Annotated in this window: 111 protein-coding genes, 2 tRNA genes, 1 other RNA gene and 2 pseudogenes (1 of these 116 only partly in view); 93 read left to right on the top strand and 23 right to left on the bottom strand. The window is 44.4% G+C overall.

Annotation, left to right across the window (positions count from 1 at the left end):
- The 13 genes and pseudogenes from ppdK to DEHRE_RS03075 all read left to right on the top strand — a co-directional run.
- Positions 1–1,871, top strand: partial view of a pyruvate, phosphate dikinase gene (ppdK, locus tag DEHRE_RS03020; RefSeq protein WP_025205227.1) — the 3' portion only. 793 nt of this gene lie to the left of the window's left edge; only the last 1,871 of its 2,664 coding nucleotides appear in the window; its start codon lies off the left edge, out of view; its stop codon occupies positions 1,869–1,871.
- 477 nt (positions 1,872–2,348) lie between these two features.
- Positions 2,349–3,338, top strand: a complete 990-nt coding sequence (locus DEHRE_RS03025) for a deoxyguanosinetriphosphate triphosphohydrolase (RefSeq protein WP_019225731.1) — start codon at positions 2,349–2,351, stop codon at positions 3,336–3,338.
- Between the two features lie 126 nt (positions 3,339–3,464).
- Positions 3,465–5,299: pseudogene (gene dnaG, locus DEHRE_RS03030) on the top strand (DNA primase).
- Complete coding sequence (gene rpoD / locus DEHRE_RS03035) at positions 5,286–6,446, top strand: RNA polymerase sigma factor RpoD (protein ID WP_015044571.1); 1,161 nt, start codon at positions 5,286–5,288, stop codon at positions 6,444–6,446. The pseudogene dnaG and the gene rpoD overlap by 14 nt, the downstream one beginning before the upstream one ends.
- A 161-nt stretch (positions 6,447–6,607) precedes the next feature.
- Positions 6,608–6,682 (top strand) — tRNA-Asn (locus tag DEHRE_RS03040).
- 8 nt (positions 6,683–6,690) lie between these two features.
- A tRNA-Ile gene (locus tag DEHRE_RS03045) sits at positions 6,691–6,765 on the top strand.
- 66 nt (positions 6,766–6,831) lie between these two features.
- On the top strand, positions 6,832–7,695 hold the full coding sequence (locus DEHRE_RS03050) for a tRNA (adenine(22)-N(1))-methyltransferase (RefSeq protein ID WP_242837019.1): 864 nt from the start codon (positions 6,832–6,834) through the stop codon (positions 7,693–7,695).
- Positions 7,680–8,831: a Nif3-like dinuclear metal center hexameric protein gene (locus tag DEHRE_RS03055; RefSeq protein WP_019225728.1), complete on the top strand. Its 1,152-nt coding sequence runs from the start codon at positions 7,680–7,682 to the stop codon at positions 8,829–8,831. The genes DEHRE_RS03050 and DEHRE_RS03055 overlap by 16 nt, the downstream gene beginning before the upstream one ends.
- 387 nt (positions 8,832–9,218) lie before the next feature.
- An RNA gene (gene rnpB, locus DEHRE_RS14210) (RNase P RNA component class A) lies at positions 9,219–9,583 on the top strand.
- 689 nt (positions 9,584–10,272) lie between these two features.
- Positions 10,273–10,740 carry a hypothetical protein gene (locus DEHRE_RS03060; RefSeq protein ID WP_019225727.1) on the top strand — a complete coding sequence of 156 codons (468 nt, stop codon included), beginning with the start codon at positions 10,273–10,275 and terminating at the stop codon, positions 10,738–10,740.
- A complete protein-coding gene (locus DEHRE_RS03065) occupies positions 10,740–11,108 on the top strand; it encodes a hypothetical protein (protein WP_019225726.1) in 369 nt (122 codons plus the stop codon). The genes DEHRE_RS03060 and DEHRE_RS03065 overlap by 1 nt, the downstream gene beginning before the upstream one ends.
- Before the next feature lie 584 nt (positions 11,109–11,692).
- Positions 11,693–12,151 (top strand): MarR family winged helix-turn-helix transcriptional regulator, encoded by a 459-nt coding sequence (locus DEHRE_RS03070; RefSeq protein WP_019225724.1) that lies wholly within the window; start codon positions 11,693–11,695, stop codon positions 12,149–12,151.
- A 4-nt stretch (positions 12,152–12,155) separates the two neighbouring features.
- Positions 12,156–12,989 (top strand): DUF6544 family protein, encoded by an 834-nt coding sequence (locus DEHRE_RS03075; RefSeq protein WP_026071861.1) that lies wholly within the window; start codon positions 12,156–12,158, stop codon positions 12,987–12,989.
- Positions 12,990–13,066: 77 nt separating this feature from the next.
- On the opposite strand, the gene DEHRE_RS14605 is transcribed toward DEHRE_RS03075, so the two are convergent.
- Both DEHRE_RS14605 and DEHRE_RS14610 read right to left on the bottom strand, forming a co-directional pair.
- The gene (locus DEHRE_RS14605; protein ID WP_242837020.1) at positions 13,067–13,243 is read right to left on the bottom strand and encodes a hypothetical protein; all 177 of its coding nucleotides are present in this window, start codon (positions 13,241–13,243) and stop codon (positions 13,067–13,069) included.
- A gap of 26 nt (positions 13,244–13,269) precedes the next feature.
- Positions 13,270–13,650: a hypothetical protein gene (locus DEHRE_RS14610; RefSeq protein WP_026071860.1), complete on the bottom strand. Its 381-nt coding sequence runs from the start codon at positions 13,648–13,650 to the stop codon at positions 13,270–13,272.
- 174 nt (positions 13,651–13,824) lie between these two features.
- Here DEHRE_RS14610 and DEHRE_RS15170 point away from each other — a divergent pair, with 174 nt between their 5' ends.
- Positions 13,825–13,983, top strand: a complete 159-nt coding sequence (locus DEHRE_RS15170) for a hypothetical protein (protein ID WP_019225721.1) — start codon at positions 13,825–13,827, stop codon at positions 13,981–13,983.
- A 41-nt stretch (positions 13,984–14,024) separates the two neighbouring features.
- Here the strand turns inward: DEHRE_RS15170 and DEHRE_RS03090 are convergent, their stop codons facing one another.
- Positions 14,025–14,549 (bottom strand): hypothetical protein, encoded by a 525-nt coding sequence (locus DEHRE_RS03090; protein ID WP_019225720.1) that lies wholly within the window; start codon positions 14,547–14,549, stop codon positions 14,025–14,027.
- Between the two features lie 234 nt (positions 14,550–14,783).
- Between DEHRE_RS03090 and DEHRE_RS03095 the strand changes: the two genes are divergently transcribed.
- The 7 genes from DEHRE_RS03095 (at position 14,784) to DEHRE_RS03125 (ending at position 21,194) form a co-directional block, all read left to right on the top strand.
- On the top strand, positions 14,784–16,370 hold the full coding sequence (locus DEHRE_RS03095; protein WP_019225719.1) for an LCP family glycopolymer transferase: 1,587 nt from the start codon (positions 14,784–14,786) through the stop codon (positions 16,368–16,370).
- 449 nt (positions 16,371–16,819) lie between these two features.
- Entirely contained in the window at positions 16,820–17,620 is an 801-nt protein-coding gene (locus tag DEHRE_RS03100) for a DUF5685 family protein (protein WP_019225718.1), read from the top strand.
- Between the two features lie 17 nt (positions 17,621–17,637).
- Positions 17,638–18,207: a DnaJ domain-containing protein gene (locus DEHRE_RS03105; protein WP_019225717.1), complete on the top strand. Its 570-nt coding sequence runs from the start codon at positions 17,638–17,640 to the stop codon at positions 18,205–18,207.
- A gap of 26 nt (positions 18,208–18,233) precedes the next feature.
- Complete coding sequence (locus DEHRE_RS03110) at positions 18,234–18,644, top strand: Zn-finger containing protein (protein WP_019225716.1); 411 nt, start codon at positions 18,234–18,236, stop codon at positions 18,642–18,644.
- A 378-nt stretch (positions 18,645–19,022) separates the two neighbouring features.
- Entirely contained in the window at positions 19,023–19,469 is a 447-nt protein-coding gene (locus tag DEHRE_RS03115) for a DUF2975 domain-containing protein (protein WP_019225715.1), read from the top strand.
- A 14-nt stretch (positions 19,470–19,483) separates the two neighbouring features.
- Positions 19,484–19,702, top strand: a complete 219-nt coding sequence (locus DEHRE_RS03120; protein ID WP_019225714.1) for a helix-turn-helix domain-containing protein — start codon at positions 19,484–19,486, stop codon at positions 19,700–19,702.
- Positions 19,695–21,194 carry a DUF4153 domain-containing protein gene (locus tag DEHRE_RS03125; protein WP_019225713.1) on the top strand — a complete coding sequence of 500 codons (1,500 nt, stop codon included), beginning with the start codon at positions 19,695–19,697 and terminating at the stop codon, positions 21,192–21,194. Before DEHRE_RS03120 ends, DEHRE_RS03125 begins: the two co-directional genes overlap by 8 nt.
- A gap of 213 nt (positions 21,195–21,407) precedes the next feature.
- Here DEHRE_RS03125 and DEHRE_RS03130 read toward each other — a convergent pair whose 3' ends face one another.
- Entirely contained in the window at positions 21,408–22,295 is an 888-nt protein-coding gene (locus tag DEHRE_RS03130; protein ID WP_025205229.1) for a metallophosphoesterase family protein, read from the bottom strand.
- A gap of 173 nt (positions 22,296–22,468) precedes the next feature.
- On the opposite strand from DEHRE_RS03130, the gene DEHRE_RS03135 reads away from it, so the two are divergent.
- Positions 22,469–22,615 carry a small, acid-soluble spore protein, alpha/beta type gene (locus DEHRE_RS03135; RefSeq protein ID WP_019225711.1) on the top strand — a complete coding sequence of 49 codons (147 nt, stop codon included), beginning with the start codon at positions 22,469–22,471 and terminating at the stop codon, positions 22,613–22,615.
- Positions 22,616–22,778: 163 nt separating this feature from the next.
- Here DEHRE_RS03135 and DEHRE_RS03140 read toward each other — a convergent pair whose 3' ends face one another.
- Complete coding sequence (locus tag DEHRE_RS03140; protein ID WP_025205230.1) at positions 22,779–23,471, bottom strand: DUF4412 domain-containing protein; 693 nt, start codon at positions 23,469–23,471, stop codon at positions 22,779–22,781.
- A 190-nt stretch (positions 23,472–23,661) separates the two neighbouring features.
- On the opposite strand from DEHRE_RS03140, the gene DEHRE_RS03145 reads away from it, so the two are divergent.
- Together DEHRE_RS03145 and DEHRE_RS03150 are read left to right on the top strand one after the other, a co-directional pair.
- Positions 23,662–24,129 (top strand): YkvA family protein, encoded by a 468-nt coding sequence (locus tag DEHRE_RS03145; RefSeq protein ID WP_025205231.1) that lies wholly within the window; start codon positions 23,662–23,664, stop codon positions 24,127–24,129.
- Positions 24,130–24,176: 47 nt separating this feature from the next.
- A complete protein-coding gene (locus DEHRE_RS03150; protein ID WP_025205232.1) occupies positions 24,177–25,307 on the top strand; it encodes an aldo/keto reductase in 1,131 nt (376 codons plus the stop codon).
- Positions 25,308–25,328: 21 nt separating this feature from the next.
- Here DEHRE_RS03150 and DEHRE_RS03155 read toward each other — a convergent pair whose 3' ends face one another.
- The 4 genes from DEHRE_RS03155 to DEHRE_RS03170 form a co-directional block, all read right to left on the bottom strand.
- The gene (locus DEHRE_RS03155) at positions 25,329–28,289 is read right to left on the bottom strand and encodes an EAL domain-containing protein (protein WP_242837022.1); all 2,961 of its coding nucleotides are present in this window, start codon (positions 28,287–28,289) and stop codon (positions 25,329–25,331) included.
- A 561-nt stretch (positions 28,290–28,850) separates the two neighbouring features.
- A complete protein-coding gene (locus DEHRE_RS03160; RefSeq protein ID WP_025205234.1) occupies positions 28,851–30,455 on the bottom strand; it encodes an IS1182 family transposase in 1,605 nt (534 codons plus the stop codon).
- A 290-nt stretch (positions 30,456–30,745) separates the two neighbouring features.
- Complete coding sequence (locus DEHRE_RS03165) at positions 30,746–32,167, bottom strand: hypothetical protein (protein ID WP_025205235.1); 1,422 nt, start codon at positions 32,165–32,167, stop codon at positions 30,746–30,748.
- A 167-nt stretch (positions 32,168–32,334) separates the two neighbouring features.
- Positions 32,335–35,616, bottom strand: coding sequence for a DEAD/DEAH box helicase (locus DEHRE_RS03170; protein ID WP_025205236.1), 3,282 nt, complete (start codon positions 35,614–35,616; stop codon positions 32,335–32,337).
- Positions 35,617–35,832: 216 nt separating this feature from the next.
- Between DEHRE_RS03170 and DEHRE_RS03175 the strand changes: the two genes are divergently transcribed.
- The 8 genes from DEHRE_RS03175 (at position 35,833) to DEHRE_RS03210 (ending at position 40,736) form a co-directional block, all read left to right on the top strand.
- Entirely contained in the window at positions 35,833–36,156 is a 324-nt protein-coding gene (locus tag DEHRE_RS03175) for a heavy metal-binding domain-containing protein (RefSeq protein WP_015044541.1), read from the top strand.
- A gap of 37 nt (positions 36,157–36,193) precedes the next feature.
- The gene (locus DEHRE_RS03180; protein WP_242837023.1) at positions 36,194–36,394 is read left to right on the top strand and encodes a hypothetical protein; all 201 of its coding nucleotides are present in this window, start codon (positions 36,194–36,196) and stop codon (positions 36,392–36,394) included.
- 346 nt (positions 36,395–36,740) lie between these two features.
- A complete protein-coding gene (locus tag DEHRE_RS03185) occupies positions 36,741–37,880 on the top strand; it encodes a hypothetical protein (RefSeq protein ID WP_025205238.1) in 1,140 nt (379 codons plus the stop codon).
- A 135-nt stretch (positions 37,881–38,015) separates the two neighbouring features.
- Complete coding sequence (locus tag DEHRE_RS03190; protein ID WP_019225700.1) at positions 38,016–38,303, top strand: type II toxin-antitoxin system Phd/YefM family antitoxin; 288 nt, start codon at positions 38,016–38,018, stop codon at positions 38,301–38,303.
- On the top strand, positions 38,300–38,629 hold the full coding sequence (locus DEHRE_RS03195) for a type II toxin-antitoxin system RelE/ParE family toxin (RefSeq protein WP_025205239.1): 330 nt from the start codon (positions 38,300–38,302) through the stop codon (positions 38,627–38,629). Before DEHRE_RS03190 ends, DEHRE_RS03195 begins: the two co-directional genes overlap by 4 nt.
- 269 nt (positions 38,630–38,898) lie before the next feature.
- On the top strand, positions 38,899–39,708 hold the full coding sequence (locus tag DEHRE_RS03200; RefSeq protein ID WP_025205240.1) for an SDR family oxidoreductase: 810 nt from the start codon (positions 38,899–38,901) through the stop codon (positions 39,706–39,708).
- Between the two features lie 188 nt (positions 39,709–39,896).
- Positions 39,897–40,217 carry a PadR family transcriptional regulator gene (locus DEHRE_RS03205; RefSeq protein WP_019225693.1) on the top strand — a complete coding sequence of 107 codons (321 nt, stop codon included), beginning with the start codon at positions 39,897–39,899 and terminating at the stop codon, positions 40,215–40,217.
- Positions 40,218–40,220: 3 nt separating this feature from the next.
- Positions 40,221–40,736: a DUF2812 domain-containing protein gene (locus DEHRE_RS03210; RefSeq protein ID WP_025205241.1), complete on the top strand. Its 516-nt coding sequence runs from the start codon at positions 40,221–40,223 to the stop codon at positions 40,734–40,736.
- A gap of 108 nt (positions 40,737–40,844) precedes the next feature.
- Here DEHRE_RS03210 and DEHRE_RS03215 read toward each other — a convergent pair whose 3' ends face one another.
- Positions 40,845–41,159: a demethoxyubiquinone hydroxylase family protein gene (locus DEHRE_RS03215; protein WP_019225691.1), complete on the bottom strand. Its 315-nt coding sequence runs from the start codon at positions 41,157–41,159 to the stop codon at positions 40,845–40,847.
- A 161-nt stretch (positions 41,160–41,320) separates the two neighbouring features.
- Between DEHRE_RS03215 and DEHRE_RS03220 the strand changes: the two genes are divergently transcribed.
- The 15 genes and pseudogenes from DEHRE_RS03220 to DEHRE_RS03290 all read left to right on the top strand — a co-directional run bounded on the left by DEHRE_RS03220 (position 41,321) and on the right by DEHRE_RS03290 (position 56,870).
- The gene (locus DEHRE_RS03220; RefSeq protein WP_242837024.1) at positions 41,321–42,568 is read left to right on the top strand and encodes a DUF5050 domain-containing protein; all 1,248 of its coding nucleotides are present in this window, start codon (positions 41,321–41,323) and stop codon (positions 42,566–42,568) included.
- 47 nt (positions 42,569–42,615) lie between these two features.
- Complete coding sequence (locus DEHRE_RS03225; protein WP_019225689.1) at positions 42,616–42,798, top strand: hypothetical protein; 183 nt, start codon at positions 42,616–42,618, stop codon at positions 42,796–42,798.
- 286 nt (positions 42,799–43,084) lie between these two features.
- Positions 43,085–43,813: an AAA family ATPase gene (locus DEHRE_RS03230; RefSeq protein WP_019225688.1), complete on the top strand. Its 729-nt coding sequence runs from the start codon at positions 43,085–43,087 to the stop codon at positions 43,811–43,813.
- A 175-nt stretch (positions 43,814–43,988) separates the two neighbouring features.
- Positions 43,989–45,506 carry a cell wall-binding repeat-containing protein gene (locus DEHRE_RS03235; protein WP_025205243.1) on the top strand — a complete coding sequence of 506 codons (1,518 nt, stop codon included), beginning with the start codon at positions 43,989–43,991 and terminating at the stop codon, positions 45,504–45,506.
- Between the two features lie 328 nt (positions 45,507–45,834).
- A pseudogene (locus DEHRE_RS03240) lies at positions 45,835–46,768 on the top strand (DUF1848 domain-containing protein).
- Between the two features lie 143 nt (positions 46,769–46,911).
- On the top strand, positions 46,912–47,826 hold the full coding sequence (locus tag DEHRE_RS03245) for a helix-turn-helix domain-containing protein (protein WP_019225686.1): 915 nt from the start codon (positions 46,912–46,914) through the stop codon (positions 47,824–47,826).
- Between the two features lie 373 nt (positions 47,827–48,199).
- Positions 48,200–48,400 (top strand): hypothetical protein, encoded by a 201-nt coding sequence (locus DEHRE_RS14630; RefSeq protein ID WP_141690667.1) that lies wholly within the window; start codon positions 48,200–48,202, stop codon positions 48,398–48,400.
- A 95-nt stretch (positions 48,401–48,495) separates the two neighbouring features.
- A complete protein-coding gene (locus DEHRE_RS03255; RefSeq protein ID WP_025205244.1) occupies positions 48,496–48,798 on the top strand; it encodes a hypothetical protein in 303 nt (100 codons plus the stop codon).
- A 102-nt stretch (positions 48,799–48,900) separates the two neighbouring features.
- On the top strand, positions 48,901–49,329 hold the full coding sequence (locus DEHRE_RS03260) for a pyridoxamine 5'-phosphate oxidase family protein (RefSeq protein ID WP_019225683.1): 429 nt from the start codon (positions 48,901–48,903) through the stop codon (positions 49,327–49,329).
- A gap of 147 nt (positions 49,330–49,476) precedes the next feature.
- Complete coding sequence (locus DEHRE_RS03265) at positions 49,477–51,507, top strand: cell wall-binding repeat-containing protein (protein ID WP_019225682.1); 2,031 nt, start codon at positions 49,477–49,479, stop codon at positions 51,505–51,507.
- A gap of 67 nt (positions 51,508–51,574) precedes the next feature.
- The gene (locus tag DEHRE_RS03270) at positions 51,575–52,105 is read left to right on the top strand and encodes a nitroreductase family protein (RefSeq protein WP_019225681.1); all 531 of its coding nucleotides are present in this window, start codon (positions 51,575–51,577) and stop codon (positions 52,103–52,105) included.
- A 153-nt stretch (positions 52,106–52,258) separates the two neighbouring features.
- Complete coding sequence (locus tag DEHRE_RS03275; protein WP_019225680.1) at positions 52,259–53,767, top strand: LysM peptidoglycan-binding domain-containing protein; 1,509 nt, start codon at positions 52,259–52,261, stop codon at positions 53,765–53,767.
- Between the two features lie 139 nt (positions 53,768–53,906).
- Complete coding sequence (gene msrB, locus DEHRE_RS03280; protein ID WP_019225679.1) at positions 53,907–54,857, top strand: peptide-methionine (R)-S-oxide reductase MsrB; 951 nt, start codon at positions 53,907–53,909, stop codon at positions 54,855–54,857.
- Positions 54,858–55,085: 228 nt separating this feature from the next.
- Positions 55,086–55,460 (top strand): GntR family transcriptional regulator, encoded by a 375-nt coding sequence (locus DEHRE_RS03285; RefSeq protein ID WP_025205246.1) that lies wholly within the window; start codon positions 55,086–55,088, stop codon positions 55,458–55,460.
- Positions 55,461–55,466: 6 nt separating this feature from the next.
- Entirely contained in the window at positions 55,467–56,870 is a 1,404-nt protein-coding gene (locus tag DEHRE_RS03290) for a DUF5808 domain-containing protein (protein WP_242837025.1), read from the top strand.
- 111 nt (positions 56,871–56,981) lie between these two features.
- Here DEHRE_RS03290 and DEHRE_RS03295 read toward each other — a convergent pair whose 3' ends face one another.
- Positions 56,982–59,243, bottom strand: coding sequence for a HelD family protein (locus DEHRE_RS03295; RefSeq protein ID WP_019225676.1), 2,262 nt, complete (start codon positions 59,241–59,243; stop codon positions 56,982–56,984).
- A gap of 300 nt (positions 59,244–59,543) precedes the next feature.
- Positions 59,544–59,627 carry a putative holin-like toxin gene (locus DEHRE_RS15615; RefSeq protein WP_353737771.1) on the bottom strand — a complete coding sequence of 28 codons (84 nt, stop codon included), beginning with the start codon at positions 59,625–59,627 and terminating at the stop codon, positions 59,544–59,546.
- Here DEHRE_RS15615 and DEHRE_RS14755 point away from each other — a divergent pair.
- The 10 genes from DEHRE_RS14755 to DEHRE_RS03345 all read left to right on the top strand — a co-directional run bounded on the left by DEHRE_RS14755 (position 59,603) and on the right by DEHRE_RS03345 (position 72,466).
- Positions 59,603–59,800: a hypothetical protein gene (locus DEHRE_RS14755; protein WP_156804683.1), complete on the top strand. Its 198-nt coding sequence runs from the start codon at positions 59,603–59,605 to the stop codon at positions 59,798–59,800. The two genes, DEHRE_RS15615 and DEHRE_RS14755, sit on opposite strands and share 25 nt — an antisense overlap.
- Before the next feature lie 113 nt (positions 59,801–59,913).
- On the top strand, positions 59,914–60,336 hold the full coding sequence (locus tag DEHRE_RS03305) for a (deoxy)nucleoside triphosphate pyrophosphohydrolase (protein ID WP_019225674.1): 423 nt from the start codon (positions 59,914–59,916) through the stop codon (positions 60,334–60,336).
- Positions 60,337–60,513: 177 nt separating this feature from the next.
- The gene (gene dgt / locus DEHRE_RS03310) at positions 60,514–61,845 is read left to right on the top strand and encodes a dGTP triphosphohydrolase (protein WP_019225673.1); all 1,332 of its coding nucleotides are present in this window, start codon (positions 60,514–60,516) and stop codon (positions 61,843–61,845) included.
- 112 nt (positions 61,846–61,957) lie between these two features.
- Entirely contained in the window at positions 61,958–62,998 is a 1,041-nt protein-coding gene (locus DEHRE_RS03315; protein WP_019225672.1) for a dsDNA nuclease domain-containing protein, read from the top strand.
- Positions 62,991–64,688, top strand: a complete 1,698-nt coding sequence (locus DEHRE_RS03320; protein ID WP_019225671.1) for a hypothetical protein — start codon at positions 62,991–62,993, stop codon at positions 64,686–64,688. The genes DEHRE_RS03315 and DEHRE_RS03320 overlap by 8 nt, the downstream gene beginning before the upstream one ends.
- Before the next feature lie 440 nt (positions 64,689–65,128).
- The gene (locus tag DEHRE_RS03325; protein WP_019225670.1) at positions 65,129–65,983 is read left to right on the top strand and encodes an HNH endonuclease; all 855 of its coding nucleotides are present in this window, start codon (positions 65,129–65,131) and stop codon (positions 65,981–65,983) included.
- Positions 65,984–66,145: 162 nt separating this feature from the next.
- On the top strand, positions 66,146–66,352 hold the full coding sequence (locus tag DEHRE_RS15620) for a 7-cyano-7-deazaguanine synthase (protein ID WP_158208142.1): 207 nt from the start codon (positions 66,146–66,148) through the stop codon (positions 66,350–66,352).
- Positions 66,353–66,825: 473 nt separating this feature from the next.
- Positions 66,826–68,421, top strand: a complete 1,596-nt coding sequence (locus DEHRE_RS03330) for a site-specific DNA-methyltransferase (protein ID WP_019225669.1) — start codon at positions 66,826–66,828, stop codon at positions 68,419–68,421.
- Between the two features lie 12 nt (positions 68,422–68,433).
- Positions 68,434–71,037, top strand: a complete 2,604-nt coding sequence (locus tag DEHRE_RS03335) for a DEAD/DEAH box helicase (RefSeq protein WP_019225668.1) — start codon at positions 68,434–68,436, stop codon at positions 71,035–71,037.
- A gap of 439 nt (positions 71,038–71,476) precedes the next feature.
- The gene (locus tag DEHRE_RS03345) at positions 71,477–72,466 is read left to right on the top strand and encodes an IS5 family transposase (protein WP_019226936.1); all 990 of its coding nucleotides are present in this window, start codon (positions 71,477–71,479) and stop codon (positions 72,464–72,466) included.
- Positions 72,467–72,593: 127 nt separating this feature from the next.
- On the opposite strand, the gene DEHRE_RS03350 is transcribed toward DEHRE_RS03345, so the two are convergent.
- A complete protein-coding gene (locus DEHRE_RS03350; RefSeq protein WP_025205247.1) occupies positions 72,594–72,905 on the bottom strand; it encodes a helix-turn-helix domain-containing protein in 312 nt (103 codons plus the stop codon).
- A 159-nt stretch (positions 72,906–73,064) separates the two neighbouring features.
- Between DEHRE_RS03350 and DEHRE_RS14960 the strand changes: the two genes are divergently transcribed.
- Genes DEHRE_RS14960 through DEHRE_RS15175 form a run of 3 tightly spaced genes read left to right on the top strand, consistent with a single transcriptional unit; the run spans position 73,065 to position 73,489 of the window.
- Positions 73,065–73,238, top strand: a complete 174-nt coding sequence (locus tag DEHRE_RS14960) for a hypothetical protein (protein WP_019225665.1) — start codon at positions 73,065–73,067, stop codon at positions 73,236–73,238.
- Complete coding sequence (locus DEHRE_RS14900) at positions 73,239–73,433, top strand: hypothetical protein (RefSeq protein ID WP_019225664.1); 195 nt, start codon at positions 73,239–73,241, stop codon at positions 73,431–73,433.
- A complete protein-coding gene (locus DEHRE_RS15175) occupies positions 73,430–73,489 on the top strand; it encodes a phage Gp37/Gp68 family protein (protein WP_242837073.1) in 60 nt (19 codons plus the stop codon). The genes DEHRE_RS14900 and DEHRE_RS15175 overlap by 4 nt, the downstream gene beginning before the upstream one ends.
- A gap of 63 nt (positions 73,490–73,552) precedes the next feature.
- Here the strand turns inward: DEHRE_RS15175 and tnpC are convergent, their stop codons facing one another.
- From tnpC to tnpA, 3 genes are all read right to left on the bottom strand, one after another.
- Entirely contained in the window at positions 73,553–75,154 is a 1,602-nt protein-coding gene (tnpC, locus tag DEHRE_RS03355) for an IS66 family transposase (protein WP_242837026.1), read from the bottom strand.
- An 84-nt stretch (positions 75,155–75,238) separates the two neighbouring features.
- On the bottom strand, positions 75,239–75,595 hold the full coding sequence (tnpB, locus tag DEHRE_RS03360) for an IS66 family insertion sequence element accessory protein TnpB (RefSeq protein ID WP_019226927.1): 357 nt from the start codon (positions 75,593–75,595) through the stop codon (positions 75,239–75,241).
- Entirely contained in the window at positions 75,589–75,921 is a 333-nt protein-coding gene (gene tnpA / locus DEHRE_RS14080; RefSeq protein WP_019226926.1) for an IS66 family insertion sequence element accessory protein TnpA, read from the bottom strand. Before tnpA ends, tnpB begins: the two co-directional genes overlap by 7 nt.
- 268 nt (positions 75,922–76,189) lie before the next feature.
- On the opposite strand from tnpA, the gene dinD reads away from it, so the two are divergent.
- On the top strand, positions 76,190–77,026 hold the full coding sequence (gene dinD / locus DEHRE_RS03370) for a DNA damage-inducible protein D (protein WP_025205249.1): 837 nt from the start codon (positions 76,190–76,192) through the stop codon (positions 77,024–77,026).
- Between the two features lie 73 nt (positions 77,027–77,099).
- Complete coding sequence (locus DEHRE_RS03375) at positions 77,100–77,660, top strand: hypothetical protein (RefSeq protein WP_025205250.1); 561 nt, start codon at positions 77,100–77,102, stop codon at positions 77,658–77,660.
- A gap of 30 nt (positions 77,661–77,690) precedes the next feature.
- On the opposite strand, the gene DEHRE_RS14325 is transcribed toward DEHRE_RS03375, so the two are convergent.
- A complete protein-coding gene (locus DEHRE_RS14325; RefSeq protein ID WP_084544185.1) occupies positions 77,691–77,933 on the bottom strand; it encodes a helix-turn-helix domain-containing protein in 243 nt (80 codons plus the stop codon).
- 419 nt (positions 77,934–78,352) lie between these two features.
- On the opposite strand from DEHRE_RS14325, the gene DEHRE_RS14965 reads away from it, so the two are divergent.
- Positions 78,353–78,523, top strand: a complete 171-nt coding sequence (locus DEHRE_RS14965) for a hypothetical protein (protein ID WP_167539425.1) — start codon at positions 78,353–78,355, stop codon at positions 78,521–78,523.
- A gap of 44 nt (positions 78,524–78,567) precedes the next feature.
- Positions 78,568–78,906: a hypothetical protein gene (locus DEHRE_RS03380; protein WP_025205251.1), complete on the top strand. Its 339-nt coding sequence runs from the start codon at positions 78,568–78,570 to the stop codon at positions 78,904–78,906.
- A 104-nt stretch (positions 78,907–79,010) separates the two neighbouring features.
- On the opposite strand, the gene DEHRE_RS03385 is transcribed toward DEHRE_RS03380, so the two are convergent.
- Positions 79,011–79,622 carry an Ig-like domain-containing protein gene (locus DEHRE_RS03385; RefSeq protein WP_025205252.1) on the bottom strand — a complete coding sequence of 204 codons (612 nt, stop codon included), beginning with the start codon at positions 79,620–79,622 and terminating at the stop codon, positions 79,011–79,013.
- Positions 79,623–80,004: 382 nt separating this feature from the next.
- Here DEHRE_RS03385 and DEHRE_RS03390 point away from each other — a divergent pair, with 382 nt between their 5' ends.
- From DEHRE_RS03390 to DEHRE_RS03405, 4 genes are all read left to right on the top strand, one after another.
- Positions 80,005–80,673: a response regulator transcription factor gene (locus DEHRE_RS03390; protein ID WP_019226256.1), complete on the top strand. Its 669-nt coding sequence runs from the start codon at positions 80,005–80,007 to the stop codon at positions 80,671–80,673.
- Entirely contained in the window at positions 80,670–81,689 is a 1,020-nt protein-coding gene (locus DEHRE_RS03395; protein WP_019226255.1) for a sensor histidine kinase, read from the top strand. Before DEHRE_RS03390 ends, DEHRE_RS03395 begins: the two co-directional genes overlap by 4 nt.
- 381 nt (positions 81,690–82,070) lie before the next feature.
- On the top strand, positions 82,071–82,838 hold the full coding sequence (locus tag DEHRE_RS03400) for an ABC transporter ATP-binding protein (RefSeq protein WP_019226254.1): 768 nt from the start codon (positions 82,071–82,073) through the stop codon (positions 82,836–82,838).
- On the top strand, positions 82,828–84,894 hold the full coding sequence (locus DEHRE_RS03405; protein ID WP_019226253.1) for an ABC transporter permease: 2,067 nt from the start codon (positions 82,828–82,830) through the stop codon (positions 84,892–84,894). Before DEHRE_RS03400 ends, DEHRE_RS03405 begins: the two co-directional genes overlap by 11 nt.
- 120 nt (positions 84,895–85,014) lie before the next feature.
- On the opposite strand, the gene DEHRE_RS03410 is transcribed toward DEHRE_RS03405, so the two are convergent.
- The 3 genes from DEHRE_RS03410 to DEHRE_RS03420 all read right to left on the bottom strand — a co-directional run bounded on the left by DEHRE_RS03410 (position 85,015) and on the right by DEHRE_RS03420 (position 86,497).
- Positions 85,015–85,254 (bottom strand): DUF2922 domain-containing protein, encoded by a 240-nt coding sequence (locus tag DEHRE_RS03410; RefSeq protein WP_015044481.1) that lies wholly within the window; start codon positions 85,252–85,254, stop codon positions 85,015–85,017.
- Between the two features lie 38 nt (positions 85,255–85,292).
- Positions 85,293–85,517, bottom strand: a complete 225-nt coding sequence (locus DEHRE_RS03415; protein ID WP_019226252.1) for a DUF1659 domain-containing protein — start codon at positions 85,515–85,517, stop codon at positions 85,293–85,295.
- Between the two features lie 92 nt (positions 85,518–85,609).
- On the bottom strand, positions 85,610–86,497 hold the full coding sequence (locus tag DEHRE_RS03420; protein WP_019226251.1) for a DUF3102 domain-containing protein: 888 nt from the start codon (positions 86,495–86,497) through the stop codon (positions 85,610–85,612).
- Positions 86,498–87,026: 529 nt separating this feature from the next.
- Between DEHRE_RS03420 and DEHRE_RS03425 the strand changes: the two genes are divergently transcribed.
- From DEHRE_RS03425 to DEHRE_RS03495, 15 genes are all read left to right on the top strand, one after another.
- Entirely contained in the window at positions 87,027–87,317 is a 291-nt protein-coding gene (locus DEHRE_RS03425) for a TM1266 family iron-only hydrogenase system putative regulator (protein ID WP_019226250.1), read from the top strand.
- The gene (gene hydE, locus DEHRE_RS03430; protein ID WP_019226249.1) at positions 87,298–88,344 is read left to right on the top strand and encodes a [FeFe] hydrogenase H-cluster radical SAM maturase HydE; all 1,047 of its coding nucleotides are present in this window, start codon (positions 87,298–87,300) and stop codon (positions 88,342–88,344) included. Before DEHRE_RS03425 ends, hydE begins: the two co-directional genes overlap by 20 nt.
- Positions 88,345–88,425: 81 nt before the next feature.
- Positions 88,426–89,844 carry a [FeFe] hydrogenase H-cluster radical SAM maturase HydG gene (gene hydG, locus DEHRE_RS03435; protein ID WP_019226248.1) on the top strand — a complete coding sequence of 473 codons (1,419 nt, stop codon included), beginning with the start codon at positions 88,426–88,428 and terminating at the stop codon, positions 89,842–89,844.
- A gap of 14 nt (positions 89,845–89,858) precedes the next feature.
- Positions 89,859–91,064, top strand: a complete 1,206-nt coding sequence (gene hydF / locus DEHRE_RS03440; protein ID WP_019226247.1) for a [FeFe] hydrogenase H-cluster maturation GTPase HydF — start codon at positions 89,859–89,861, stop codon at positions 91,062–91,064.
- Between the two features lie 269 nt (positions 91,065–91,333).
- The gene (locus DEHRE_RS03445; RefSeq protein WP_019226246.1) at positions 91,334–92,011 is read left to right on the top strand and encodes a response regulator transcription factor; all 678 of its coding nucleotides are present in this window, start codon (positions 91,334–91,336) and stop codon (positions 92,009–92,011) included.
- On the top strand, positions 92,008–93,081 hold the full coding sequence (locus tag DEHRE_RS03450) for a sensor histidine kinase (protein ID WP_019226245.1): 1,074 nt from the start codon (positions 92,008–92,010) through the stop codon (positions 93,079–93,081). Before DEHRE_RS03445 ends, DEHRE_RS03450 begins: the two co-directional genes overlap by 4 nt.
- Before the next feature lie 321 nt (positions 93,082–93,402).
- The gene (locus tag DEHRE_RS03455; RefSeq protein WP_019226244.1) at positions 93,403–94,347 is read left to right on the top strand and encodes an ATP-binding cassette domain-containing protein; all 945 of its coding nucleotides are present in this window, start codon (positions 93,403–93,405) and stop codon (positions 94,345–94,347) included.
- Entirely contained in the window at positions 94,344–95,198 is an 855-nt protein-coding gene (locus DEHRE_RS03460) for an ABC transporter permease (protein ID WP_019226243.1), read from the top strand. The genes DEHRE_RS03455 and DEHRE_RS03460 overlap by 4 nt, the downstream gene beginning before the upstream one ends.
- Positions 95,199–95,528: 330 nt before the next feature.
- The gene (locus tag DEHRE_RS03465) at positions 95,529–95,996 is read left to right on the top strand and encodes a MarR family winged helix-turn-helix transcriptional regulator (protein ID WP_019226242.1); all 468 of its coding nucleotides are present in this window, start codon (positions 95,529–95,531) and stop codon (positions 95,994–95,996) included.
- Between the two features lie 291 nt (positions 95,997–96,287).
- A complete protein-coding gene (locus DEHRE_RS03470; protein WP_019226241.1) occupies positions 96,288–96,980 on the top strand; it encodes a TorD/DmsD family molecular chaperone in 693 nt (230 codons plus the stop codon).
- Positions 96,981–97,012: 32 nt separating this feature from the next.
- Entirely contained in the window at positions 97,013–99,682 is a 2,670-nt protein-coding gene (locus DEHRE_RS03475; RefSeq protein ID WP_019226240.1) for a molybdopterin-dependent oxidoreductase, read from the top strand.
- Between the two features lie 14 nt (positions 99,683–99,696).
- Entirely contained in the window at positions 99,697–100,305 is a 609-nt protein-coding gene (locus DEHRE_RS03480; RefSeq protein ID WP_019226239.1) for a 4Fe-4S dicluster domain-containing protein, read from the top strand.
- A 10-nt stretch (positions 100,306–100,315) separates the two neighbouring features.
- The gene (nrfD, locus tag DEHRE_RS03485; RefSeq protein ID WP_019226238.1) at positions 100,316–101,419 is read left to right on the top strand and encodes an NrfD/PsrC family molybdoenzyme membrane anchor subunit; all 1,104 of its coding nucleotides are present in this window, start codon (positions 100,316–100,318) and stop codon (positions 101,417–101,419) included.
- A 246-nt stretch (positions 101,420–101,665) separates the two neighbouring features.
- Positions 101,666–101,896: a hypothetical protein gene (locus tag DEHRE_RS03490; RefSeq protein ID WP_141690650.1), complete on the top strand. Its 231-nt coding sequence runs from the start codon at positions 101,666–101,668 to the stop codon at positions 101,894–101,896.
- The gene (locus DEHRE_RS03495; RefSeq protein WP_019226236.1) at positions 101,893–102,576 is read left to right on the top strand and encodes a hypothetical protein; all 684 of its coding nucleotides are present in this window, start codon (positions 101,893–101,895) and stop codon (positions 102,574–102,576) included. The genes DEHRE_RS03490 and DEHRE_RS03495 overlap by 4 nt, the downstream gene beginning before the upstream one ends.
- Before the next feature lie 109 nt (positions 102,577–102,685).
- Here the strand turns inward: DEHRE_RS03495 and DEHRE_RS03500 are convergent, their stop codons facing one another.
- Together DEHRE_RS03500 and DEHRE_RS15075 are read right to left on the bottom strand one after the other, a co-directional pair.
- Complete coding sequence (locus DEHRE_RS03500; RefSeq protein ID WP_199269255.1) at positions 102,686–103,480, bottom strand: Fic family protein; 795 nt, start codon at positions 103,478–103,480, stop codon at positions 102,686–102,688.
- Positions 103,441–103,809 (bottom strand): hypothetical protein, encoded by a 369-nt coding sequence (locus DEHRE_RS15075; protein WP_199269248.1) that lies wholly within the window; start codon positions 103,807–103,809, stop codon positions 103,441–103,443. The genes DEHRE_RS03500 and DEHRE_RS15075 overlap by 40 nt, the downstream gene beginning before the upstream one ends.
- Before the next feature lie 179 nt (positions 103,810–103,988).
- Here DEHRE_RS15075 and DEHRE_RS03505 point away from each other — a divergent pair, with 179 nt between their 5' ends.
- The 10 genes from DEHRE_RS03505 (at position 103,989) to DEHRE_RS03555 (ending at position 115,204) form a co-directional block, all read left to right on the top strand.
- Positions 103,989–104,867 (top strand): AraC family transcriptional regulator, encoded by an 879-nt coding sequence (locus DEHRE_RS03505; RefSeq protein WP_019226235.1) that lies wholly within the window; start codon positions 103,989–103,991, stop codon positions 104,865–104,867.
- Between the two features lie 258 nt (positions 104,868–105,125).
- Positions 105,126–105,512 (top strand): GntR family transcriptional regulator, encoded by a 387-nt coding sequence (locus DEHRE_RS03515; protein ID WP_019226233.1) that lies wholly within the window; start codon positions 105,126–105,128, stop codon positions 105,510–105,512.
- A complete protein-coding gene (locus DEHRE_RS03520; protein WP_019226232.1) occupies positions 105,505–106,404 on the top strand; it encodes an ABC transporter ATP-binding protein in 900 nt (299 codons plus the stop codon). The genes DEHRE_RS03515 and DEHRE_RS03520 overlap by 8 nt, the downstream gene beginning before the upstream one ends.
- Positions 106,379–108,427, top strand: coding sequence for a DUF6449 domain-containing protein (locus tag DEHRE_RS03525; protein ID WP_019226231.1), 2,049 nt, complete (start codon positions 106,379–106,381; stop codon positions 108,425–108,427). The genes DEHRE_RS03520 and DEHRE_RS03525 overlap by 26 nt, the downstream gene beginning before the upstream one ends.
- A 309-nt stretch (positions 108,428–108,736) precedes the next feature.
- The gene (locus DEHRE_RS03530) at positions 108,737–109,921 is read left to right on the top strand and encodes an acyltransferase family protein (RefSeq protein WP_242837028.1); all 1,185 of its coding nucleotides are present in this window, start codon (positions 108,737–108,739) and stop codon (positions 109,919–109,921) included.
- Between the two features lie 229 nt (positions 109,922–110,150).
- Entirely contained in the window at positions 110,151–110,936 is a 786-nt protein-coding gene (locus DEHRE_RS03535) for a hypothetical protein (protein ID WP_019226229.1), read from the top strand.
- Between the two features lie 215 nt (positions 110,937–111,151).
- Entirely contained in the window at positions 111,152–111,694 is a 543-nt protein-coding gene (locus DEHRE_RS03540; protein ID WP_019226228.1) for a sigma-70 family RNA polymerase sigma factor, read from the top strand.
- Positions 111,691–112,953, top strand: a complete 1,263-nt coding sequence (locus tag DEHRE_RS03545; protein ID WP_019226227.1) for a zf-HC2 domain-containing protein — start codon at positions 111,691–111,693, stop codon at positions 112,951–112,953. Before DEHRE_RS03540 ends, DEHRE_RS03545 begins: the two co-directional genes overlap by 4 nt.
- A gap of 435 nt (positions 112,954–113,388) precedes the next feature.
- Positions 113,389–114,351 (top strand): ABC transporter ATP-binding protein, encoded by a 963-nt coding sequence (locus DEHRE_RS03550; protein WP_019226226.1) that lies wholly within the window; start codon positions 113,389–113,391, stop codon positions 114,349–114,351.
- Positions 114,335–115,204: an ABC transporter permease gene (locus tag DEHRE_RS03555; protein ID WP_019226225.1), complete on the top strand. Its 870-nt coding sequence runs from the start codon at positions 114,335–114,337 to the stop codon at positions 115,202–115,204. The genes DEHRE_RS03550 and DEHRE_RS03555 overlap by 17 nt, the downstream gene beginning before the upstream one ends.
- Positions 115,205–115,343 lie beyond the last annotated feature (139 nt).

The following is a 115,343-nucleotide window of genomic DNA, read 5'->3' on the forward strand; positions in this document are numbered from 1 at the left end:
GTGAAAAACACTTGTATGGGGAATATTTGATGAATGCCCAGGGTGAAGATGTCGTTGCAGGCATCCGTACACCACTTTCGATTGACAGCCTGCAAAATGACAATCCGGAAATTTACCGCCAATTCAGCGAGATCGCCAAGAATCTGGAAAACCATTATAAAAACATGCAGGATATCGAGTTCACGATTGAGAAAGGCAGACTCTACATACTCCAGACCCGTAACGGAAAATGTACGATTTCTGCTGCAATCCGCATTGCTGTTGAACTTTGTCAGGAAGGCCTCATCACCAAGGAAGAAGCAGTTGAGAGAATTGATCCGCATCAGCTGGAAAAACTGCTGCACCGCAGAATCGATGATGCCGCGAAGCTCGATGTTGTAGCGACAGGACTGCCTGCCTCACCGGGAGCAGCTTCCGGCAAGATTATCTTCAGTGCGGATGAAGCCGAAAAGCTTGGTCAGGCCGGAGAAAAAGTCATCCTCGTTGGTACGGAAACCACCCCGGACGATATTCACGGCATGCTTGCAGCCCAAGGGATTCTGACCAGCAGGGGAGGCATGACCAGCCACGCTGCTGTTGTAGCCAGACATATGGGCAAACCTGCAGTCTGCGGTTGTGATGCATTGAAAATTAACCTTGCCGACAAGATCTTTATGATTGGCGATGATGCTTATCCCGAAGGTACCGAGATTACGATCGACGGCGCAACAGGCAGGGTCATCAGAGGAACTGTTCCGATGAAGGATCCTGACTTAAGCGGTGAATTCCAAAAAATTCTGGAGTGGTCTGATGGAATCAGAAAGCTTCAGGTTATGGCCAATGCAGATAATCCGCCTGATGCTGCCAAAGCAAGAGAATTCGGCGCCCAGGGCATCGGACTTTGCCGGACGGAACACATGTTTATGGATCCTGCCCGTATCCCGATTGTCCAGAAGATGATTCTGGCTCAGACGCTTCCCGAAAGAGAAGCTGCCTTGGCTGAACTTCTGCCGATGCAGGAAGGCGATTTCTACGGCATTTTGAAGGCCATGCACGGACTGCCGGTGACGATCCGTCTGCTGGATCCGCCTCTCCATGAATTCCTGCCAAATGGCGAAGAACTTGCTCTCGAGATTCAGGAATTAAAACTCACGGCCAACCTGCAGGATGAAAAAGTCCAAAAGGAAATCAAGGATAAAGAGGTTCTGCTGAAGAAAGTCCGCGGTCTCCAGGAGATGAATCCGATGCTCGGGCATCGCGGCTGCCGTCTTGGAATCTCGTATCCGGAAATCTACGCGATGCAGTCCAGAGCTATTTTTAAAGCTGCAGCTAGACTCGTGAAAGAAGGAGTTGACGTGCGTCCGCATGTCAAGATCCCGCTTGTCATTCATCATAAAGAACTTGAAATTCTGCGCAAGCAAACCGAGGAAATCGCTCAGGAAATCATCAAAACCGAAGGCGTCAAGATCAACTACCAAATCGGAACGATGATCGAAGTGCCGAGAGCGGCGCTTACCGCAGACGAAATTGCACCGTTTGCCGAGTTCTTCTCGTTTGGAACCAATGACCTTACCCAGACTGTTTTAGGCTTCTCCCGTGACGACGCTGAAGGCAAATTCCTGCCCGACTATTTGAACCAGAATATCTTGGCCAATAACCCATTTGCAGTCTTAGACCGGGACGGCGTTGGCAGGATCATGAAGATCTGCGTCGATCTCGGACGTAAAGCAAATCCGGGCATCAAAATCGGAATCTGCGGTGAACACGGCGGAGATCCTTCCTCAATCGAATTTTGCCAGGAAATCAACCTGGACTATGTCTCCTGTTCACCCTTCCGCGTACCAATTGCCCGCCTAGGCGCTGCTCAGGCTGCCTTAAAGAATCGGGCTTAAGCGGCACTGCACGATATCAAAACCTAGACCAATGGGAATGACGTCATCAATAACATTGAGGCGTCATTTTTTTTTGTTTGGGTGGTTGTAGTTGTAGGCTGTATTGTGGTACCCAGACCTACCTACCCGAATATTGAGAGGTCTTGTCACTATAATGTCTTTACGTAATGTGGTAAGCAATCAGCCCCAGAGCGCAGTTAACTGACAATTTAACGTGAAAGATGACTTTTGCAGTATTTTGTAAATATTTTATTTTATGATACAATTTAATACTTTAAGCAGGATTTTTAAACTTAATGTTGAATTAAACAGTTAAAGAATTGAAAGAACGTCTGAAGGTTTTTTGTGAAAAATAAAAGACGAAGTACAAAGTCTTAGCTTATTCCGCCAGAAAGTGGCGGAATTGTGGCCTCAGGTGCTATTTCTTTTGTTTTCGCGTCTGATCCCTTTTGATTCTTGTGAAGAAGGTGGTTGTAGATGTCCCAGTCGATCAGGTTAAGAACGGAGGAACATGAATTTCAGCGGCTCTCGCCTCTGGCAGCGAAAAGTGCCGAAGCAAGGAGAACGAGAGAAGAAGTCGAATGCAGCGTTCGAACCAGGTTTCAACGAGACAGGGACAGGATTTTGCACAGCAAGCCTTTTCGCCGTCTGAAACACAAAACGCAGGTCTATATTGCTCCTGTCGGAGATCACTATCGAACCAGGATGACGCACAGCCTGGAAGTCGCACAGATCTGCCGGACTATCGGCCGGGCGCTGAGCTTAAACGAAGATCTGATTGAGGCAATTTCCCTGGGTCACGATGTCGGTCATACACCTTTTGGACACGTCGGAGAAGAAACGCTGGCCTCCCTGATCGGCCATTTTGAACACAATGAACAGTCGGTCAGAATCTACACTGTCCTTACCGGAAACGGCGAGGGCCTAAACCTCACGGAGCAGGTTCTGGACGGAATTCTACACCATACCGGTCCTGGGATGCCCAATACATTGGAGGGGCAGATTGTAAGGATTGGAGACAGGATTGCCTATCTCTGCCACGATTTTGACGATGCTTTGCGCGCTGAGATTCTGTCCGTGAACGACCTTCCGGCCACGATCAGAAAAGAGATCGGCTCCAGCACCAGCGAAATGATCACGACCATGGTCCTCGATATGATTCAGGCTTCCGAAGGCAAGGACACGATTTGTCAGTCCGCAGAAATCTCCGCAATCATGAAAGAATTCCGCGACTTCATGTTTGAGAGAGTATACTACAGCAGCTCACTGCAGGAGGAACGAAGCAAAAGCCGATTGATTTTGGGAATTCTTTTCGATTACTACCTGCATCACCCGGAAATTCTGCCTGAAGATTATCTGAGATGGACAGGGGGAGATCTGAAACAAGCCATCACTGACTATGTTGCGGGTCTGACAGACAACTATGCCATCAGCATCTTCAAACATCTTTTTATTCCTAAAGAGTAGCAGGGAGATAAAGTACTAAACAAAAAGTGCAAAAAATTGTCTCAAAATAAGAAGGAAAAATAAAAAGTTTATCGAAAAAGATAAAGACTTGTCAGAAAAACGTAAATCCATGAAGGGCGTGCTGGTATGGATTATAAAATATCTGAGGATTTTATCGAAGAAGTACGCCGCCAAGCTGACATTGTTGAAATTATCTCTGAACATGTGGTGCTGAAACGTACGGGCAAAAACTATCAAGGGCTTTGTCCGTTTCATTCTGAAAAGACACCGAGTTTCAATGTAAATCCCGATCGTCAGATGTTCTACTGTTTTGGCTGCCACACCGGCGGAAATGTTTTTTCTTTCCTGATGAAGAAAGAAGGCTTAGCCTTCATCGAAGCTTTGAAGAAGGTAGCCGGGAAGTATGGGATGGCGCTGCCGGAAAGAGAGCTTTCTTCGGAGGAAAGGAAGAACGAAGCCCAGCGCAGCCGCTGGCGGGAGATTCATGAGTGGGCTGCCTGCTACTACCACGACGTGCTTCTGCATCGTCCCGAAGGACAGGATGGACTGGCTTACTTTGAACACAGAGGGATTGGCCCCGAAGTCATCCGGGATTTCCGTCTTGGGTTTGCGCCGGACAGGTGGGATGGCTTGATCAGGGAGCTTGCAGACAAAGGAGTCGCACCGGAAGAACTGGCTGAATTCGGGCTCGCTGTCCGTAGGGAAACCAGTGAGCAGGAAATCAGTTATTACGACAGGTTCCGCAACAGGGTGATTTATACTATCCTCGATGTCAAAGGGGCTCCGATTGCTTTTGGCGGAAGGGTGCTCGATGATTCTACACCTAAATATCTGAATTCACCGGAAACAAAATTTTTTCATAAAGGACGCAATCTTTACGGCATTCATCTGGCTTCCCGGGGAATCAGGGAGGCAGGGTATTCTTTACTCCTTGAAGGGTATATGGATACAATCGCAGCGCAGAGAGCAGGCTTCACAAATGCTGTCGCCTCACTCGGAACCGCCCTGACTAAGGATCAGTCCAGGCTGCTTAAAAAATATTCAGGCAAGATCGTAATCGGCTATGACTCGGATAAGGCAGGGATTCAGGCAGCCCTGCGCGCCGGTGAGATCCTTCTTGATGAAGGCCTGAACATTCAGGTGCTGCTGCTCGAGGATGCCAAGGATCCTGATGAATTCCTGAAAAAGCACACCGTCGCTGAATTCCGCAAGAAACTCGAAAATACCATTACTTTCATCGAGTTTAAATATAAAATGCTGATCCGGGACACCCCCCTGCGGACCATACCGGATAAAGCAGAGCTGATCAGAAAGCTTGCTCCCGATATCCTTAAAGTTTCAAGCGTAGTTGAGAAAGAAGGATATGAAAGATATCTAAGTCTGGAGCTCGGTCTCACGCTCGAAGCAGTTCAGCACGAGATCGACAGCTTGACGAAGAAAACCAGAGGAAACAGGGGTAATTCCGAAATTTTTTCGCAACAACAGGATATTTCTGTAAAAAAAGAAATACTATAGAAGGGACGGACATTGACAGTTCTAACGAATCTTATGTCCATTTAGGAGTTTTCCGGGCCGAACAGACCATTCTCAGAATCATCCTGGAGAATCCCAATTATAAAAATCAAGTAGCCGACAACCTGGATAAGGAATTTTGGAGGCTGCAGGAACATAGATATATCTTCGAGAATTTCCCGGAAAACAGTTTGAATCTTATCAATGATGACAGCTGGTATGAGAAGGTTCAAAGGCGTCTTGCCGAAATATATGAATTGTCCATCGATTTCGATAAAGCCGATATGCTCCTTAAGGACTGCATTGCTTTGATTAAGGAGACAAAGAAGAAAGAGACGATCGAAGATTTGCAGGCCAAAATGATTTTGCTGGAAAAAACTGGAGATATGACTGGGGCGCTTGTCCTGCTCCAGGAGATAGGAGAGCGGTTGAAACGTGGCGAGAAATAATAAGAAACAATTTGTTGCGAATTATCCGCTGGAAGGGGAGAATTCCGTGACCGTAGATGAAATGAAAAAGGAAAATGTCTCGACTTTAATTGAGCTGGGCAAAACCAAGGGTAATCTTACCTATGATGAGATTGCCAATGCTTTGCAGAAGGTCGACCTTTCTGAGGACCAGATTGAGGAGATCTATGACCAGCTGAGCGGGCTCGGTATTGATGTTGTTGACGACAGCGTCGAAGTGGTTATCGACAAAGAAACAAAAGATCTTGCCGACGAGATCGCTAATGAAACAGACATTGACCTTTCCATTCCTGAAGGTGTGGGGATCGACGATCCCGTCAGGATGTACCTGAAGGAGATCGGCCGGGTTCCTTTGCTGACAGCGGAAGATGAGATTGAACTGGCTCTCAAGATGGAGGCCGGGGATGAAATGGCCAAGCGCCGTCTGGCGGAAGCAAACCTGCGTCTGGTGGTCAGTATTGCCAAGCGCTATGTGGGCCGCGGCATGCTTTTCCTGGACCTGATCCAAGAGGGCAATCTTGGTCTGATTAAAGCTGTGGAAAAATTTGATTACCGCAAAGGCTTTAAATTCAGTACGTATGCAACCTGGTGGATCAGACAGGCCATCACGCGCGCGATCGCCGACCAGGCCAGAACGATCCGCATACCGGTTCATATGGTCGAAACGATTAATAAACTGATCCGGGTCAACAGACAGCTCCTGCAGGAACTGGGCCGCGATCCAACCCCGGATGAAACAGCCAAGGTCATGGAGATACCGGAAGAACGTGTGCGGGAGATCTTAAAGATCGCTCAGGAACCTGTTTCTTTGGAAACACCGATCGGGGAAGAGGAAGATTCCCACCTCGGAGATTTTATTCCCGACGAGGATGCTCCGGCTCCCTCTGAAGCCGCGTCATTCATCCTGCTCAAGGAACAGCTTGAAGAGGTCCTTGAGACGCTCACCCCAAGAGAAGAGAAAGTCCTCAGACTGCGTTTCGGACTCGATGACGGACGCACCAGGACTTTGGAGGAAGTCGGCCAGGAATTCGGCGTAACCAGAGAAAGAATCAGGCAGATCGAGGCCAAGGCGCTGCGCAAGCTCCGCCATCCAAGCCGCAGCAAAAAATTGAAGGATTATTTAGACTAAAAATCAGGATTTTCTTAAAAAATTCTTGTTATGCTAAAGACAATAAATAAGACTAAAAAGGATTAAGAAAAGTTGAGATGAATCCAGATAACGCAAGATAAAATTGATAAAACATGCTTGACCATCGCGCAATAATTCCGTATAATAAACGTCGCAGGCTTTCCTCGATAGCTCAACGGTAGAGCAATCGGCTGTTAACCGATAGGTTGCTGGTTCGAATCCAGCTCGGGGAGCCATATTTTTTGGGCCTATAGCTCAGCGGTAGAGCGGCCGGCTCATAACCGGTTGGTCCCTGGTTCGATCCCAGGTGGGCCCACCACCAAAAATAATGAATTTGAAATCAAAAACAAAACTCTGGTGCAAGCCGGAGTTTATTGTTATAGGGATGATAACATTGAGGAATACAATGGTTTCAGAACAGCAAGATAATAAACTGGAAAATAAAACGGCCATAAAGCTTGGCTCCCGCCTGGAGACAATTGCGTCACTGGTGCCCGCCGGCGCCAGAATCGGGGATATCGGTACGGACCACGCCTATCTGCCTGTCTATCTGGTACAGGCCGGAGTGATTTGCCAGGCTGTCGGGGTAGATGTCCACAGAGGGCCTTATGAATCTGCTGTCGAAAATGTTAAAGCCTATGGATTACAGGACAACATCCAGATCCGGCACGGAGACGGACTGATTCCGCTGGAGTCGGGAGAAGTCGATACATTGGTCATTGCCGGTATGGGCGGCGTGACGATCCTCGAAATACTCGCCACGAAGCCGGACGTACTGCAGAGTGTTCAGACATTGATCCTTCAGCCGCAGGGCGCAGAAAACAGGGTCAGATTCGAACTGCTTTCTGAGGGTTGGAGGCTGAGCGAAGAATGTCTGACAGAAGAAGACGGCAGGCTGTATACCGTCATTTGCCTGTCCCGCTCAGAAGGTCTGGATAGAGAGGAAGTCGAACAGCGGATGAAGCAGGTCATTCAGGATATTGCCGCGGACTGTACCGGAGTGCCTGCGTTGGAAGCAGCAAAGGATCTGGAACAGACGCTGCGTAATTTCATCTGGCAGCTCGGACCGCTGATCATCGAACGCAAAGAACCCCGGTTAAACGACATCATTGCCGACACCACGAGCAATCTCAGAAGAGTCGTTCTGGAAATGATGCGCACAAACAGGGCTGCAGTTTCCCAGAGAGCAGAACAGATGAGGCAGGAAATCGCCATGATGGAGGTAATAAAAAGATGGCTGTATCAGTAGGCCAGGTTGAACAACTCATCGAAAAGATAGCGCCGCGTTCCTGGGCAGAAGACTGGGACAATCCCGGACTCCTGGTCGGCAGCAGCGCCCAGCGCGTCAATAAGATTTTACTGACGCTGGACGGAACCATGGAAGCCGTCGAAGAAGCTGTTTCGGAAAAAGCTGAACTGATTGTTTCCCACCACCCGCTGCTGTTTAAACCGCTGAAGAATCTCCGTATGGACAACCAGGCGGCCTTGGCCCCCCTATCGCTTTTCCGCAATGGGATCTCATATTATGCTGCCCACACGAATCTGGATCAGTCGTATTTGTCATCGAGCCTGACGTTTGCGGAAATGCTCGGACTGCAGAAAAAAGAGTTCCTGGAAACCACCTCTGCTGAGAAACTGATTAAGATCGTCACTTTTGTTCCGGAAGAACACGTCGAGACCATCCGGAAGGCTCTGACCGCCGAAGGCGTCGGCAGTGGAATTACCGATGGCGAGCACAGTGATGCCTACAGCGAATGTTTCTTCCAGACAAACGGTGAAGGCATGTTCCGGGCGCTGGACGGAGCCGAGCCAACTATAGGAAAAGTTGGAGAGCTGACCAGAGTACCCGAGATCCGGCTCGAGAGCATTGTCGAAGAGCGCAGCCTTGGCAGGGCGATTAAGGCTTTGCATAAGGCACATCCGTATGAAGAACCCGCTTACGACCTGATACCACTCCGAAATACCGGGAAACCCAGAGGATACGGGGTGATCGGAACATTACTGAAACCTGTCAGACTAGCCGATTTGTGGGAAGGATTTCTGAAGCAGCTTACGGAGAAGTATGGCCATGACTGTTCTTCAGTGCGATTGGCAGGAGATCCTGACAGAAAGATCAAAAAAATTGCCATTTTAAATGGCAGCGGAAGCAGTTTTGTGGCGAAGGCTGCCTTTAAGGGTGCTGATTTATATATCACAGGAGAGATCGGCTACCATAACGTGCTGGATTGTCTCGAATCAGGTATGGCCGTCGGTGAGCTCGGGCATTTTCTTAGCGAAATCCCAATGATCCATGCACTTTACGATTATATTAGAGCCGATCGAACAATGGATGACGTAGAAGTGGTTATCAGCGCGGCGAGCAAAATACCGTGGTTGAAGCGTTGATAAAGTTATCAACATGACTGAATTGTCTGAAAGATAAATCTATAGTTGGTTCCAATAGCGTCCTGGTTATTTTTGGGCGGATGATCATAAGAACTCAAAAGTTATGCACAATTTGTTCACAACTTGTGCATAACTAAGAATTAAAATAATTACAAAATTATAGGGAAAATTTGATTATAGTGTTATAAATTGTAGCTTGAATTTTGTTTTTGGAATGATATACTGTGATTACGCCGTAATTTGTCGAAGCAACTAATGTCGAAACAAATCATTGAATTCCTGATATACGCTATATGAAATAGGCAACAAATTGATTACGGCGATTTACTTTAGATACGCTTAAGAATTATTTGACCAAACACAAATAATCTAGTAAGATTGGATAGCGAAGTCAACCGGATGGTCGCGGGGACAAGTGCCGAAAGGTCGTCTCTGAGGAAAGTCCGAGCTCCACAGGGCAGGGTGCCGGGTAACGCCCGGCGGGGGGAGAATCCCTTTGAGGAAAGTGCAACAGAGATATACCGCCGCTGCCAAGCGGTAAGGGTGGAAAGGTGAGGTAAGAGCTCACCGGCAGTCAGGTAACTGGCTGGCCCTGCAAACCCCACCTGGAGCAAGACCAAATAGAGGAACGATGGAGCTGCCCGCTCTGTTCCCGGGTAAGGTCGCTTGAGACTGTCGGTAACGGCAGTCCTAGATAGATGATCATCACCTCGCAAGAGGTACAGAACTCGGCTTACAGGTTGACTTCCGCTATATTTCCGGGTAACATCTTTCAATTAAACGAATTTTGGGCTGGTTGCCCTGTCTTATAACTTGGTCTGGGACCAAGTTTTTTTATTTGTCAAAAAGGCTATAAGGATATAGAAATTTTCAGCTGCAATTTAGTATTTTTCCTTGTTCCTTTCTGTGGACCTTCGGAATACGCCGAAAAAGATGTGGCAACCATCGCCTTGGACAATATGCCCGCCGCTTATCACAAAGGAAGAAAGATTGCCATACATCGGATATCGTACCAAAAGAAAGATCCGATCATCAACGCCCACCAATACCGATTGATATTATTTACCAATAGACATAAATTTACATCGGTGTTGACAGGTGATATCTTTTTTTTAACTCATGTCTCCATTATAACTTAGTTTTTTAAAATTTGTGTTTGACTCATTGGGGTCATTATACACAGCCCCGTCCACTGGAACTTGCAACGGTGTTTCCGTTTAAATACATATTAGTATTAATTTGACAGTTATATAGCAAATATTATATAGTATTTACGATATCATAAAAATAACGTCATAAAAATAAAGGAAAAGGAGTATAAGCATTTATGAAAAGTGAATAAAATTATATAATATAAAAAGACTCGCATCAGTAAATATGAAATTAGTTAGTTTAGTTTTAAAAAACAGAAAGGGGAGTATGGTATCGCGTTTTTCAATATATGGATATCATACAAAGTATTTCTATGATACAAAAAAGGAAAATATTTACGTCGGTTGCGGTTGGTCTTGGAGTATTGTCTTTGGCTGTACTATTATTTGTAAATGTTAATAGAGCTTATTCAGACAGCGTTAATTCTCAAGAAGAATCTGCATTTGAAAATTTAGCAGTAGAAACTTTAAAAATAGACACAAATAAGGCTAAGCCTGTATATATGAGAGAAATATATGACGATAATGTTTCTGAATTGAATTCTGATTTAAGAAATAAATGTCAAGATGCTCTTAAATCTTTAACGAAAGATGGGACTCACAAAATAGGTGACTTCATGCCAGTATTTTTCATCGAAGGAAATGATAAAGTATCAATAGCAATTAAACATGATGACGGAACCTTAACTCTTGATGAATTTGATATATCAAAACATGACCCAATTAAATTAAATCATATAGCCAGAGAGGTGAAATAATGAATGGAAAAAAATTAAAAATTACCGTATTAATATTGGCATTTTGCCTTTTATGTTCCAATGCTGCATTTGCTTGGAATATGGCCTGTGATTCTGAACTCAGTAGCGGTATAATAAATATTGGAGGTTATTCTGTCACTAGTACTGACATAGTATGCGATGAAGTTGAAGCATATAGTGAACTTTATCGTAACTATACTCTTGTAGATTATGATTTTGTATTGAATTACGACGTTACTTGGGCACAAACCGAGGTTTCTGTCGGTAACCCGCTTGGAATACAGCATTTTGCGATTTATGGAGATCATCGATCCAAGGATGGTCAAGTGGAATATAATGATAGTAGTTATAGTATGAGAGACATTTAACTCTTAAAGGTAGAACAGACCGGGGATGATTGTGAATTAAAGAATTAATTATAAATATAATAATTTACAATTGGGCATACAAATAATTTTTTTACTCCCGCGCAGGATAGGGCAACGCTGGGGAGCGACCTCAGCGGCGCGTGAGGTTTTGCAGGGCGGTGTATTCATTCATGAAGCACCGCTTTTTTACGGCCCTGGAAAACCAAGCGATAAACCCAGGGGGTTCGGGGGCAGCAATGTCGTCAACTTAAGAACTTATATTACACTTTTTCCCCTAAATTTAGGATGCCTTATGCAAGGCAAGCTGGAAGGCTGAGGTTAAAAACAGAAGATGATATTGCCGATCTAGTGAAACAAGTCAGAAAAGAAATGTGGTAAACCACTTATTTCAATAACCGTAGAATTTGCAAGCGCTTGCAAATTCTACAAATTGAGAAATTTTGCCGCATCGAAGGTATAATTTTTTCGCAACAAAGGTTTACAGCAAAAGGATTGACAAATAGGTAACATGTTACATATACTAAAAAAGTAACATGTTACCTATTTATATGGAGGCAGTCAAGAACGATCTGGAGGTGTATCAGATGGACGAAATGAAAAAGCAGGCCAATATCTTCGGAATGATCTTTGTTTTAGCTAACAGGCTACAAGTACTTGGGGATGCTTTTGATCAGAATATTACCATTAAGCAGTGGCTTTTTTTAGTCAGTGTAGCCCGTTTTGAAGAACCGCCGACTGTTAGCGAAGCAGCTGATTATATCGGTTATTCCAGGCAGAATGCCAAACGTCTGGCAGCGACGCTCGAAGAAAGCGGATTTATAACCATCTCCAAAGACAAAAATGATGCCAGAGCTTTGAGAATTGCACTCACCCCCAAATTTAACACCTATTTTGGCGAACGGAGACACAGGGAATTAGCATTCATGCAGAAGCTTTTTAACGGATTTGACCCTGAATCAACAGATGGATTTTACCAAGGGCTAGTCAAGATCGGTCGCAATATCGAAATGATGGAGAATGAAAATGAAAAGATTAAGGAGTAAAAAAATGATAACGTTAGGTGTTGTTACAGGTATTCTTGCAGCGATTATTTTGCTGGCCGTCGTTTACTTTATCCAACCTTATTCGTCTTTAAAATCAGACTTTAATAAGACGGCTGCCCAGCTTATTTCCGAGACCCGACCGGAAACAGAAATGTTTTCGCAGCAGGATATCGCCCATCTGCCTGAGCCTGTACAAAAATATTTTAATCACTGCGGCTATATCGGTACTTCCAAAATGTCCTGGATGAAAACCGAATTTAAAGATGTACCTTTCTCCACCGGCGTGGATAAGGCAACGCTTACCATTGACTATACGCAGTACAACTTTGTTGAAACGCCGAACCGCTTGGCTTTCATTGACAGTGCGATGTACGGAATACCTTTTCAGGGCTTCGACAGCTACAATCAGGGCGTGGGCTCCATGAAAGGCGTGATCGCCAAAGCCTTTACGCTGTTTGACCAAAAAGGTGTCGAAATGGATAAGGCCTGTCTGGTAACGGTTCTCGCAGAGAGTTTGTATGTACCGAACATTGCCTTACAAGACTACATCACTTGGGAAGCGATTGACGATACGCATGCCAAAGCGTCGATTACTTCCTTCGGTATAAGTGCGAGCGGCATCTTTACCTTCAATGAAGTGGGAAAAATGTTTGAATTTACCACCAATGACCGAATGGCTGTAGGTTTTGACGGCAGTAAGCAAAGCATCCCCTGGTCGGCGGTATATGAAGGTTATGAGAGGAATGAGAACGGCATTTTCAAACCGACCATTTTAAAGGCAGTCTGGCATTATCCGGAAGGTGACCTGACATATTTCAACGGAAAAATTTCTTCTTAATCAAGGTAAATTAAACGGTTATAAAAAGAAAAGCCCTCATATAAAATTAAGAAAATAAATAAATTTAGAGAAAATATTTATCGTTTAGCTTCAAGCCGTTCTAGTCTTTCAGAAACACGTTGATTGGTTTCGATCTGACTCTCGCGGAAATCGAATAAAGCATTGACTTTTCCAGAAAGATCATGCTCCACACGCGCTTGGCTTTGGCGCATATGGATGATGTCCCCCTTAATCGTTTGTATGTCCTGCTGCATCAGCTCTTGGCTAACAGCAATTGTATCTATACTCGTCCAGATTTGCTGCTGGCCTGCCTTGAGCTCTTGCTGATTAGAGTGAAGTTTCTGCTGGCCTGCCTTGAGCTCTTGCTGATTAGAGTGAAGTTTCTGCTGGCGCCTGCCTTGAGCTCTTGCTGATTAGAGTGAAGTTTCTGCTGACTTGCCTTGAGCTCTTGCTGATTAGAGTGAAGTTTCTGCTGACTTGCCTTGAGCTCTTGTTGATCAGAGTGAAGCTGCTGCTGACCGGTCTTGAGCTGTTGCTGATCAAAGTGAAGTTGCTGCAGCCCTTCTTCAAACCGATCCTGCCGGTTATCAAGTCGTTCCATTCTTTTCCCAAGAGAACCCAATTGATCCAGTACCAGTTCCTGAAATTGATCGTTATCCATCTGGTTTACCCCCTTTCAGTTGAGGTTACTTCCTACTGTCCTTATTATACCATATAATGGATGATATGAGAACGTATGTTTGCTTGAAGTATTTTTGTTTTTGCCTTTGGACAAAGATATAAGTATATTTTATAGTGTTTCTAGTGTAATGGAAATGGTCTGGATGACCAATTTATGTTGGCAACAGCATTGTCTAGGACAAATTTTATAATCGAGTACCTTCAGGCTGGCTTTTTAGATTACCTGACTGAAGATCAAAAACTTTTTATTTTGAAAATGGCACAAAAAAAACCGCCGATGAGCGGTTTTGTTTCTCCCAAAAGTTATACCTGAGGTCTATAGATCTCTTGTTTAACTGTTGAAATTTAAATTATCTAGATCAAACGTACATTCATATTCACGGTTGGATGATCTTCAACGGAATCTTGGATGAGATTATTACTATAGGATTTTTGGGATTTTTGGTGTTTTAGATACTGAGCATAGTGTTGCAGCCATAAGGCATGAAATTCCTTATCAATCTTAAAGTCTATGAGCTTATCTAATAAATCTGAATTCAGGTTTTCTTCTACTAAGTCAGCGTATATTTCCAACATCTGATTTTCTAAGGCAAACCCAATCTTACAGATATTTTCCTGCCCGGCTAATTCAATCGCCTCCCCGATAATGCTCCCGGCAATGTCAGCAATACTTGCTGTGATTAGCGGGATGTCTATGTTATGTTCACGAAAAAGCTCAGTAAAAAATTCAGCATGCTTTTTATCAGCTTCGACGATTTTGAATAGAGCTTTGTTAAATATCGGATCGTCGCTTTCAGACAATTGGGACTGATAATAATGGATCTGAAGGTTCTCCAGCTCGTAGATCCTTTTTAATTTTGCTGTTCGTTTTTCATCCATTTTAAATCTCCTATAGAAGAGTAAGTATTCATTAGTTTTCTCTGGTTTTGTAAAAATTATTTGCCAACGATCTCTCAAATTGCATGCCGAGAATAATGGTACTATCTCAAAGATCAGATCAAATCGATTTCACTAAGCAAGAAATGTTGGATACTGCGATAAAATTTATTGCTTGGTTGGCAGAATAACAAAAAATTGGTATTGATACATGCGGTAATAAGTGGTATGTTTTTTATGGCACAAAATCAAAATGGGGTGAATGTATTGGTTGAAAAAAAGAGAAAGAAGAAAAAACTGAAAAAAGTTTTTATGATCATAGCACTGGTAATCGCAGGCATTGTTGCCGGGACGGCAGCATTTGCCTTCTATTTCGCTAAAGGAGGCAATCTGCCCGGCGACAGTGTGAATTTGAACAATCGGGTCAGTATTCTTTTGATCGGGACGGATAAAAGGCCAGGGGCAAGTTCTTACAATTCGGACTCGATCATTGTAGCCAGCTTTGACCCGAAGACGAAACTTATTTCCTTACTGTCCATTCCGAGAGACACCCGGGTAACACTCCCCGGATCAAAAAGCTATTGTAAGATCAATGCCGTTCCCATGTTAAAAGGGATTCCGGAGCTGGAAAAACAGGTTACCGAACTGACCGGTATTGAGCTGGATGGGTATGTCCTGACGAATTTTAATGGGTTCAAGGATATGATCGATACGCTGGACGGGATCACCATTGACGTGGAAAAAGACATGAAATATGAGACCGGGGATAAAGAGGACGGCTATATCAACCTAAAAGCCGGGGTACAGGAATTAGACGGGACAAAAGCGCTCCAATATGCCCGTTTCCGTCATGACGCAACCGCCGATATCGGGAGAACCGCCAGGCAGCAGAAAGTACTGACCGCTGTGGGTAAAAAAATGCTTCAGCCTGCCACCCTATTAAAATTGCCCGAGCTGATTCCGGAATTAATGAAGGCTGTGGAAACAGACTTGTCTCTGAAAGATCTCCTAAAACTCGCCGGGGCGGCCAAGTCCTTTGAAGATGCAACGATCGTGACCCAAACACTGCCCGGCGATGCAATTAATCTTGATGGGTTAAGCTACTGGGAGGTAAACAGAGACGCAGCCAAAGAAGTCGCTCAGAACCTTCTTTTAGGTAAAACCACTGATAAAGTCTGGGACAGCACGGTCCTTGCCTCCTTGGATCCGGAAGTTAAAGCCCACCTTGCGGCCCCGTCTACGGCAGCTGCGATCGATATACCGGAAATATCCGGCGTAACTGCACCTGAACCGGGGGCGATACCCGTGACAACGATCCAAACGGAGCAGTATTCAGGAACAATCACCTGGTCGCCTGCTGACAGTACCTTTGTTGACGGCCAGGAATACACGGCGACGATTACGCTTGTTCCTAAAGCAGGGTATACCTTAAAAGGCGTCGGTGCGAACTTCTTCACCGTACCGGGAGCAGCAGCGCATAATGCTGCAGGATCCGGGGTCATTACGGCAGTGTTCAAGGCGTTACCACCTATAACGTCAGCAGCCACCATCGACATTTCGGAAATAGCCGGGGTTACACCGCCTGCACCGGGAGCGGCACCTGTGACAGCGACCACCGAAACGGAGCAGTATACCGGGTCGGTCACCTGGACGCCGGCCGACGCCCCCTTTGTGGAAGGCCAGCAATACACAGCGACCATCACGCTGGTTCCGAAAGAAGGATATACATTGGAAGGCATTAGCGCAAACTATTTCACAGTGCCGGGTGCAACAGCGACAAACGCGGCCGGATCGGGGGTCATAACAGCGGTATTTCTACTATGATGCCGTATACCAATACCGTATTAACCAGCCGGGGTTGTCCAACAAAACTGCCTTTGAAGTCAGGCTGAAGAGATCCTGATTTCAAAGGCAGAATACTGCGTACGGCGGAACGGTTTTGGTCAAGTTTTGTTTATAATGGCAATTCGGGGGAACGCAGCCTTTTGTCCGCTGCTGTTCTGAGTTACCGGGAAAATGGAGGTTATATTCATTTTTATATTAGCAGTAAATTTTCGCAAAACAAAATATTCGTAGTTGCATCAACATTTTCCTTCTGGTATAATTGCGTTATCGTAAATCAAAGGGGAGTAGCTGGATAATAAAGTCGTCAAGACGGATTTCGATCCCGGCTTTATTGCAATTGACTGATTGTAAGCGAGACCTTTGCCCTTGGGGGTGAAGGTTTTTTTATTTATATTTAAATATGATATGAATGAAGTCAGGTGAAAAATATGTTCGGTTATGTCGTCGCCAATATCGATAAGCTAACTGCCGAAGAAAAACTACACTATCGGTCGTGCTACTGCGGTTTATGCCAGACGCTGGGAGACCGTCACGGCACCCTTAGCCGTATCACACTAAACTATGACATGACTTTCCTCGTACTGTTCCTTTCCGCGCTTTATCAGAAAGATACCACCATTCAAACCGGGCGATGCATCATGCATCCCCGCAAACCTCACTGCTATTGGCATAACGAGATCTCAGATTATACCGCCGATATGAGTATTGTCCTGACTTATTTCAAATTTCTCGATGATTGGAAGGACGAACGGAAGATCCTGTCGCTGGGTGAAGCCAAGCTGTTCGAAAAGAAATACAGGCAGGCTGCCATCCGCCATCCCAGGCAATGTGCTGTCATCAGTGAGTGCTTGAACACCCTTTCCGACATAGAAAAATCAGGGGAACTGAAACCGGATATTCCTGCAGGTTGTTTCGGCAGACTCATGGGCGAAGTCTTCGTTTTCCAAGAAGATGACGATGCCCAAGATTTACGTAACTTTGGAGAATCGCTTGGCAAATTCATTTACATTATGGATGCCTGTCTTGATCTCAAAATGGACATCCAAAAGGAATGCTATAATCCGCTGACTGCGTTGTCAACAGATCATTTTCCGCAAATATTAAATCTGCTTATGGCCGACTGTATGGAAAAATACCGGCAACTGCCAATCAAACGCGATCAAAACCTTATTGAAAACATTCTCTATTCAGGCGTTTGGACAAGGTATGAAGCAGCGAAAAGAAAGTAAAGGGGAGATAAGAAAGAATGATATCCGATCCTTATCAAGTACTTGGTGTTCCTCAGACGGCTGCGGATGATGAAATAAAAAAGGCCTATCGCAAACTGGCCAAAAAATACCACCCGGACCTGAACCCCGGCAATGCGGAAGCGGCTAAAAAAATGAGTGAAATCAATGCCGCTTACGAACAGATCAAAAGCGGAAACCCCTACCCAAACACCTATTACAACGGGAGCAACGCTTCCCGAGAATATGCTTCCTCAGCGTATGATTCGGTAAAACACTATATCAATTTGGGCTATTTTCGCGAGGCGTTGAATATTCTGGCCAGGATGAGTGACCGAAGTGCCGAATGGTACTATTGCAGTGCTGTTGCCAATGCCGGTATCGGCAACATCATCACTGCGCTGAACCACGCCGAAACAGCCGTACGCATGAATCCCGGCAATCCGGAATACCAACGCATCTTGAATATGCTGCAACGCGGCGGACACGTTTATCAGCAACAAAGACGCGGCTTCGGCATGCCGAATGACACGCTGGACAAACTCTGTTTTGGCTTATGTATCGCGGACCTTTGCTGTCCGTTCTGTTGATGAAAATAGCGTAAGGAGTGTGGGCAATGGGTAATTTGAAAAATAAGCTGACACGTTTGATGATTGGCCGGTACGGCATTGATCAGTTGTATTATGCTTTACTTGGGGTCTGGTTTGTATTACTGATCGCCAATACGTTTATCCGTTCAGGAATCATCAGTATTTTGATGGGGGCTGTTCTGGCTGGAATGATCTTCAGAACCTTATCCCGGAACATCTATAAAAGACGCCAGGAAAACGATAAATTCATGAAAATGTGGAATAGGATTAAGGCTGAAGGTTCTTTGACGATGCGCCGAATCAAAGAAATTAAAACCCACCGTTTCCGCAAATGCCCGCACTGTAAAAGAGTACTTCGGCTGCCGCGGCGAAAAGGCAAACATACAGTAAAGTGCCCTTGCTGCCATCATGAATTCGAGCTCTGTATCCGCTTATAACTAAGAACAAATAAATTTGATCATCGTAGTACTTCATAAACAGTAAGAACTAAAAAGAATAACCTTGGAACTTTCAAGTCATTCCAAGGTTATTTTTTTGGTTAATATTTTGCTTTGATGATCTGTTTAATATTTTTTTCCATAGAAGAACGAGTAAATCAAACTGCAAGTGGGTTACAAAGCTGCATTTTGTTTTCGTTACAAAGACCGCGTTTTGATTTACAAAATGGCATCTCGCCTTTCAATTAAGTTTTCAATTTAGTCGTTTGAGTTTATCTATAAACAACATAAATATATTGATAAATGATAAATTAATATTGACTTACAATAATATACCATTTACAATAGAACCAAAATAGATAGAAAGGGTATGATACAATGTGGAATCCAAGTAAGTCCGTAAGACTATCTTCCATTTGTACCAAGATCGCCATTGTCCTGGTCATATGTGCAGCTTTTGCTATGCCGAATTTAATCCCTACATATGTAAACTATACAGGAAAAGATCCTGAAATCATTCATTCCTTGCTCCTAACGGTCTATGCCTGTGTTCTGCCGGGGATGTTATCGTTGATCTGTCTTGGCAGGCTTCTTTCCAACATCAGGCGGGAAGAAGTGTTTATAGAAAAAAATGTCAAACTCCTGCGGGTGTTGTCATGGTGCAGTTTTGTCGTCTCCGCCATTTTGTTCATCTCAGGATTTTATTATATTCTTTTTGTGATTATAGCCGTTTGTGCCGCTTTTTTAGGGCTGATCCTGAGAGTGATCAAAAATGTTTTTGAACAGGCGATTGTTATCAAAAGAGAAAATGATTTTACGATTTAGGGGAGGGATTCTCATTGATTGTCGTTAATCTCGACGTTATGATGGCAAAAAGAAAAATTTCTGCCGGTGAGCTGGCGGATAAAATCGGAATCACTCCGGCTAATCTTTCAATTCTAAAAAACAATAAGGCAAAGGCTATCCGCTTTTCGACCCTGGAACAAGTTTGCAAGGTTCTGAATTGCCAGCCCGGAGATTTATTAGAGTATCGGAAAGGAGAACAGGAAGATGAATAACAGGGAGATGAATAACAGTACGGATACGGCAACCTATACAAGGAGTGATATTGTTTTCGCATTGGCAATGCTGGTCTGCGGCTTCTTATATTGGAATCTGATCCTGGCTGCCGGTCTTGGTGCGGGTGTTACCTTATTTGCAGCAGTATTCTGTCTGTCTACCGTCCTATATCTGAAATCAGGTAAGTTCCGTCAAACAAGAACGAGCTGGTTATGTTTCATTGTCATTATCCTGTCGTCCCTGGTTTTTTTGCTTTTTGATAATATCCTGATCAAAGGACTGAATTTTATCTTTCTTACAGCCGCTGTCATCTATTGGATCAGCCTGTTTACGGGCAGAAACCTGGAGAAAAGGATCTCCGCCTATATCCTGGGCGATCTTTTTAATCAGGTTTTGGTCATCCCATTCCGCAATTTTGCCTGCTGCTTTGGCGCGGTCAAGAGACTGTTTGGCAGAAATCAAAAGGGGAAATCCCTTCTGGCCGGCGCGGTTGGTATTCTTGTGATGATTCCGATCCTGGCCGCAGTCATCAACCTATTGACACGAGCCGATGCTGTTTTCGCAGGGATGATCGCCAATCTGCAGTTTTCGGTATCGATGAATATTATCGTCCAGATATTGATGGGAATTCCCGTCGCCTGTTATCTGTACGGATTGATTTACGGCGACCGGCATGGGAGGAATACGGGATATGTCACCATCGAGACTGTTGACAAAACGGCCGCTGCTTTCCGTTTTTCCCCGGGAGTGACCGTATACACCGCCTTGACAGCGTTGAATCTTGTCTTTGTGGTTTTTTTTCTTTCTCAGATCACCTATCTTTTCTCGGCATTCAATGACCGTCTCCCGGAACTCATGACGCATGCGGAGTATGCCCGCAGAGGTTTTTTTGAACTTTGTGCGGTAGCCGGGATCAATATGGTCGTGATTACGGTGGCCCATCTTATTGTGAAAAGGGACAAGGTGAGGATTCTGCAAATAGAAACAGCCATTTTATGCCTTTTCACCCTGATGTTGATCATTACGGCCATTAGCAAGATGGTGATGTACATCCATTATTTTGGTTTGACCCCGCTGCGTGTCTATACGACTTGGTTTATGCTTGTGCTGCTCTTTCTGTTTGCGGTGATTGCCGTCAGACAGTTTAAAAAATTTAACGCAGCCAGGATCATGCTGGTCGGATTTGTAGTGTTTTTCATGATCCTGAGCTACGGGAACATCGACGGCCGAATCGCTGCCTATAATATTGACAGGTACAGTAACGGAACCCTGGAGAATCTCGATGTGCAGGCTTTGTCCGGCTTGTCTGATGCAGCGGTCCCGTACATCTACACCTTATACCAGGAAACAACGGATCAGAGCCTGAAGGCGGATCTTAAAGCAGCCATTGATCAATCAGCTGGATCTGCGCTTGGAGCGTCGCGTCAAGAAACATTCCGGGATTTCAATTTTCAGCGGCATACGGCGGAAAGCATCAGAAATATGCTCTGATAGCTCCGGCAGCCAATACAAAAGGGCTGTAACACCACTTAGCCCCAAATGAAGGATAGGTTATTTTAAATCGCTATCCAACGGCGTTACTTACAGTCCCAGTCATCAATAAGGAGCGGACGCTGTCAATGATCGGCGTCATGGTTTCGGTTGGCGCAAGTGCGGAGCTTGTAAATATCATGACGATACAAAATAAGAGGAAAGACCAGAGACTTAAAGGTATCCCTTTAAGTCTCTGGGTCCTGCAAGAACTTCCCGGCCTATATACAAGGTACCGTTATCCTTGGTTTTGATATTCCATTTAACCAGTGTAATATTGCCTTCCGCGATCTCTATGCCTGTGATCGAACGCGGATGAACACAACTGCCGTCATTAAAATATAGCGGTTTCCCCGCATCAGGGAACATGGGCCTATGGGTGTGACCGGCAATCAGCATGTGCTTTTCCTGATTGACCCATTCAGTAAGGTTTTGTTCTATAGAATCCTTCTTATGATAATTTTTGGCTGTACTGGTGGGGTCTTTAAAACCGAACAACTCAAGTTTCTTCCATACATATCTGACCAGAAATCTTCTTAACCCCCAAAACGTATAGTCCAACATACTGCCTTGGTGCCCATGGATCAAAAGAATTTTTCGGTCTGAATCCTTATACCGTAAAACGAGCCCCTCGTGAAATTTAACATTCTCAAATAAAGGAACGTGACGGTTTTCCTCGGCATCATAGTACCGGTTAAAGCATTTCTGTACAAAATGATCATTGCTTTTGACCATGTCATGGTTTCCGTAAATGAAATAAAGGCGGCCTTCATTATAATATTTTTGCAGGAGTGAAAATGTATCCTTATGAACAGGCACGATGTCCGACATGTTTTTATACTTCCACAGTTCGTCACCGTCACCAAGCTCGATATACGTGTACTGTTCCTTATAATAATGCGTTAACGCTGCAAAATACAGATTCTCATTCCCGGAAAAATCGTCAGCCCAGCTGCCGTCCCCCCTATGGACATCACTCATTAAAATCATCTTCGAGGAATCGTCAACAGGGATTTCTTCAGCAGATTGAAAAGCTTTGGATATACGATCCACAGCATTCATAGGATACCACCCGCCCAAAAGCATCTTCGTTTAATGTCAATATATTCAGGGGGCAGTATCAAGAGTGCCGGTCTTTTTTGACTATATGATCTATAACAAAAACTGCCAGTGTAGAAAAGGTAAATATGTTAATAATAAGTGTACATTCCAAAAAGGAAAGGAGGGAAAAAGTAATGGCAAAATATAGACTTCCTATAGACAAGAGTCAGGCAGCTAGTTCAATGGGTGTAAACTTAGGCCCTGATACATCTGCTAGACAAAATGGTTCCGTAGGTGGATACATGGTGAAGAAGACTTTTGAAAGCCTCGGCATGCGTTAAGACTGATTTTCGAGAGCAAATGATTATAAGCCGGAAGGGAACCGTGAGAGAATACGGTTCCCTTTTCTTTAACCTTAAATAGGATACCTCAGAATTTCAATCATTATACCGGTAAAAAATTCCTAAAAGTATTTGGAAGAAGTCATGGAAATCCTCATGGGATTTATTGAATAAGAATCTCTTTCGGTAAGTCAAATGTACCTTCGGGGATGGAACCTGCACCGACTTTAATGTCTGTATATTCTGAGGTATTGGTCTGCCCGTCCTGAACCAGTTCAAACTTAATGACGATTCCGTATTTTGTGCTTAACCAATCTTTATAATTCCCTTGGCCGCTGGTTACAGAAATTATTTTGCATTCCAATCCGTTAAGCGTTTGTGTTCCGATGATTTGGTAACTTACATCAGCATTTTCATCTGTATCTAATGCCAGTGAATAGTCCATGGGGGTAATATTGTCATTCCCTTTATATTCGTTAATATTTACCTTGGCAGCCACAATTTGTCCTGGCCGGTAGGAAACGATTTCTCCCTTTTCTAAATCGAAGATGGAGACCGTTCTTTGCCCATTCGTAATCGTATCCGTTTTCATTTTGGTATCTTTAAACCAAACGTTGCTTTCGGAAGATACTCCCGCATTCGTTGTTACAAGATGATAAGAGATCTCTCTGAGACCTGTACCTTTCATAATTAAGTTTGAAACCACTTCCTGATCACTGGTGTTATTGGTTCCAGCGGAGGAAACTGCAGCCGAAGGAGCAGAAGAATTGTTTTTAAAGCTGCAAGCGGAAAGGATCAAGGTACTTATGAGCAATAGGACGGTAATCGTAAGAAGCTTCTTGTCAGTGATTTTCATGATTTACCTTCTCCAAGCGTAAGAGTTTATTGTCGGTTAAGAAGATATTCGTCATGGACAGGAAAATACCCTTTGAAACCTTGGTGCAATTGTTAGAGAAAGAAGCTACAATAAAAGCAATAAAAGACGACGCCTATAAAATATTCTGTTGTACATAAAATAACGAAAAATAACGAAAAGAGGTTAGATCATGAGTGACCAAATGAGGAACGACCATGAGAACGACCATAATGATTTTTATCAATCTCTAAGGAAAAAGATCAAGGATTACTTCACAAGTGAGGAAGGTAAAACGAATAAGTATGCAGAGTATATCCTGATTGCCCCCGACTTATTTCATCTTCTGTGCAAATTGACTATAGACAAGGAAGTCAACGTAGACGATAAAGCAAAACTGGCGATTGCGATTGCTTATTTTGTCTCACCGATTGATTTAATCCCTGAGCTTTTTGTAGGACCGGTAGGATTTGTTGACGATATATCCGTGGCTGCTTATGTCCTGAACACCATTATTAATAACACGAACCCGGAAGTTGTCCGCAGGCACTGGGCCGGTGAGGGTGATATCCTGATTAAAGTCCAGGAAATCATAAAAGTTGCCGATAATATGGTTGGCACCGGACTGTGGAAGAAAATTAAAGAGATGCTTAGTAAATAACGCAATAGGGTATAACAAAGAATGAAGATAAAATGGAGTGTAATATCATGCAATATACGCTACTAGGAAAAACGGGACTCCAAGTTTCAAGGCTGGGGCTTGGCTGTATGCGATTCCCGAAAAGTGAAAAAGAAGCGATAGAAATGGTGCGGTATGCGGTAGATCACGGAGTCAATTACCTGGACACCGCTTACATCTATCCAAACAGTGAAATGATTACCGGGAAAGCGCTTCAAGGGGGCTATCGGAATAAGGCGTTGATCGCCACCAAAAGCCCCATATGGAAAATCGGCAAACACGGAGACTTCGAGAAATACTTGGATGAAGAGCTGAAACGCTTGGGAACCGATCATATTGACATGTATCTTCTCCACAACATGAACCATGACAACTGGGAGAAAGTCAATCATTTTGATGGTCTTACTTTCCTTGATAAAATGGTCCAAAAGGGTAAAATACTGCACAAGAGTTTTTCTTTTCATGGGACACTGCCGGCATTCAAACAGGTCGTGGATGCCTTTGACTGGGAGATGGCACAAATTCAGCTGAATATTCTGGATGAAAATCAGCAGGCCGGGATTGAGGGGTTGAGATATGCGGCAGGAAAGGGTCTGGCGGTTGTTATCATGGAACCGTTAAGGGGCGGCTACATGCTGGCTAACGTTCCCGAAGCAGTCGCTGATTTGGTTCATCAATATCCGGAGAAGAGATCCTTGGTCGCGTGGTGTTTCCGCTGGCTTTACAATATGCCTGAGGTTTCCGTGATTCTTAGTGGCGCCAGTACGCTGGAGCAGTTGAAGGACAATTTGCGGATCTTTGATGAATCTGCAGTCAACGTAATGTCCGAGGCCGACCAAAATCTGATCAAAAAAATCCGGGAAGCTTTCGAGTCCAATAACAGCATCGGCTGTACAAGCTGCAGCTATTGTATGCCTTGTCCCCAAGGCGTAAGCATTCCTGAAATATTCAGACTCTACAACAGCCACCAGCTCATGAAAACGCATTGGGTAGACAAAGGGATGTACAGGGAAAGTCTGCTCCCCTCCGGTTCCGGAGCTGATCAGTGTATTTCTTGCGGAATCTGTGAGGAACATTGCCCACAGGCGCTGAGTATCCCGGTCTTGCTGAAGAAAGTACATGAGGAATTTACAGCGAAAACAATCGGTGGGTGGAGTTGATTTTGTAGAAAGACTATGTATCTATAGGATATTGGCGCATGGTTTTCTTAATAATTCTTCGATTTCCTCAGCAGGCATTGGTCGGTAGAAATAATAACCCTGAACCTCGTCGCACATGTTCTGACTTAAGAATTGTACTTGTTTCTCGGTTTCCACCCCTTCGGCAATAACCTCCAGGTCTAGATTTTTAGCAAGATTTATGATGACTTTGGTGATTGCTCTGTCTTTTTCATCTTTTTCAATACCGTGAACAAAATGCATATCCATTTTCAATCGATCGATCGGCAAATTTTTCAGCCTGTTTAAAGAGGAGTATTCTGTGCCAAAGTCGTCGATAGAGATGGTAATCCCTAACTTCTTAAAATCGTTTAAAACCTGAATAATATTTGCTTCATTTATCGCAGAACCTTCTGTAATTTCCAATTCCAGATACTTGGGTTGAAGTCCGGTTTCTTGAAGGACATTTGCGATCTGACCAACAATATTCGGGTTGCGAAGTTGATTTACCGAAATATTAACAGACATCCGCACCGGAGGATATCCTTTTTCCTGCCAGATCTTATTTTGCCGGCAAGCTGTTTTAAGTACCCATTCTCCGATCGTGTTAATGATCCCACTTTGCTCGGCAATCGGGATGAATACTGCCGGGGATACCATTCCCAACTCCGGATGCTTCCATCTTAACAAAGCTTCCATTCCGATGATTTTTGCTTCCGGAAGATGGACCTGGGGCTGGTAATACACCAACAATTCTTCGCGTTCTAAAGCTCGGAACAGACTGTTTTTCAGTATCATTTTATTCCGAATGTCCTCTTTCATCTCGGAAGAACAGAGGGCATACTGGTTTTTCCCTTTCTCTTTGGCCTTATACATTGCAATATCCGAGTTTATAATCAACGTTTCTGTATCTTGTCCATCAATAGGATATAGCGCAATCCCTGCACTTGCTGTAACAAAGAATTCCTTACCTCTTAGTACCGCCGGTTCTTTGAATAAACCCATTATTTTATCGGCAATGGCCATAACATCTTGATAGTCGGAAATATTATTCAGCAAAATCAGAAATTCATCGCCGCCAAAACGGGATACTGTGTCGGTTTTGCGGGTACATTCCAATAATTCCTGCCCGACTTTAGTGATCAGTTCGTCCCCGCCTTCATGGCCCAAAGTATCATTAACCGTTTTGAAAGAATCAAGATCCAGGAAAATCACCGCGAGCATCTTTTGAATCCGGCCGGCTTGGTGGATCGCTTGCGTAACCCTGTCCTGGAACAATACCCGGTTGGGTAGCTTCGTTAAATGATCATAGTAGGCTAATTGTTTAATTTCTCTTTCCGCCTGGACTTTCGTCAGAGCGTCTCCCAAAATATTTGCAATGACCTTGAGTAAATCAATCTGGTCTTCACGCCATTTTTTAGGGATTCTGCGGGAATCAATCCCAAATGAGCCTAATATCTGACCGTTTCCAGCAATGGGTAGGCAAATTTCTGATTTTGTATGAATAATTTTACCCTCTGATATCTGATTCATGAGGATCGAGTCTTCCGCTCCCGGGCATTCTATCGCTTCGCTGACAATAAGACCATGCCGGTACCAAGCAAACGGAAGGGTAACGCGATGTTGCTCCCTGTCCAGTAAATAAATCCATGCCCTGTCCATCTCAAAAAACCGTCCGCATTCCTCAAGCGCCTGATTGATTTTCTGCTCTAAATTCATTTGATTTGCTGTGATGAAATCCGAAGAAATCTTCGAGATTAATTTCTGCAGTTTTATCTGCTCAGCGTTTTCTCTCAGTCTGCGAATATACAGTTTATTGACATAGAAAGCCAACCAAAGAACGACAAGGAAAAATAAGATTCTTGCCAAATAGTCTTGAGCATTTATCTCAACGTTAACCTTTGGCGTGATGAACCAGCCCAGAATCTGGGTAGATATGATGGAGACTCCCAATGAAGCTAAGATAATGCGTTGATTGAACACCAGGGCAATAATTACAAAAATAATAGGAAACGCCCAAACCGTAATACTCCCGGTTTCAATAAACCTTAAAGTAAAAATTGGAATGGCCAGAACATTCACCACAAAATAAATAATATCTTTTTTATTTTCCGCGATAGGCATCCACTTCACGAACAAAATGACAAGTCCTAGAAAAAGGACAGCAATACTTGTCAATATGACAGGCGTTAAATCGTTCGTCATGTTAAAAAGAAAAAACGAAACAAAATTAATAACGCCGCAGGCAAACATAGCAAAGGCCATATAGCTGATAATATTGCCGCGGGTGGATTCATTTAAGATGGTTTCCTCAGCATTGATGATCTTCTCAGGCTTCATCAGTCCGTATTTTTTAATAGCGTAGTAAATGACGATGAGCGACATCGAGATAATAAAAGGAGCCAATTGGGGAAGCGGCATTTTCCAAAAAGTGCTGGCGACAATATCCGTAAAGGATGCAAAGATTAAGGTTGCAATAATCCAAGATAGGATGAGCCTTGCCTTTTTCTTACTACTCCGGGCAGAAGCTCTTCTCCCCCATAACCAAATCATTCCTGCGGAAACAATGCAGAAAATAATATAATAATAATTGAAGAAAGAATTAAAGCCACTATTCGGAACATTAATCCAGCCATTGACCGTATGAATTAATTTATACTTAGATTCCGCAGAACCGGAGATCCCATAAATATACATTGTCAGGACGGAGGGGAAATAAAGCAGCAGGTATAGCCACCATTTGTTTAACAAATTTTTTTTCTCGGTTAGAATTAAACTGAAATGAAGCAGGATACTGAAAAACGAACCCCAACCAACGACTGAGATCCTACGCCAGATTAAGCTAAGTTCTTGATTCTGGGCAGAAACGCAAATGGAAAACCCGAAAGCCCATAGACTCAAGGAAATACACAGTACAAAAAAAGCTTTGTTCAATCCGGCTTTCGGGTCAAGATAAAGTGTATAGGCCCCAAGAGAGCTGCTCATTACACAAGAAAAGAAAAATAAAACTGAAAAAAAATGTGATGATTCCATATTTCCCTTCTCTGATGGAAATACTGCTAAGATCAGATTTACATCATTTTTGATAAAGTAATCAACGGCTGTTAAACAAATTATTCTACTTTTAACTACATTTTCCTTCATCATTTTCAGAAAGCATCAACTATTTTACAGAACTGCCTTATAATGCAAATGAAGATTCAACTTTATGTCAAAAAACGTGTCAAAAAAAGGCGGTGTTGCAAAACTACAAATGTAGTGGGGCAATACCGCCTTCTCCAATAGTTAAATAAGTAGCCAGCAAAATCGTTATAGGTTTTAGCTGGCTTTTTTCATAACTGGATAGTCATAGGTATGACTAATAAGGCTCAAGAAGGCAGGGTGATGCAATGTCTACCCGCTTTCGGCAAGTTGCGCCCTCCGTGGCGCAAAAAGCCGCGCTGCGCAATCCATGCTCCGCTTATGCTGGTTAGACATTGCATCGCCTAATCTTTGGTCTTTGTAATCGATATGTCTTTGGAAGTAAGCATGTCTATCCCGCTAGTATCAAGCCGTCTTTAGCCGGTGAAGCGGTTTCCCAATGCGCTCATTCTGTATTTTAGCATGAAGCTTGTTGAAGTTATATCCAAAGCACAACAGCATAAACTCATTTTTCACACTTACTTTGCCGCGTGTTAAGAAACGATTGAAGTTGTAATCGTTCTTCAAGACCCCGAAGGCGCCTTCCGCCTGAATAGACCGATTTACCCTAAGTAAGATACCTTTTTCGGATGTAATATTCTCATAGGATACCTGGCGTTTCTCGATGAATTTCTTGGAAACCTGCATCCGTCGGTTTCCTTTGGACTTTGTACACTTCTCTCTCTTGAGACAGCCTTGGCAGTCCTCGCATTCATATACCGTTATTTCAGACCGATAACCGGTTGCTGACATTCTATTTGTGATTCCTGCAGGTTTAAGTTGCTTGCCGTTACTGCAGGTGTATTCGTCTTTTTCGGCATTGTAATCCATGTTTTCTCGTTTGCTGATATCATTTTTAAAACTTCTTTTCTTCCATTGCTCATACGTTTGCGGCTTGATGTAACAGGCCTGTCTTTGCTTCTCCAGATACAGATAGTTTTCTTCACTTTCATAGCCGGAGTCGGCAATGATGTTCTTGTACCGGTATTTTAAGCGGCCCTCCATCTCTTTTAAAAAGGGGATCAGCGTGTTTAAGTCGTTTCTGTCTTGAAAAATATTCATGCCCGTTATGTATTCGCCTTCGACTCCAATCTGAACATTGTAAGCCGGCTTTAGCTGGGCATTGCGCATATGGTCGTCTTTCATATGCATGAAGGTGGCATCCGTGTCTGTCTTGGAGTAGCTATTTCTGCCATTAAACAGAGCATTATGTTTATCGTATTCTGCCTGACGTAAGGAAAATTCTTTGATTTGTTCGGTATATCGCTGCAATTCTGTCTTCCGTTTGCCAATGCCATAAACAAATTCGATGTTTTCTTCTTTTTGCTTCTCCTCTAAATACATGACTATTCCCGCCAGATCACGGCACAGGCTATCTTTGTTGACGCTGAAATTTGTATGGTAGGTTTCATTAATTTTCTCCAGGCAACCTTGTATCTTAGTAAACATTTTGCTTTCATTTTTGCTCACTGCCTTCTTCCAAACGAAGGTATAACGATTGGCACTCGCTTCAATTTTTGTCCCGTCGATGAACAGATTTTCGAAGGCTACTTCGCCGATCTGATGCAGATAGATGACCATTTGATAAAATAATCCGTCGATGGCATCGACGAGATAGTCTTTTCGAAACCGGGCAATGGTCGAATGATCCGGGGTCGGATTTCCCCCCAAGAGCCACATGAAATTAATATCTCTTCGGCAGGCTTTCTCAATATTTCTGCTCGAATAGATATTGTTCATGTAAGCATAAGTCAGCACCTTGAATAGGATTTTTGGTTCGACTGCAGGTTTTCTTCCGGTAGAAGAGTATGCCTGATAGAGCTCTTTGTAGTTTAATCCCTCCAGTATGTGGCTGAGCAGTCGAACGGAGTCATCCTCCGGTATTAATACCTCAAAATTAAATGGTAAAACTAATTGATACCCATCATGATATTCTGTATAATTTTTGTTGTGTAATTTATTTAGTTGCATAACTAAATTATACAGTATTTGCGGGCTCTTTGAGCCCGCTTTTGCTATTTCTCACGCAATAAAAGTAGGGCTATTGCCCACGAACGGTTACGTTCGTTGTGCAACAGCCCCTTTTATTATCAATAATTTTTATTTTTAAGCTATTATTTGTCAGTTCATCTCTCATGGATAGCTTGCCAAGTATTATCCATACGCTCATCCCCCTGCTCCTAGGATCTATCATATCACCGTATGAATACTTCTACAGAACTGATTTTTCCATTTATAACCATTTAAGCAAAAATATCTCTTTAGCGGAACCAAACTTCACAACCATCAAAGGGGTTGGCGGTTCCTAAATTCAAGTGCCCGTTTGCTGTTTTAAACAAGATCCTTGCACCGTAGTTATGCGGATTTCCCAAACCGTTTAAGGTAATTGGAGCCCAATGAATGCCATCCTTGGACTTAAACAAATCAAATCCATTAAATGGATAGATTGCATCGCCTACTGTAAGCAGCACGCTAAGAATGATTCGCAGAAGTTCTTCTAGAAATCCGGGTAAATTTAGAATTGCAGGAATGATAGCGGGAACGAGCGGTTTAAGGAGTACAGACCAGTCAAATGTGCCCAGGAAGAATTCCCCATTGTATTCTTCCAGCTGCCAGCAGTATAAATTAAAGGGATTTCCTAACCCCGAGGGTTTATGGCTTAATGCTTTGCCCCGTGTGCCCGTGGTGGGGTTGGTAGGCTTTTTAGCCTTGCCCCCGATTACCAGCTGCCAATGATCCTGCGCGTCTATCCTCACCAGGTCAAAGGGTTTAAATGCGGAGAGATTCATCGGCTGTTGCGCAAGAAGAGGGAACATAATGGCGCCAACATATAAATAATCTTTAAACGCTCCAAGTGTTAAGGGAATAATATTAAGCGCATCACCGGCTCCCTTGTCGATCACCAATTTCCATTCATTAATGATGGGTCCTGTGCCTTCAGTTCTCCAAAGTTCAAATCCTTCCACCAGATTAGAGGTAGCGGCATAAAGGTGTCCTTTAAAGCTTGCCATCATCATTACTTGCCCGCTTGGGTTTTTACCTTGGATAAATCCCGGGTTGCTTGGATCCCCTGTAACCTGCTCCCATCTGCCATTTGGAAAGTGAACGGTAGGAGGGATATATTCATAAATCAGAGCAGTTAGAGTTTGAGAGATCTCATCTACAGTTGACATATAGAGTTTTTCGTTGGTATGAATCACCATTGCCCTTGTGGAAGTACCGTTAAGATTATCATTGGGTATTTCAAGCCAGGACAATCCATCTGTGGACCTAAATGTCCTTACCTTACCCTGACAATACCCACCAACATAAAGCGCCGTTTGACCATTCAGGTCGGTATAACGGATCATATACCGAAAACCTTGGATAATATTGAAATCAGCTGGAGCTTTAAAAACTTTCTCCCAACCGGCATGGGGAAGCGCTTTGTTATAACGCCAGATTTCTGCTCTGTTATCGACAACCTCAGGGGTTAGCTCCTTCGGGATTTCGAAATCCCCCAATATTCCTGCATTCTTAATAGTCAGGAGAATGTTATAGAGAATATTTCTTCCGGTCCCTACATAGAGATATTCTCCCATCTCAGCCATTGACCAGGCATAATTGTTTTGCATGGCGTTGTTGGGATTTGTATCAAAACCGTTTCGGGGAGTTATTTTTTGGAAACCATATTTATTGAACACATAATCACCCTCCAAAAATTAGGACAGACTTTTTCCTGGTACATCATATGAACATTGTCCAGTTCTGACACAGAAATTTTTTTGAAAGGAGTCAGGGTGACTTAGCGTCAAATTGTGCGTATAATCCTCCTACCAATCAGGTTGTTTAACAAAAAAATAGAGAGTTATTAGTCAAAATCAAACAGCGCATTGAGCTCCTGTTCTGTTAGCTTGGACAACATCGTTTCTCCGGGCTGGATGACGGAATCGATCAGCTTTTTCTTCTTGGCCTGCAAGGCGTTGACTTTTTCTTCGATGGTCCCTTGGGTCAAAAGCTTGATGACCTGAACCGAATTATTTTGCCCGATCCGGTGCGCGCGGTCCGTAGCCTGGTCTTCAACGGCCGGATTCCACCAGGGGTCAAAATGAATGACAGTATCGGCGCCCGTCAGGTTAAGGCCCATCCCACCTGCTCTTAAAGAAATAAGAAAGACCTTGCCTTGACCGTCATTGAAGGCTTGGGCCATTTGAGTTCTTTCCAGAGCCTTGGTAGAACCGCTCAGGTAAAAGTGCGTGATCTTATGTTGATTAAGGTCATTCTGAATCAGATCCAGCATCGAAGTAAACTGGGAAAAGACCAGAATCCGATGGCCGGCGTTCAGCGATTCTGTCAAAATCTCCTGAAACAACAGCATCTTGCCGCTTCCCCCCGTATAATTTTCAATAAACATTGCCGGGTGGGAGCAGATTTGCCGCAAGCGGGTTAAGGCTGCCAGTATTTTAATCTGGCTTTTGGCAAAACCTGAGACAGCCAGTTCCTCAGCAAGCTGACGTTTCGTTTGCTGGAGGTAGGCCAGGTAGATTTTTCGTTGCTCATCTGTCAAAGCAGCTTTGATCTCCGTTTCAATTTTGGGAGGCAGTTCTTTTAGGACATCAACTTTCAGTCTGCGCAGGATGAACGGCTTGATCTGCCTGCTCAATTCCTGAAGAGATTCCGTGTCTCCTTTCGACACGGGCAGGGCGTATTTCTTGTGAAATTCCTGGTGGCTAGGCAGATAGCCGGGCATAATGAAATGAAAGATGGACCAGAGCTCCGACAGGGAATTTTCAATGGGTGTTCCGGTTAGAGCAAAATATCCTTTGGCTTGAATTTTCTGGACAGACTTGGCATTGAGGGTTTGCGGATTCTTGATGTTTTGGGCCTCATCCAAAAAACAATAGGAGAATGCCAACTTGGAAAATTGCTCAATATCACGGCGCAGTACGGCATAAGAAACGACAACAAGATCAGCTGGCGTAATCCGGCTGATTTGTTCCTGCCTCTCGGCAGGCTGCCCATCGATGACGAGCACATGTAGGTCAGGCGTAAATTTCTCTGCTTCACTTTGCCAGTTGTAGACCAGGGAAGTCGGCGCGATGACTAAAAACGGTAATAAAGAGGAGGGATTTTGGGCGGCAGTGAGCTTTTCCGATAGAACGAAGGCTAAAACCTGCAGGGTTTTGCCGAGACCCATGTCATCGGCAAGGATACCGCCCAGACCATAGGAAGCAAGCGTCTTCAGCCATTTAAAACCTGTTTTCTGGTAATCACGCAGCACCTGCTGCAGCGGCAGCGGAGGATCATATTCCCCGTCCTGGGGTTCCAGGATGCTTTGGACCAGTTGTTTGAAAGCTTTATTGCGTTGGATTCCAGAAAGTTCGGCCTGCCTGAGGAAGCTGTCAATGTACAGGGCCCGGAACTTCGGGAGGTGAAGCGTTTGGTTGGTTAAATCCTGCCCCTTCAGATCCAGGTGATCGAGAAGTTTGCTCATGGCTTCCAGGTCATGCTGCTGCAAATCAAGAAATGAGCCGTCACGCAGGCGGTAGTATTTCTTCTTCATCTGCAGGGATTGAAAGATATCAGCTAATTCCCCCGGATCAATATCACCGCAGGTAAAAGAGACTTCCAGCATATCCAGGGATTCATCCAGACGAATCCGGCCGGAAAAGGTGGCGGAAGTTTGAATTTTCAATCGGAAATCATCGGAATAGTAGGTTTCCGCCAAATCTTGAAGCTCCGAAAATCCCTTGACGGTAAAATCAAAGATCTTCTCGTCATCCTCCAGACTGATTTTGCCTTCAGATACGATAAAATCAGCCTGTTCAAAGATATTCAGAATTTTTCTTTCCTGCTCAAGATCCCGGATCAGGATTTGATCATCACCTGGCGCAGTCCGGAAGCCCCCGCGTGAAGAAAACGGATTAATCGAGATCTCCCCGTAATGAAATTCCAGGCGGGCTGTAACTCCGTTTTCTCCGGCCCGGTCAAAATAGATCTTCGGCTGCAAATCCTCACGGATAAATCTATCTGCAAGTGTTGGCTCTACGCGGACTGTCGCAATTTTTTGCATCAACGGGAGGGCTTCTGAAGCAAACCGGTCTTTTTGCGCCGCAGTAAACAGAATGCCTGGACGCTGCTTGCCGTTCAGGGCTTTGAGCAGGTTGGGCAGGAATTCCGTTTGCTCCTGAGAGACCTGATAAATCTGCCGGTTGTAAAGATAATATCTCCCATCTGCGGTTAACGGGACAGGCAGTTCATTTTGCAGCAACAGAAGGATATTTTGTTCTTCGGCCTCAACGGAAAAGTCTAGCGGGATATCCTTCCGTCTGATATTTACAGTCAGAAATTCGGTTGTTTCATAGCCGTTGGCAAAACCGGCATGCAGGGAAAAAGGCTTTGATCCCAGCGCATCCAATAATTTGCTCAAATAGTAAGTGCTGAGTACAAACGGTTTTTGACTGAACGGAGAAGCTGTATAGGCAAAATTGGAGACATTCCTGATTTCCTGGAAAGCTTCATATTGGGCCAGCATATCCTGGAGCATGGCGATCAAAGGCGCGTCAGTTTCTTTGAATTTGTGACGGGTCGGATCATAGGTGAATTTTGCCCCAAAGTCCAGAGAATGCTCATTTTTTACGGCAAGTAAAAAATCCTTTAAGTTTTTAACAACATAAGGACGCTTTAGGCCTACTTTCAGCTGGAGCTGGGCACTTATTTTGCGAAAAACCGTACTGAGCTGAAGTCCCACCTCGAGGTTCAGCTCTTCCAGCGGATTCTCCTGCTTGCGGTCGGAGATGAAGGTCATGAACTCACTGCCGGCCTTGATGGAATCCGAAAATGAAGACTGTATGGCAGAAAGTTTTTGCCGTGCAGTTTTTAAAACTGCGACGACATGTTTACAGGCCCCGGGATATTCGGCGTAGGCCGGACAAGTGCAATGAGCGGAGCTCACGGTCCCGCTCTGATTTAACACGATACGGACATCGTAGTGCCAATTGCCGGCGACAATCGCTTTGATGGCCCTTTGCTCAGGGTCAAAATTAAAGTTGCTTACTTTCCGGCTCTGCGCATAAATGACACCGAGCTCGTAAGATTTTCGGTTGGAGGCAAGGGCTTGAATCTCCCTTTCTGTGACGTTGAATAAGGCCATGAAAGGAACTCCTTTGAGGATTAATGGTGTGCAATAATCCTAGAATACCATAAAACAGAGGAAATATCATTTTAACGGCAGGTGTTCCGGTTGGCATTTTTAGCAGATATCTTGGAACAGCTGTTTATTAATAGAATGGATTGAGTCAAAAATTGCAAAAATAATTGTAAGCTGGCTACAAGATCTGTAAAATAAAAATAAAAAGGGAGTGACAGTATGTTAATCGTTACGACCGAAAATATCAAAGGTTACAAAGTAACGGATGTTAAAGGACAGGTGTTCGGTCTCGTTGTTCGCAGCCGGGGATTGGGCGGGAATATCATAGCTGGGCTGCGCAGTCTTATCGGCGGGGAAATCCATGAATATACCGCCCTGCTTGAAGATACCCGTAAACAGGCGATAGACCGTATGGTCAAGAATGCCCAGGCGATGGGAGCAAACGCTGTGGTGATGATGAGGTTTGATTCCAGCGAAATTGGACAGACCATGAGTGAGATTGTAGCCTTTGGAACCGCGGTTGTGGTGGAGAAAGAAGCTTAAGATGAGAATAACGGCTGAAATCTATATATTATTGGAAGTGGGGATATTTCTTATCATTGCCTTCTGTTCATGGTTTATTTGGGATAAACGCTATCGAAAGAATCATGGAAACGATATACCCAAAGGGTATATGGCTACGGATGAGGTTTTTATCGACCCAGTGAACGGTAAGAAATTTAAAGTTTATTATGAACCGGAAACCGGTAATCGGTTTTACAAAGAGGTTAAAGAGGAATGATGACCATTGAGTTTTTATGGATTAGGCAGGGCTTTTTGGGGATTTCAAACTAAGCCCTAACAGCCCAGCCAGCGCTGGTTTTTTTGATCGACCAGGTAACCGAAAACCGGCTGCAAAACAGATGATGTAAGGGTAAACGCCGAAACCAAAAAAGCGCCCTTGCTTATCCCCAATCCGGCAACCACTAAAAACGGCAGCAGTGTTTGAATAAAATTACTTGCCTTTTGGCTGTTTGCGGACCCGCTGGCGGAGGCAGGAAAATGGTGTTTTGCTAGATATCAAAACAAGGAAAATTTGGTATAATTAAGAACTAAGGAAGAAAAAGAAAGGGAGGTTTCAAAAGATTTTGAGCAGGAAAGTAAAAAGCCGGAGAGTCATCACATTCTCCCTGGTGCTTGTAAGCATCATCCTGCTTAGCGGATTGGTGGCTTGCAGTTCAGGCGGCACGGGCACTGAAGAAACGGTCCAAGACCAGGTGGACTCCACCGGAAACACTTTAAGCGATATCAAAACAAAACTCAACAAGGCAAATATTTATGGAGCTACTGTTTCTCCCGACAACGGGTTTGTCGCTTATATCCAGGGTAATTCGGAACTTTGGGAGGGACAGCTCTACCTTTGGCAGGTTGGCAGCAGTGAGCCGAAGCTTATTCCGAGAGTAAACGACAGGATCTGCAAACTATTATGGTCGCCGAACAGCAGCTATCTGTTTGTCGATATCGGGACTTCTGTACAGCGCGAAGGAATCATCGTTAGCGCCCGGGAAGACAAATCGATCGGGGATTTTGGTTACACCGGCGGGCCGTGCTGGTCGCCGGACTCCAAATGGGTGGCCGTCGGGATGGTTAACAGCAGTATCCAACCTGTTACGCCCACGGAATTAAACGGGGTCCAAGACCTGGTCCTTTACAATATCCAGACCAAGGAGAAAAAGGTGATCGTCAAAGCAACGAGCGAGTACGATTTTGTGCCGAGGGAATGGCTTGCAAATGGAAATCTTGAGTATGATAAATATTATTATAGGGGCCAAGCCATGGAAAAGTTGATTTATTCAGCTAAGCCGGACACCGCTTCAGCTCCTGAAGTTTCGAATGCCTCGGCATCGGCGCCGGCGACTCGTGCATATTTTGGAATCTGGATTATTAAGAAAGAAATTCCAACCCCCAATGTCACCTGCTTAAGCCAGGAGCAAATCGACGGCTATCTCGGCCAGGAGATCGCAGTGAACGATAAGCAAGTCGTCACAAGTAAAGGAACGATCAAAAATCCTGTTTATCAGGAAAACATCTGGACAAATACCGACCTTTACAACAATTGGCGGATGCAGTTCAGCAGTCTGGGAGTCACGGACGATACGGTAACGGAAATCGAGATCGCCAATTATCAGAATGATACGGAAAACGGAATTGGCTCGGGTTTTATTCTTACAAACGACAAACGGCTGTATACCAATATTGGCGGTGTTCTTTTTGAGTTAGGGAAATAAACAACATCAGAAAATTATGCCCGTTTTGACTTATTAGAAAAGGAAATAAAGCTGTTTGTACGGCTAATGATTAAGATTTCTTGACTAACCGGACTAAATTTAGTACTATATTTGTACAGGGGGTGATTCGTTTCTATGAACATTAAGGATGATATTCGGCCGATTTCTTATATTAAAGCCAATGCAGCTGAGGTACTGGATCAAGTGAACGAGTCCCGCAGGCCGGTTTATGTAACCCAAAATGGAGAAGCCAAAGCTGTTTTATTGGATACGGAGTCTTACGAAAAAATGAAAAATACGCTTGGGCTGCTAAAATTGTTGACGCAAGGGGAAAGTGACATCGTTAACGGAAATGTTTTATCTCAGGATGACTTTTTTTTGAGTATGGATCATCATCTTCTTGAGCAGGACGAGCAACGATGAATATTAAAAAATATCAGGTTTTTTGGACCAAAACCGCTCAGCAGGATTTAAAAAAAATAATAGAGTATATTGCGATCGACAGTACAATCAATGCGGGAAAGGTCTATACAGACATCAAAGAAAAATCCGAAAATTTATACCTATTACCCCTCCAGGGAAGGATTGTTCCGGAATTGAATTATTTCGGAATTTTGATTTATCGGGAATTAATAATCCCTCCATGGCGGCTGATTTATAAGATTGAAGAAAATAAAGTATGGATACTTGCAGTAATCGACGGAAGAAGAAATGTTGAGGACATATTGCTGGACAGGTTTATCGGATAGCTTTCTTCATCCTCAATGCTGTCCGTTGGTAACAAGGGCAAAAACTAACTATAAGCCGTAGATGAAGTGGGTATGCTATCCTTCATCGCGGCTTTTTCTCGCCTTAACTGGTTAATCAGGGATATAAAAAGAAAAGATGAAAGATAAAAATCAATTGCTTCACTGCAGCGTCCCGCAAAATTAATGAATGGTGTGATCGCAGCACGGTTCGCGGAATGAATACTGCTTTTTTGGGAGAAAATGAAGGGAAAACAAAAGGAGAAACCTTTATGACAGAAGCAATCATTCCGCAGCCGACTTTCCCTGCTCAGCACCAGAATTTTCAGCCCGGACTGGAAACATTAATGAACCCGAGTCCTGCCTTTGAGGATCCCAACTATCAGCCGGGAGGCAAACTCCGGGGAAAAGTTGCCCTGATCAGCGGAGGGGACAGTGGGATCGGCAGGGCCGTTGCTATTCTTTATGCCAAAGAAAGAATAGAACAGCTTGGCCGTCGCTGCCTCCTGATCGCAGGGGATGTCGCCGACGAGATGTTCTGCAATCAAGCCGTCCGGGAAACGATCCAAACCTTTGGTCATCTGGATATCTTGGTCAATAATGCCGGGGAGCAGCATCCCCAGAACTCTATTCTGGATATCACTTCCGAACAGTTGGAAAGAACATTCAGGACAAACATCTTTGCTATGTTTTACCTGACCCGCGCCGCATTGCCTCATCTCCAAAAAGGCGCTGCGGTTATCAATACAGCTTCGATTACCGCCTATCAAGGTGAAGTCCGTTTAATTGATTACGCTTCTTCAAAAGGCGCAGTCGTATCTTTTACGCGGTCTTTGTCCGAATCCTTAGCCAAACAGGGCATCAGGGTCAACGGCGTAGCCCCCGGCCCGATCTGGACTCCGCTTATTCCCGCTTCTTTCAGCGCAGAGGAAGTCCGTACATTCGGCAGTACGAACCCGATGCAGCGTGCCGGCCAGCCAGTGGAGCTTGCTCCTGCCTATCTTTTTCTGGCCAGTGCCGATTCCGCCTATATGTCGGGGCAAATCCTGCATATCAACGGCGGAACGATCATCAATAATTAGAAGAAGCGAGGTTATAGGCCTGTTCGCTTTGCAATACAGTTTTAAGCAGGCGGCTTAACAAAATGCTGCGTGTTTCCGTGGAAAAGTGTCCACGGGATTTTTTTTATCAGGGGGCAAAAGATATTGACAGATATATCGGCTGATGATATATTATATATCGTTAGAAGATATATCGGAGGATGATTGGTTTGGACAATAATACACCTTTGACAGAAGCCTTGTTTTATATCTTATTGGCGGTACGCACACCGAATCATGGCTATGGGATTATTCAGGATATCGGTGAAATGACCGGCGGAAGAGTCACATTAGGACCGGGGACCTTATACGGGGCGATTAATTCCATGCTTTCAAAGGGGTGGATCTGTTTATACAGTGAGGATAAGGAATCCAGAAAGAAAAAAGAATATCTTCTGACGAGCCGGGGTGCGGAAGTCTTTCATAACGAAGTCCAAAGGCTGAATGAACTTGTCAAGAATGCAAAAAAGATGGATGAGGGGCGGATCTAAAAGATGATAAAATTCAAATGGTATTATGACAAAGATGCCGAACAGGATTGGCTTCAAAAAATGTCTTTGGAAGGATGGGCCTTTAAAAAATTCTTCCTTGGATTTTATACGTTTGAACCCTGCGACCCTGGTGAGTACAATTATCAGATCGATTTACTGGATAAATGGGACGGGGACAAGGCTGATTATGCATCTTTCATGGAGGATACCGGCGTAGAAGTCGTCGGTCAGTGGTTCAGATGGGTCTTTTTACGGAAAAAGGCTGCGGACGGGCCATTCGAGATGTATACGGATGTCCAATCCAAAATCATGCAATACAGTAAGATCAAGCGTTTTTTCACCGTCTTTTTGGCCATAGAGATCATCTGCTTCTTGGTGGAGTTGATGGCAGCCTTTGAAAGCGGCGAGGTTCTCTTTGGGGCTTTTACAGTGTTACTTGGGATTATTGCTATAGCGATGTTAAAGATCGTATGGAAATGCCAGTGGAAAATTGAGCAGTTAAAACGTGAGGAAATATGAAGAAGTGACAGCCTTGGGACAAGGCTGTTTTTTTATGACAAGCGCTGATAGCATGGGAAAAATAAAGGAGAACAAATTTATTTGGAGAATTTTACTAAAATAAAGTCCTTATTGCATAGGGGCCTGAAAATTTTGAGATTGCTGTTGTTGTACGGCTTGTCTTCCCTTTTCTATAGACGTCAAGTCCTTTGGACTAATCATGGCTAGCAACTGTTCTAATTCTCCGACGTGTTGTCTTTCTTCATCAGCAATATGATGGAGAACCTTTTTTACTCTCTCATCATTTGTTGCCATAGCATGAGATTCATAGCCGATAATTGCTTCGTACTCCCCTGCAATATCAACCCGAAGGGCCTGAGCCAACTCCTCATTGGACATCTGCTTAGGGACATTCGCTACAAATGGGTTTCCAAGTAAGGCCATAAGATCATATCCTTCCTATGAAAATGAGTTTATCTTATAGTCTGCCTGTTTATGAAAGCAGTAATCAGGTATTTATTGGTAACGAGTACGGCAGCCAGCAACGAAGGTGAGTAAATATAAAAAATAATAGGTTTTGGGGAGATAAGATGAATGTGCACCGGATGAAAAAAAAGAAATATGGGTGGGTTTGCCTTGCGCTAATCCTTCTGCTGGTGTCAGGCTGCGTTGCGCAGCCTGGGTCTTCCACAGGTCCTGCCGGTGCTGCTGAACCATCTCCGGCAACTGAAAACACCGGCAACCAAGGAGACATAGCGCCGGGGCTACAGGAGACCGGAGCTTCAAGTGAGAATAGTGCAGCTATCTCGGATGAAAAAAGCGACAGCATGCACAGCGGGAAGTTTTTCGCCAAGAACGGCAACATCCTGATTTATTATGCCGAACTGCAGGATGGGATCTATATGGTGGATACCGCAAAGAATACAGTACGGCGACTGGTGAAGACCCACTCCGTGCATAAGCTCTACTTTGACGGCACCTACGTCTACTATATGCCCTACTATTATCTGGGACGGGGTATTTACCGGGTTGACCTTAAGGGAAACACAGAAAAGATCTGTACGAACTCTTCGCTGCAACTGTGGCTGACAGAAGATAAGATCTATTTTACCGATCAGATCGGCTTTGACGATATTAACCAGACCCCGCGCGGAAATTTGTGTACGATGAATAAAGACGGCACCAACATCCAGATTTTGATCAAGAACGTCGGCAATTACTTTTCCATTCAGGACGAATGGATTTATTACACCCACTTGAGTAACAGGGACCTTTACCGGGCGGTCTTGGACGGGAGCCGCAGTGAATGTCTGGCCCAAGGGCGCACCTATATCACTGCTGCCGACAATGACTACCTGATTTATACGGATTACGAAGACGGTGAAACGCAGCATTTGCTGAATAACCGGACCGGCGAAAATATTATCCTTGGACAGTTTGGAGGAGGCTCCCGTTATAACGGTCAATTCTACATTGTGACTGAAGAGCGGGGTCCGAATGGTATTCCTTCTTCCACAGGCTGGTCGGTCTTCCGGGTCGATCAAAAAGCAGGAAAAGCTGTGAAACTTGCTTTCCTGGAAATGGACCGGTTTGGACTCGATGGTATGAGCTATGTGTATGGTGATTGGCTCTATTTTTACACGATGGATGGCGGGCCCACTGGTCAAAGGGGGACATACCGGGTAAAATGGCCTTGTGATGATTATGAAGCCGAGTATCTCGTCGACGGATATCTTTTTTATTTGGACGGCTATGGCTATTATATTGAGGAAGACGAGAATGCCCAGCCCCCTACTTTTGCCCGGATCAATCTGCAAACCGGGGAAGTCAGCCGCTGGTCGTTTCAGGAATAGGCAGAACCCGATGGTAGTGTAGCCATCGCCAAACCTTATCCAAACCCATGCAATATGTGCTGGAGAAAAAAGCAATTAGGAACGGTAAGCTAAAGGTCTGGCAAGCAATCCGGGAAATGATTACCGATGGGGATACGGCTAAATTTATGAAGAACAGCACGGAGCGTTTTCAATTCTATTTCGATGAAAAGACAAATAAGATTGTTTTTCTTGAGCACGTTCGGCTGTAGCTGATGGCTAATATTTTAACAAATATATTAGAACTGAACCAAATTTACCGAGAAGACTTCAGAATTGTAGGTATGTTTATTTATTGGATTATGAATTACTCATCGTTATCAAGGAACTCAAACTAATATTGTGCAAGATTGGTGATCCCGTACATGTAATCGCCAATTCTGGTTCGGGGTCATTATTTTGTTTCAACAGACGATTTTGATTGAGGGTATCTTAAATTAACCGGAAACCGGAGGAAGTCAATGAGCCGCTAGATCAAATCGTTAAGGAGGTAGAATAATGGAATTCAACAGCCTTAACCAGTACATACGCTATATTGAATTAGACAGGGAGCGTGTCCCCTCCTTTACGGAATACCCCTTTCATTTACCTGCCATCAAGAACTTAGACAGGTTGTCTTTTCACCCCAAAGTAACGTACATAGTCGGTGAAAATGGTTCGGGAAAATCAACAATTTTAGAATCGATCGCGGTTGCATTTGGTTTTAATGCGGAAGGCGGGACAAAGAATTTCAATTTCACTTCCAGAGCGACGCATTCAGACTTAAATCAATATATCAAAATTATTAAAGGAGCCAAAAGACCTAGAGATGGTTTCTTCTTTAGAGCAGAGAGCTTTTATAATTTTGCGTCCAATGTTGAAGATTTAATGTTGGAGGGGGCCTATGGCGGAAGGTCGTTGCATGAACAGTCGCATGGCGAGTCATTTTTCGCGGTTTTTCAGAATAGGTTTTGTCGGGAGAGTATCTATATTCTAGATGAACCGGAAGCGGCGTTATCCCCTTCACGGCAAATGTCGATGCTGACAAGGATTCATGAACTGATCAACGAAGGATCTCAGTTTATCATTGCAACGCATTCCCCGATCATCTTGGCCTACCCGGATGCCTTGATCTATCAGATTCGTGACGGATTCGAGCAGGTACGCTATGAAGAGACGGAGCATTATCAAATCACGCGTTCTTTCTTAAATAACACGAAAAAAATGCTTGATATTTTATTGAAATAATTAAAATTATTCGAATGCTCATTTGTTCATTGCCAAACATTGCTAATATCTTTTCCTGTAATTTCAGAAGGAAATAAAACATGTTTTAATATATAATTTTCCTTGGTGTTATTTTTTTATATCTTATCCATTATCCACCAGATATCTTACTTACTATTTTTAGGAGGAAGAAAGAATGAGCTTTCGAAAAAATTGGCTGAAGTTCCTGCTTTCAATGGCACTGGTGTTCACAATCACAATTCCTGCGATGCCTTTACAAGCATATGCTGCCCAGGCAGTAGAAAATAAAAGACTTGCAGGGGATAGCAGGACGCTAACTGCGATTGAAATCTCCAAGGAGGGATGGACTGCAGGTTCAAATGCCGTTATCCTTGTCCGTGATAACAATTTTCCAGATGCGTTAGCCGGTGCTGTCCTGGCGGCAGCCTATGATGCCCCGATACTTTTAACGAACAGTCAATCACTCTCTCCTGACACTGCGTTGGAGATCGAACGACTCCAAGCGCAAACGATCTATATCCTTGGCGGTACCGGTGCGGTATCCGCAGCGATTGAAGAGGATCTGTCTGCGGACTATACGGTCGAGCGTATCACAGGCGGCAATCGTTATGAGACTTCAGCGAATATTGCCAAATATCTGCAAGACAATCATAAACTGTTGACGAAAAAGGCTGTCATCGCCTATGCACAGAATTTCCCGGATGCCTTGGCGATCTCATCCTGGGCAGCGCAAAACGGTGTACCGATTCTGTTATCCGAAACAAATTCTCTACCAGCAGCGACAAGCGAAGCTTTAACTACACTGCAAGTAACCGATACGATTATTACTGGCGGGACTGGCGTCATCAGTGCGCAAGTCGAATCCAAACTTCCGGATCCAACCCGTTATGGCGGAAATAATCGTTATGAAACAGCAGTCAACATTATTAATGGCCTTGGTCAAGCGACGGATACCCTCTTTGTTGCCACAGGGCTAAATTTCCCCGATGCCTTAGCTGGTTCCGCGTTAGCTGCAAAACAAGGAAAAGCCATTCTGCTCGTCGGTAACGGCATTGATCCTTCCGTAGAAACTTTTTTAGCAGGTAAGGTAGGACAAATCAATAAAATTTATTCTGTCGGCGGTACCAGTGTTGTGAAGCCATTGGTCCTGAATCAGATCTATTCTTGTATCGTTTTGGAGCAACCCGCCGAAGCATTTGCCAACGCGATGAACGCGATCAAAGCACTGGATCAGGATACCGTTGACCGGTATTTCAGCTACGATGGACTCATGAATTCTGATGAATCGACCAGCACCACGATCACCGATGAAAATATTGCCTCTTTCTTCACCAAACTCGATTACAACATTGTGTCTTCAGCCATAAACGGTGATACGGCAACCGTGACAGCGGAAATCACCAATACCGATTTCGCGGCCGTCTTGGATGCTTACCTCGATGCGGTCATGAAATTGGCGATTGAACAGGGATTATTGCCTGAAGAGGAACAATTAAGTGATGAAGAAGCTGAACAGGCGATACAGGAGCTACTGTTTGACGCCATTGCCAATGAGGACCAGACAACAACAGTCACAATCGAAGTGAATCTTGTGAAGAATAATAATAGTTGGACAATTACCATGGATGACGAATTTGCAGATGCGATCCTGGGTGGATTCATCAGTGCATTTGAAGATCTTCTGAAAGAATAAATAAGCAGTAAATAAAGAATGGCGGCCATTTGGACGCCATTCTTTTTTATAAACTCATTACTGCCAAAAACAATCCAATGTGAAAGTAAGCGGTTTCTAAAAAACGTTAAATAAAAAGGAATAAAAAGGAATAGAAAGATAGATATAGAAATATTAAACATTAATGTAATGGATTAATGGAATTAGAATGAGTTGGGGGATGCGCACGTTGAAAAAACAGATTAATAAATTGCTTTGTCTGGGATTAATTCTGATGATGCTTCTTGTTATGTCATCCTGCGCTCAAAAGTCTGAGGGTTTTGCGTAATCTGAAAAAGGAAAACCGACAATGATCATAAGTGTAAGCAGGCGAACAGATATCCCGGCATATTATGCAAAATGGTTTTACCGTCGCCTAAAGGAAAAGTCTGTTCTTGTCCGTAACCCGATGAATATTCACCTAATCAGTAAAATTGACCTTTCGCCGGATGTCGTTGACGGTATTGTTTTCTGGACGAAAAATCCGGCACCGATGCTTGAACGGTTGGACGAGCTGAGAGCCTACACCTATTATTTTCAGTTTACCCTTAATGCCTACGGAAAAGATATTGAACCGAACGTACCATCAAAAAATGATATTGTTATTCCGACATTTCAAAAACTGTCTCAAAGAATTGGCAAGGACAAGGTGATTTGGCGGTACGATCCGATTCTGTTCAATACGGATTATACAACGGCGTATCATCTTAAGTTTTTTAAGTCGCTTGCAGTAAAGCTCGCCGGTTACACGGAAAAATGCACGGTCAGTTTTTTAGACTTTTACCAAAATACAGAGCGGAACCTTCGGACATGCAATATCATCAAACCGACAACCGATCAGAAAGTGGAATTAATGCAGCGGTTTGCAGAGACCAAAACAGTTCGGAATGGATATGGATACCTGTGCGGAGGATATTGACTGCGGAAAATTTGGCATCCGTCAGGCGCATTGTATTGATAAAGAGCGCTTTGAACGTTTAGGCGGATATTATCTAAACGTTGAGAAAGACAAAAACCAGCGGCTGGAATGCGGTTGTGTTACAAGCGTTGACATCGGGGCTTATAATACCTGTAAAAACGGATGTCTGTACTGCTATGCGAATTTCAGCCCGAACGCTGTTCAGAAAAATGATGCTGCGCATCATCCGGAATCCCCATTGCTGTTTGGCGGTGTCGGCGAAAATGATGTGGTAAAGACCCGTGATATTAAATCGTGCCGCAATTGTCAGTTCGAATTGTTTTAGGGTTGGGAAAAAGTCCATACCTTAGAGTTTCATTGCAATTTATTGTAAAGAGGAAAAGAAAATTGGGCGGTGCTTCACAATCGCAAAAGAAGTCAAGAAAAAAATAAGCATATTTGTTATCCTTTGAACTGGCAGGTGAGAACATGGAAAACTGGGAAAAAATTAAGGCAGTACAGCGGATGCAGGAGTATATCGATGAACACTTGACCGAACCCATTACCCTGCATTCTCTGGCCCGGGCGGCGGGGTATTCGCCCTGGCATTCAGCTAGAATGTTTAAGGAGCTGATCGGAAAAGCACCGTTTGAATACATCCGGGCTTTGAGGTTATCCCAGGCAGCTGTTACACTGAAGGACAGGGATCGGAAAATCATTGATGTTGCTTTCGACTTCGTCTTTGATTCCCATGAAGGATTCACCCGGGCCTTTTCTAAAGAATTCGGAATTACGCCCAAAACGTACAGCCAAAACAAAGAAACGGCATCTCTTAAACTTTTCATACCCGGCTATGTCCGTGATTATTACCTGACGAAACAAAAAGGAGAGAGCAATATGTCTGATCATTCTCAGTCAAACACGGTCTTTGTACAAGTGGTGGAACGTTCCGCCCGGAAACTGATCTTCAAAAGCGGCTTAAAAGCGACCCATTATTTTGAATACTGCGAAGAAGTAGGGTGTGCTGTCTGGGAACAGCTTTCTGCAATTAAAGAAGCCATCTATGAACCCATTGGGATGTGGCTGCCGGACAATTTGCGCCGGCCGGATACGTCGCTTTATGCCCAAGGGGTTGAGGTTCCGGCGGATTATACAGGGGAAATTCCGGATGGTTACGAGAGCATGAACCTGTCGCCGTGCAAGATGATGGTTTTTCAGGGTCAGCCTTTTGATGATCCAAAATTTGGCGAGGCGATCGAAGAATTATGGGAAGTCATGAAAAGTTACAATCCGGAAATCTATGGTTTTCAGTGGGCGGACGAGGACGGCCCGCGATTCCAGCTGGCGCCCATGGGCTACAGAGGGTATATCGAGGCCAGGCCAGTCAGAGAATTGAAAAAATAGGTTTCACAAGGCGGGAATTCAAGCTGGAGCGATTCGTTTCGTTCCGGCTTTTTGTTTTGTTTCCCGCTAATCTTTGAGTATAATATAGGCAAAGAAGGAAAAAAACGAAAAAGAGGATAACCTGTTATCAGTATCTGTCCATTAAAAAGGTATTTGCGAAGGATTAATGAAGGTAAACTCAACTATTTATTTATATTCTTTTCCGGAGAGTGAAATCTTGAATGACAAAGAATAAAAAGAGCATATAAGATTGGAGCCGCAATATCATCTAGGGAAAAACCTATATATAATCGAGAAATCCCAATATTTTGGTTCTAAACTGGTACTAAAGGGAATTATACATATTGTACACACACAAATGGGGTGGTATAATATGGATATAAAAAAAGGTAAAGTGATAGTCTTTAAAAAAGGAGGGGAAACAATGAGTGCGGTAAGAGTTAACGCAACTCCCGAGATTAAAGGAAAATTTGCTGAAGAAATAATGGCTGAGGTAAGAAAAAAACCTTCCCCTCAAGCGATAGAACGTAATAAAAAGGCACATGGTCTTCTTTTAAAACTACGGAAGAATTAAAAGGAGCATTTAATGAGTAGGAAAAGTATATATGACCATCAAAATATCATTCAACTGATTGAATTAACAGAAGGATATCGGTTGAATGATTTTTGTTGGCTGTCAAAATAGGTCATCTTGCGGTTGATAAGAAATATAAGGAAATCTATACGAATATTGGGTCTCTAATGGTTGAATTAGCCCGCGGTATTTGTATAGAAATACGAACTCATGGGGTAGCCTGCCGCTTTATTACAGTCGATGCTGATGTGGAAAACGATCAAGATGTTTGTGATTTTTATATTAAAAATGGCTTTAAATTTAATGAAAGTTATCAAAATCATAAGAGAAAGAACCCCAGTTTACGATTAGATATTGACGGGGATATAGAAGAAGTCAAATTTCAGCAATCAGGATAATTTTCATAGGATAATCTAGGAGGGACAGCCCTTCTTATTTACTAAAAATACGATAAATATACGTTTTCTTTAAAAAAATGAAAATCTAAAGGAGGTACTGAAATGGATTTTAAGGATTGTATGCAATTTATTATGGAGAGTCAGGCGACCTGTACCCTGTGTACGGTCGAGGGGGACCAGCCCCGGGGCAGGGGAATGATTCCTTTGTGGGTGAAAGATGACGGAATCTATTTTACGACTGCCGCTTCTAAGAATTTGTATAAACAACTGCGCACCAATTCCAAGGTGGAACTTTGTTTTGTCACCTCGCAGCCCATCAAGCATTTACGGGTAATGGGCGATGTGGAGTTTGTTGAGGATTCCGCTTTAAGGGAAAAGGCCCTGGAAGAAAGGCCTTTTCTCAAGGCCCTTGGTTTTGATACCTCGAATAATCCGAACTTTATTCTTTTCCGGGTAGTCAACGGGGAAGCCCATTTCTGGACCTGGGGAGACAATCTCAAGGAAGCGGACATACCGAGGATCAAATTCTAGACCGTTAGAATATTATTTTTGATTTGTCCGTTCAAACGCGCATGACAAGCACATAGGCTGTTGACATGCCGTTTTTTTATGGGGTAGAATTCAAATAATGGGAATCAGCGCAAAGAATCCTGAGAAGATCTGAAAGGAGAACAGGGATTGGTAAAGAGATTATGGGTTGCGATTTCGATTTTTACCCTGGTGCTGGTGGGTTGGCAGGCACCGACGGTTTGGGCCGACTCAAGCTCGGTGACGAGCGCCGACAAGTCCGTCAGTATTGCCGGTCAATCCACCACAATTAAGGCGGTGCGCGCCGATCTGAATGATCCCAATATCCGTGTGCTTTCCGTGCCGGCAGGCAAAGTCGGCGATGTTAAGCCCTTCGAGCAGATCATCGGCAGCATAGACAAAAACAAGTATGAAGTATTGGCGGCAGTCAACGGCGCGTTCTTTGAGGCCTACAATGAAGGCAAGAAGCCCATAAACGGGACCTTGGTACATAACGGGGCGACGATGCACTATGAAACCAGCAGCATGATAGGTTTCGGCAGCGCCGGCGAAGCGCAGCTTGATAGGGTGGCCTTCAGGCAGTACGTCTATGTCGACGTTACCGGAGGCAATTACCTTTATAAACAACTCTTTTACTTACGCAACTGGAATGTCATCAGGCCAGCCGGCTACACAGGTTATCGCGAGGCGATCATCACCCCGGATTACGGTACGGAAACCGGGAATACCGATATGGTCTGTGTGGTGGTACGCAATGTCAAAGACGTGACGGGTAGCGTTTATACAGCGGGCGGTGCGAAAGTTCTGCAGAAAGGTACGGTTACAGCTATCAGCCAGGGCAATACGGCCATTCCGGCTGATGGATTTTTATTGTTGATGCCGACTAGCAGCGCCTACCGCCAGCTATTCCATGTTGGATCGACGATTGATTTTGTGCGGCAAGTATGGAATAGCCGCACAAATACGGATGATACGGCTGATTGGATCAATTTGACCAACATCACCGGTTGCGGCCCGAGCCTCATCTTGGATGGACAGGTGACTGCCGATCCGGTCGGTGAGGGCTGGAACGACCCGAAACTCACCACGGCTGCCGGCAATCGTTCGTTCATCGGGCTGACGACCGACAAACAATTGGTTTTCGGTACCACGCCGGGTCTTACGATCAAAAATTTGGCTCAGGTTGCCCAGGCGTATAACCTAACAGACGCCATGAATTTAGACGGCGGCGCCTCCAGCGCCCTGTGGCTGGGCGGCAGGACCATAACGCCCGCCGGACGGGAGCTTTCCAATATCATCGCCGTCGTACGGCTGAAAGTTTCCGAGCCGGCCATGCCGGCGAGTGGAATCACTGCGGACAGAACCATTAACGGGGGCAGTACACCGGCTACCTCGGTAAAAGTGTCCCAAGAAGGATGGATAAAGGCTGATTCAGTGGTCGTCGTCCCCGGAGAAAACAACCATTTGATCGACGCCCTGGCAGCAGCACCCTTGGCCGGCCAGGAGCAGGCGCCGATCCTTATGGTGGAAGGTGGCGTCCCGACGGCCGAAGTGATTGGTGAGATAAAACGGCTGGGAGCAAAAAGAGCTTACTGCATCGGCTTCCAAGCGGATGTCGTGTCTGGAAAATTGAAAGCAGCCATCCCCGATCTCGAGGCAAAAGTGCTGCAGGGGGAAGGGCGCGCGGAGACGGCGAACCTGGTAGGAGACGAAATTGCTGATCCACGTGGGGTATTCCTCGTAGGTTTTGATGCTCTGGCCGACGCCGTGAGTGCCGGGCCCTACGCGGCAGCCAACGGATGGCTAATCCGCATAACGGACGGAGCCGGTGTCTATCATCCCGAAGCTTGGAGTTTACTAAAGGCTGGACTAGACGCCAATAATTTGGTTATCTTGGGCGGCACGTCCAGAGTCCAGGATACAAACGGATTCCGCCGCATGTCCGGCGTGGATCGCTACGTGACCAACCAGGATTTTAACGAGAAGATGGGACTTAATACCAGCAAGGTTTACTTTGCTGACGGTTACTCTTTGGCCGCGGCTCTGATGGTTGCACCGTTGGCTGCCCAGAACAATTGTCCGATTGTCCTGGCGGAAAAGAACGATCCGAACCAAGCCAGGTTTCCCGCCGGAGTCACTAACGACGCTACTGTTATCGGCATCGGCTCGCCTGCCCGTTAACCCGGGAGATCGTTGATAAGTGGGAATTTTATATAACACGATCATTGATTGGATGGAGGGGACATTAATGAACACGAATATAGACTTTTTGAAACTGGCAGAGGAACGCTATTCAGTGCGCAACTTTACCGACAAAGCGATCGAACAGGATACGCTGAATAAAATATTGAAAGCGGGACACCTCGCGCCGACTGCTTGCAACCGCCAACCGCAGAAGATTCTGGTCATCAACAGCGAAGAAGGATTGGCAAAGCTCAGAAAATGCACGAAATGCCACTTTGGCGCACCTGCCGCAATGCTTATCTGCTACGATAAGAACGAATGCTGGCAACGGGAATACGACGGCAAGACCAGCGGGGTTATCGACGCGAGCATTGTAACAACACACATGATGCTGGAGGCTACGACGCTGGGCGTGGGCACGACGTGGGTCATGTACTTTATACCTGAGGCTGTTAGGGAGGAGTTTGCGATTCCGGACAACATTGAGCCGGTCGCCTTGCTGGTGATGGGTTATCCTGCCCCGGCTGCAAAGCCTTCCCCCGGACATTCGGAATTCAAGCCAATAGAAGATGTCGTATCATACAACAAGTTCTGACAACAAGTTTTGATTGATACGGTTTTCAATATGATCTGCAGGCTGATAAGCTATGCGTACAAAAATATTGAAATATAGGAATAATTTGGGAGGTATTTGGCGTTAAGCTGAAGAATCATATAGTTACAACATAGTGGAGAGGGGAGTAACTATATGAAGATTAGAAAAAAAACAGCCTTAATTCTTACGGTCTTATTTGTATCCGTTGTGGTATTAGCTGGTTGTACCCAAAATCAGCTGGCAATCTTTAATGCCTATATGAAAATGCAAGATGTGACTTCAATGCAGCAGCATATGACGATGTCTCTTCAAATGTCCGGCACAGGGTTTGATCAGGCAGACCAAGAACAAATCGATTCAGTTGCTGAGATGTTAAATAATGCGAAACTCGATGTCGTTTTGAAAATGAATTGCAACGAAGAGAAAACAATCGCTAAATTACAGGCAGATTGTAACGTAATTGCATCCGGTCTTAATATTGACATGCCGTTTTGGGTAGATGAAGATTTCTCAGGGAAAACTCCAAAGCTAATTGAAGTCTTTAAAATCCCGCAAATTGCAGCAGCCTATTTACCCCCTGGATATGCTGGAAAGCCATATATGGTTATAAATCCTTTTGATGCGAAAAATACGGATCTTAAAAATATGGATGTAACGAACCTTATAAAATTGCAGTCAGATCTACAGAAAAAAAGTACTGATTTTCTAAACAGTTATGTTCAAAGGTTCAACCCGAATATTGACGTCGTTAGTGAATCAGCAAACGATGGCCTTGGCTCACAAAAATATACGATAAAACTTAATGATGCACAATTGAAGGAATTTATCCGTTATGGGATTAATAACTTTGCGAAGGACAAAGAAGCGTCGAACTTTTTAAATGAATACTTCACGATAATTGCTCAGTATAGTGAGCTCTCAGGCAGTTCATCGGAATTTGGTTCTATTGATGAAGAGTTTTTAACTGAATTTAATTCAGTCATGGATCAATTGAATGATGTTTCTATTCTAGGGGACAAAGGTATCGAGTTAACGTATACGATTTCAAGCGAAGGTTATATCACCCATGAAAATGGAAGTATCAACCTAGAGCTCGATATGTCAGCATTAAATAGATTGATGAATGATACCGTAGGCGGAGAAGAAATTCAATCGGATGTTACCGGCATTTTGAATCTTACGTTTAACTATGATACAGATATAACAAACATTAACCTACCCGTGGACATTCAAATGCCTGAGCTAAATTCAAGCAACTCGTTTAGTTATCTTGACCTGATACCAAAAACAGATGTAGAAGTGGTTAACAGCACGTATAAGGTTCTGCCCGGTGATACGTTAGCTACGATCGCCTTAAACCATTACGGAAGTTACAAATACTCCGGTAAGATATATGAGGCAAATCGTGATATTATTGAGAAGAATAATAACCGTTTATACGCAGGAATGGTTTTAACCCTTCCGCCTGAGGGGCTGCTCCCGGATATCGTTGCCGGTGAAAAGCAAAGAATATATACCGTGAAAGCAGGAGATACCCTGGCAAAAATAGCCCAATTAGAGTATGGTGATGCTTCACTTTACATGAAAATATACGCAGCAAATAAAAATATACTATCCAGTCCAGATTTGATTTATGAGGGACAAAAGATATTAATTCCATAAAATTGTATTTTAACTTGAATATAATATCATCATTCTTAGCATCATAAAAATATCGAGGATGGTAGGGGATGGTGGCTCGGTTCGCAGCTTTTGAGCAGCGGAGAATGATATCATCATCTGATATCATGGAGGGTCTGTTATGTCTGAGATTTATCTTGCAGGCGGCTGTTTTTGGGGTGTGGAAAAATATATTGCGTCTATTCGCGGGGTCCGTACCACGCAAGTGGGCTATGCCAATGGCAAGACCGCGAACCCGACCTATGAGGATGTGTGTCAGCGCGGCAGCGGACATGCCGAGACGGTGTATGTAGACTATGATCCGGAGATTGTGCCGCTGGAATTCTTGCTGGAATTATATTATCAGGCGATTGATCCGGTCTCACTTAACCGGCAGGGCGGCGACAAGGGGACGCAATACCGTACCGGGATTTATTATGCGGATATGAATGATCTGCCGGTGATAGAACGGTCCCTGGCCAAACTGCAAAAAAACTACGACAAACCTGTCGCGATCGAGATAAAAGCAATCGAGAACTTCTGTCCGGCGGAAGCGTACCACCAAAAATATCTGGATAAAAACCCGGACGGCTATTGTCACATTGGCAGGGATCAATTCACGAAGGCGGCAGGGGCCATTATTAACCCAGCCGATTATCAGGCGTCGGATCCTGGCAGGCTTCGCCAAACCCTGACCGGAACGCAGTACGAAGTGACGCAGAATAATGCCACCGAGCCGCCGTTTCATAACGCGTTCTGGGACATTTTCCGGCCGGGTATTTACGTGGATATTACGACAGGCGAGCCGCTTTTTGCCTCCTCGGATAAATTTGAATCAGGCTGCGGCTGGCCGAGCTTTACCAGGCCTATCGATCCGAATGTAGTCTCGGAGAAGACCGATACTTCCCATAGCATGCTGCGGACCGAGGTCAGGAGCCGTGCCGGCGATGCCCATCTGGGACATGTGTTTGCTGATGGACCCAGGGAATCCGGCGGTCTGAGATATTGTATCAACAGCGCCTCGCTGCGGTTCGTGCCTAAAGAAGATATGGAGCGGGAAGGGTACGGAAATTTAATTGGACTCGTGAAGTAAAAGATTGCTATGATGAAATTGTGAAAATCGCTGAAAACTTAGGCAAGTAGATGGATGATAATGGCAAAAATTTCATAAAAGTGTAACAAAACACCTCCCCTAATTGTTTATTAATAAATAGGCGATAATGGGGAGGTGATTTTTTTATTGACATCTTTGTATTGTTTGTATTATATTATATAATACAAACAATACAAAGAACACATTAACGCAAAGAAGGGAACGCCCATGCTATTAAGGATCGACATGACCAGCGATATCCCGATTTACCAGCAGATCCGCAATCAGATCGTGTTTGCTGCAGCCAAAGGGAATTTAAAGCCCGGGGATGCACTGCCGACCGTCCGCCAGCTGGCCCAGGATATTGGGGTGAATCCTATGACGGTCAACAAAGCCTATGCCCTCTTAAAAGACGAAGGCATCATCATCATTGACCGGCGGCACGGCGCCCAGATCAGAGATTGCGGCAAGACCGGCATGGTTTTTAATCAGGATTTTGACCGCCGGCTGGAACTTCTGCTTTCGGAGGCCCGGATGAAAGGTGCGTCCAAGCAGGAGATCACAACGCATCTATCCGGTCTGATTGACTTGGTTTACGAATAAGGAGGAATGTTTATGCTTTTAACACTGCTCATCCTATCCTGGTTGATTTTCGGGACGATGGCTGCGTTTACGCTCTTTTATAAGAACCAGCAAAATCAGCAGATTTTGGGCGTAACCCTGTCCGCAACCCATGCCCAATCATTGGAAGTTCAGGACATCATCAGCGGCTACAAACGGATGTGTTATCTCATCTTTCTGCTGTCCGCAGGGCTCAGCCTTCTGCTGCTGCTTCCAGCCGCGGCATCCTTCACGGAGTTCTTCCTGCTGATCCTGGTACTGGTCAATATTTTCTTCAATTGGCTGGCGGTTCACCGCTATCAGCGCAGGCTCCGGACGCTGAAGAAGGAAAAAGGCTGGATCTACCAGCGCTCGCGGATCGTAACCGTGGATATGAACGTGGTCAAAGAGAAAGGTAAAGCAGGCGTTTCCGCGGTTTGGTCCTGGTTGTTTCTGCTCCTGAGTTTCATTCCGACGTTCTACTTGCTGTTCTCACCGACGGCGCGGGCGTTCTATCCCGTTGTCTTCAGCATGATCGGTCCGTTCTGCCAACTGAATATGATTTTCTTGTATTACCAGATGCGCAATAGTCATACCCCGGCCTTAAGCGAGAACACCGAGATCAATAAGGTCTGCGCCAGAACCCAGGAGCGTATCCGTACGCAGGCGGCGACGCTGAGCGGGCTGACGATGCTGGTGTTTTGGTTTCTGTTCAGTTTTTCCGTCTTTTACGCCGGAGATGGTATCCTGATTATACTGCCGGTGTTTGTCTTGATCACCGCGCTGCTCCTCATTGCCTACTGGCAGCAGAAAAAAATCCGCGCTGCTGAAAATCACTTCTTCGGTCCTGAACTTCAAAACGAAAGCCATCTTTCCGAACAAGAAGGCGCTTACAAATGGGGATGCTACTATAACCCGAGTGATCCCAGAATCTTTGTACCCAAACGGATCGCGGGCATGGGCTTCACCATTAATCTCGCCCACCCGGTCGGTAAGGCCGTCGGCTTCGGTATCCTGGCGCTGGTCCTGGCTGCCCTGATTCCTGTATTCTACGGCGGCGCCAAGGATTATGTGATCACGGAGAACGGTTCCCAGATCACCATCGACGCCGCGATGTATGACCTAAGCCTTGCAAAAGACCGGATCGTATCCGTTTCCACCCTGGAAAGCCTGCCCCGAAGCTTGCGTACCAACGGCTACGGCGGAGAAAGCAAAAGTTTCGGCCATTTCACTGTCGAGGGATACGGGAAATGCATGCTCTATGTGTACAGCCAGGGCGGAGCGTACATTGTCCTCAAGCTGGACGGGGACAATCCAGGATATGTCATTGTCAACGGCAAGACCCCGGCAGAAACCGAGAACCTGTACCGATCCATCAAAGCGTGGCTGGGCGAGGGAGTCTCCATATATTAACAGAAAAGATGCTGCGAACTTCAAACTTGCAGCATCTTTTTGCAATCAGAAGATGAAAAGACTCCTTTACACATCGTTATTTTCGATGGATTGCTTTTTGGCATAGCGGTATTATAAAAGCGGGCTGATCTCTCCGGTATAAAACAGGTTCAGTCGATGCAGCGCCCGCGTACAGGCAACATATAAAAGGTTTTGATCATCAGTGCTGTGATAATGCCCCTGATCGGCCTCGCAGATCAGTACGGCGTCAAATTCCAGGCCTTTGGCCAGATAGACCGGGATCAGGAATACGCCGTTTAAATCAAATTGAACGTCACCTTTTAGCAGCTGAATATCGCTTTGGTCCTTGAGCTGCTCATATAAGGCAAGGGCGTCGTATTCCGTTTTACAGATCAACCCGATGGATTGGTAACCCATTTCCCGGCAGGTATTCATTTCCGCAAGCAGGAGAGTAGTCAGCGCCGCCCGGTTTGACGCCGCAAACACGGCAGGCGTATCTCCCGATCTCCCGAAAGGATGGAGCTTAACGCTTTGGTCAAGAAACCTGGCGCTGTACGTCAAGATCTCCTTGGTGGAGCGAAAGCTTTTGTCCAAAGTCACCAGCGTGGATTTCGGCTTAGCGAATATCTTGCCAATCTGTTCATAGCGTGCGGAATCTTCCTGTTTGCCGATCGTCTGATGAATATCGCCCAGGATGGTATAATGCGCTTTGGGAAACAGACCGTGGAGTATTTCAAAATGCAGGGGATCATAATCCTGGGCTTCATCGACCACAACCTGCTTGATATCACGGTAAGCCGTATATCCTTTGATATGGATATGGAGAAAAGTAAGGGCCAGGGCGTCATCATAAAGCAAACCATCTTTTTGCAGGTTTTCTCTGGTGAAGTCCAAAATCTCTTCCATACAATCAGGCAGCTCCAGACCTTCGGCTAAATGATAAAAATAGCTTTTATCGCTGAACAGCTTCCGGTATAGTTCCTGACAATCCAGCTCGGTAAACCTTCGTATCTTCTTCAGCAAGGCGGTGCTTTCCAGGATGGATAACCGCCGGGCTACTTCTTTCCATTCAAATTCATGCTCGGGTTTGGCCTGAATAAACTTTTTTAATTTTTCCTGACGGCTGGGACGCAGTTCATGGACAATTTGCAGAATCGACGCTTCCAATTGCTTTAAACGTACGCTCAGCAGGAATTCCTGATCGCCCTTAAGGATTTTGGCTTTCAGCAATTGCCGGTCCGCGACGACCTTTCCGTCATAATAAATATCGGCAAACGGCAGCCAGCGATAAGGCAAGTCCTTAATGAAACGTCTTAAAATCTCAGCAAACAGGCCGGAGCCTTTAAATGCCATGCTGCGTTTGGCGAGCTTCTTGTCGTTATAACTAAGCGCTCGGTCATTTTGGCCGGGGGAGAGCAGGCCTTCCCAATATTGATTCCTGCTTTGGATAGAACCAGTCTGCAAAACCTTGCCGAATATTTCTTCAAAGACGAGCGAATGGACATTTTTCTCGCCCAGCTCAGGCAAGACATTGGCGATGTACTGTTCAAACAGGGTGTTGGGAGAAATGATCACGATCTCATTGGAAGCCAGCTTGGCCGCCAGTCCCTGGTACATCAGATAAGCCGCGCGGTGCAGCGCCACCGAAGTTTTACCGCTTCCGGCAGCTCCCTGGACCATCAGCAAATCCGTTTCCAGATCGCGGATCACCATATCCTGATCTTTCTGGATGGTCTCGACGATGGTTTTCATTTTAGGGGAAGCATTCTGGGAAAGCAGTTCGCGCAGGAATTCGTCAATGATTTGAATATCCGCATCGAAGAAATATTGCAGTTTGCCATCTTTGATCTCGTATTGGCGTTTTAAATGCACCTCTCCCGTTATTTTACCGCCCGGCGACTCATAGAACGCTTTCCCCGGGCCAAAGCGGTAAAAGACACTGGCGATGGGAGAGCGCCAGTCATAGACAACCATTTCCCGGGTTAGGCCGTCCTGCAGCGAAGACCGCCCGATATAAATATTCTCAAAGGCTTCCTCGCCCGCGAACTGAAAATCAATCCGCGCAAAGTAGGGGGAATAGAGCAATCTTTTTAAAGCCAGGATCTTAGCTGCATCCCGTTCGTAATCCGACACCCGTTCCGACACCGGATTGGCGTACTGGCTCAACTCGACCAGCTCATGGAAATTATCCATATTCCAAAGACCGGAGATGGAGCGGGAAGTATCTTCCCACATATCTAACTTCGCGGCAATAATGGCGTCTTTATTTTCCTCGCTCTTTTGCAGGGCACAGTCTAATTGTTCCCGGGCGAGAGCCAGCACCTGCTCCAGGCGTCTGATTTCAAAATCTTGATCAAGGCGGTCCCGTTCCAAAAGTTTACCCCCTAAGTTTGGCTTAAGTTTGATAAGTTTTATCTTACACAAAATATAGGATAATTATAAGAATGTTATTAGAGAAATGTTTTTGGTATAATTAATGTAGAAAGAGTATTTAAATAATTCAGGGAATGTATAATTGACAAAATTTTCAAGTAGCTATGTATTTTAACTTCAATATGGTATATAATATAAGCAAAGAGGAATCATGCAGTAACATGATTCCTCACAACAGCCGCTTTAAGGGCGGTCGGCAGATGAATACGGATAGACCGCTATCCATGTGAGTTGGGCGGTCTATTTCCGTTTGTGGAAAGAAAGTATCAAAACCACCAATGTTCCGAAGGATATCATCAGTGTTAATGTTTGATATACTTCCATGGCATCACCTCCTTTCCGGAGGGAATGCCGACCGCCCTGCACGCCATCTGTTGCAGGGTTATTATAACATAAATTACCAGAATAAACCATATAATAACATAAAAGATGCTGCGTATAACTTGCAGCATCTTTTTGCAATTTATTGTAAAAAAGAAAAGGAAATAGAAAAATAAAAGAGAATTAAACAAAATTGGGTATTTTAGCCAAGTGAAAATATAGGGCTATGAAATGTTTAAGGGTGTAGTTCAAAAACATCAAACCAATCAATTGATAGTGGGTTGAGACGATGGAAGAAAAGAAAATAACACAGGTTACTGCAGCGATCCTGCGACAGGATGAAAAAATCTTAATCTGTCAGCGAGACAACAGCGGCAGCTGTCCACTGCTCTGGGAATTCCCGGGCGGGAAGCTGGAAGAAGGGGAGACTCTAGCCGAATGCTTGGTTCGGGAATGCCAGGAAGAACTGGGCGTGACGATACAGGTCGGAGAGGTTTTTGCTGAGAGTCGGCATACTTATGGAGATAAAGAGATGTGCTTTACTTTCTTTGAGGGACGGATTGTTGAGGGGGAGCTGGAAAGAACGGTGCATCAGGATATACGGTGGGTGAGGGCGGAGGATTTGGGAAGGTATACGTTTTGCCCGGCGGATGTGGAAGTGGCGGAGAGGTTGGGAAAGGCAAGCAAGATGGTGAGAATAGTCCTTAAATGAAAGTAGGATTATGTATATAATGGGAAATTGACTAAAAGTCATAAAGTACATTTGATGATACCAATTAGATTTTTAAATACAAAATATTTTTGTTTGTAATATTAAATCAATAACAGATAGCGCCAAGAACCAACCATCCGTTGCTAGATAGAAATGCGATTTTGAGGAGGATTTCAAATGGAATGGGGAAAGCTTCTAATGCCTTATCGTTTGGGATGTCCCAAAGAAAAATGCGCTCATAGTCCGGATAGGAATGAATTTCTCAGAGATTTTGACCGCATAATTTTTTCTGCTGCGTTTAGAAGACTAAATGGGAAAACACAAGTCTTTCCATTTCCCGAAACCGATGTAATTCATACAAGACTTACACATAGTTTAGAGGCAGCATCTGTGGGAAGATCATTAGGTACTATTGTCGGAAATGAATTAAGTAAGAAAGACCCCACTATTCAGCAGCTACAATTCGGTTCAGTTGTTTGTGCAGCTTGTCTAGCGCATGACATCGGGAATCCACCTTTAGGGCATTCTGGGGAAAAGGCAATATCTGAGTTTTTCAACAGTGAACGTGGTGACGAAATAATGAAAGGCATTAATCCTAATGAAAGAGCTGATTTTCAGAACTTTGAAGGTAATGCGATGGGATTTCATATCCTAACATACAGCAATCCCCAAAAGACAAATGTGGCTGGTGGTCATGGATTAACTTATCCGACTTTGGCTGCGTTCACAAAGTATCCGAGACCCATTAACATTTATAATGAGAAAAAAGTTGCTAGTGAGAAAAAAGCTGGCCTATTTCAATGTGATGTAAACGTATTTTCTGAAATTGCAAAAGATTTAGATATAAATATTAAGGAAGATGGTGGAAGATGGTATCGTTATCCATTGGCTTTTTTAACAGAAGCTGCAGATGACATATGTTATGGCGTTATAGATCTTGAAGATGGCTATAAGCATGGACTTATCTCATTTGAAGAAGCGTCTAGCTTATTTATTGAAGTATGTAAAGCTTCATCCGGTGATACGGATATTAACAACTTAACCAACATTTTAAATGAGAGAGAAAGAATAGGTTACCTTCGGGCTAAGGCTGTGAATAGCTTAATTTATCAAGTTACTGATGTTTTTATTAAGAATGAAAGGGATATTCTTTCCGGCAAATTAGATAAGCAAATATGTAAACTCATTGAATCAAATGAAGTAATGGAGAAGATAGGGCAAATATCAAGTGCTAAGATTTATTCACATCTGCCAGTTATACAAATTGAAGCTGCAGGTTTCGAAGTATTACCTGGTTTACTTGATATATTTCTTTCTGCCTTAAAAGAAAATACGAAAGAAAGTAGCAAAAAGATATTACAGCTAATACCTGAAGAATATAAGTTTGATTTTGATAAACAGCCTTATGATGCAATCTTAAGTATTACATCTTACATTGCAGGAATGACTGATACATTCGCTGTGGATACTTATAGAAATCTTCGTGGCATTAAACTTCCAAACTATTAAACTGTTCAAATTCGCAATATCAATAATAATGGGCAGTACCGAGTTATGCGTGATATAGCAATAATGGGAATCTTAAGCCACATATTCTTACATACAAAGGAAGGTGAATTCGTTGGAACTTGCTGACACTTATAGCAGAATACCCCATGACCTGTCAGGCTCGATGAGCAAGAATCGCTTTCGTCAAGAGTTATTCTGGGGAATAAGCAAAATGTTTGACCTCCTCGATAGGGAGAATTTTTGTATTGTTTTTGACTACAAGTGTGATATCGAAATACATCTTAGCAATTCCATTGAATTCTACCAGATTAAAACGCATAAGGTGCAGTCGCCCTATAAATTCACTGCATTAAAAAAGATTGATGGGAAGCAGAGCATCATAGCAAAGCTTTATCTTCTTAAAGACGCTTCATCGCCAGATGTACCAATCAAGTGTGCGTTGGTATCCAATGCTTTCTTTCAGATCGGTAAAACCCCGAAAGCCGACGTTGAGACTTTCTGTTTTACTGATTTGGATGACACAAGCCAGAAAACGATAATGAAAGCACTACAGAATGAGCTAAAACGCAGCAATGTCGATTTAAATAATCTTCACTACATATATACATCTATGAATTTACTTTATCCGCAAAATGACCTTAAAGGTAAAATAATAGGCAGTTTTGAGAAAATCAAAGGTTGTGAACCAATTAAACCAAATGCTTTATATCGATTAATTGTTGATACTGTGGAGGAAAGAGCATGTTATGAATTGTCAGCCTTTAATTACGATGAGTTGGTGAAGCGAAAAGGTATTACAAAATCAGAGCTCGATAACATGCTTGACCGACATATGGAAAAAGCTGATGACTCTGTTGAGCAGGTCCGTGTGCTCATTGATCAACGGCAATTGACAATTAGAGAAAAAGGAAAGCTCAAAGCAGCTTTGGCGAAAATTGTTGAGCTCGAATACTCCGCAAAGGAACTCCAACAAAGCGAAAAAAAGATATCTGGATATATTAAAGAAATAGCAACTGACGTCACAATAGAGCAAATGGCGGATATACTTCTGCAGCAATTTGGCTCGAGATTCTCAATCGAATACAGCCAAGAGGAAAAGTACGTTTTTTTGCTTTTGATCATCAAGCGTTGGGAGGGCGGAAAATATGCGTAAGCTTGTTTTTAAGGAACTGTTTCTTTTTTCGAGTATTGAAAAGAAAGCAAGAAAAATTGAGTTTTCACTTGGCAAGACGATGATCACTTCCAGTTCGACAGATGGTACGGACAGAGGAAAATCTGTTATCATGAAATCACTGTATCATGCCATGGGCGCAGACTGCTTTTTTGAGGATAAATGGGACGATGCAAGCAAGACGTACATACTCTCATTTGCGATCGGTGATGACGGATATTATATATTTAGGCATAATAAGCTTTTTAAAGTTTTCGACGCCAATAAAGACTTGATGTTTACGTCTGTCTCTCGTCATGAACTGGCAGAGCGATTATATGAGTTATTCCACTTTGCAGTGAAACTCCCCAAGAGAAATAATAATGAGGATGACGAACCGATCGAAAGGTTGGAAGTTACTCCTCCCGCCTACAATTACCTCTTAAACTTTGTTGATCAGGATAAACAAAACGGATCGCAATTCGCTTCTTTTCAGAGGCTTAGTGAATATCCTGACTTTAAGGAAAACGTTCTTTATTACCATTTCGGAGCATTCGACGATAATTATTACAGCTTGATCCAGCAGCAAGAAAAAATAGAGACCGAAGGCAAAAGACTATCAAAAGAACAAGACATGATGCTTATGATGCTTGACAGAGTTTACGCAAGCATTAACGATGTTTCATATTCGATGGATATTGAACATCTTCGCGCCGACGTAAGCCGAACGAAAGATAAATACAACACGATTGCCCACACGCTTAATGATCTTCGTCAAAAGTTAGTTAACTTTCGCAATGATAGGGCTGATCTGGAATATCATCTACGTGCATTGAGTCTTCTTGATAAGGAAAACGAAAAGCAGATTGCTGCTCTAAAAGAGCATATTTGCCCTCTTTGTAAATCCAATCTTGATGACACTATGGATATTCGTATAAAACGCTATAATACAGGCGACGACATCATTTTGCTCAGTAGTGACATTCAGTACAGCATTGGAGAAATCGATCGAAAAATTACGGTTGTTGAAGCGGAATACTCAAACTGGCTAATAAAACTGGAAGAATACGAAGCTTCAATAAGCATCAAATCCACCGAAATTAATGATGTTATGCGTCACAAAGGATATATTGACATCAAAGAAAAAATCTCAGACGATCTTCACGCCGTGCAAGGATCAATTGCCACGAATGAAGCTGACGCAAAGGTAGTTAAAAAGAAACTACGTAAATACAGCGATGCAAAGAAAAAGATAAATGAAAGATATTACACACTTATGCTCAGCGACAAAAATTGGTTCGGGCTTGAAGGTATTGATTCAAAAAGCTTTGAAAATATCAAGCGGACATTTTCGGCTGGAGGTAGCAACAACCCTATCTCCACAATTATTTGGTATGTAAATTTGATCCAGTTAAAGCACGAGTTCAATCCCGATGCTATTAATTTTCCTGTCGTATTTGACAGTCCTAATAATGCTGAGACCGACGATGAAAAAAGGAACCAGATTTACAAGTATATTTGCGAACGCATTTCCTCAAACCAACTTATTGTCTCTGGAATTGGATTTACTGAAGAAGCTAGTAATGTCCATTTTGACAAAGTGATTACGCTCGCAAATGAAAAATATGAATTACTCTGCGAAGAGGATTATATAGAGAATGTTGATCTGCTTCGCGAACTTAATAATAGGTAACTTTGATTTGAATAGAAGGTATAAATAAAAACTCATTTTGTACGATTAAGAGCGATAATCTATATAGAGTCCCAAAATACTAGAGCAGTTCAGGAGTAATATATGAAAGGAAGAAAATCATGCCAAAAGGAGACAAATATCTCGGACTAAAGAAATTCTTAATCCGGATAGCCAATGATTAACCTATTTTTTTAGGAAATTGAGCACATAATTCATGACAAGTTACCTCTTTCGGCATATAAACACTCTGAAGATCAGTGGTCAAATAACATAGGCAGTATCATGGCTTAATGAAGGTATGAAACGGATTATGTGACTTCCCATTATGTTTTATTACCCTACTAAAAGTTGCATAGTTACAAACTGCTTATTATCCATATTATCTGATTCTATTTCTTGATTAACATAAGATAATAACTTTCCGAAAAGAGCTGCATTTATTGGATTCTCACGAAAATTACGTCTACAAAACTGAAGTCAACTGGTCCTTATTAACCGAAGGCCTTACCCTGCCCGTAGAAAATCAGGTCATTTTTGCCCGTAACATGGGGAAATTTTTACATAGAGGTGAGGTCAAACCTATTACCTTATACCTCAACGGAAAGGGATATCGCGCCCAAATACGTAATGTAAATTTTGATTCCAGATTCAATAGGAAAAATGATACTCTCCAAATTCGATATACAAGAAACGGCCATCTTGCCCAAGCTCTAAAGGCTTGTTTCTCCAAAAGCTATAATTATATTAAGGCTCAAAGAGAAATCCGCCTTAGAGATAACCGGTCAATCATAAAACTGCCTGAAGGATATAAGGAATATCTGGCGATTTATACTACCGCCTATGAGGATACCTATATATTGGAGACTATCGAAGCCGAAGATATTATCTCAATTAAGAAAGCAGTCCAAAACCAGTCCGAGTTAGCCATGGAAGCAAAATTTAATTATGACATAGAAGATAAAACCGCAAGTATTTTTGAAGATGAAAGAATATTAAAGTTCCGTAAGCTCAGCCGGAAAATCGGCGAAAACTTAAAACTGTTCTATGATTACAGGTGCCAAATCTGTGGGCAATATGTCGGTGAAGAATATGGTGCAAAAGTTGCCGAAGCGCATCATATAGACTACTTTGTCCAAAGCCTTAACAACGACGCGAATAACCAGCTAATCGTATGCCCTAATCATCACAGTATCATTCATGAGACCAACCCGGTATTCAACCGTAAGAAGCTAATCTATTTGTACCCTAACGGAGTTCAGGAAGGCCTGATGCTTAATCAGCATTTGCATTTGTAGGAGGAAAAAATGCAAGACCATATTATTGCATACACAAAAGTGAAATTTTACCCATTGAGTCCCATCAAAACCCAATGAAGGATAAGGCCGATTGCTTATGAAAATGGTATATCCCGGCATTCATCATAGCTATCAATGATAGTGATAACTTTTCAGCAATCTATGGCCAAATATGAATTAATTGCTCCCTTTGCAGAACAGCCAAGGCAAAAGGTGATTAAAGAAGCTTATAAGCTTCAAGTACCTATTACGTGGACATTTTCTTGTAATGCCATTGGTAGCAACCATTGCTTACTGTGTAGAAGTTGTTATGAACGGGAAGAAGCGCTAAAATTATATGAAAAACTCTCACAGGAGGAGTCGTCATGAAATTAATAATAATTACTTACTTTAGTTGTTAAATCCTAGGAAATTTAGTAAATAAAAATAATCAAAAGTTGATCTACATGTGAAAGCATCAACAATAAGAAAATTAAGCAAGTAATAATGTAGCTGTTGGTTAATACGGGTTCAAAAATATTTACATACCTGTACTATTGAAGGTCATAATTGATTTTGAGAACTGTCTTCCTCGAAATTGAATTAACTAATAAGTTAATCTGGATGATATAATAAGACCATCTAAGAGCAGGAAAATGTTCTCGCCTTATTTATTAAAAGAAGGAGAAATCTATTATGAACTATATTCATGCACAGGAAGCTCATATAAATATGGCATCTCTTACCGACGCGTACAGGTGCTGTTTAAGCAGAACATATTCCCGATGTGGAAAGGCTTGAGAGGTTTGAGATATTCATAGATCACATTGAAACCACAATAGCATCAAAGGAGAAGCAATCCAATGCCAACTCTTGAATGGATAGGAAAAGATAAAGTTATCAACCATCACTTGGAAGTACCGTACCGGGTGTTGGAGCATCAGTATACTTACATTGGCAATAGACAGACCGAAGAAGAAATCACGGATGGAAATAAAATTATCCGTGGGGATAATCTGGAAGCGTTGAAAGCTCTTCTCCCACAGTATGAGGGTAAAATTAAGTGCATCTATATTGATCCTCCTTACAACACAGGCAATGAGGGTTGGGTATACAATGACAACGTGAATGACCCTAAAATTAAAAAGTGGCTGGGCGAGGTAGTCGGTAGAGAAGGAGAGGATTTGAGCCGCCATGATAAGTGGCTGTGCATGATGTACCCTCGGCTCAAGCTATTACAGCGATTGCTTGCTGACGCTGGGGCGATATTCATCAGCATTGATGATGCAGAGTTGGCGAATCTGCGCCTTATATGTGACGAGATATTCGGAGCAAATAATTTCATCGATACTGTTATTTGGGAAAAAAGGTATAGCCCTCAAAATGCGGTACAATGGTTTTCTGAATCTCATGATTTTATTATTGTCTATGCCAAAAACAAAGAACAATGGCATCCAAACCTTCTTAACCGAACAGATGAAATGAATGCGCGTTATAGAAACTTAGATAATGACCCAAGAGGTATATGGAAACCCACAGATTCCACTGCACAGGCAGGACATGGTACAGATAGTCAGTTTTATGTATTGACAGCTCCCAACGGCAAAGAACATAATTTGCCAAATGGTAGATGTTGGGTCTACACCAAAGAAGTTATGAATAGAATGATTGCTGAAAATCGCGTTTGGTTTGGTAATAGTGGTAATAATATGCCAGCTATAAAGCGTTTTTTATCAGATGTCAAAAAGGGAATGTCTTGTAAAACAATTTGGCCTTATCAGGAGGTTGGACATAATCAAGAAGCAAAAAAAGAAATAAAAGCTATTTTCCCTGAATCTATACCATTTGATACACCAAAGCCTACACGTTTAATGGAACGCATTCTTCACATTTCGACCGATCCAAACTCCATTATCCTTGACTCCTTCGCTGGGTCCGGTACGACTGCCCATGCCGTCCTTAATATGAATAAAGCAGACGGCGGCAACCGAAAATTCATTCTCGTTGAGATGTTGGACTATGTCGAGAATATCACCGCTGAGCGTATGCGCCGTGTTATCGACGGTTACGGCGAAGGCAAGGCTGCTGAAGAAGGCACAGGGGGCAGTTTTGGCTTTTATGAGTTAGGAGAGCCGCTACTAAACACTGACCAAACACTCAATGAAAGAATACCTGCTGAAAAAATCCGGCAATATGTGTTTTTCATGGAAACCAAACAACCTATGGGAGCACCCAGTGAAAATGAGCCTTATCTGCTGGGCTGTCACATAAATACTGCCTACTACTTTTACTATGATAAAGATCGTATCACGACACTCAATTATGAATTTTTATCCTCAGTACAGACCCAGGCGGAAGGCTATGTTATTTATGCTGATTTGTGCGCACTATGCGATGGGGAATTAAAGCAATACGGCATTACCTTTAAAAAAATACCCCGCGACATTTCCAGGCTATAAGGAGATGACGATATGGAACTGAAAAATTATCAGAAAAAGACAATTAGTGATCTTGACTCTTATCTTTCTTTTTTAAACTCAACTCATAATATGATAACAGCGTATCAAGAGCATTGGAACGCACAAGATGTTCGGATTGGATTTGGTGGAGTGCCGCAGTATCGGGATACTATCCCCGGCACACCGCACGTTTGCTTCAAAGTGCCTACCGGCGGCGGAAAGACGTTTATGGCCTGTGCTTCGGTAAAACCTATATTTGACGCTATGCCCATGGGTAAACCGCGTGTGGTGGCTTGGCTTGTGCCCTCCAATTCTATTTTGGAGCAAACCATTAAGACCCTGTCCGATGTCAATCATCCCTATCGCCAGCGGTTGGACTTCGACTTTGCTGGGCGAGTGGTGGTATATACCAAGGAACAGTTATTGAGTGGTCAGGGCTTCAATCCGACCGCTGTACGGGAACAGCTTTCAGTCTGCATTCTCAGCTATGATTCCATTCGGAGCAATAAGAAGGACGGCCGCAAGGTCTATCAGGAGAACAGCCAGCTTGCGCCGTTCACCAAGTCATTCACCAGTCCGGAAACAATGATTGCCGATATCGATGATACGGCGCTGATACAAGTGTTGAATCAGCTGTCTCCGGTAGTAATTGTCGACGAAAGCCACAACGCCCAGTCGGATTTAAGCGTTGAGATGCTCAATAATCTGAATCCTTCTTTTGTGCTGGATTTAACCGCAACACCTAAAAGCAACAGTAATATTATTTCCTATGTGGATGCTCGCGAGCTGAAAAGCGAAAACATGGTCAAACTGCCCGTGGTGGTGTACAATCGTACCTCTCGCCAGAGTGTGATTGCTGATGCCATTCAGCTTCGTGGCAGCATTGAGCAGCAGGCACTTGCGGAAGAAGCGGCAGGAGGGGCTTACATTCGCCCGATCGTGCTTGTTCAGGCTCAGTCGAAAGTTCATGAGGACAGCGAGACCTTTGACAAAATCAAGACTAAACTTATTGATATGGGGATTCCGAACGAGCAAATTGCGATTAAGACCGCCAATATTAATGAATTAAAAAATGTCAATTTAATGAGCCGAGCTTGCCCTATCCGCTATATCATCACGGTCAATGCGTTGAAAGAGGGCTGGGATTGCCCCTTTGCTTATATTTTGGCCTCGCTGGCCAACAAGACCTCCGCCGTGGATGTAGAACAGATTTTAGGGCGCATTTTACGTCAACCGTACGCCAGGCGACATCGTGCTCCGCTTCTGAATACCTCCTATGTACTGACCAGTTCGAATGATTTCCGTGATACGCTGGAAAACATCGTGAAAGGTTTGAATAAGGCAGGATTTTCCCGAAAAGATTTTCGCCTAGGAGGAGAAACACAGACATCTTCGATTCCCGAACCGGGTAAACCTGAGCAGCCTGACTTACTTGGAGCTCTCGCGCCGGAAGAGGACGATTTTGAAGATATTGCACCAGAGGCTGTTCGTGCAGTGTTAGAAGGCGGCGTGACAGATGCCGGTATTGCAGGGATGCTGGATGAAGCGCAAAAAAAGGCCGAAGAATATAATGCCGTGCTGACTGGCAGTGAAGGCTCCGGTCTGTTTGGAGGAGAGTTGGGCGAGATGATGAATCAATGTAAAATACAGGAGCAATTTTCAGATGAGGCCCTTAGCCTGCAAATACCGCAACTTTTCCTCAAAACCGCCCCCAGCCTTTTCGGTGGAGAATATACGCTGCTTACCAAGGAGGCACTCAGCGATGGGTTTTCGCTCAACGGACAGGATGCTCAGATCAGCTTTGAACTTGCAACGGGTGAGATGTATCGCGTTGATATCGACAAGTTTGGTGAAGCTGTGCCAAAATATCAGCTGGCATCCAAAGCGGAAAGCGAATACTTGCGAGAACGTCTGGCCAGGCTTCCGGAAGAGGGTAAAACCAAGCTTTGTACAAGCATGATATGCAATCAGATTAATCGAAGCAATCAACTTGCCGCAACAGAAGTTAACGAATACGTTACTCGTATTATAAAGAAAATGACAGAGGACGAGCTTGCTGCTTTGGAGACTTCCGTTTCGACCTATGCTCGCAAAATTCAACAGAAAATTGAAACGTTGGAGGATATCTACAGAGAAAATCGCTTTGATCGGATGTTGGATGGAGGCGCGATTGTCTGTCGTCCTACTTATGTATTACCAAAAGTGATCACTCCAGTAGACAGTACGGAGTCGATCCCCAAGTCGCTTTACGATGCCGAAAAGAACGATATGAACGACTTTGAGTTTCGTGTTATTAATACTATCGTTTCATTAGATAATATCAAATGGTGGCACAGGATTGCAGACCGTAAGTCTGGCGAGTTTGTCTTAAATGGTTTTATCCATCATTACCCCGATTTTATGGTGATGACCAAAAGCGGCATTTTAATATTGCTTGAAACGAAGGGCGATTATTTAGCAAACGACGAGAATAAAGCGAAACTCAATCTGGGCCGCAAGTGGCAAGCACAGTCCGGAACACAATATCGGTATTTTATGGTGTTCAAAGATAAAAACCTGAAGGTTGATGGGGCATATATACTAGACGAATTTGTGGAAATGATAAAGGGGTTGTAAACTCGTTAGGAGGTGCAATGCTTAATTTACTACAAAGTACATTTGATACTTACGTGCTTTGGGAAATTAATGTTTCTTAGAACTACAAACACTACGTTCATAATTCCTACAGATAATGGCAAATTTGATCCAGAAGATGACGACTATATTAGTAAGGAAGCTTACGGTGGTGGATGTGGACTGAATAATTTGCAAAATACTGTTGTTAATAGAAGACCAATCGCAATTTGGAACATTCGAAAATTTAAAGCAGACTATTAGTTATGTATATAAAACAAATCTCCCCTTGCCTTAAGGGGAGATTTGTTAAGTGAAGAATAACTCAGTTCTAATTGTTTTTTGACGACGATTCAGAATATAAATCTAAGGAAACACTGATTAAATCGCCCCCCGGACAAAAAAATGGTAAAATTAAAGAAAACAGTAACAGGTGGTAAAAATGGGGCAACAAACCTTTTCGGATATAGAATACTCAAACCGACGGAAGAAAACGAAACGAGAAGAATTTCTTGAAATAATGAACGAGATCATCCCCTGGGACGAATGGGTGGCGCTTATACAGCCGCACTATTTTGACGGTAAGCGCGGTCGTCCACCGCTCGGGATTGAAAAAATGCTGAGAATGTATCTGCTGCAGATATGGTTTAGCCTTTCTGACGAAGGTGTAGAGGATGCCATTTACGACAGTTACGCCATGCGAAAATTTATGGGAATAGACTTCATACATGAGCAGGCGCCGGATGCGACCACCCTGCTCAAATTCCGTCATTTGATTGAGGAAAGCGGCTTAGGGAAGGCATTCTTTGAGGCGATCAACCGTTGTTTGGAACAGTGCGGACATATCATGAAAGGTGGAACCATTGTTGACGCCACACTGATCAGCGCGCCATCCTCAACGAAGAACGCAAGCGGTAGCCGCGATCCGGAGATGCACCAAACAAAGAAGGGTAATCAGTGGTATTTCGGCATGAAATGCCATATCGGTGTGGACGCAGGGACCGGTTATATTCATGGTATAGCGGCAACAGGCGCAAATGTGCATGACATAGCCGAAGCGTCAAAGCTAATGAGGCCGGAAGACGAGGTTTTCTACGGTGACGCCGGATATTTGGGACTAAATAAACGACCGGAAATCACAGAGGACCCTCACAAATCACAAATTGATTACCGTATCGCTGAGCGTCCCGGAAAGAAACGCAGCATGGACAATGGCCCTGCACGGGATTTTTATTGCCATATAGAGTTTCGGAAAGCGTCTGTCCGAGCCAAAGTGGAGCACGCCTTTCATATCATTAAGAACATATTTGGCTTCAAAAAGGTTTGTTATAGAGGAATTGCCAAGAATCTGAATAGACTGTATATGCTGGCCGCCAGCGCAAACCTGCTGATGTGCGCCCGAAGCGGCGGCTGGCGAAGCCAATGCGCGTAATCCGGGGATAAGTACGCCTTTTTTCGAGAATTACTCGGAAAAGGCAGCTGAAATCGGCGGCGATAGGGCCGCTAACTTGGGATTATCCCACTTTATTATTTATTGGGATGATAAAAAACGTTATTAATCAGTGGTTCCCTAACATTTTTAATATGAGTTGGAGATCATTATTCGAAAGTTTTTTTAGTCGATTAACGATTTGATATATGACTAAATCTTCATCAAGAAATGAAAAAGAGAAAAATTCATTTAATTCTATTCCTAAACTGGATAATATTTTGTCAAGGGTTTCCAAAGTTATATTTTTCTCGCCACGCTCTAATTGACCAATATATGTAGGATGTAGATCAGAATAGCTACCTAATTCTTCTTGACTTAATCCTTTTTCTTTTCTGGCAATTCTTAGGCGTTCTCCAATTAGTTTTGATAAATCACTCATATAGACACCTCAAGTTTATCATATCTTTTCAGGTATTCCTTACCAACAGACTATAAGTATTAAATAATATATAAATATATACTATAGTATTGATTAATGCGCCTTTTTCACATAAAATAGTATTTGTTTAAAAATTTATCTTAAACAAGGTGGTATAAAATGGCGGATTACAAAACGATGTATATGAAATTGTTCAATAAAGTAACTGCAATTATTGAGGAACTTCAGGAGGTACAGCGGCAAACGGAGCGGATGTACATAGAAAGTCCCAAACCGGAAATTGCCCTGTTTGAGCGGGAGCAGGTTGTGATAGGCTCAATTCAGAAGGAATAGATGGGACTCAATGATTCCATCAAGGCTAGAGATCTGTTTTTCGATGAGGTGGCGGCTTATCTTTATCAGTTGGATTTCAATAAGGAGCAATTTATTAAAATACTGGAGATGGGTGACGTAGATGTGCAAAATGTTATTACAACATGGCAGTTAAAACAAAAATCGAATGGACCGAAAATACCTGGAATCCTGTGACAGGCTGCACCAAAATATCTGATGGCTGTAAGAATTGCTATGCTTATCGTATGTAAGCGTAAACTCTAGCGGCGTAAAAAAGAGGCCGCCGTAACCAGCAGGCTCGCGTCATATAAAAATCATTCGTCGCATTTGCTCTTAGCATACGGTACTCGGCAATGCTCAGGAGCATTTGCCGGGAGTAATGGAATCACCCAGTCTGGATGTGTTTGATCAATGTTAGGAGCAGTGTTCAGGACATATACCAGATACCTGTACGGATCAAGGTCATTCTCCTTGGCGGTTTCAATTAGGCTATAAATTATTGCACTGCCCTGGGCACCATTCGGCGTATTTGCGAATAGAAAGTTTTTTCGGCTCATGACAAAAGGTTTTATACTCCGTTCTGCTCGGTTGTTAGAGAGCTCCAGCCGGCCGTCCTTCAGATACTCTATCAAGTGAGGCCACTGCTGTTGCAGATAATATAAGGCTTTTCCAAGGGCAGACTTCGGAGCTGCGTTTCTTGTTTGTGCCCAAGTCAGGAAGGCATCCAGAACCGGTTTTTCCAACTCCAGCCGCTGGGTATATCGTTCTTCAGGGGTAAGACATTTAAGCTTATCCTCAATCGAGAATAGCTTGTTGCAATACTCTTGCCCAATTACTGCCGAAGATCCTTTTTGCTCGGATTTTGGCAAGGAATTGACCGCCTCATCAAATTTACGCCGAGCATGGGCCCAGCAACCGACTACCGTGATGTTTTCCGGCAACGTGTAATAAGCCTGATAACCATCCGCATGCAGGTATCCGGAGAATCCTTCCGAAAATTTCTTCGGGTTTTCAGCTTTTCGATCCGGCTTGTATTCATAAAGTATGAGCGGGTGCTCTGTATCCCCGCCGGTTCTGTACATCCACATGTAGCTTTTGGCTTGCGCCTTCTTGCCTGGTTCTTTGAGTACTTGCAAGGTGGTCTCATCCGCGAAGAGAACACTGTGCTGCAAGAGCCGTCGGTGCATCTCCTCATACACTGGTTTCAACCAGTCCTCGGCTACTCTTAAGATCCAGCTGGACATCGTCTGACGGGATAGCATCACACCGCTTCGATTCAGCTCCTGTTCCTGTCGGTAAAGGGGAGAACACATGACGAATTTCTGGGTCATGATGTGAGCTATCGCTTCCGGGGAGGCAAAGCTTCCGGAGATGACGGGTTTATCTTTCCGTGTTTTCAACACGGGGGTTTCCAAGGCCTCTGCTTTGCAGGTCAGGCAGGCATAGCTGAAATACCGGTCTTCACGGATTTTTACCTGTGGCGGAACAATTACAAGGCTGCGGCGGACTTCCTTGCCGATTTCCTGCATGACAGTATCGCAGGCTGCACAAAGCCGTTCTTCCTCAGAAAGACGATGCTCAACGACTTCAACGGGGACATTATCCGGCAGGATTTCCTCAAGGCTGCCGGAACGCTTTTGGCGGGTATGGGCAGCAACTTTTGTTTTCTCTGGTGACTCGATTTTAATATACGCTTCTGCCTCGTTAAACAAAAGGCTCAGTTGCTCCATGACCGCTTCCTGCGTTTTTTCGGAGGAAGATCCGAAGCGTTTCTTTTGGCCCAGGCGTATCTGTTGCAGAAGCAACTCAATCTGTTTGTTTAACTCTGTGTTGTGTGCCTTAAGTGCTTCATATTCCGCACGTGAAATGGTGACCATTTCGGCGTTATTTATCTCATTTTTTTGTAGCTCTTTCATAACAAAATTATACCATGAAAAAGCCAGTTTTTCCAGTGTTTTCAAGGGTTTCCAGTATTCTTTTCGAACCCTTTCTGAGCCTTCTTAAACCATGCAGAGGCCTGACGCCGGACGGTGTGCTTTGGGTTGTTCTACGCTTAAACCTTCCATTAGCCACCGGTACTGCTGTGGGGTAAGCGCCTGCGCTTCGGCGGGGCTACGCGGCCACTGAAACCTTCCGTTTTCAAGCCGTTTGTACAGGAGAACAAACCCATTGCCTTCCCAATACAGAGCTTTTATCCGGTCACATCGGCGTCCGCAAAATAGAAACAGGGTGCTCGAAAACGGATCCAGCCGAAACTTCTGCTGGACGATTCCAGATAGACCGTCAATCCCGCATCGAAGATCGGTGTATCCGCAGGCAATATAGATGCAGTCGGCTCCGGTGAAATCATTCAGCATGACTTCAGCGCGCGGCAGATTGCTTCAATGGCTGATGCATCTGCGCTGGGGTAAATGTCGGCTTCGGCATTTCCGATGCGCACTGTTGCCGCTATTTCCAGACAGTCATTCCGGCGTTCAACGGGAACTCTGGCAAAGTACGGCTCTTGATGCGTGGTCAATGCTTTAAACACTCGGCGTTGCCAATAGTAATATGTTTTCTCGACAATCCCGTTTTCCAGGCACCATTGCCTGATGCTTATTCCACTGTTCCGGCAGGATGAGATCCGCTCGCTCCACTCGGCCAGCCGTTGGTTTACGCTTAAGGTTTGCAGGCTTTGCTCCATTTGAGTCACTCCCATTCTATCTAAATGTCTACCTTAGACTCTTTTGGTGACACTTAGACTCTTTGGGATATTCTCTCATTCTGCTGATTCTATGACAATCCGCCTACATGGTTTACGCTTACTATCGTATGGCCAGAAGGCTTGAACTTATGGGGAATGAAAAATATGCGATATCGCCGTTGATTTGGGTATTACAAAGACAATGGAATTAATTGGTTGAAATAGAACGTATGTTTGTTTATAATGGTCTCAGAGGAGGGGAGTTCATATGACTGAGATTGAAAGATATTCGGAAAAAACTTTTGAAGCTATCAAGCATTTAACTACAGAAGGTATAGAGTTTTGGTATGCCAGAGAGTTAAAGGCTGTTTTGGAATACCAACAATGGCGAAGGTTTAGTGAAGTTATCGATAAAGCAAAAATTGCATGCCAGAACAGTGGCAATATTTTGTCTGACCATTTTGCCAACGTTGGCAAAATGGTTGATATCGGTTCAGGTGCTGAACGAGAGATAGAAGATATGATGCTTTCCCGTTACGCATGTTATTTAATTGTTCAAAATGGAGACTCTCGAAAAAAAGTGATTGCAATTGGACAAACCTATTTTGCCGTAAAGACACGTCAGCAAGAATTAATCGAAAACTATGAGCAGTTGACCGAAGAACAGAAGCGTTTAGCAATCCGTAATGAGATTATTGCCCATAATAAGTCTTTAGCTGATGCGGCAAAAGGGGCCGGAGTTGTTGAAGCAAAGGATTATGCGATTTTTCAGAATAAAGGCTACCAAGGGTTGTATGGCGGCTTAGGGGTGAAAGAAATCCATGAATGCAAAGGCTTAAAGAAAAGCCAAAAAATACTCGACCATATGGGAAGCACGGAACTGGCAGCAAATCTATTCCGGGCCACTCAAACCGATGAAAAATTGAGAAGAGAGAATGTTAAAGGAAAAGAAAAAGCCAATCAGACTCATTTCCAAGTAGGGAAAAAGGTACGGCAAACGATCAAAGAATTGGGAGGAACCATGCCGGAGGATTTACCGACACCGGGTAAGAGCATTCAGCAAATTGAGAAAGAACATAAGAGTAGGTATAAGGAAATAGAATAAATGCTTTAAGGGAAGATAAAAATATTGATCATATTTATGTTTTGGCAATGACAAAAACCAAGGGGTGAATTCCGTGAAAATTTTTATTGGTGGACCCAGAGCCATTACGGTTATTGATAAAAATATTGATGAAGGGCTTAAAAAAATAATAAAACGGAATGAAACCGTTTTGGTTGGTGATGCCAATGGCATGGATCGAGCAATCCAGCAGTTTTTTTTCCAGCATCAATACAGGGATGTATTTGTCTATGCCAGTCAGGGTAAAGCCAGAAATAACGTAGGAGATTGGCCGATTCAAACAATTGAGGTCTCGGATAAGGTCAAAGGGTTCGACTTTTATGCAGCCAAAGATAAGACAATGGCCGAGAATGCCGATCATGGCTTTATGATATGGAATGGAAAAAGCAAAGGGACGTTAAACAATATTATTAATCTCACGAAGCAGAATAAAAAAGTTTTACTCTATTATACTCCGCACAAAAAATTTTATATGATCTATGAAATGGCAGAGGTTGAAAAATTGGCTGCTGCTTGTGGGGAAGATATACGTCGATTATTCTTAAGTCTGTCATCCCAAAAGAGCAAAGATATCACGGATATAGCCTTGGAGCAAATGTCGCTATATGATGGATAAGTAATCAAAGATCATTGAAAGTCGATGGTTTTATTTAACTTCCTGCTCCAAATTGCGAAAATCATCTGTGTTAAAAAAGTCCGACAGGGAGATGTTCAATCCGTCGCATAACTTTTTGATCGTCACGATACCCGGATTTTGGCTTTCATCATTCAGAATACTTTTTATTGTCGATTGTGGTACCCCGGCTCTATAGCTTAACGCATTTGGTGTTATATCCCGCCCTCTACAAAGATCAACAATTCTATCACCGGAGAAAATAACCGAAGGGATTACTTTGTTGAAAGAAAATGGTTATTTTTGGAATTAAATACTAGGTTGCTGAAACAAGCTAAATTTCATGGGATTAGTTAATCAAAAAGGCTCCCCATCAAGTGATTTATGAAAAACAATTACTGTGGGGAGCTTTCATTCAGCTTCGCTGTCGTGGTCAACGATAAGGTTTTCCATTATCCCAGCAAAAGCCAATAGTTATACCATAGAATTTCGCGAACATAATTTGTGAGGATTTTATGCGAATAGTGCATATAAATCAATTCTCCTCATTACGTGAAGTATAATAGGGTTCGGTGATAAATTTTATATACAAAAGTATGTATTGAAGATCTTATGTTAGTGTTATATCGCAAACATAATATCTTTATATTTTGTATGCTTAGTTAGTGATATGACACGAGAGAGGTGTATTTCTCATGCCGGATTACAAGGAAATGTATTTTCAACTTGCCGCCAAAGTAGCAAATGCTGTTGATATCCTTGTTGAAGCGCAGCAGCAAGGAGAACACGATTATACCGAAGAAGAAACCCCGGTTATTTCGCTCAAAAATTCTAAAAGAGAAAAGAAGGGGGGCGATCAAGCATAATGATGATTCAAGTAACCCTAAAGAATTTATGAGGAGCGGGAAACATGCAAGAAGGTAAAAATAAGCAAATGGACGAAACGATCCGGCTGGTCAGGTGGTTATCCGAACATCCCAAAATCCAAAGCAGGCTATGTGATGGGGAATTTGAATCGACACCCGAAGAATGTATCGAAATGATCGAAATGCTGGAGAAATATTCATTCTACGATATGATCTTCATTCTTTTGATGAAGAACCGGCACGACCCGGTGATCGATGAAGCCCTTACCAAGATGGTTACGGAAAAGATCGCCAATGAATGGGAAAGAATCGGAACGGAGCAAATGTGCCGGGATATTAAAGAACGGATCAGAAAGGAAATAAAGATAAATGAGGTTTCATAATAACAGGACCATACAAAAAAAGCCCCCTAAGGGTCTTTTTTTGTTCATCAGTTGTTAAAAAATCGAAACGGGGGATCATGGTTAAGTTAATTTATAGGAGTTCTTTATTTTTTCTTTTTTCTTAATAGAAACCAGGCTGCAATGGCAGCTACAACACCATAGCCGAGAACAGAAGAACCGGATTCATCTTGATCGCTGACTGTTGAAACAGGCTCTGCTTTTTCGTCAACATTTAAAGTGATACTATTTGTTTTTCCGTTACTTGACTTAGCTGTTATGATCGCGGAACCAGGATTTGCTGCTGTAACGATACCATTTTCACTAACTATAGCAACATTGATATCACTTGATGACCAAGTAATAGATTTATTCTCTGCATCTGAAGGGTAAATAGTAGCACTTAATACAGTTTCGCCTCCAACTTCTAATATAGTGTTATCTATAGAATTGATCATTACAGAGCTAACGTCAACTGGTTCAGGTATTGTTATTTTTTTTGGTGTTTCATATGGGCAGACTCCATTAGGATGTAAGTGGGGGCCGTAACCATGATGATAATGGTAATAACCTAATCCACTAGCATTTTTGTTATCTCTATGTCCGCCGTTTGAATCAGTTCTTCCTGAATGGGCAAAAGTATTAGATGAAAATAACAACAAAATAATTACGATAGGTAATAGGATTCTTCCAATTGTTTTTATTTTTTCTCTTATCAACGCACCATCTCCCTAGTATAGTAAAGAATGAGCCTATTTAAGTGTTGAAAATTGTAAATTTCTATATAAAAAAGTCGAAAACCCTTAACAACATAAGAACCATTATTCTTTCAAGAATAACAGTTCAAATTTTGGATACATTTATGAAGTTGATTCGATTGCTAAAAATTCGGATTTTAGAAAATTACAAATATATTTTAACATAATCTACTAAATATTTGTGAAAAAAAATAATGCCTTGAAATATTTTCATGATTGCATATAAACAATGGAATTAATTGATTGAATTAGAACGTATACCTGAAAGACAACCGTTTAATTTGGACCGGATTCTATGATATATTAAAAATAAGATGGTAATGAAGAAAGCAGGGGCATTATTTTGGAAAAAATACTGATTATTGAGGATAATAAAAAAATCCGGGATGAGCTTTGCATCTTCCTGTCCCAGAACGGCTATGAATGCCATGCGCCTGGAACATTTGAGGACATGATCGGCTTCACGCTTTCTTTAGCGCCGCAGCTTATCCTGATTGATCTCAACCTGCCTGTGTACGACGGCTTCCATATCTGCCGGGAAATCAGGAAGCACAGCGAGGTACCGGTCATCGTGGTCACCAGCCGCGATACGGAAATGGATGAACTGGCCGCCATGAACCTGGGCGCCGATGACTTTATCACCAAACCTTACAATACCCATATCCTACTGGCACGGATCGCGGCGGTCATGAAACGGGTATATCGCGAAACAGCGCAGGACAGGCTGACTTGCGGTGAATTTACGATCAATCTTGCCAAAAGCAGTTTGGAGGTTGCCGGCAGTTCGATTGAACTTACCAAAAACGAAATCAAGATGCTGACCTGTCTCTGTGAAAAAAAAGGCGCGATTGTAAGCAGGGACGAATTGATGCGTTATTTATGGAACAGCGATCTTTTTATCGACGACAACACCCTGACTGTCAATATGGGCAGGCTGCGCCGCAAACTGGAGGACGCCGGCCTTGAAAATGTCATCGAAACCAAACGCGGTCAGGGGTACTTGATCATATGACGATAAGAGACTTTATCAAAGAAAAAAGAGCCTATATCGTCTGTCACCTGTTGGTAGCCGTCATGACCATTCTGATGCTGGCAGCTTTAAATCCGGCCGGAGGAAAGGCTTTCGCCGCCGTCATCGGAACCATTTATGTCGTCGGAGCGTTGATTCCGCTGGCGATGGAGTTTAAGAAAAAATACGCGTTTTATCAGACGCTCGTTAGTTCCTTTGACAGGCTCGACCGCAAGAACCTCATTGCCGAAATGGTCTCGGAACCGGATTTCTATGAAGGCGCTCTGCTCCACGACATTTTAAAAACATCCAACAAGGCCTGTCTTGAAGAAATCAACCAATATAAAAATAAGCATGACGAATACCGTGAATATATCGAAATGTGGGTTCATGAAATCAAAACGCCCATCTCCTCGTCCAAGCTGATTGCGCAAAATAACAGGAGCGAAGCAACGGACAGCATGGCCGAGGAGTTGGACGCGATTGAAAACTATGTGGAACAAGCCTTGTTTTACGCCCGAAGCAGCGCCGTCGAAAAGGATTACCTTATTAAAGAGACCAGTCTGGAAAAGCCGGTTTTAGCGGCAATTAAGAGAAACGCCCAACAGCTGATCGGAACCGGCATGTCCGTTGCGACGGATGACCTGGAGAAGACCGTTTATACGGACACTAAATGGCTGGAATTCATGCTTCATCAAATCATTTTGAATTCCCTGAAATACGCAAACGAACAGGACGCCCATCTAAAATTTACAGCTGCTGAGCGTGATAACCGTTGTATTCTTGCGGTTACCGATAACGGGCTGGGAATTCCCGCAAATGAACTGCCCAGAATTTTTGACAAGGGGTTTACCGGAACAAACGGCAGGCTGAGGGGGAAATCCACAGGCATGGGCCTTTACATCTGCCGCAGACTCTGCGAAAAATTAGGCATAGCCATCAGCGCGGAATCTATCCCCGGCAGCGGTACGACCCTATATCTTGTTTTCCCCAAGAGCTCAATGACCGACATCATCTAACCATGAACTCGTACAATATTCTATAATTCTTTACTCAAATGATTTCATAAAATCTGATTACCCCATATTAGGTCTGTGTGCCACAAGTTCCAGCGTCAAGCGAAGCACGGATTGCGAAGCGCGGCTGTTAGCGCCAAGGATGGCGCTATCTGCCGAAAGCGGAATTGTGGCACACAGACCAACCCCAGATAAAAAGAATGTTAACATGACAAAAATGTAAGGTTACCGTAAGCTTAAGTCATGGCAGATCCTAACAAGACCTTTTAAAATAAACTCGTTGATTGATTGCTTAGCGCTAGCTATCCATTACGCTGACTAATTCTTAGCTATTATCGGGATTTATGAATCGATCTACTCGTAGAAGTGAGCAGGGAGGTAACCATGGGCGAAATTTTAAAGGTCTTGAATGTGGAAAAATATTACGGCAACAAAGGGAGCCTGACCAAGGCCCTTGACAATGTATCCTTCAGTGTCAGCGAAGGGGAATTTACCGGCATTATGGGAGCCAGCGGCAGCGGGAAGACGACGCTCTTAAACTGCATCGCGACCATTGACACCGTAACGGCGGGGAATATCCGTATCCGGAACAAGGATATCACAGCGATGAAAAGCCGGGCGTTGGCCAAATTCAGACGCGAAGAACTTGGGTTTATGTTTCAGGAGTATAACCTGCTGGATACGTTAACCGGGTTTGAAAATATCATTCTGCCGCTGACGATTGCGGGAGAGCAGCACCAAACGGCGATAGCAAAAGTGACTCAGGTCGCCCGCAGACTGGAAATCGAAGAAATCATCAATAAATACCCTTATGAGATGTCGGGCGGGCAGCGCCAGCGTATTGCCGCGGCCCGGGCTATCGTCAACAATCCGGCCCTGATTCTGGCGGACGAACCCACCGGAGCGCTGGATTCCAAATCCGCGCGGATGCTGATGGAATGTCTGGAGAAACTGAACCAAGACCTGCGGGCAACGATCCTGATGGTAACCCATGATGCGTTTACGGCCAGCTATTGTCACCGGATACTCTTTATTAAAGACGGGAAGCTTTTCAATGAATTGAACCGCGGTGCTGATTCCAGAAAAGAATTCTTCCGAAAAATCATTGATGTCGTGACCCTGCTCGGAGGTGACGCAGCCAATGTACTTTAAACTGTCCTTCCGCAATGTCCGCAAGAGCTTCTCGGATTATACCCTGTATTTTCTGACACTCACTTTCGGAGTTTGTGTGTTTTATGTCTTTAACTCCCTTGAAGCACAGAAAGCCATGATGCATATCTCGGATTCTGCTTTGGCGATTATGCAAAGCATCACTAAGATAATGAACGGGGTTTCCATCTTTATCTCGTTTATTCTCGGGTTCCTGATTATTTATGCCAATAACTTTCTGATCCGCAGGCGCAAAAGAGAATTTGGGATCTATATGACCTTAGGAATGGAAAAACACAAAATCGCCAGGATCCTGATCATGGAAACGTTCATCATCGGTCTCGTTTCCCTGGCGGCAGGCCTTTTGGCCGGAATATTCCTTTCACAGGGTTTATCGGTGGTCACGGCGAAGCTTTTTGAGGTGGACATGACCGCCTACACCTTTGTCTTTTCTCTTCAGGCTTTCTGGAAAACCATCGTCTATTTTGGGATTATTTTTGCCATCGTGATCGGCGCCAGCACGTTTGCCGTTTCCAAGTATAAGCTGATTGATCTGATTAATTCCGTAAAACAAAATGAAAAACAGCGGCTTAAAAATCCATGGCTTACGCTTGTTCTCTTTTTGTTAGCGATCATTTTGATCGGGGCAGCTTACCGGAGTGTCCTGATCTACGGTATTATGGTCTTTGACCGCAGGCTTCTTATCGCCTGTATACTCGGGGCGGTCGGCACCGTTTTGTTTTTTGCCTCGCTGTCCGGTTTTCTGCTCAGTATGATTCAAGCCAACAAAAAAGTATACCTCAAAGGGCTGAACATGTTCATCCTGAAGCAGATCAACAGTCGGATCAATACGGCTTTTATCTCCATATCATTAATTTGCTTAATGCTTTTTGCCACCATCGGCATTTTTTCCACCGGCATCGGCATGACCAATGTGCTGAATAAGGGCTACAAAGATGCCGCCCCGTTTGATATCACCATTACCGGGACGGCGGACACGGATCTTTCGGACTATCTGAGCAGCCAGGGATTGAATGTGGAAGCGTATACGCAAAACTCCTGCCAGTACCCGTTTTATGAATATCAGAAACAGAAATTGAACCTGCAAACGGTATTTCAAAGTATCGAGGATCTTTTTCCCGCCCAAGACCTGAAAATGATCCGGGACAAAATATATCCGCTGCCGCTGTACTATATAACGCAAACCGATTACAACAAGATTATGATGCTGCAAAACAAAAAAGGCATCAGCCTTGCAGGCAATCAGGTCGCGCTGTTGACGCAATATGCCTGGTCTGAAGCCGATTACCAGGAGTATCTGGAAAAATATTTGGCGCGCGAACCCCGCTTAAATTTGAACGGGACCGAATATACCGTTTACCCCGAACTTCTGGCCGCAGGTATTAATAATGGAAATGAAAATGGCGATAACAGTATTTTGACGCTTGTCCTTCCGGATAGGCTAAAACAGGACGGCGTTGTTCACCAAAACGTTCTCTGCTTGAACTGTGTTGGCGATTCAATAGCGGCTCAGGATCAATTTATGAGAGCCTTTAATTCAAGGAAAGATGCCCTTCAGGATGCCGCTTCACCATCTGCTCCGTCCGAGCCAAAGATTACCGCCATTTCCAAGAATGAGATACTCGCCCAGGCAGGCGGTTCCAAAGCAATTATTTCCTTTGTGGGAATCTATGTCGGCTTGATCTTTCTGATTACGAGTGCGGCTGTCCTGGCGCTGCAGCAGCTTTCCGAAGCCGCGGATAACCGGCACCGGTATGCGATTCTCAAAAAGATCGGCGCGGATCATAAGCTGTTAAGCCGGACGATTTTCAAACAAATCGCTGTTTATTTTCTGATTCCGCTTACCCTGGCCTGTATCCATTCCATCGTCGGCATTAAGGTTGCCAACGAGGCCGTCCGGCAGGTTGGCAGTATCAACGCGGTCTCGAACATCGTGATTACTGCTGTGGCCATTCTCCTCATCTACGGTGCCTATTTTCTGGCGACCTATTTTGGCAGCAGAAATATTATCTTGAAGAACGGGATTCACGATGAATGATTAAAAATGAAGAATAGAAGAGTTATTTCTCGTTGTACGAGGGCGGCCTTGCGGCCGCCCATTCCTCGAAATGATGCCTTGAAACCAGCCATGCTCTCCGGACAGCTTAGCCGGAGTATTTTATTCTTGTGGGGGATCGAAGAGATCGTCCGTGGTAGTATCTACCACTTTAATATCTCTCTTGCTTGCCAGATCCCCACTGGAAGTGGCAAAAATGTTTTTTGCCATGATGAGGTCCATGACCGTCCCGACTTGGGCAAGCGTAAGGCCTGCCTTTGGCTGGGGAAGGGTAATGGTAAACGCCTTACCACCTACGGTCGTAAATACCATTCTTAAAACTTTCTGGCTCGTTATTGCCATGCTCTGTCACCACCCTGGAATTATTTGCTCCGGCCGGTTTACTCATCGGCCAACTCGAAAATATTCAGGCGGCGGATATCTGCCAATGGATAATCCACCAGGCTTGATAAAGCGACAGCCACATCGTATACGTCCTGATCAGTTGCCGTTGCTTTAACGCCGGTCAGGCTTTTTTGCTTGAGAACCGGGCCGCCGCCGGCAGTAGTCCCTGTCTGATAGCGGGTTGCCAGCACGGAGTCCAATGTGTTTACCACTAATGTCATAAGCTTACCTCTTTTCCTGGTTTTCTGCTTGTCCGAAAAGCATGTCCTTTTTAGTATATGCCCCTTGTTTTCCAGGCGTTCAGGCAAAGAGATTAATCTTTTTCAGGATTTTCCGGAGCTTTCGGAACTGCCATGGTCGTTTTCTCTATGCGCTTTAACTTGTTCATCGCTTTAGACATTAACTGATTGGCATAAGTGATATATAATTTGCAAGCATCCGGGTCTGCTGCGGCCATTTCTTTGATGGCGATAAAAAGATCATCGAGTCCTTTGGCTATCAGCTCAAAGCGGGCATCTGCCTGGCTCATGGAGAGGTTGAGCTTTAAGAGCTTACTTTCGTATTCTATCTCGGCGATGCGTTTAGCTGCCGTATTTTCATTTTCCAGGACGTCAAGCTTCCGCTGCAGCTTCAAAACATTTCCCTGCTCGGCCCATACGGCTTGCAGGTTATCCGTGGCTTCTTTTTTCGCCCGATCGCGCTCATCTGATAATTTGGAGATTTTATCTTTTTGCTCAGCAAAGACTTTCTGCAGGTCTTCGTCTTCTTCCCCGGCAAGCTCCTGGTTCTTCACATATATCGCCTGCTGCAGCTGCCGACTGCTCATGCTGCCTGCATCATTCTCAGCGATAAACGCATCCCGTTCCTCTACCGGGAGCCCAAGAAGGATGAGGGCCTGGGTGTAGGTTAAATTCGCCATCGGCGGCGAATTTGAACTACCGTCATCTTCGGATGAGACGAGCAGTTTAATCCCATATTCATCGAAGACTTGCATCAGTTTTTCTGCAGTTCTTTGAGAATAACTTACCGATTCCTCCAGCCATTTGCCCCACTCCCCATGAGGCAGCAGCGCTTTGGCTTCCTTCAGACGTTTTCCTACTTCGACGGCGCTGGCCAGCAGAATTTTATTGGTTTGTTGTTTGATTATATTGATTTCAGCCGCTATCACAGGCGGTGTACGCTCTGTCAGCAAATCACTCATATTGATACCGTCTTTCCTGTACTTTATTCACATCATATGGGATAAGCCTGAGAATCGTGATAAAAGGTTTGTAACCTTAAAGGCAAAGCGCTTACCCTATGTAAAATTTGAACACTTATGACAGACAAGTCATATAATAATATTGGGTCATATAGGTCATTGGTAGTCGTATCAATCATAAGCAGGAATCCGGCTGTGCAGAATAGCTGGATTCCTGCTTATTTTCGAGTATACGCATTCAACAGCGCCTCGCTGCGGTTCGTGCCCAAAGAAAATATGGAGCGGGAAGGGTACGGAAATTTAATTGGACTTGTGAAGTAGCGTACGTTGGTGGGGATTGACAAATAAGCGCGGATGGAATACATTAAAAGTGGCTGCGTCACAAGAATTTCTTTTGACAAAGCAGGAAACCGTATTGTTACTGACGCTAAATACATCGTATAAGGCGAAAGGCACAGCAATATTTATCATTATTTTTTGATTAATTGCGCCTTTCCAGGCGCATTTTTTGATATGAGGGGGTTAATGTATGGAGTCCAGAGTAGCGATAATCGGAATCATTGTGGAAGATACCGGGTCGACCGAGAAACTCAATGCGATTTTGCATGATTATGGGCAGTATATTATTGGCAGAATGGGCCTGCCGTACCGTGAAAAAAGCATTAGCATCATCAGCATTGCAGTGGATGCCCCGCAGGATGTGATCAGCGCCCTTTCCGGGAAGCTCGGAAAACTGCCGGGGGTTAGTTCCAAAGCGGCATTTTCCAAGGTAACCGTTAAAAAGGAAAATGAGGCCGCCGATGAAACAGCTGATAGATAAACTTCAGGAAACGTGCGTGCTTGCACCGGAAGAATACAGGGTACTGATAGATCAGCATCGAGATGCCGGGCTTGCTGAATATCTGTTTGCCAAGGCCAGAACGGTAAAGATGCAAAACTACGGTCACGATGTCTATCTGCGGGGACTGATCGAGTTCACCAATTATTGCAAAAACGATTGCTACTACTGCGGGATCCGTAAAAGCAACGGGAAGGCGGAGCGCTACCGCTTGTCAAAGAAACAAATACTGGATTGCTGCGCTGCCGGGTATGCGCTTGGTTATCGCACCTTCGTGCTGCAGGGAGGTGAAGACGGGTATTTTACCGATAAAAAAATAATCGAAATCATCCAATCCATTAAGAAAAATCATCCTGACTGCGCGCTGACGCTTTCCATCGGGGAAAAAAGCTATGAAACCTATCAAGCGTTTTATGAAGCGGGTGCCGACCGCTACCTGCTTCGCCATGAAACAGCCGACGCCGAACACTATGGAAGGCTTCATCCGGCTGTCATGTCCCTCAAAAACAGAAAGCAGTGTCTCTATGACTTGAAAGAGATCGGCTATCAGGTCGGATGCGGAGTGATGGTCGGTTCTCCGTTTCAGACCACGGAAGCGCTGGTGGAGGATTTGTTATTGATCAAGGAACTGAATCCGCATATGGTCGGGATCGGCCCCTTTATCCCCCATCACGAAACGCCGTTTGCAGACCAGGAATCTGGAACGCTGGAGCTGACTTTATTTTTGCTTGGCTTGATCCGATTGATGCTGCCGAGCGTTTTACTACCGGCGACGACCGCTCTCGGTACGATCCACCCGCAAGGGAGGGAACTTGGTATTCTGGCCGGTGCCAACGTCGTAATGCCCAACCTGTCTCCGGTGGAGGTACGGAATAAATATTTGCTCTACGATAACAAGATCTGCACGGGGGACGAAGCTGCGGAATGCCGCTCCTGCCTGCAAAAAAGGATGGAAAGCATCGGCTGTCAGCTGCCGGTTTCCCGCGGGGACCATCGATCGATGGTTTAAGTTAATTTCATAATGTTAATAAGAGGATTCCATTACTGAAGGGAAAGAAGTATCTGACCCGATTAAGAAGGGAGTACCCGTATGTACAATGTAGCATCAGCCAAAGCAGAAGAATTTATCTCGCATCAGGAAATTCTGGATACCCTGGCGTATGCGGCAAAGAACAAAAACAATGCCGGCCTGATTGACAGCATTATCGAAAAGGCAAAACTTCGCCAGGGACTTTCGCATCGGGAAGCCGCCGTGCTGCTGGATTGTGAGATTGAGGAAAAAAACCAGGAAATCTATGCCCTCGCCGAGCAGATCAAAAAAGATTTTTACGGGAACCGGATTGTTTTGTTTGCGCCGCTCTACCTGTCCAATTACTGTGTCAACGGCTGCGTTTATTGTCCGTATCACGCGAAGAACAAACACATCCTCCGCAAGAAAATGACCCAGGAGGAAATCCGCCGCGAAGTGACCGCGCTTCAGGACATGGGCCATAAACGGATCGCGATTGAAGCCGGTGAAGATCCGGTCCATAATCCGCTTGAATATATTCTGGAATCCATCGCTACCATTTACAGTGTCAAGCATCAAAACGGCGCGATCCGGCGGGCCAATGTCAATATCGCCGCAACCACGGTTGAAAATTATAAGAAGCTGAAAGAGGCAGGGATCGGCACCTATATCCTATTCCAGGAAACCTACCATAAGGAAAGTTATGAAAAACTGCATCCCACAGGGCCGAAGCATCATTATGCCTATCACACGGAAGCCATGGACAGAGCGATGCTTGGCGGTATCGACGATGTCGGATTGGGCGTATTGTTTGGATTGGAGATGTACCGCTATGAATTTGCAGCATTACTGATGCATGCCGAGCACCTTGAAACTGTATTCGGCGTAGGCCCCCATACCATCAGTGTTCCGAGGATATGCCCTGCGGATGATATTGACCCGTCGGCTTTCAGTCATGGCATCGATGACGGCCTGTTTGCCAAATTGGTAGCCTGCATCCGGATTGCCGTGCCCTACACAGGCATGATTGTCTCAACGCGGGAAAGTAAGGCTTGCCGCGAGCGTGTCCTGCATCTTGGGGTTTCTCAAATCAGCGGCGGTTCCAAGACAAGTGTCGGCGGTTATCACCAACCTGAAGCAGAAAATGAAAATACCGCTCAATTTGACATAAGCGACAGGAGGACCCTGGATGAAATCGTCAGGTGGCTGATGGAATTGGGATACATTCCAAGCTTTTGTACCGCCTGCTATAGGGAAGGACGGACCGGCGACAGGTTTATGAGTCTGTGCAAAAGCGGACAGATCCAGAATTGCTGCCACCCCAATGCGCTGATGACCTTAAAGGAATATCTGGAGGATTATGCTTCATCTGCCACGAAATCAGCAGGGGAGGCTGTCCTTGCCCAAGGAATCCGGGATATCCCCAGTGAAAGAGTGAAAGATATTGTCCGGCAGAATCTCCATCATATCGTCAACGGCCGCCGTGATTTCAGATTGTAAGGAGGTAAAAAGCAATGGGACTGAATGACACCCCCTCCGCCAACCGTGTCCATATTGGGTTCTTCGGAAAAAGAAATGCAGGTAAATCAAGTCTTGTCAATGCCGTCACGGGTCAGGATCTGACCATTGTCTCGGACGTGAAGGGGACGACCACCGATCCCGTATACAAAGCGATGGAGCTGCTTCCGTTAGGCCCCGTCGTGATCATCGATACGCCCGGGATTGATGATACGGGTGCTTTGGGAGAACTGCGTGTCAAAAAAAGCCGGCAGGTATTGAATAAAACCGATATCGCCCTATTGGTGATCGATGCGGCGTATGGAAAGAGCGCTGAAGATGAAGAACTGGTCAGGCTGCTTGGCGAGAAGGGAATCCATTATGTCGTTGTCTACAACAAAGCCGATTTCCTGGGGCAGGTACCGGCCGGAAACGACCGTGAAATCTATGTCAGCGCCAAAACCGGCTGGAACATCCAAACCCTGAAGGAGAAAATAGCCGCTTTGGCTGTCACAGAGGAGCCGAAACTTAAAATAGTGGGCGACCTCATTCATCCTGGGGATTTTGTCGTGCTTGTCACGCCGATTGACAAGGCTGCACCGAAGGGCCGTCTGATCCTGCCGCAGCAGCAAACGATCCGGGACATTCTGGAAGCGGATGCAACGGCGATTGTGGTGAAAGAATTTGAATTCCGGGAAACACTGGAGAATCTGGGCAAAAAGCCGAGGCTTGTGATCACGGACAGCCAGGTTTTCGCCAAGGCAGCCGCGGATACGCCCAAGGATATTTTTTTGACTTCATTTTCAATCCTTTTCGCCAGATATAAGGGCAGCCTGGAGATGGCTGTAAAGGGCGCAAAAGTGCTGGATTCGTTGAAGGACGGCGATACCGTTCTCATTTCGGAGGGGTGTTCCCACCACAGGCAGTGTGATGACATCGGAACCGTAAAGCTGCCCAGATGGATCAAAAACGACACCCAGAAGCAGATCCGCTTTGCGTTTACATCCGGTTCGGAATTCCCTGACGACTTGTCCGCCTACCGTTTAATTATCCACTGCGGCGGATGCATGCTGAACAAAAGAGAAATGAAATACCGCCAGAAATGCGCTGAGGACCAGCAGGTGCCTATGACCAATTACGGTATCCTGATCGCTTATATGCAGGGAATCCTGAAACGAAGTATTGCCATGTTCCCGCAAATCTTAGCGGAGATTGAGGAGTAAACGATGCGTCTGGAAAAAGATAAAACCGGTGAAATGCAGCTTGCGGCGGAAGAACTGTACGGGATAGAAACACCATAAAAAGACCAACCTGCAGCTGATTTATGCGATCGTAACCGTTAAAAAAGCAGCGGTTTGTGCTTTAATGAGCCGTCGGCACACATCCTCGTTTAATCTCCGTTTACATTGATGTGTTACAATGACAAAATGAGAATGATTTGATCCAATGGGCAATATATCAAGGGGAAAAATGAGCGGAATTGGTGATAAATATGAGTAAAATAATGATTGTGGACGACGACCCGAACATCCGTGAGCTTGTACTGGCCCTGCTTCAAAACAACGGCTTTGAAGCCTGCGCAGCGGCAGACGGGCGTGACGCACTGCAAAAAATCCTAAACGATAACCCGGATCTGGCCATCGTCGACATCATGATGCCGAACATGGACGGCTTTGAGCTCTGCCGTCATTTGCGGCGCTATTACGAAAATATGCCGGTCTTGATGCTAACGGCGAAAGGGGAGCTGGCGAGCAAGGTCAAAGGCTTCGGACTTGGCGCTGATGATTATCTGACCAAGCCTTTTGAGGGAGATGAGCTGATCGTTCGGGTTCAGGCGCTGCTGCGGCGTTATAAAATTGAGGCTTCCCAAGTGATTCAGATTGGCAATGTCCTGATCGACAAGAACAGCTACAGCATCACATTAAACGGCGGGCACGAGAATATTCCCATGAAAGAATTTGAACTGCTTTTCAAGTTGGCAAGCTTTCCCGGCAAAACATTTTCCCGCAATCAGCTGATTGAGGATATCTGGGGCGTTGATTTTGAGGGGAACGAACGGACCCTGGACGTCCATGTGAACCGCCTGCGTGACCGTTTCCCGGAGAACCAGTCCGGCTTTAAGATCACGACCGTGCGCGGACTTGGCTACAGGCTGGAGGTGATTGGATGAAACAGCCGAAACGCCCGAAACGCCCGCCGGCAGCAATTGCCTTAATCTCGTTCATCCTTGCTTTTGGCTGCTTTTTTTCTGCAGGGTATGGCCTTGTATCGCTGATTTACCGGTGGACCGGTACGCCGTCGCAATTCTGGGTGTCGCTTATTGCCAGCCTCACGGGGATGATTTTATTTATCGGTGCGGCCTTTATTTTCAGATGGATCACGATCAGGCGTACCCATAGCATCCGGCAGCATCGAGCTATACATGATCAATTGCTGAACGCCATGACCCGGATCGCCCAGGGGGATTTTGATGTTTTTATCGATACACAGGATGCATTTATTTACGATGATATTGCGGAGGGGATCAATAAAATTGCGAAAGAACTTGGTTCGATGGAACAGCTGCGGCAGGACTTCATCTCCAATATCTCCCATGAGATCCAATCGCCACTGACTTCCATCAGTGGATTTGCTGCCTTATTAAAAAACGACACCCTGACAGATGCCCAGCGGAATCACTATCTGGGCATCATTGAAGCTGAAAGCAAACGGCTGTCCGCCTTAAGCGACAACCTCTTGAAACTGTCGGTACTGGAAACCGGCGTCGAGCCTTTATCCTTTAAAGAATACCGGCTCGACAAGCAGCTGGCAGATGTCGCCCTGATGCTGGAACCACAGTGGTGCGCCAAGAATATCGCCATGGAGGCGGATCTGGAAAAAGTAATGATCCAAGGAGATGAAGGACTCCTGTCCCAGGTTTGGGTGAATCTGCTGCACAATGCCGTGAAGTTTACACCGGAGGGCGGTGTGATCCGGGTTGTTTTGCAAGCGGATCAGACAGATGTGTGCTGTCTGATTGCCGATACCGGTATCGGGATCGCTTCGGAGGACCAGATCCATATCTTCGAGCGTTTTTATAAGGTAGACAAGGCCCGCGAGCGCGCGCTTGGCGGTAACGGCCTCGGACTTTCGCTCGCCAAGAAAATCGTGGAACTGCATGGCGGGCATATTACGACGGAAAGCGCGATCGGGAAAGGCACAACGTTTACGATCACGCTGCCACGCCATTTTTCCCACTGATTTTCGGTGAACTTCTATCTAGTAGAACGTATTATCAATAACTACATGACATGCAAAACAGCTCAAAGCTTAAAATTAGTCTGTGGGTCACAAGTACTGCGGCAAGCGGAGTAGGATTGCGTAGCGCGGCTGTTTGCGTCAGGAGGACGCAATCAGCCGAAAAGCAGTATTGTGACACACAGACCTGCCCAAAGCTTAAACAATATTATATATGTTTGATGTTTGAACATTCAGTTTACATTTCGTTTAAATTCCATTTAACCTCCGTTTACTTTACAGCGGTAAACTGTCACCGTAGTAAAAAAACAGGAGGTTATTTTTATGGCTATGATTTATGTAGAAGAACTGGTCAAACAATACGATAAAGCCAAAACGCCCGCAGTGAAAGGTGTGAGCTTTGCGGTGAACGAGGGGGAATTTTTTGCCTTTCTCGGCCCGAACGGCGCCGGGAAGACAACCACCATTTCCATTCTGACCACCACGCTTTCCAAGACTTCCGGCATCGTCACGATCGCGGGCTATGACGTGGAGAAGGAGGCGAGGCAGGTGCGCGAGAAGGTCGGAATTATTTTTCAGCAGCCCAGCCTTGACCTGCAGCTCTCGGCGGAAGAAAATATCCGTTTTCACGCCTGCCTGTACGGGATGTTCAGCTACCGGCCAACGTTTCAACTCATGCCCTCCGCATACAAAGACCGCGTAATGGGACTGGCTGAAATCGTCGGTATTCAGGATGCTTTGTTTAAGCCTGTCAAAAAGATGTCGGGCGGTATGCAGCGCAAGCTGGAAATTATCCGCAGCCTGATGCATACGCCGTCGGTGCTGTTTCTGGATGAACCGACGCAGGGACTGGATGCCGTAAGCCGCAGAAGCTTGTGGGAATACATCAACACTGTCCGCAAGGAACACGGCACCACAGTGTTCCTGACCACGCATTACATCGACGAGGCCGAGAACGTGGACAAAGTATGCATTGTGAATCAGGGACGGGTCGCCAGCTGCTGTTCGCCGGAAGAAATGAAAAAAAGCCTGTTACGCCAGGAACTCGTCCTGGACGCCGACGATCGGGAGGGCTTGACTGGAGAGCTTTCGGAACTGGGTTTGTTCCATAAAAAGGACGCGCATATCATCGTCCCTTATCAGGACAAAACGGCACAGGAAATTATCGCCCGGCTGAATACCAAGCTGACGCTGCTGAAAATCAATGAGCCGACGCTGGAAGACGCTTATGTGGAATATCTGAACAAGACGGGAGGCGCAGCAGCATGAGTGAGATTACCATGAATGAAACTGCCATAAATGAAACTGCCTGGTCAAGAGGAAAAGAAAAGTCCCGATCCAGACGTGAAATCAATGCCGTGCTTACGATCGCCGCGCGGGACATTACCATCGCGCTCCGGTCTCCCGGCTCTCTCATCATGAGCTTGGTGATGCCCCTGATGATGATGGGGATGCTGGGCGGCAGCCTTGCCCAGAATATGGCGGGCGGGCTCGGTTTTGACTACAATAAGTTTATGATGGTCGGGATGCTGGTCAATATGCTCTTTATGGTCACAACTACGGGGATGACGTCGCTGGTCGAAGACCGTACCACGGACTTTACCCAAGAAATACTGGTCTCTCCCGTTTCCCGGTATGCGATCGTGATCGGTAAGATTTTCGGCTCTTCCTTTGGAGCAATCGTCAGTATGGCCGGCACCTTGATCGTTGGGCTGATCATGGGAATTACCCTAAGTCCCGGGCAGCTGCTGCTAATTCTAGCGCTGTCGCCGCTGATGTGCCTTTCGGGGGGCGCGCTGGCCATGATCATTATCGGGCTTGTCAAAAGCAGTAGGACGGCGAATATTGCCGTGATGCTTATCACCATGCCGCAGATGTTCCTTTCCGGCGCGATTATCCCGATCAACCACTCCAGTGGTGTCCTCTATGCCTTAAGCCATGCCATGCCAATGACCTACTGCCTTGACCTGGCACGGGCGGTGGTCTACGCAGGAACGCCGGAATACGGCAGTGTTGTCTTGTTTAATCCGGTGGTGAACTTTATCGCGATTGCAGTGTTGACGGTGGTTTGCCTGATCATTGGTACATTTTTTTTCGCACGCTCGGAGAAAAACAGGTAAGATCAGAGTTCCGCTTTCATACTTGGAATCGGTCAGTCTCTGTTTTTTATATGTAACAAAAATCCCGGACAAGGCATAGGATATGATAGGTTAATGATATTCTTGTTTATAAGCAGAAACCCGGTTCGCTTGGCCGGGCTTCTGCTTTCAGTTCGATCAAGAGACAGGTAAAGCCGTGAAACGTGCTTTCCTGGAAATGGACCGGTATGGTGATTGGCTATTTAATGACATAAGTTGACAAACACATATTTACTGATATACTAGTTAGTTGAGCTTTTCAACTAATTTTGCGTTATAACTAAATAATTTAAAATTATTGAGGTAATGAAAATGGAAGATTGTATATACAAATCAAGCCCATATCGTTCGCCGGGGAGCAGAATTGCGGTTCTCTACCGCATGGACCGGGATTTTTTTGCTAAAAAATTGAAGGAATATTGCTTAGGGACCAGTGAGATGGCGGTTCTTCTTCAGCTGAGCTATTACAGAGAATTGAGCCAGGATCAAATATCTACGAATATTGTTATGGATAAAACAACGTTGTCAAAAATAGTAAAGAAACTTTTGCATAAAGGTCATATCTACATGGTACGGGATACCCAGGACAACAGAGTTCACCTCCTGGGTCTCACCCAAAAAGGGCAGGAGATGATACCGGTTTTAAAGGATGCTACTGCGGAATGGGTGAGTATCATCTCGAAGGGATTCGAACCGGAGGAAATTACCTTGTTCTGTAATATTTTAGACAGAATGATCGTATCTGTCGAAGCATATGAGGCGGATCAGGTGAATAATTAAATGAAATAAGCCGTAAAACTCAAGATGTTTAAAGCAGGAGTGTTGCTAGGCCACAGCCAGGCAACACTCCTGCTTTTATGTTAGATAAGTTAATTCGCAAAGCAAAAAAATCAAACACCAAAATATTGTTGAAAGAGAAACTATTATTTATTTAAATACAATAAAGTTGATTTTATCCTTGTTTAAAGCCATTTTATTAATTGTCTTGACAAATGATTGTTGGTTGATATATTAATATAGTTGAACGTTCAATTAATCTGTATAAACGTTTTTTTGAGAGGAGGTGAGAGTGTGAATGCGTCAGTTACTTATCAGCAGGAATTAAAATTCTTTACAGAGAGCTGTAATTTTTTATCGTTATTGCTGAATGAAAGACCTACAGAAGAACTTATTGTCCATTTACGTGAAAGCAGCAGCCGGATCCAGGAAATCATGCCTTTCCCGGACACTGAAGATAGGATTGATGAAGGGGCCGGGTTGATGCTTAATTATCTCGAAAATACGAAAACACAAACAGCAGGAGAAGTATCTCAGGATTTAGCAGTGGATTGGACCAGGATTTTTAGGGGTGTGGCACCGGGGTATAGTCCGCCACCGCCTTATGAAGCTTTATATAGGGGAGATAACAGTCAGGAGAATCACGTCAAAGTATTTCTTGACATGACCAAAGAATATTCCTCACTGGGCTTGTGTGCCAAAGGTCAATGCTCCCGGCCGGACTACATCGGTGTTCAAATGGCTTATTTGCATTTTTTGTGTTGTGAAGAACTTAAACGGATACAAGAAGGAAATCTCGAAGAAGTCCAAAGATTTAAGGAACGCACGATAAAATTCATTTCAGAACATGTGGGTCAATGGGTTTTATTGTTCAGTCGCGAGGCTAAAGGTTTTGCCCGGACAGATTTTTATCGGGGACTTCTTAATTATTTGCCAACGTTTATACAGGAGCTTAAAGAGTATGAATGCAGCACATATCTGAATTAAGTCAACAAGTTCCAGGAAGGGGAGAATGAATAATGGATCAGAACAAGACGGGCGGTGGAAAGGGCTTAACGCGCAGAAGTTTTTTAAAAGGGTCTGCCGGGGTTATGGCGCTTGTTGCCATGGGAGGCGGATTAGCCTATCAATCCGCTGCCGTTTTTGCCGGTACGGATTCAGCTGAGCAAGCCAATGGCACGGAATATGTGAATGGGTTCTGTGACGGCTGCCTTTATAAAAAATGCCGGACCAGATATAAAATCAAAGACGGAGTCCTTCTAAATGTTGAAGGACACCCCGAAGGGCTTTATAACAAAGGAAATTTGTGTTCCAGGGGACAGGCGCAAGTGATGAACCTTTACAATCCCTGGCGGACAAAAACACCGCTTAAGCGGACAAACCCGAAAAAAGGGCTGGATGTGGATCCGGGTTGGGTGGAAATCACCTGGGAAGAGGCATTAAGCATAACGGCAAGTAAGATTAAGGAAGCAAAAAGTAAGGATCCCCGTTTATTTGCCATGTTTTCAGGTTTTGGCGCTTATCACTCTCTTTATATGAGGCCTTTTGCCACGGCGCTTGGTACGCCGAATATCATTTTTTCTCCGGGTTGCTTTTGCTCGGGACATTCCGGATCAGAGATCCTTCATGGTTCCTTTGTGGAGTGCGCGGACCCCAAATATTGCAAGTTTAAAATTGATATTGGCCGAGGGCAATTAAACAACGGTTCTGCAGACGGAGAAACTCAGGGGGATGTCGACAGTGTGGTCGACCGGGGAACGCGGATCATTAAGGTTGATCCCCGCAACTCCACATTGTTCAGCAGCAGCGAATGGGTTCCCATCCGGCCGCAAACCGAACTCGCATTCGTCTTGTCACTCGAATATGTCATCTTACACGAAATTAAAACGTTTGATGTGGAATTTGTGAAAAACAGGACCAATGCCTCCTATCTTATTGGGAAAGACGGTTTTTATGTACGCCACGCCACGAGCGGCAAACCTTTGGTTTGGGATGCGGCAGCCAATAAACCCAAAGAGTTTGATGACGAGACAATAGGAGACCTGGCGCTGGAAGGAAGTTTTGAGATTAGCGGTGTCCCGGCTCAGACGGCCTTTTCTCTGATCAAAGATAAGATTAAAGACTATACGCCGGAATGGCAGGAGAAAATCACCACCATCCCGGCGGCTAAAATCAGGTACCTGGCCGGCGAGCTGGTTAAAGAAGCGTGTATTGGCAGTACGATTAGCATTGATGGAATTACCCTGCCTTATAGACCTGCCTGCATCAGTATTTACAAAGGGCTTACCAATCATCAGTTTGGACATGTTGCCTATTATACGGCGATGACGATTAATATCCTTCTGGGGGCCTTTGATGTTCCGGGAGGTAGCCTTGGTTTTAATAACTTCAGATATGCCAAGGATGAGGATGGTCAACCGCAGATATATCATCTGGGCGCAGTTGGCAACAAGATTAAGTTCCCCCCTACAACGCTGGATATGTCCAACTTGATTCCGCTGGCCCATGATGTGGGATACCAGTATACCAATACCATCAAGGATCCAAAGAAATACTGGCTGGACTATGCGCCCAAAGTCGGTTTGTTTTATGGTGGCAATCTGTTCTCTAAAGGCGGCAGTATAGAAGAAATATCCCAGGGTCTGGCTTCTCTGGAATTTGCGGCGGCGATTGCCACCGTGTTGGATGAACACGCTCATTTTGCGGATATTATCCTGCCGGAAGCCAACCATTTCGAGACGGTCTTCTGCTATGAACGCATATTTGAAAGGCCCTCCACCCAGCGGGATATGTATGGGCCCATGGGAGCACGCAAAGCACTGGTGAAGCCTCTTTATAACGGGCGACATGGCGATGAGATCCTGATAGACCTGGCGGCAAGAATTGGCACGCTGCCGCCAACCAATGGCATGGCCAAGGGAATGAATGGGATCAAAGGTGATATTCCACCGATGACCAACAAAATCCAGGTTGTTTATGATGCCTGGATCAAAGGAAAATACGGAGCAGAATGGGATTTCAACAAGGTGGCCGAATTAGGGCAGATTGTGCCCCCGTCTTTGGCGGAGCATGAAATATATCAATATTACTATGCGCCGGATAAGAAGATTAAACTGCCGATCTATAATATCTTCCTGCAGAAAACCCGGGTTCAGATGCTGGAAATGCTTGAAAAAGCAGGCGTTGAACATCCGGCTGGCAACAATACCATTCGCGAAGTTTATCAACCGATTCCGCATTGGTTTGAGGGTACGGAGTTTCCGCATGGGAAAGATGGCTTCGATATGAACCTTGTCGGCTGGCGAACCCCTCAGTTTCTTCATGATGTGAATAATAGTACGGGTAATCCGGTTTTGCAGGAGGTTGCGAGTCATAATCCATTCTATGGAAAACTGATTCTCAATACCGAAACGGCAGTAAAAAAGGGTTTGAATGACGGGGATATGGTTTTTGTTGAGAATCAGCATGGGGTTAAGATTGGTCCGGTCCCGGTGAAAACATCTGAAAGCATTCATCCGGACGCTGCAGGTGTAGCCGGAGGTCATCACCGGAAGGCCTTTGGCATGGACCCGGTAAACCATACGACACCGGTATCATGGAACAGGCTGATCCCGATTGCCTGGAATACGATAGACCCCGTGACAGGCGCCATTGAAATCAGTCCTTTAATCCGAATTAGTAAGGCGTAGGGAGGAGGAGCAGTATGCACTACGGAATGGTTATTGATTTAGCGAGATGTATTGGCTGTACGGCGTGTACAGTAGCTTGTAAGACCCATAATGTTACGCCCAAAGACATTGCCTGGGCCCAGGTACTTGTAGAAGAAAAGGGGAAATACCCAAATTCAAATATCGAATCGACCCCAGTTTTATGTATGCATTGCCAAAACGCCCCTTGTATATCAGCCTGTCCGACTGGCGCTTCCTACCGGGACGATAGTGGAATTGTACACATTAAAAAGGATAAATGCATCGGCTGCCGGGCCTGTATGGTCTCCTGCCCCTATAACGCCAGAAAATTTTCGTTTGGCGATGCACAGTCATACTACCCAGGGAAAGAGACCACCCCGCTGGAAAAAGTACAACAAACCAAATTCCCCAAAGGCGTCGTATCCAAGTGTGAATTTTGCTATGAACGTCTGGCCGAAGGATTGCTTCCCGCCTGTGTGGCGACATGCCCAGCGCATGCTCGGATTTTCGGCGATTTGGATAATCCGGTCAGCCAGGTCAGTATTCTGATCGCTCAGAAAAGCGGGCAGCCGCTGCACCCGCAAGTTGGTACAAAACCTTCGGTCTATTATTTGCCGAGATAGGAGGGACAGCATGAAAACGAATTCGCGTTTTATTCAGGGCGCTTCTAAACCTGTTTTAAGCCTGGGGGTGATTTTGACCCTTCTGGGGATGGGTTTATGGATCTTACAATTAATCCGGGGACTGGGCGTTACAGGCCTGACCCAGGATGCCGTTTGGGGAATGTATATTGCCGGATTCTTTACCGCCGCCGGAGCGGGAGCCGGAGCCTTAGCCCTGGCTGGGCTCATGGCGCTGAACAGAGATGATACGGTTGATAACAGGGAGCAGTATAAACTTTTTAGTGTTGCACTGGCCAGCTTTGTAAGCGCCGGCGTTCTGATCGTTATCGATATCGGCAATGTAAGCCATATTTTCAGCATGATCTTCAGTTTTGAATACACCTCATCAATGGCACAGGATTTTTGGGCCTTAATGATATGCCTGGTTGTCGCCGTCATTGGCTTGCTGAAAGCGAAATCGGGGAAAACGGGCTTGGTCTTTAATGTCATCTGTATTTTGGCTTCATTGACTCTCATCATCACTGAGGGGTTGATGCTATCCAGAGTCAGCGCGCATGCTTTTTGGGGAAGCGGTACGGTGGCGGCATTTATTATCAGTATGATCGTTGCGGGATGTGCTGTTTCCCTGTTTGTACTGAAAGAGGAGAAAAATGTTTTCCAGGTTCGCAAATATCTGATAATCGGGCTGCTGGCGTCCGCCTTATTGACGCTAAGCGAATTGCTTACCTTGACAGCCGCTTCTGAAGCTTCTACGGGTATGGAATTACAAAGTCTCCTTTCCGGTTCAGCAAGTCTTGCTTTTTGGGCCTATATCCTGGCCGGGCTGGTTATTCCGCTGGCGCTGCTTTTCAAGGTTCAGACTCCGATTGGCTTGAAGGTCAGCGCATTTTTAGCAGTTTTTGGCGTTCTTGCCGAAAAACTCTGGATCCTGATCGCCGGGATGGAGCATCCGCTGGTCGTTATACCGGGCAGAGGGGCTTACCATATTTCAGCGGTGGAGTTTTTTACAGTAGTGGGGATATCCGGTCTGGGCGTGTTAGCCTATGTAATTATTTCCGGGCTTTTTGATAGTCCCAGCCTGCACCAACAGGAGAAAGTTCACTTTACGCCATAATAAGATCACTCCCAATGAGAATTCACCAAAGGATCCAGCAAACAGCCGGATCCTTTTCAATGTATGGTGATGTAGGTATAATTATGATAAACTATCAAGTAGAAATATATGGAATGTTGCCTTAGCTAAGGGCTGACGTCCTGTCGGCTCTGAATCTGGGGGCGCGCGACTTTACGCTTCGGCAGCTCTCGAAACGTTCTACGCAATGCAATGCAAAAGGCCGCCATTCATGGCGGCAGTTTGATTGTGAATGTAATCTATTGGGATGTGATTATTTTGAGCAGATTTACATTTGTTGCATCTGACTATGAGTTACCGGAAATTGATTTATCAGGAATTATTAAACTTGAGGTTAAGGATCTAAAAGAAATGAATCCAAGACCAGAATCATTCTGGAATCTTGATGAACTTCCAGATGATTGTGAAGCGTTATATATCCCCGCGGGTAGTGAGCAGAGAGGGGGAGGTTACCCTTGAAAAGGAGTATTGTCATCTTATTAGTTGGACTATTCTTATTAGCAGGTGTTCTGGCTAAAGAGGCTAACGCATCTTGGGCTGCATTAAGTACAGAAGAAATAATTGAGAAATCTGATGTTGTATTAATTGGTGAAATAATTGGTCCTGATAGAGAAGAAAAAATTTCTACAAAGGGTTTGCCTGACTCATGGGCTACTCATTGGAAGGTTAAGGTCTATTATTACCTTAAAGGGAATCAGAAAGCAGAAGTGTTTACAGTTACTACTCCTGGTGCTAAAAACAAATCTCCTCAAAGTTCTATTGATTATCGTCTTGATCAATTTGGTAAAACCGTATTAATTTTTCTACAAAATAGAGAAGGGATATTCGAGCCACTTTCTCCACAAGGTATTGTTGTCTTGAAAGTAAATTACTATTCCCCGAAACAAGGTGAACAAATAAATGGGCAAACAGTGTTAAATGAATTTACAATCGTAAACCCGCAGATTAATGACCGTTCTATATTGGAGAAATATATTTCTGACAATCAGACAATTCTAATCCCGGAACACGGAATGTCAGATTCATACTCAAACTCAGGAAATTCCAATAAATTAAAGATAATTACAATAGTAATTTTGATCATTGCGTTAATATCAACCGGTTCATGGTTTATAGTAAAACAATTTCAGAAGGGTTAAGTAAACATTTGGGGAGGCCGAACATCATATAACACAGCATTCCCACAACTTTGCTAATATGAAAGCGGTATGACGCTGCGGGAATGCTTAAACGTTATCAGACATTGGCCTATTTTAGTAGATATCGGTATCTTTCTGGTTCTAAGCGGATTTCTTGAGCCAAAGACTGATATTCTTGGGCTAAAACTATAGAACGAATACGCTGGCCATCACTATCTCGTGGCATAACGAAACCGCTGTCAATCCATTTCTTAACCTTATCTCTAATTGTTCTATCAGAGAGATTTAACCACTTCCTCAAATCAGAAGTACTCGCCCAATTGTTTTGAAAAGCAAGCTTTGTAAAAACGATTCTTTGATTTGGGTCTAGTATTCTAATAAGTTCTGGTTCAACCGTAGTATATTCTCGACTTTTTTCTTCAACCAGATTAGCTGCTTCAACAAAGACTTCAGATAAACCGGAAATGAAAAACTCAAGCCACTGAGTAATGTCACAATCGTTTCTACCGTAATAATAATTGTGCTGTAAACCCATTTGTAAATTCTTGTAGTATTCCTTTAAATTGCGGTCATAAAAAGATTCTAGAACAAAAAGTCCTTTTAAACCCAAACCACCAAGCTTAAGAATATAGGTTGCAATCATTCTAGCGGTTCTTCCGTTTCCATCCATATAAGGATGTATAGTCAGAAATTGCCACATGAATATACCGGTTTTAATAGGCGAAGGAATTGATTGAGTATTAGGCGAATTGATCCAAGCTACAAGATCTTCTATTAGGATCGGAACATCTTGTGGCTCAGGGGGAAGATACCAGTTAGTTTGATTACGTTTGCCGACCTGATTTTGTTCAGTTCTGTATTCACTTAGTCGAGGCCTACGACCGTGGTTAATAACTCTGATGATTGCTGGAGCTTTTTAATAAATTCTTCAGTAATGGGCAATTGTCTTTCTTCGCACTCATCTAAATAGTCAATCGCTTTCATCAAGTTGTAAACTTCTTGTTGTTCCCCCGATGTATTCTGAAGATAGAGGGCTTCCCGTTTAGCTTGCTCATCAAGGGTATTACCCTCAAGCTTAGTTGATAAAATAACTGTTTCTTCTCTGGACTCCTTTTTTAAGGTGTCAAGGATTGAAGAAGGAAGCGGTAGGTTTTCAACAAGAATACTCGCTTTTTGAATTTCCATTAGATTTTGAGCTATTGTATTTGTAATTGTAAAACGTGGTTTATACATATAACTTACCTCCCCATGCATAATATAATTATATCATTGCCGCTAAATTGCCGCAATATTTATTCTGGTTATAATTTGATAAGGTCCCACTGCCATGGGTCAACATCGAACCGCACGGAATGTCATGAAACATAGTGTAATTTCCTTTATCATGGACTCATACGGAAAGGAGCGAGGCGATGGATTGGATCACAGGTATACAGAGAGCTGTGGATTATGTGGAAGCCCATATTACGGAATCAATAGACTATGAAGAAGCAGCGAAACAGGCCTATTCGTCCAGCTTTCATTTTCAGCGGGTTTTCAGCATACTTTGTGGCTTCACGTTAGGTGACTACATTCGGATGCGGCGCCTCTCTCTGGCAGGAAACGAGCTTGCGTCATCAGGCATCCGGGTAATCGACGCCGCGTTCAAGTACGGGTATGATACGCCTGAGAGTTTCAGCCGTGCTTTCACCCGATTCCACGGGGTATCACCCTCGCAGGCGAAACAGGGCGGCGCTGCGCTCAAATCCTTTTCTCCGCTTTCCGTAAAACTGATTTTAGACGGAGGAAACACGATGAATTACAGAATCGAGACCAAGGACGCATTTCAGATCATCTGCAAAAAAAAGCAGGTCTCCTGCAAGGCGGAACTAACGACGGAGGAAATCTCCCGTTTCTGGCAGGCTAGCAGCACGGACGGCACCATTCCTGCGCTGTGCAAGTACATCCCAGAGGATAATATCTTTCCGAACTGCATCGTAGGCGCCAGCTTTGGCAAGGATGCCAGTGACACGGAGTTTCCCTACGCCATCGGCGTCCATTATAACGGAATGCCTGTCAGCGATACCGGCTTGACTGTGGAGAATATTCCTGCTCACACTTATGTGGTGTTTCCCTGCATCGGCAAGATGCCGGAGGCGTTTCAGAAGCTTTATCAGCAGATCTACAGCGAGTTTTTCCCCACCAGTGAGTATCAGCCCTGCGGCGGTACGGATTTTGAGGCTTACCCCTCGGACAATGTGACGGACCCCGGCTACACCTGCGAAATCTGGGTCGCGGTGGAAAAGAAATAATCCAGCGGGAGAAGTGCCGAAAGGTGCTTCTCCAATTTCTGTTTTCAAGACGCATCGGTGCACTGATTCCGACAAAGTTCGAATTGGCTGATCTTCGTATTCCGATTTGCCTTGGAGGCTTTTATTCAATAAGAAGAAATCCAGCTGCACCGGACAGTTGGATTTCTTTTTTTTTCTCTATTGACAAAAAATGGAGGATCAGATAATATAATCACTGTATTAACTGTACTATATAAAATAATACAGTTGGAGGTAACGATGTTTCAATTGGATTATTTGGATCATAGGCCTTTATATGAACAGATTAAGGAAAAATTAAAAGCACTTATCATCAGCGGCGTCTTAAAACCCAATGAAAGGGTTCCGTCTGTTCGTGAAATGGCCCAGTCTCTCACCATAAACCCCAATACCATTCAGAAAGCTTACAAAGATCTGGAGCTGGAAGGATATATATACGCCATCCGTGCCAAAGGAAGCTTTGTTACACCCTTTAATGACAAAGTCAATCAAGCAAGAAGGGGTGACTTGATGCTGGAGATAGATAAACTTGTCTCAGAGCTTGCCTATATGAATATACCCAAAGAACAGCTTATTTCCAGGATTGAAGCAATATATTCAAAGAAGGAGGGCGAAAAAATTGATTGAGGTTAAAAATCTGACGAAAGGTTTTGGCAAAAATAAAGTTTTGCATGACTTAAGTATTAATGTCAGGAAAGCATCGGTATATGGCCTGCTTGGGCCGAATGGTGCCGGAAAAACTACGCTGATTAAGCATTTAACCGGATTATACCGCCAAGATCAAGGAACAGTGACAATTGACCATAAGCCGGTCTACGAAAATCCTGAGGTTAAGGCTCAAATAGTCTACATACCTGACGATTTATACTTCTTTTCTCAATACAGCATCGATGAAACAGCAAAGTTTTACGCAAAAATATATCCCCAATGGAATTGGAACAGGTATGAGCAATTAAAGCAGGTATTTCCTATCGACAGCAAGAGAAGGGTTGTCAAACTCTCGAAAGGGATGCAGAAACAGGTGGCCTTCTGGCTGGGGATTTGCGCAATGCCCAGGGTGATGGTCCTTGATGAACCCGTCGACGGTCTTGACCCTGTCATGCGAAAAAAAGTATGGAGTCTTGTACTTCAGGATGTCGCCGAAAGAGAGGTAACCGTATTGGTGTCATCCCACAATTTGAGAGAACTGGAAGATGTCTGTGATCACGTCGGAATACTTCACAATGGAAAAATCGTTGTGGAGAGAGAACTTGATGACATGAAATCGGATATCCACAAATTTCAGATTGCATTCTCTGATGGCATTCCGGAGGGATTCCTCGAAGATACACATATTTTGCACAAGACCCAGACAGGAAGCATACTGCTGCTTATTGCCAGAGGAGATAAGGACGAATTAATGCAAAAAGTAAAATCAGCGAATCCGGTTATTTTGGATGTACTTCCCCTGACGCTGGAAGAAATTTTTATTTATGAATTGGGAGGAATGGGCTATGACATTCAAAATATCCTTATTTAAAAAAGCGTTGATCTTAAGTGATTTTAAACGTTACTGGTGGCTAAGCGTCCTGTATGCCCTGGCTCTTTTTATTGATATGCCTTTCAGGCACCTGATGGACACGCTGAAAATAGAAATCTTCAATACACAATGGCTCCAAGATACGGTAGACAGGACGTTAAGCCTTTCAGAAAACGGGCTTCAGAATATTTTACTCTGTACGGTGCCGGTTTTATTGGCAGTGCTCATATTCAGATACTTGCAGGCAGACAAGTCATCCGTTATGATGCACAGCTTGCCATATAACAGGAGTTCTCATTATGCCAGCCGCTGTTTTTCAGGCCTCGTTCTTTTACTGCTGCCTGCAGTGCTGAATTGTTTCATTCTCATACTGTTAAAATACGTTACGGTACTCGGAAGTTATTATACGCTGCCTAAGATATTAATGTGGCTGGGATTACACGTATTGTTCAGTGTCTTGTTTTATAGTGTAACTGTATTTGTTGGCATGTTCACCGGATCTTCCATTGCCCAAATCGTGTTTACTTATATCTTTCATGTACTGCCGGTGGGAATTTATGCTTTGATTACCTACAGCTTAGGGCAATTATTGCACGGATTCGCCAACACCTACTCACTGTTTTTCGAGGATACTTATCCGATATTCTTGCTTTTAAATGGGAGGCTGATGGGAACAACGTATACGGTGCATACTGTCGGCTACTTTATTGTATACCTGATAGCGGCAGTGCTATTTTTGGGCTTGGGATGGTTGGTTTACAAATACAGAAAACTCGAAACGGCCGGAGACATTATTGCTTTTCCCGCCTTATACCCGGTATTCAAATATGGGGTAACCTTCTGTTTGATGCTTGTTGGAGGGTCCTATTTTAGCAGTCTTGCCGGACAGTCTTTGCCTTTGCTGATGATTGGCTATTTTTTAGGTTCGGTCCTGGGGTACTTTATTGCCGAAATTTTGATTCATAAATCTTTTAAGGTTTTGCATTCCTATAAGGGCTATTTATGCTATTCCGCTGTGATTCTGATCCTTTTTGGAGCAATCTCTCTGGATGTTGGTGGCTTTGTTAACCGTGTACCAAACCCGGAGGAAGTGGACAAAGTTTATATTGGGTATAACATCGAAGAGTGGACTTATTATGAAAAAGAAAAAAAGCCGGAATACCTGGAATATCGGTACGGGAAGTATTACTTCGAAAATAACAATCCTGTATTCTTTGTAAGCAAGGAAAATATTGCAAGAATGACGGAGCTTCACAACTATTTGATAAAAGAAAGGAATAAGGCTGAAGGCCAACCCCGTTATCTTATTTATACACTGAAAAGCGGGGGCTATATCATCAGGCAATACAACGTTAATGAAGCCGATCAGGAAGATGCTGCTTTGTTAAAACCGATTTATGAATCCGGTGAGTATAAAAGCTTGAGATACCCGGTAATGAGCCTAAAGCCGGAAGATATCAAACTGATCACACTCAGCGATCATCGCAGCAGCAAAAAGCCGCTCATTCTCACAGGCAGCACGGACCTTAAGGAATTTACAGAAATCCTGAAAGATGAAATAAGTAAAATGTCCTATCAGGAAATGACGTCAAATAAGAAGGAAAATATCAACATCTCCGTGCTGGACAATGAAGATAAAACAACAAACATCATGCTTCAAAGCAGTTTTACTTTGCTGATAAAGTGGCTTGAAGAAAAGGGATATTACGACCAATTTGCCCTGCTCTTGGAGGACATCGAATCTGTCGAGCTGGAAAACTATGAAGAAAGGATGATAGCAAATAGTGCAAGAAATTCAGGTGAAGCAGTAATCCCCAAGAAGGTGGAAATTAAAGAGCCTGAAGTGATTGCGGAGTTATTCAATATGGATGATTCGAGAACAAGCTATAACACCAATACTGTTATCGTGCACTTCAATGTCCAAAATGGTATGAGTAGTAGTTCCTGGGAAAGGTATATCAACATGGATACGGAAGTTTCGGAAAAATTAAAGGGATATTTTAGGCAGTTGGAAAATAATTAAATTCAGTACGAGTTTCACATACTCAGTTTCCCGAGTCGGGGCAGGAAGTTCTATTAAATGGGAAAGCTGCCTTCATCGGTAAAGAATTTGATAAGGTGCTTCATTTGAGGCGTCTTTTCTTTTTTGGGTGATGCATCCTTGCACGAAATACATTCTGTGCAAGGATGCAATAGTTGGAGAAATCATAAGAAATATAGAGAAATCATGATAAAATGTAAAAGGAGATAATTATTGCCATATTTGGAGGTGTTTAAATGTAGAGGAAGAACAGAAAGTACATATCAAGAAGATATTTAACCCTTAAATTTAATGAAAATATTTGAGGTAATAATAATGACGCTTGCAAGTAAATCAGATACCAATAACAGTTCAGCCCGACTGGAATGCATTGATATTTTCAGGGGGCTGACCATGGCGCTGATGCTGATGGTGAATAATCCGGGTAATCCGAATACGATTCCTGTCCAATTGGAGCATGCCTCTTGGAATGGATTTACGCTGGCAGACCTGGTATTCCCTTTCTTTTTATTTATCATGGGCGTTGTCGTACCGGTTTCCATTAATAACAGATTGGCAAAAGGCACCGGCAAAATAACCATCATCGTTCATATTTTTCTCCGCAGCATTCAGATCTTTTTACTTGGTTTGGTGTTGAACGGTTTCCCACTTTTTGATCTGAATACGATCAGGATCCCGGGCGTCCTGCAGAGGATTGCCGTAGTCTATTTATTCTCGGCTCTCTTATACCTGCTTTGCAAGTCCATATTCAAAAAAGAAACGGTTCAGATGGGTGTCCAGCTTCTGACGTCGGTTTTTCTCCTGCTTTTGTATGGTGTATTGCTAAAGGTTGTACATGTTCCCGGATATGGGCAAGGGGTCATGGAACTTCAAGGGAATCTTGTCCAGTACATTGATCTGAAACTCCTGCCCGGACATCTTTATAAACCCGACTGGGACCCCGAAGGGATTCTTAGCACCCTGCCGGCTCTCGCTTCGGGAATCATAGGGGTTCTAGCAGGCATGATCCTGATAAAGCCAAATAAATGGATCATAAAAATGGCTGTCTTTATAGGCAGCGGGGGATTGCTGCTTCTAGCTGCGGCATTGTTGAATACTGTCTTTCCGTATAATAAAAACCTCTGGTCGAGTTCCTATGTTCTGCTGACATCCGGCCTTGGCATCCTGCTTTTGGCTTTTTTCTACTTGCTTACGGACCGGATGAAAAGCGGGAAAATCTTTAAGCCTTTTAAAGCCATAGGGGCCAGCGCTATTTTCGTCTATTTTGTGTCAGAGCTGATTCGGAGAACGCTTTGGTTAATTCCGGTGCAGGACGCTACGGGCAGCACAATGACGCTTAAAATTTGGCTTACGACAAGGCTTATCAGCCCATGGGCACATGGGCTGGATTCCTTGTATTTCTCCATTTTTTACGTAATGGTCTGGCTGGTGATTATGGGTGTTCTTTATCACCGTAAGATCTATATTCGGCTTTAAGCTTAACAGAAGATTGGTGCCGTCCGAGTTTATGTTAGGCGGGAGGCGCATGATGAACCGCATTTTAATTGGATGCTTGGACAGCGTGTTTTGACAAAACTTTGCCCAATTCAGGTTATACTCCTAATGGCAATAAAGGGGCGTGCCAGTTATGGACACCGGTAATAAAGAGGTGCTAAACGATACACCCCATTAACGTTTCTAATGTTCGGCATAGGAGGAGAAATAGGTGAGAAAGTTTTTCATTGGCTTCACAGCTTGTCTTCTGTCTCTAACCTTGTTGGGCTGCCAGCCAAGCACCAAGACAGATAACGCGCCGTCTAAGTCTGATAACAATACGCCTGCTGTTATTGAAAGCGGCGTAAACAGTGAACTAAGCAATAAACAAAAACCGAATAGCGAAGCAAACAATCAAGCAAATGAACCTAAGAAAGAAGCGACAGCCTTTACAGACAACCAAGCTGAGGTTATCGCCATGAAAACGGCAGCGGCAGTTTTGAAATCCGTGCAAGCGGAGCTTTGGCCGGAAGCGAAATTCGATACGATATTACTGAGTAGACCAATGATACACAAAGACAATGATTTTTATCCCTGGAATACGGGGTACAGCAAAGATTTGGAAGTAGAAGCTTTCGCCATTGGCAATCAGGGCGATTACTCCAAAATGCAGGTCATCTATGTGGATGCCTTCGGCAAGGTGATAAATAACCAATTCTTTGAGGCCAAGATAACCGCCAAGGTGGCGGAAGAAATAGCTCTTGAAGCCGCAAAAAAGGCCAGGGAAACCGTGCCTTATTGGAAAGATGCGAAAATAGAGCACCGAGAAACCAGTTTGGCGTTATGTACACCTAATTATGTGTTTTCTTTGGATAACTTCAACAAAGAAACGAAACCGGTAGCAGCAGTAATGTATGAAGTTTGCTTCAGGGATTCAAGCGCCACGAGCAGCTTCTTATTTATTTACGTTGATGCCGCAACAGGAAATATCCTTGGTGCCAAGTATGGATCTGATTAGGAGCTTTGCAAGAATCTGATATGTTTTTTATTGGAGAGGTTACTGCCACTTGGTCAATATGCATGTAGTATAACGCAGCGGTAATCCGCAACCATTCTACGACATATCGGTCAAGGCCGCGCCATCTTGGCGCGGACAAAAAGAATTAGTTAGTGTCACAAAACTCCCGGCAGCGGTTTCTAGAGAATGGAACCGCAAAGGGGGGATAGACGGAAATGGAGGGTACAACCTTGATCAAGAAACTGCCCGATCCTGATTTTCAAACGATCTTCAGGACGCACTATCCGAAGGTTGTCCGCCAAATCTCCGGGTTCACCGGAAGCATCACCACAGCCGAAGATCTAGCTCAGGAAGTATTTCTCCGTTTATACCATTTGGATTGGACCCAAATCCATCATCTGGATGCCTGGCTCGCAAAATGCTGTTTTCGTGCCGCCTGCAATTATTTCCGGGGAGAAAACAGAAGAGCTGCCCGGGAAGCCTTGGAATACCAGATGAGTTATCCAACAATGAAATCGAGTGAAGAAAACCTGATCGAAGATTTGTTGATCCGGGAAGAAACCAAACGTTTTGTTTTTGAGGTGCTGTCAGGCCTTGAAGAGCGGGACCGGCTGCTCCTTCTGCTGAAGTACCAGGATTACAGCTATCGGGAAATCGCTGAAGCCCTAGAACTTAACCCCGCTTCCGTCGGCACGTTTCTGGCGCGGGCCAGAAAGCAGTTTAAAAATCTTTATCAGAAAGGGAGGGAAAAGGCATGATCTGTTCGTTCGAAAACGATCTGCAAGCGTATCTGGACGGAGAACTGAATAAAGAAGCGCGCAAAGCTTTGATGATTCATCTTGAACAATGCCCTTCCTGCCGTGATCAGCTCGCAGAATTGGACAGCCTTGGAAAATGGTCCGATCAAGTCTTCAGCCAGGCTTTTTTTCCCGATGCATGCGTATCTTCTCCTGAACAAGCCAATCCTGAATCAGCCTGGGCAAGATTCAGCCGAGCAGTCAGCGCTGACAGCCCCGCTGCGGATACGCCGGAGTCGGAGTCCACACGTTTACCAATCAACCCTTCCTCACCGCTGATCCCTTCCTTAACGAACGGTTCCCCCGCATATTTTGAAAGGAGTTGGAAAACTCTCATGAAAAAATACCGTAAACTGACGACAGGTCTCGTTGCAGCCGTTTTGTTGGTTGCTTTTCTAATGGTCCCTCAGGTACGGACATACGCCGGAGAGCTATTGGCTTTATTCCGAGCGGATAAGATTCAAATGGTAACCATTACGCCTCAGGACATTCAGCAAATCGAAAACTTTTTTGAATCAGGTAAAAACACCCCGATTGATATCAAGGATATTGGCAAAATAGCGATTGCCGAAGGTGACTTCGAGCAGAAGGTCTATGCTTCCGCCGCCGAAGCAAAAGCAGGCGGCGTCAGTCTACCCGCCTCGCCTGAAGGTTACACCGTAAGCAACGTCTGTGTGCAATCGGCAGCCAAAGTGGATATGACGCTGAATACGGACACCATTAATGCCGCCATGAAAAATTTAGGTTCGGAGGCCTTCTTCGACAACAGTCTCAACGGCAAGACATTCAGTGTCATGTGGCCCGGCTTTACTGATATCAATTATCAGGGAAGTTCAGCCCAACCTTTTGCCAACTTCGCTTACACCGTCATGAACTCCCCCGAGATTCAGGCTCCATCGCTGACCGACATTGATAAGCTCAGAACAACCTTGCTTCAGCTTCCGTTTATCCCGGAAAATATCCGCAGCCAGCTTGCCGGTATCGACGACTGGCAGAATACCCTTCCTATCCCGGCGATTCAAGGGACTACGGAAATTGACCGCACCGAGAAGGTCATGGTGAACGGCGGGGATGGCGTCTTTATCCTGGCCAAAGATCATTCCGCCCTTCTCCTTTGGGAGAACGCCGGTCAGCTTCATTCTCTACGGGCAAACCTCACCGCGGGAGCAGATGGGAACTCCGTAAAAGCGGATTTACTGAAACTTGCTGAAAATTTCTAATTTCTCTTACGATCATCTTACCGTCAGCAGGAACAAGTATACCGTTCTCTAAATAACTAGATATTTAAACCTTCATAGCTGGGTCTGTGTGCCACAGCTCCAGCGTAAGCGGAGCATAGATGCGGAGCGCGGCAGATAGCGCCATAGATGGCGCTATCTGCCAAGAGCGGAATGTGGGGCGCAACCAGACCCAAATGAATATTTTTGTATTTGGATAACTACGCAAAACACGACATGCATACCGGCTCAAAGCTTAAAATCAGTCTGTGGGTCACAAGTACTGCGGCAAGCGTAGTATGGAGTGCGTAGCGCGGCTGTTTGCGCCATGGAGGGCGCAATCAGCCGAAAAGCAGTATTGTGACACACAGACTAACCCAGATTATATATCATGCTGTTTATGGTTACCCACTTGTTGTTTTGGAAAGGAGACCTTTAATGACGGATTTGGCAATCCAAACCGAGGCTTTAAGCAAGCAATACAACGGCAAAGGGGGATGCCAAAATATTACCCTCCAGGTCCCTAAAGGCGTGGTGTATGGATTTATCGGGCCAAACGGAGCGGGCAAAAGCACATTTGTCCGCACGCTTTTAGGTTTACTGAGGCCGACAGGCGGCAAGGCCGAACTTTTAGGAAAGCCGCTCGGCGATCTTGAAGCACGCCGGAAAATAGGCTATCTGCCGGAACTTTTCCGTTATCCGGACTGGTTAACCGGACTCCAGCTTTTACATACGCATGCCGATCTGCTCGGTCTTAAATCTTCTTTACGGCCACAGCACTTTACGGCTTTACTGGAAAAGGTGTGCCTCAGCGGCAGAGAAAAAGAAAAGATCGCCAAATACAGCAAAGGCATGCAGCAAAGAATCGGTTTGGCCTGTGCCTTGCTGGGTGACCCGGAATTAATCTTTCTGGACGAACCGACTTCCGCCTTAGATCCGTTGGGCCGGATGGAGGTCCGCAGCCTGCTGGCGCAATTAAAGCAAGAAGGCAGGACGGTCTTTTTAAACAGCCATTTGCTGCAGGAAATCGAAACGGTCTGTGACCAGGTCGCGATCATCGACCAGGGCAAACTGATCACCCAAGGAGATTGGCGCAAACTTTGCCGTTTCCAAAACCGTTATAAGCTGATCGCTTCCGGTCTTGACCAGGAAGTCCTAAGCGACCTTCCTTATGTCATTGGCTCAGAGCTACGCCAAAATTTCGAACCTGAAGCTGGCACAGCCTTGAAAGCTGAATGGCAAATTGAGATTGAAAACACCGAAGAACTTCCGTCTTTGGTCAGAATACTGAGTGATCACGGGATAGGGGTCTACGAGCTCACGCCTCTGGAACCTCATCTGGAAGAAATATTCCTCTATTGGATGAACCGAAAGGAGCCGGAAAATGTGGACCATCGCTAAACTTTCTTTCAAAGAAATCCTCTATAAACGCATCTTCCTGATTGCTCTGATCATGACGTTGGCCTATTTGCTGCTGTATGGAATCGCGACCCATTATGCAGGCGCATCATCTTTAAAAACACTATACGAAATAGATCCTGCCCAGAAAGCAGCAATGAGTGTACAATTTAAAATCGTTGGTTCGCAGCTCTTAAGCATGGGCCTCTATTTTGCCAACTTTATTATTGGCCTGCTGACCATTCTGGCAACCGTCGGCAGTATTGCCGGCAATATTGAGAGTCATCAAATCGATCCGATCCTGACGAGGCCCATCCGGCGTCTGGATTTTCTTCTTGGAAGATTCCTGGGGTACGGAATCCTTTTAATGGTTTATACGTTATTTTTCTTTCTCTCCATCATCTTGGTGAATCATCTGTTTGGAGGCCCGCTGCAAGCGGATCTTTCTACCATCAACATCTTCAAAGCCAGCTTGGTTTTCGCTTGTGTTCCATTTATCGTGATTTCACCGGCGTTGTTTTTCAGCTCCATTGTAAGTACCATCAACAGCGGGATTATTCTCATCGTCCTCTATGGCATGAGCTTTATTGGCGGTTTTGTTGAACAACTGGGAAATATTCTTCATAATATCGCCTTGATTAATATTGGGATTGTCTCCAGCTTGCTGTTTCCCGCCGATAACCTGTTCCGCTATATGAACACACTCCTCGCCGGCAGCAGTGCAACGCCTTTCGATCCCGCATCCCTCTTCTATGGCAGCGGTTCACCGAGTGCCCTGATGCTCGTTTACTGTGCCGTCTACGTACTCCTGATTCTTCTGCTGGGAGTTCGGACATTTGCCCGCAGGGACATATAAGGCAGCCTACACCATTTGCGGCCCATATTAAATAAAAAATCCACATCTATCACGGCGTGGATTTACCGTCTTCTCACTGGCCGCCTCATCGCCATTATAAATTACAAGCAGGTCAATGTATGGTGATGTAGGTATAATT

The organism is Dehalobacter restrictus DSM 9455, assembly GCF_000512895.1.
In the GTDB taxonomy this organism is placed as follows: Bacteria; Bacillota; Desulfitobacteriia; order Desulfitobacteriales; family Syntrophobotulaceae; genus Dehalobacter; species Dehalobacter restrictus.

What these genes read in the sequence shown, in the direction of transcription:
- DEHRE_RS03025 (WP_019225731.1), top strand. Translation starts at nt 2,349, where the DNA reads ATGTCCCAGTCGATCAGGTTAAGAACGGAGGAACATGAATTTCAGCGG.
- DEHRE_RS03050 (WP_242837019.1), top strand. Translation starts at nt 6,832, where the DNA reads ATGATAACATTGAGGAATACAATGGTTTCAGAACAGCAAGATAATAAA.
- DEHRE_RS03055 (WP_019225728.1), top strand. Translation starts at nt 7,680, where the DNA reads ATGGCTGTATCAGTAGGCCAGGTTGAACAACTCATCGAAAAGATAGCG.
- DEHRE_RS03060 (WP_019225727.1), top strand. Translation starts at nt 10,273, where the DNA reads ATGGATATCATACAAAGTATTTCTATGATACAAAAAAGGAAAATATTT.
- DEHRE_RS03065 (WP_019225726.1), top strand. Translation starts at nt 10,740, where the DNA reads ATGAATGGAAAAAAATTAAAAATTACCGTATTAATATTGGCATTTTGC.
- DEHRE_RS03070 (WP_019225724.1), top strand. Translation starts at nt 11,693, where the DNA reads ATGGACGAAATGAAAAAGCAGGCCAATATCTTCGGAATGATCTTTGTT.
- DEHRE_RS03075 (WP_026071861.1), top strand. Translation starts at nt 12,156, where the DNA reads ATGATAACGTTAGGTGTTGTTACAGGTATTCTTGCAGCGATTATTTTG.
- DEHRE_RS14605 (WP_242837020.1), bottom strand. Translation starts at nt 13,243, where the DNA reads ATGCAGCAGGACATACAAACGATTAAGGGGGACATCATCCATATGCGC.
- DEHRE_RS14610 (WP_026071860.1), bottom strand. Translation starts at nt 13,650, where the DNA reads ATGGATAACGATCAATTTCAGGAACTGGTACTGGATCAATTGGGTTCT.
- DEHRE_RS15170 (WP_019225721.1), top strand. Translation starts at nt 13,825, where the DNA reads ATGTTGGCAACAGCATTGTCTAGGACAAATTTTATAATCGAGTACCTT.
- DEHRE_RS03090 (WP_019225720.1), bottom strand. Translation starts at nt 14,549, where the DNA reads ATGGATGAAAAACGAACAGCAAAATTAAAAAGGATCTACGAGCTGGAG.
- DEHRE_RS03095 (WP_019225719.1), top strand. Translation starts at nt 14,784, where the DNA reads ATGGCACAAAATCAAAATGGGGTGAATGTATTGGTTGAAAAAAAGAGA.
- DEHRE_RS03100 (WP_019225718.1), top strand. Translation starts at nt 16,820, where the DNA reads ATGTTCGGTTATGTCGTCGCCAATATCGATAAGCTAACTGCCGAAGAA.
- DEHRE_RS03105 (WP_019225717.1), top strand. Translation starts at nt 17,638, where the DNA reads ATGATATCCGATCCTTATCAAGTACTTGGTGTTCCTCAGACGGCTGCG.
- DEHRE_RS03110 (WP_019225716.1), top strand. Translation starts at nt 18,234, where the DNA reads ATGGGTAATTTGAAAAATAAGCTGACACGTTTGATGATTGGCCGGTAC.
- DEHRE_RS03115 (WP_019225715.1), top strand. Translation starts at nt 19,023, where the DNA reads ATGTGGAATCCAAGTAAGTCCGTAAGACTATCTTCCATTTGTACCAAG.
- DEHRE_RS03125 (WP_019225713.1), top strand. Translation starts at nt 19,695, where the DNA reads ATGAATAACAGGGAGATGAATAACAGTACGGATACGGCAACCTATACA.
- DEHRE_RS03130 (WP_025205229.1), bottom strand. Translation starts at nt 22,295, where the DNA reads ATGAATGCTGTGGATCGTATATCCAAAGCTTTTCAATCTGCTGAAGAA.
- DEHRE_RS03135 (WP_019225711.1), top strand. Translation starts at nt 22,469, where the DNA reads ATGGCAAAATATAGACTTCCTATAGACAAGAGTCAGGCAGCTAGTTCA.
- DEHRE_RS03140 (WP_025205230.1), bottom strand. Translation starts at nt 23,471, where the DNA reads ATGAAAATCACTGACAAGAAGCTTCTTACGATTACCGTCCTATTGCTC.
- DEHRE_RS03145 (WP_025205231.1), top strand. Translation starts at nt 23,662, where the DNA reads ATGAGTGACCAAATGAGGAACGACCATGAGAACGACCATAATGATTTT.
- DEHRE_RS03150 (WP_025205232.1), top strand. Translation starts at nt 24,177, where the DNA reads ATGCAATATACGCTACTAGGAAAAACGGGACTCCAAGTTTCAAGGCTG.
- DEHRE_RS03155 (WP_242837022.1), bottom strand. Translation starts at nt 28,289, where the DNA reads ATGAGCAGCTCTCTTGGGGCCTATACACTTTATCTTGACCCGAAAGCC.
- DEHRE_RS03160 (WP_025205234.1), bottom strand. Translation starts at nt 30,455, where the DNA reads ATGCAACTAAATAAATTACACAACAAAAATTATACAGAATATCATGAT.
- DEHRE_RS03170 (WP_025205236.1), bottom strand. Translation starts at nt 35,616, where the DNA reads ATGGCCTTATTCAACGTCACAGAAAGGGAGATTCAAGCCCTTGCCTCC.
- DEHRE_RS03175 (WP_015044541.1), top strand. Translation starts at nt 35,833, where the DNA reads ATGTTAATCGTTACGACCGAAAATATCAAAGGTTACAAAGTAACGGAT.
- DEHRE_RS03190 (WP_019225700.1), top strand. Translation starts at nt 38,016, where the DNA reads ATGAACATTAAGGATGATATTCGGCCGATTTCTTATATTAAAGCCAAT.
- DEHRE_RS03195 (WP_025205239.1), top strand. Translation starts at nt 38,300, where the DNA reads ATGAATATTAAAAAATATCAGGTTTTTTGGACCAAAACCGCTCAGCAG.
- DEHRE_RS03200 (WP_025205240.1), top strand. Translation starts at nt 38,899, where the DNA reads ATGACAGAAGCAATCATTCCGCAGCCGACTTTCCCTGCTCAGCACCAG.
- DEHRE_RS03210 (WP_025205241.1), top strand. Translation starts at nt 40,221, where the DNA reads ATGATAAAATTCAAATGGTATTATGACAAAGATGCCGAACAGGATTGG.
- DEHRE_RS03215 (WP_019225691.1), bottom strand. Translation starts at nt 41,159, where the DNA reads ATGGCCTTACTTGGAAACCCATTTGTAGCGAATGTCCCTAAGCAGATG.
- DEHRE_RS03220 (WP_242837024.1), top strand. Translation starts at nt 41,321, where the DNA reads ATGAAAAAAAAGAAATATGGGTGGGTTTGCCTTGCGCTAATCCTTCTG.
- DEHRE_RS03225 (WP_019225689.1), top strand. Translation starts at nt 42,616, where the DNA reads ATGCAATATGTGCTGGAGAAAAAAGCAATTAGGAACGGTAAGCTAAAG.
- DEHRE_RS03230 (WP_019225688.1), top strand. Translation starts at nt 43,085, where the DNA reads ATGGAATTCAACAGCCTTAACCAGTACATACGCTATATTGAATTAGAC.
- DEHRE_RS03235 (WP_025205243.1), top strand. Translation starts at nt 43,989, where the DNA reads ATGAGCTTTCGAAAAAATTGGCTGAAGTTCCTGCTTTCAATGGCACTG.
- DEHRE_RS03245 (WP_019225686.1), top strand. Translation starts at nt 46,912, where the DNA reads ATGGAAAACTGGGAAAAAATTAAGGCAGTACAGCGGATGCAGGAGTAT.
- DEHRE_RS14630 (WP_141690667.1), top strand. Translation starts at nt 48,200, where the DNA reads ATGGATATAAAAAAAGGTAAAGTGATAGTCTTTAAAAAAGGAGGGGAA.
- DEHRE_RS03260 (WP_019225683.1), top strand. Translation starts at nt 48,901, where the DNA reads ATGGATTTTAAGGATTGTATGCAATTTATTATGGAGAGTCAGGCGACC.
- DEHRE_RS03270 (WP_019225681.1), top strand. Translation starts at nt 51,575, where the DNA reads ATGAACACGAATATAGACTTTTTGAAACTGGCAGAGGAACGCTATTCA.
- DEHRE_RS03275 (WP_019225680.1), top strand. Translation starts at nt 52,259, where the DNA reads ATGAAGATTAGAAAAAAAACAGCCTTAATTCTTACGGTCTTATTTGTA.
- msrB (WP_019225679.1), top strand. Translation starts at nt 53,907, where the DNA reads ATGTCTGAGATTTATCTTGCAGGCGGCTGTTTTTGGGGTGTGGAAAAA.
- DEHRE_RS03285 (WP_025205246.1), top strand. Translation starts at nt 55,086, where the DNA reads ATGCTATTAAGGATCGACATGACCAGCGATATCCCGATTTACCAGCAG.
- DEHRE_RS03290 (WP_242837025.1), top strand. Translation starts at nt 55,467, where the DNA reads ATGTTTATGCTTTTAACACTGCTCATCCTATCCTGGTTGATTTTCGGG.
- DEHRE_RS15615 (WP_353737771.1), bottom strand. Translation starts at nt 59,627, where the DNA reads ATGGAAGTATATCAAACATTAACACTGATGATATCCTTCGGAACATTG.
- DEHRE_RS03305 (WP_019225674.1), top strand. Translation starts at nt 59,914, where the DNA reads ATGGAAGAAAAGAAAATAACACAGGTTACTGCAGCGATCCTGCGACAG.
- dgt (WP_019225673.1), top strand. Translation starts at nt 60,514, where the DNA reads ATGGAATGGGGAAAGCTTCTAATGCCTTATCGTTTGGGATGTCCCAAA.
- DEHRE_RS03320 (WP_019225671.1), top strand. Translation starts at nt 62,991, where the DNA reads ATGCGTAAGCTTGTTTTTAAGGAACTGTTTCTTTTTTCGAGTATTGAA.
- DEHRE_RS15620 (WP_158208142.1), top strand. Translation starts at nt 66,146, where the DNA reads ATGGCCAAATATGAATTAATTGCTCCCTTTGCAGAACAGCCAAGGCAA.
- DEHRE_RS03330 (WP_019225669.1), top strand. Translation starts at nt 66,826, where the DNA reads ATGCCAACTCTTGAATGGATAGGAAAAGATAAAGTTATCAACCATCAC.
- DEHRE_RS03335 (WP_019225668.1), top strand. Translation starts at nt 68,434, where the DNA reads ATGGAACTGAAAAATTATCAGAAAAAGACAATTAGTGATCTTGACTCT.
- DEHRE_RS03345 (WP_019226936.1), top strand. Translation starts at nt 71,477, where the DNA reads ATGGGGCAACAAACCTTTTCGGATATAGAATACTCAAACCGACGGAAG.
- DEHRE_RS03350 (WP_025205247.1), bottom strand. Translation starts at nt 72,905, where the DNA reads ATGAGTGATTTATCAAAACTAATTGGAGAACGCCTAAGAATTGCCAGA.
- DEHRE_RS14960 (WP_019225665.1), top strand. Translation starts at nt 73,065, where the DNA reads ATGGCGGATTACAAAACGATGTATATGAAATTGTTCAATAAAGTAACT.
- DEHRE_RS14900 (WP_019225664.1), top strand. Translation starts at nt 73,239, where the DNA reads ATGGGACTCAATGATTCCATCAAGGCTAGAGATCTGTTTTTCGATGAG.
- tnpC (WP_242837026.1), bottom strand. Translation starts at nt 75,154, where the DNA reads ATGAAAGAGCTACAAAAAAATGAGATAAATAACGCCGAAATGGTCACC.
- tnpB (WP_019226927.1), bottom strand. Translation starts at nt 75,595, where the DNA reads ATGCTGAATGATTTCACCGGAGCCGACTGCATCTATATTGCCTGCGGA.
- tnpA (WP_019226926.1), bottom strand. Translation starts at nt 75,921, where the DNA reads ATGGAGCAAAGCCTGCAAACCTTAAGCGTAAACCAACGGCTGGCCGAG.
- dinD (WP_025205249.1), top strand. Translation starts at nt 76,190, where the DNA reads ATGACTGAGATTGAAAGATATTCGGAAAAAACTTTTGAAGCTATCAAG.
- DEHRE_RS14965 (WP_167539425.1), top strand. Translation starts at nt 78,353, where the DNA reads ATGCCGGATTACAAGGAAATGTATTTTCAACTTGCCGCCAAAGTAGCA.
- DEHRE_RS03380 (WP_025205251.1), top strand. Translation starts at nt 78,568, where the DNA reads ATGCAAGAAGGTAAAAATAAGCAAATGGACGAAACGATCCGGCTGGTC.
- DEHRE_RS03395 (WP_019226255.1), top strand. Translation starts at nt 80,670, where the DNA reads ATGACGATAAGAGACTTTATCAAAGAAAAAAGAGCCTATATCGTCTGT.
- DEHRE_RS03400 (WP_019226254.1), top strand. Translation starts at nt 82,071, where the DNA reads ATGGGCGAAATTTTAAAGGTCTTGAATGTGGAAAAATATTACGGCAAC.
- DEHRE_RS03405 (WP_019226253.1), top strand. Translation starts at nt 82,828, where the DNA reads ATGTACTTTAAACTGTCCTTCCGCAATGTCCGCAAGAGCTTCTCGGAT.
- DEHRE_RS03410 (WP_015044481.1), bottom strand. Translation starts at nt 85,254, where the DNA reads ATGGCAATAACGAGCCAGAAAGTTTTAAGAATGGTATTTACGACCGTA.
- DEHRE_RS03415 (WP_019226252.1), bottom strand. Translation starts at nt 85,517, where the DNA reads ATGACATTAGTGGTAAACACATTGGACTCCGTGCTGGCAACCCGCTAT.
- DEHRE_RS03420 (WP_019226251.1), bottom strand. Translation starts at nt 86,497, where the DNA reads ATGAGTGATTTGCTGACAGAGCGTACACCGCCTGTGATAGCGGCTGAA.
- DEHRE_RS03425 (WP_019226250.1), top strand. Translation starts at nt 87,027, where the DNA reads ATGGAGTCCAGAGTAGCGATAATCGGAATCATTGTGGAAGATACCGGG.
- hydE (WP_019226249.1), top strand. Translation starts at nt 87,298, where the DNA reads ATGAAACAGCTGATAGATAAACTTCAGGAAACGTGCGTGCTTGCACCG.
- hydG (WP_019226248.1), top strand. Translation starts at nt 88,426, where the DNA reads ATGTACAATGTAGCATCAGCCAAAGCAGAAGAATTTATCTCGCATCAG.
- hydF (WP_019226247.1), top strand. Translation starts at nt 89,859, where the DNA reads ATGGGACTGAATGACACCCCCTCCGCCAACCGTGTCCATATTGGGTTC.
- DEHRE_RS03445 (WP_019226246.1), top strand. Translation starts at nt 91,334, where the DNA reads ATGAGTAAAATAATGATTGTGGACGACGACCCGAACATCCGTGAGCTT.
- DEHRE_RS03450 (WP_019226245.1), top strand. Translation starts at nt 92,008, where the DNA reads ATGAAACAGCCGAAACGCCCGAAACGCCCGCCGGCAGCAATTGCCTTA.
- DEHRE_RS03455 (WP_019226244.1), top strand. Translation starts at nt 93,403, where the DNA reads ATGGCTATGATTTATGTAGAAGAACTGGTCAAACAATACGATAAAGCC.
- DEHRE_RS03460 (WP_019226243.1), top strand. Translation starts at nt 94,344, where the DNA reads ATGAGTGAGATTACCATGAATGAAACTGCCATAAATGAAACTGCCTGG.
- DEHRE_RS03465 (WP_019226242.1), top strand. Translation starts at nt 95,529, where the DNA reads ATGGAAGATTGTATATACAAATCAAGCCCATATCGTTCGCCGGGGAGC.
- DEHRE_RS03475 (WP_019226240.1), top strand. Translation starts at nt 97,013, where the DNA reads ATGGATCAGAACAAGACGGGCGGTGGAAAGGGCTTAACGCGCAGAAGT.
- DEHRE_RS03480 (WP_019226239.1), top strand. Translation starts at nt 99,697, where the DNA reads ATGCACTACGGAATGGTTATTGATTTAGCGAGATGTATTGGCTGTACG.
- nrfD (WP_019226238.1), top strand. Translation starts at nt 100,316, where the DNA reads ATGAAAACGAATTCGCGTTTTATTCAGGGCGCTTCTAAACCTGTTTTA.
- DEHRE_RS15075 (WP_199269248.1), bottom strand. Translation starts at nt 103,809, where the DNA reads ATGTATAAACCACGTTTTACAATTACAAATACAATAGCTCAAAATCTA.
- DEHRE_RS03505 (WP_019226235.1), top strand. Translation starts at nt 103,989, where the DNA reads ATGGATTGGATCACAGGTATACAGAGAGCTGTGGATTATGTGGAAGCC.
- DEHRE_RS03515 (WP_019226233.1), top strand. Translation starts at nt 105,126, where the DNA reads ATGTTTCAATTGGATTATTTGGATCATAGGCCTTTATATGAACAGATT.
- DEHRE_RS03525 (WP_019226231.1), top strand. Translation starts at nt 106,379, where the DNA reads ATGACATTCAAAATATCCTTATTTAAAAAAGCGTTGATCTTAAGTGAT.
- DEHRE_RS03530 (WP_242837028.1), top strand. Translation starts at nt 108,737, where the DNA reads ATGAAAATATTTGAGGTAATAATAATGACGCTTGCAAGTAAATCAGAT.
- DEHRE_RS03540 (WP_019226228.1), top strand. Translation starts at nt 111,152, where the DNA reads ATGGAGGGTACAACCTTGATCAAGAAACTGCCCGATCCTGATTTTCAA.
- DEHRE_RS03545 (WP_019226227.1), top strand. Translation starts at nt 111,691, where the DNA reads ATGATCTGTTCGTTCGAAAACGATCTGCAAGCGTATCTGGACGGAGAA.
- DEHRE_RS03550 (WP_019226226.1), top strand. Translation starts at nt 113,389, where the DNA reads ATGACGGATTTGGCAATCCAAACCGAGGCTTTAAGCAAGCAATACAAC.
- DEHRE_RS03555 (WP_019226225.1), top strand. Translation starts at nt 114,335, where the DNA reads ATGTGGACCATCGCTAAACTTTCTTTCAAAGAAATCCTCTATAAACGC.